The sequence below is a fragment of the Cnuella takakiae genome (genome assembly GCF_001953305.1).
GTDB lineage: Bacteria > Bacteroidota > Bacteroidia > Chitinophagales > Chitinophagaceae > Flavisolibacter > Flavisolibacter takakiae.
In genome coordinates, this window is the sequence record NZ_MTFE01000010.1 from 1 (window position 1) to 115,343 (window position 115,343).

General features: G+C 49.0%; 82 protein-coding genes and 2 pseudogenes (1 of these 84 running past the window's edge). 40 read left to right on the plus strand and 44 right to left on the minus strand.

From position 1 onward, the window contains the following. The first annotated feature begins 492 nt into the window (after window positions 1-492). From BUE76_RS00570 to BUE76_RS00575, 3 genes are all read left to right on the plus strand, one after another. Window positions 493-906, plus strand: coding sequence for a Crp/Fnr family transcriptional regulator (locus BUE76_RS00570; RefSeq protein ID WP_216820595.1), 414 nt, complete (start codon window positions 493-495; stop codon window positions 904-906). Between the two features lie 15 nt (window positions 907-921). Next, the gene (locus tag BUE76_RS24680; protein ID WP_216820596.1) at window positions 922-1,110 is read left to right on the plus strand and encodes a cyclic nucleotide-binding domain-containing protein; all 189 of its coding nucleotides are present in this window, start codon (window positions 922-924) and stop codon (window positions 1,108-1,110) included. A 103-nt stretch (window positions 1,111-1,213) separates the two neighbouring features. Then, window positions 1,214-1,639: an NAD(P)-binding domain-containing protein gene (locus BUE76_RS00575; protein ID WP_216820597.1), complete on the plus strand. Its 426-nt coding sequence runs from the start codon at window positions 1,214-1,216 to the stop codon at window positions 1,637-1,639. On the opposite strand, the gene BUE76_RS24685 is transcribed toward BUE76_RS00575, so the two are convergent. Then, on the minus strand, window positions 1,636-1,806 hold the full coding sequence (locus tag BUE76_RS24685; RefSeq protein WP_216820598.1) for a hypothetical protein: 171 nt from the start codon (window positions 1,804-1,806) through the stop codon (window positions 1,636-1,638). The genes BUE76_RS00575 and BUE76_RS24685 overlap by 4 nt on opposite strands. Before the next feature lie 139 nt (window positions 1,807-1,945). Between BUE76_RS24685 and BUE76_RS00580 the strand changes: the two genes are divergently transcribed. The 8 genes from BUE76_RS00580 to BUE76_RS00615 all read left to right on the plus strand — a co-directional run bounded on the left by BUE76_RS00580 (window position 1,946) and on the right by BUE76_RS00615 (window position 6,539). Continuing rightward, the gene (locus tag BUE76_RS00580; protein WP_073039141.1) at window positions 1,946-2,398 is read left to right on the plus strand and encodes a YybH family protein; all 453 of its coding nucleotides are present in this window, start codon (window positions 1,946-1,948) and stop codon (window positions 2,396-2,398) included. 97 nt (window positions 2,399-2,495) lie between these two features. After that, window positions 2,496-3,365, plus strand: a complete 870-nt coding sequence (locus BUE76_RS00585; RefSeq protein WP_073039144.1) for an alpha/beta fold hydrolase — start codon at window positions 2,496-2,498, stop codon at window positions 3,363-3,365. A 19-nt stretch (window positions 3,366-3,384) separates the two neighbouring features. After that, window positions 3,385-3,759 carry a nuclear transport factor 2 family protein gene (locus BUE76_RS00590; RefSeq protein WP_143313417.1) on the plus strand — a complete coding sequence of 125 codons (375 nt, stop codon included), beginning with the start codon at window positions 3,385-3,387 and terminating at the stop codon, window positions 3,757-3,759. Between the two features lie 61 nt (window positions 3,760-3,820). Beyond that, the gene (locus BUE76_RS00595; RefSeq protein ID WP_143157154.1) at window positions 3,821-4,495 is read left to right on the plus strand and encodes a hypothetical protein; all 675 of its coding nucleotides are present in this window, start codon (window positions 3,821-3,823) and stop codon (window positions 4,493-4,495) included. 908 nt (window positions 4,496-5,403) lie between these two features. After that, window positions 5,404-5,604: a PAS domain-containing protein gene (locus BUE76_RS25385; protein ID WP_073039148.1), complete on the plus strand. Its 201-nt coding sequence runs from the start codon at window positions 5,404-5,406 to the stop codon at window positions 5,602-5,604. Continuing rightward, window positions 5,605-5,784 carry a hypothetical protein gene (locus BUE76_RS00605; protein ID WP_073039150.1) on the plus strand — a complete coding sequence of 60 codons (180 nt, stop codon included), beginning with the start codon at window positions 5,605-5,607 and terminating at the stop codon, window positions 5,782-5,784. It begins immediately after the preceding gene. A gap of 6 nt (window positions 5,785-5,790) precedes the next feature. Continuing rightward, entirely contained in the window at window positions 5,791-6,042 is a 252-nt protein-coding gene (locus BUE76_RS00610; RefSeq protein WP_073039152.1) for a hypothetical protein, read from the plus strand. A gap of 8 nt (window positions 6,043-6,050) precedes the next feature. Then, window positions 6,051-6,539: a hypothetical protein gene (locus tag BUE76_RS00615; protein ID WP_143157155.1), complete on the plus strand. Its 489-nt coding sequence runs from the start codon at window positions 6,051-6,053 to the stop codon at window positions 6,537-6,539. A gap of 614 nt (window positions 6,540-7,153) precedes the next feature. On the opposite strand, the gene BUE76_RS00625 is transcribed toward BUE76_RS00615, so the two are convergent. From BUE76_RS00625 to BUE76_RS00635, 3 genes are all read right to left on the minus strand, one after another. Continuing rightward, window positions 7,154-8,377, minus strand: a complete 1,224-nt coding sequence (locus tag BUE76_RS00625; protein ID WP_143157156.1) for a sensor histidine kinase — start codon at window positions 8,375-8,377, stop codon at window positions 7,154-7,156. A 403-nt stretch (window positions 8,378-8,780) separates the two neighbouring features. Continuing rightward, on the minus strand, window positions 8,781-10,472 hold the full coding sequence (locus BUE76_RS00630) for a PAS domain-containing protein (protein ID WP_073039161.1): 1,692 nt from the start codon (window positions 10,470-10,472) through the stop codon (window positions 8,781-8,783). A 76-nt stretch (window positions 10,473-10,548) separates the two neighbouring features. Next, window positions 10,549-11,769, minus strand: a complete 1,221-nt coding sequence (locus BUE76_RS00635; RefSeq protein WP_073039163.1) for a sensor histidine kinase — start codon at window positions 11,767-11,769, stop codon at window positions 10,549-10,551. Between the two features lie 701 nt (window positions 11,770-12,470). Between BUE76_RS00635 and BUE76_RS00640 the strand changes: the two genes are divergently transcribed. Further along, window positions 12,471-16,871 (plus strand): sensor histidine kinase, encoded by a 4,401-nt coding sequence (locus BUE76_RS00640; RefSeq protein ID WP_158069907.1) that lies wholly within the window; start codon window positions 12,471-12,473, stop codon window positions 16,869-16,871. Between the two features lie 44 nt (window positions 16,872-16,915). Here BUE76_RS00640 and BUE76_RS00645 read toward each other — a convergent pair whose 3' ends face one another. From BUE76_RS00645 to BUE76_RS00665, 3 genes and pseudogenes are all read right to left on the minus strand, one after another. Beyond that, window positions 16,916-17,545, minus strand: coding sequence for a response regulator transcription factor (locus BUE76_RS00645; protein WP_073039167.1), 630 nt, complete (start codon window positions 17,543-17,545; stop codon window positions 16,916-16,918). Between the two features lie 653 nt (window positions 17,546-18,198). Beyond that, window positions 18,199-19,286, minus strand: a pseudogene (locus BUE76_RS23880) (IS3 family transposase); the annotation flags it as partial. A gap of 211 nt (window positions 19,287-19,497) precedes the next feature. Beyond that, a complete protein-coding gene (locus tag BUE76_RS00665) occupies window positions 19,498-20,397 on the minus strand; it encodes a helix-turn-helix domain-containing protein (protein ID WP_073039173.1) in 900 nt (299 codons plus the stop codon). A gap of 186 nt (window positions 20,398-20,583) precedes the next feature. Between BUE76_RS00665 and BUE76_RS00670 the strand changes: the two genes are divergently transcribed. From BUE76_RS00670 to BUE76_RS00735, 16 genes are all read left to right on the plus strand, one after another. Next, window positions 20,584-22,314: a carboxylesterase/lipase family protein gene (locus tag BUE76_RS00670; RefSeq protein WP_216820599.1), complete on the plus strand. Its 1,731-nt coding sequence runs from the start codon at window positions 20,584-20,586 to the stop codon at window positions 22,312-22,314. A gap of 100 nt (window positions 22,315-22,414) precedes the next feature. Then, window positions 22,415-24,676, plus strand: coding sequence for a xanthine dehydrogenase family protein molybdopterin-binding subunit (locus tag BUE76_RS00675; protein WP_073039175.1), 2,262 nt, complete (start codon window positions 22,415-22,417; stop codon window positions 24,674-24,676). Window positions 24,677-24,709: 33 nt separating this feature from the next. Then, window positions 24,710-25,174 (plus strand): (2Fe-2S)-binding protein, encoded by a 465-nt coding sequence (locus BUE76_RS00680; protein ID WP_073039177.1) that lies wholly within the window; start codon window positions 24,710-24,712, stop codon window positions 25,172-25,174. 149 nt (window positions 25,175-25,323) lie between these two features. Beyond that, window positions 25,324-26,178, plus strand: coding sequence for an aldo/keto reductase (locus tag BUE76_RS00685; protein WP_245798247.1), 855 nt, complete (start codon window positions 25,324-25,326; stop codon window positions 26,176-26,178). Between the two features lie 17 nt (window positions 26,179-26,195). After that, on the plus strand, window positions 26,196-27,284 hold the full coding sequence (locus BUE76_RS00690; RefSeq protein ID WP_073039179.1) for an alpha/beta hydrolase: 1,089 nt from the start codon (window positions 26,196-26,198) through the stop codon (window positions 27,282-27,284). Window positions 27,285-27,339: 55 nt separating this feature from the next. After that, window positions 27,340-27,717 (plus strand): aldo/keto reductase, encoded by a 378-nt coding sequence (locus tag BUE76_RS25020; protein WP_254049515.1) that lies wholly within the window; start codon window positions 27,340-27,342, stop codon window positions 27,715-27,717. Then, a complete protein-coding gene (locus BUE76_RS25025; RefSeq protein ID WP_254049516.1) occupies window positions 27,689-28,132 on the plus strand; it encodes an aldo/keto reductase in 444 nt (147 codons plus the stop codon). The genes BUE76_RS25020 and BUE76_RS25025 overlap by 29 nt, the downstream gene beginning before the upstream one ends. A 24-nt stretch (window positions 28,133-28,156) precedes the next feature. Next, window positions 28,157-28,324, plus strand: a complete 168-nt coding sequence (locus tag BUE76_RS25030; RefSeq protein ID WP_245798249.1) for a hypothetical protein — start codon at window positions 28,157-28,159, stop codon at window positions 28,322-28,324. Window positions 28,325-28,348: 24 nt separating this feature from the next. After that, window positions 28,349-28,861, plus strand: coding sequence for a nuclear transport factor 2 family protein (locus tag BUE76_RS00700; protein WP_073039181.1), 513 nt, complete (start codon window positions 28,349-28,351; stop codon window positions 28,859-28,861). Window positions 28,862-28,889: 28 nt separating this feature from the next. Continuing rightward, window positions 28,890-29,342, plus strand: coding sequence for a nuclear transport factor 2 family protein (locus tag BUE76_RS00705; RefSeq protein WP_073039183.1), 453 nt, complete (start codon window positions 28,890-28,892; stop codon window positions 29,340-29,342). A gap of 57 nt (window positions 29,343-29,399) precedes the next feature. Further along, window positions 29,400-30,002: a flavodoxin gene (locus BUE76_RS00710; protein WP_073039185.1), complete on the plus strand. Its 603-nt coding sequence runs from the start codon at window positions 29,400-29,402 to the stop codon at window positions 30,000-30,002. A gap of 48 nt (window positions 30,003-30,050) precedes the next feature. Further along, the gene (locus tag BUE76_RS00715) at window positions 30,051-30,539 is read left to right on the plus strand and encodes a cupin domain-containing protein (protein WP_073039188.1); all 489 of its coding nucleotides are present in this window, start codon (window positions 30,051-30,053) and stop codon (window positions 30,537-30,539) included. Window positions 30,540-30,662: 123 nt separating this feature from the next. Next, on the plus strand, window positions 30,663-31,703 hold the full coding sequence (locus BUE76_RS00720; protein WP_143157158.1) for an aldo/keto reductase: 1,041 nt from the start codon (window positions 30,663-30,665) through the stop codon (window positions 31,701-31,703). Window positions 31,704-31,926: 223 nt separating this feature from the next. Then, entirely contained in the window at window positions 31,927-33,888 is a 1,962-nt protein-coding gene (locus tag BUE76_RS00725) for a PQQ-dependent sugar dehydrogenase (RefSeq protein WP_073039190.1), read from the plus strand. 103 nt (window positions 33,889-33,991) lie between these two features. Continuing rightward, window positions 33,992-35,050 carry an alpha/beta hydrolase gene (locus tag BUE76_RS00730; RefSeq protein WP_216820600.1) on the plus strand — a complete coding sequence of 353 codons (1,059 nt, stop codon included), beginning with the start codon at window positions 33,992-33,994 and terminating at the stop codon, window positions 35,048-35,050. Window positions 35,051-35,069: 19 nt separating this feature from the next. Further along, entirely contained in the window at window positions 35,070-35,828 is a 759-nt protein-coding gene (locus tag BUE76_RS00735) for a carboxymuconolactone decarboxylase family protein (protein ID WP_073039193.1), read from the plus strand. 117 nt (window positions 35,829-35,945) lie between these two features. Here BUE76_RS00735 and BUE76_RS25390 read toward each other — a convergent pair whose 3' ends face one another. From BUE76_RS25390 to BUE76_RS23890, 3 genes are all read right to left on the minus strand, one after another. Further along, entirely contained in the window at window positions 35,946-36,194 is a 249-nt protein-coding gene (locus BUE76_RS25390) for a M23 family metallopeptidase (RefSeq protein ID WP_394333548.1), read from the minus strand. A 423-nt stretch (window positions 36,195-36,617) separates the two neighbouring features. Next, window positions 36,618-36,950, minus strand: a complete 333-nt coding sequence (locus tag BUE76_RS25395) for a transposase (protein ID WP_083596290.1) — start codon at window positions 36,948-36,950, stop codon at window positions 36,618-36,620. 32 nt (window positions 36,951-36,982) lie between these two features. After that, complete coding sequence (locus tag BUE76_RS23890) at window positions 36,983-37,330, minus strand: transposase (RefSeq protein ID WP_083596291.1); 348 nt, start codon at window positions 37,328-37,330, stop codon at window positions 36,983-36,985. Between the two features lie 635 nt (window positions 37,331-37,965). Between BUE76_RS23890 and BUE76_RS00760 the strand changes: the two genes are divergently transcribed. Both BUE76_RS00760 and BUE76_RS00765 read left to right on the plus strand, forming a co-directional pair. Next, the gene (locus tag BUE76_RS00760; protein WP_083596292.1) at window positions 37,966-38,469 is read left to right on the plus strand and encodes a T9SS type B sorting domain-containing protein; all 504 of its coding nucleotides are present in this window, start codon (window positions 37,966-37,968) and stop codon (window positions 38,467-38,469) included. 302 nt (window positions 38,470-38,771) lie between these two features. Further along, entirely contained in the window at window positions 38,772-39,008 is a 237-nt protein-coding gene (locus BUE76_RS00765) for a hypothetical protein (RefSeq protein ID WP_073039204.1), read from the plus strand. Here BUE76_RS00765 and BUE76_RS00770 read toward each other — a convergent pair. From BUE76_RS00770 to BUE76_RS00790, 5 genes are all read right to left on the minus strand, one after another. After that, complete coding sequence (locus BUE76_RS00770; RefSeq protein WP_245798250.1) at window positions 38,968-40,491, minus strand: glycoside hydrolase family 32 protein; 1,524 nt, start codon at window positions 40,489-40,491, stop codon at window positions 38,968-38,970. The genes BUE76_RS00765 and BUE76_RS00770 overlap by 41 nt on opposite strands. Before the next feature lie 125 nt (window positions 40,492-40,616). Continuing rightward, window positions 40,617-42,323 carry a RagB/SusD family nutrient uptake outer membrane protein gene (locus tag BUE76_RS00775; protein ID WP_073039459.1) on the minus strand — a complete coding sequence of 569 codons (1,707 nt, stop codon included), beginning with the start codon at window positions 42,321-42,323 and terminating at the stop codon, window positions 40,617-40,619. 55 nt (window positions 42,324-42,378) lie between these two features. After that, window positions 42,379-45,513, minus strand: coding sequence for a SusC/RagA family TonB-linked outer membrane protein (locus tag BUE76_RS00780; protein WP_073039208.1), 3,135 nt, complete (start codon window positions 45,511-45,513; stop codon window positions 42,379-42,381). Beyond that, entirely contained in the window at window positions 45,510-46,439 is a 930-nt protein-coding gene (locus BUE76_RS00785; protein ID WP_073039210.1) for a carbohydrate kinase family protein, read from the minus strand. The genes BUE76_RS00780 and BUE76_RS00785 overlap by 4 nt, the downstream gene beginning before the upstream one ends. A gap of 123 nt (window positions 46,440-46,562) precedes the next feature. After that, window positions 46,563-47,906: a sugar porter family MFS transporter gene (locus tag BUE76_RS00790; RefSeq protein ID WP_073039212.1), complete on the minus strand. Its 1,344-nt coding sequence runs from the start codon at window positions 47,904-47,906 to the stop codon at window positions 46,563-46,565. Between the two features lie 337 nt (window positions 47,907-48,243). Here BUE76_RS00790 and BUE76_RS00795 point away from each other — a divergent pair, with 337 nt between their 5' ends. After that, window positions 48,244-51,000 carry a substrate-binding domain-containing protein gene (locus BUE76_RS00795; RefSeq protein WP_073039214.1) on the plus strand — a complete coding sequence of 919 codons (2,757 nt, stop codon included), beginning with the start codon at window positions 48,244-48,246 and terminating at the stop codon, window positions 50,998-51,000. 1,162 nt (window positions 51,001-52,162) lie between these two features. Here the strand turns inward: BUE76_RS00795 and BUE76_RS00800 are convergent. After that, window positions 52,163-53,512 (minus strand): tyrosine-type recombinase/integrase, encoded by a 1,350-nt coding sequence (locus BUE76_RS00800; RefSeq protein ID WP_073039215.1) that lies wholly within the window; start codon window positions 53,510-53,512, stop codon window positions 52,163-52,165. Between the two features lie 825 nt (window positions 53,513-54,337). Here BUE76_RS00800 and BUE76_RS00805 point away from each other — a divergent pair. Further along, on the plus strand, window positions 54,338-54,607 hold the full coding sequence (locus BUE76_RS00805; protein WP_073039217.1) for a hypothetical protein: 270 nt from the start codon (window positions 54,338-54,340) through the stop codon (window positions 54,605-54,607). Between the two features lie 204 nt (window positions 54,608-54,811). Here the strand turns inward: BUE76_RS00805 and BUE76_RS00810 are convergent, their stop codons facing one another. The 4 genes and pseudogenes from BUE76_RS00810 to BUE76_RS00825 form a co-directional block, all read right to left on the minus strand. Then, a complete protein-coding gene (locus BUE76_RS00810) occupies window positions 54,812-55,708 on the minus strand; it encodes an HAEPLYID family protein (protein WP_143157159.1) in 897 nt (298 codons plus the stop codon). Window positions 55,709-55,880: 172 nt separating this feature from the next. Then, window positions 55,881-56,198, minus strand: coding sequence for a hypothetical protein (locus BUE76_RS00815; RefSeq protein WP_073039221.1), 318 nt, complete (start codon window positions 56,196-56,198; stop codon window positions 55,881-55,883). A 313-nt stretch (window positions 56,199-56,511) separates the two neighbouring features. Beyond that, window positions 56,512-56,931, minus strand: a complete 420-nt coding sequence (locus BUE76_RS25400; RefSeq protein ID WP_073039223.1) for a transposase — start codon at window positions 56,929-56,931, stop codon at window positions 56,512-56,514. 47 nt (window positions 56,932-56,978) lie between these two features. Further along, window positions 56,979-57,254 (minus strand): annotated as a pseudogene (locus tag BUE76_RS00825) (transposase); the annotation flags it as partial. 739 nt (window positions 57,255-57,993) lie between these two features. Here BUE76_RS00825 and BUE76_RS00835 point away from each other — a divergent pair. Next, window positions 57,994-61,503: a hypothetical protein gene (locus tag BUE76_RS00835; protein ID WP_073039228.1), complete on the plus strand. Its 3,510-nt coding sequence runs from the start codon at window positions 57,994-57,996 to the stop codon at window positions 61,501-61,503. A 614-nt stretch (window positions 61,504-62,117) separates the two neighbouring features. On the opposite strand, the gene BUE76_RS00840 is transcribed toward BUE76_RS00835, so the two are convergent. From BUE76_RS00840 to BUE76_RS00860, 5 genes are all read right to left on the minus strand, one after another. Then, the gene (locus tag BUE76_RS00840) at window positions 62,118-64,025 is read right to left on the minus strand and encodes a PAS domain-containing sensor histidine kinase (RefSeq protein ID WP_073039230.1); all 1,908 of its coding nucleotides are present in this window, start codon (window positions 64,023-64,025) and stop codon (window positions 62,118-62,120) included. Between the two features lie 506 nt (window positions 64,026-64,531). Continuing rightward, entirely contained in the window at window positions 64,532-65,944 is a 1,413-nt protein-coding gene (locus BUE76_RS00845; RefSeq protein ID WP_073039232.1) for an efflux transporter outer membrane subunit, read from the minus strand. An 81-nt stretch (window positions 65,945-66,025) separates the two neighbouring features. Continuing rightward, window positions 66,026-69,223: an efflux RND transporter permease subunit gene (locus BUE76_RS00850; RefSeq protein ID WP_073039234.1), complete on the minus strand. Its 3,198-nt coding sequence runs from the start codon at window positions 69,221-69,223 to the stop codon at window positions 66,026-66,028. Window positions 69,224-69,404: 181 nt separating this feature from the next. After that, window positions 69,405-70,550 carry an efflux RND transporter periplasmic adaptor subunit gene (locus BUE76_RS00855; RefSeq protein ID WP_073039236.1) on the minus strand — a complete coding sequence of 382 codons (1,146 nt, stop codon included), beginning with the start codon at window positions 70,548-70,550 and terminating at the stop codon, window positions 69,405-69,407. Window positions 70,551-70,696: 146 nt separating this feature from the next. Continuing rightward, window positions 70,697-71,293, minus strand: coding sequence for a TetR/AcrR family transcriptional regulator (locus BUE76_RS00860; protein ID WP_073039238.1), 597 nt, complete (start codon window positions 71,291-71,293; stop codon window positions 70,697-70,699). A gap of 548 nt (window positions 71,294-71,841) precedes the next feature. Here BUE76_RS00860 and BUE76_RS00865 point away from each other — a divergent pair. The 3 genes from BUE76_RS00865 to BUE76_RS00880 all read left to right on the plus strand — a co-directional run bounded on the left by BUE76_RS00865 (window position 71,842) and on the right by BUE76_RS00880 (window position 78,696). Then, window positions 71,842-75,060: a PAS domain-containing sensor histidine kinase gene (locus BUE76_RS00865; protein WP_073039240.1), complete on the plus strand. Its 3,219-nt coding sequence runs from the start codon at window positions 71,842-71,844 to the stop codon at window positions 75,058-75,060. Window positions 75,061-75,527: 467 nt separating this feature from the next. Beyond that, complete coding sequence (locus BUE76_RS00870) at window positions 75,528-75,941, plus strand: response regulator (RefSeq protein ID WP_262485763.1); 414 nt, start codon at window positions 75,528-75,530, stop codon at window positions 75,939-75,941. 811 nt (window positions 75,942-76,752) lie between these two features. Next, a complete protein-coding gene (locus tag BUE76_RS00880; protein ID WP_073039246.1) occupies window positions 76,753-78,696 on the plus strand; it encodes a glycoside hydrolase family 97 protein in 1,944 nt (647 codons plus the stop codon). Between the two features lie 562 nt (window positions 78,697-79,258). Here BUE76_RS00880 and BUE76_RS00890 read toward each other — a convergent pair. The 12 genes from BUE76_RS00890 to BUE76_RS00945 all read right to left on the minus strand — a co-directional run bounded on the left by BUE76_RS00890 (window position 79,259) and on the right by BUE76_RS00945 (window position 98,101). Continuing rightward, window positions 79,259-81,835: a TonB-dependent receptor gene (locus tag BUE76_RS00890; protein ID WP_073039251.1), complete on the minus strand. Its 2,577-nt coding sequence runs from the start codon at window positions 81,833-81,835 to the stop codon at window positions 79,259-79,261. A gap of 455 nt (window positions 81,836-82,290) precedes the next feature. Further along, window positions 82,291-83,544, minus strand: coding sequence for a sulfite dehydrogenase (gene soxC, locus BUE76_RS00895; protein ID WP_073039253.1), 1,254 nt, complete (start codon window positions 83,542-83,544; stop codon window positions 82,291-82,293). Window positions 83,545-83,552: 8 nt separating this feature from the next. Further along, window positions 83,553-84,032 carry a c-type cytochrome gene (locus tag BUE76_RS00900; protein ID WP_245798255.1) on the minus strand — a complete coding sequence of 160 codons (480 nt, stop codon included), beginning with the start codon at window positions 84,030-84,032 and terminating at the stop codon, window positions 83,553-83,555. Window positions 84,033-84,153: 121 nt separating this feature from the next. Further along, window positions 84,154-85,461 carry a YeiH family protein gene (locus BUE76_RS00905; protein WP_083596295.1) on the minus strand — a complete coding sequence of 436 codons (1,308 nt, stop codon included), beginning with the start codon at window positions 85,459-85,461 and terminating at the stop codon, window positions 84,154-84,156. Then, entirely contained in the window at window positions 85,421-86,908 is a 1,488-nt protein-coding gene (locus BUE76_RS00910; RefSeq protein WP_073039257.1) for a phytoene desaturase family protein, read from the minus strand. Before BUE76_RS00910 ends, BUE76_RS00905 begins: the two co-directional genes overlap by 41 nt. Window positions 86,909-87,078: 170 nt before the next feature. After that, the gene (locus tag BUE76_RS00915) at window positions 87,079-88,713 is read right to left on the minus strand and encodes a hypothetical protein (RefSeq protein ID WP_073039259.1); all 1,635 of its coding nucleotides are present in this window, start codon (window positions 88,711-88,713) and stop codon (window positions 87,079-87,081) included. Between the two features lie 37 nt (window positions 88,714-88,750). After that, complete coding sequence (locus BUE76_RS00920; RefSeq protein WP_073039261.1) at window positions 88,751-90,094, minus strand: hypothetical protein; 1,344 nt, start codon at window positions 90,092-90,094, stop codon at window positions 88,751-88,753. Between the two features lie 59 nt (window positions 90,095-90,153). Then, window positions 90,154-91,497: a RagB/SusD family nutrient uptake outer membrane protein gene (locus BUE76_RS00925; protein WP_073039462.1), complete on the minus strand. Its 1,344-nt coding sequence runs from the start codon at window positions 91,495-91,497 to the stop codon at window positions 90,154-90,156. Window positions 91,498-91,537: 40 nt separating this feature from the next. After that, a complete protein-coding gene (locus BUE76_RS00930) occupies window positions 91,538-94,606 on the minus strand; it encodes a SusC/RagA family TonB-linked outer membrane protein (RefSeq protein ID WP_083596296.1) in 3,069 nt (1,022 codons plus the stop codon). A 900-nt stretch (window positions 94,607-95,506) separates the two neighbouring features. Then, a complete protein-coding gene (locus BUE76_RS00935; protein WP_073039264.1) occupies window positions 95,507-96,052 on the minus strand; it encodes a hypothetical protein in 546 nt (181 codons plus the stop codon). A 249-nt stretch (window positions 96,053-96,301) separates the two neighbouring features. After that, window positions 96,302-96,649 (minus strand): VOC family protein, encoded by a 348-nt coding sequence (locus BUE76_RS00940; RefSeq protein WP_073039266.1) that lies wholly within the window; start codon window positions 96,647-96,649, stop codon window positions 96,302-96,304. A gap of 345 nt (window positions 96,650-96,994) precedes the next feature. Continuing rightward, window positions 96,995-98,101: a WD40/YVTN/BNR-like repeat-containing protein gene (locus tag BUE76_RS00945; protein WP_083596297.1), complete on the minus strand. Its 1,107-nt coding sequence runs from the start codon at window positions 98,099-98,101 to the stop codon at window positions 96,995-96,997. Window positions 98,102-98,347: 246 nt separating this feature from the next. Here BUE76_RS00945 and BUE76_RS00950 point away from each other — a divergent pair, with 246 nt between their 5' ends. Next, window positions 98,348-99,202 (plus strand): winged helix-turn-helix domain-containing protein, encoded by an 855-nt coding sequence (locus BUE76_RS00950; RefSeq protein ID WP_245798258.1) that lies wholly within the window; start codon window positions 98,348-98,350, stop codon window positions 99,200-99,202. 379 nt (window positions 99,203-99,581) lie between these two features. Here BUE76_RS00950 and BUE76_RS00955 read toward each other — a convergent pair whose 3' ends face one another. From BUE76_RS00955 to BUE76_RS00975, 5 genes are all read right to left on the minus strand, one after another. Further along, the gene (locus BUE76_RS00955) at window positions 99,582-99,920 is read right to left on the minus strand and encodes a hypothetical protein (protein WP_073039270.1); all 339 of its coding nucleotides are present in this window, start codon (window positions 99,918-99,920) and stop codon (window positions 99,582-99,584) included. A 348-nt stretch (window positions 99,921-100,268) separates the two neighbouring features. After that, on the minus strand, window positions 100,269-100,676 hold the full coding sequence (locus BUE76_RS00960) for a hypothetical protein (protein WP_073039272.1): 408 nt from the start codon (window positions 100,674-100,676) through the stop codon (window positions 100,269-100,271). A gap of 506 nt (window positions 100,677-101,182) precedes the next feature. After that, window positions 101,183-102,313 carry an SDR family oxidoreductase gene (locus BUE76_RS00965; protein ID WP_216820601.1) on the minus strand — a complete coding sequence of 377 codons (1,131 nt, stop codon included), beginning with the start codon at window positions 102,311-102,313 and terminating at the stop codon, window positions 101,183-101,185. 200 nt (window positions 102,314-102,513) lie between these two features. Next, window positions 102,514-102,987 (minus strand): BON domain-containing protein, encoded by a 474-nt coding sequence (locus BUE76_RS00970; protein ID WP_073039275.1) that lies wholly within the window; start codon window positions 102,985-102,987, stop codon window positions 102,514-102,516. A gap of 6 nt (window positions 102,988-102,993) precedes the next feature. Continuing rightward, window positions 102,994-103,860, minus strand: coding sequence for a cyanophycinase (locus tag BUE76_RS00975; protein WP_073039277.1), 867 nt, complete (start codon window positions 103,858-103,860; stop codon window positions 102,994-102,996). An 803-nt stretch (window positions 103,861-104,663) separates the two neighbouring features. Between BUE76_RS00975 and BUE76_RS00985 the strand changes: the two genes are divergently transcribed. After that, complete coding sequence (locus tag BUE76_RS00985) at window positions 104,664-106,799, plus strand: family 1 glycosylhydrolase (protein ID WP_073039281.1); 2,136 nt, start codon at window positions 104,664-104,666, stop codon at window positions 106,797-106,799. A 122-nt stretch (window positions 106,800-106,921) separates the two neighbouring features. Further along, window positions 106,922-109,543 (plus strand): cyanophycin synthetase, encoded by a 2,622-nt coding sequence (gene cphA, locus BUE76_RS00990; RefSeq protein WP_073039283.1) that lies wholly within the window; start codon window positions 106,922-106,924, stop codon window positions 109,541-109,543. Between the two features lie 199 nt (window positions 109,544-109,742). Here the strand turns inward: cphA and BUE76_RS00995 are convergent, their stop codons facing one another. Both BUE76_RS00995 and BUE76_RS01000 read right to left on the minus strand, forming a co-directional pair. Continuing rightward, complete coding sequence (locus BUE76_RS00995) at window positions 109,743-110,387, minus strand: GNAT family N-acetyltransferase (protein ID WP_245798259.1); 645 nt, start codon at window positions 110,385-110,387, stop codon at window positions 109,743-109,745. Window positions 110,388-110,882: 495 nt separating this feature from the next. After that, window positions 110,883-113,570 (minus strand): alpha-L-rhamnosidase, encoded by a 2,688-nt coding sequence (locus BUE76_RS01000; RefSeq protein ID WP_083596316.1) that lies wholly within the window; start codon window positions 113,568-113,570, stop codon window positions 110,883-110,885. 569 nt (window positions 113,571-114,139) lie between these two features. On the opposite strand from BUE76_RS01000, the gene BUE76_RS01005 reads away from it, so the two are divergent. Further along, window positions 114,140-115,343, plus strand: partial view of an ATP-binding protein gene (locus BUE76_RS01005; RefSeq protein WP_073039287.1) — the 5' portion only. It continues 1,061 nt past the right edge of the window; 1,204 of the gene's 2,265 nt are visible here — the first part of the coding sequence; its start codon is at window positions 114,140-114,142; its stop codon lies beyond the right edge, outside the window.

Here is a 115,343-nt window from a genome sequence, read left to right on the forward strand (position 1 = left end):
GCTGCAGCTTTTCCCCTTTGCTGAATAGCGATAAGAGCGTACAAGGGTGCGACGCAAAAGAAGTTGAATAGCACTAATGCAGTTTGTCCCATCATATCCATCAAGGCTATCTCTGTATCAAGGTCTTAAAAGGTTACACCTGGTCTATTCTTTTTCTCTGCCCTGTTCCTGTAGCATTCTGGAGCATCGGGGAGTGTTGATACTGCTGTACAACCGGCAGGAAACACGTATGAATTGGTGTACCTGCAATGTATTATTGGATATGCGCTTCCTCCAATGATGTTTGCATGTAAATGGGCCTACCCTGAGGGTAGGAAAGCACCAATTAAAATCTAAATCAAAAGAGCCTGTTTTATTACTGTAAAAGCTTTGGATGAAGAAAGTTTCAATTTGACACTGGAATCATTTGCCTTTTGTATCTCGTAAAAACCACAATTTCCAGTTGTTTCATCAGCATTACCCATTTTTGCAGATCAACAGATGCTTATAGAGATGGGCAAAGAAAAAACCGAGGAATCATTGGAGCCGCTTATAAATTATTTCAACCGGTTGATTCCACTGAATACAGAAGAAAAGGTATTAGTCCGGGAAAGATTTCATGCCCGTCTTTTCAGGTGGCGACAGTTTGTACTTCAGGAAGGTGATACCTGCACACAATTCTACTTTGTTGTTCGGGGCTGCCTCCGCATGTACAAGATTGATGAAAAAGGCAGCACGCATATTCTCCAGTTTGCAGCTGAAAACTACTGGATCAATGACCTAGGCAGCTTTCACGGCATGAAGCCTTCAACCCTTAATATTGATGCATTAGAAGACACCGTAGTGTTCCAGATCAGTCATGCTGACCTTATTTCGCTGTACATCCAGGCACCAAAGTTTGACCGTATTTTTCGTGTCCTGCTGTAAAACGGCTTTATCCGTTTGCAGCAGCGCCTCCTGCAAAACATCAGTTCCATCGCTGAAGAACGGTACCATACATTTTTGGAAATCTACCCACACCTGGTAAACAGACTTTCCCAGGTACAAATTGCTTCCTACCTGGGCATTACACCAGAGTTTTTAAGCCGGCTGCGCAACCGCCGCAGCAAGGCGCAAAGACTAAAATCTTAAACTACAACAAGATTATTTCTTAAACCAGTTCATTGGATGTCGGGGCCTGATTGCGTGAGCTTTGCACCCTGAATCAATCATTAACCATCCAAAAGAAATAGTCATGAGTACGAAATCGAAAGTAGCCGTCATCGGCCTGGGCAATATCGGAAGCGCCGTTGCCGCTAACCTCGTTAAAGGAAATCGCCCAATAATTGTTGCCGACCGCACATTAGCCAAAACAGAAGCACTGGCACAGAAGCTGGGTGCTTTGGCACAGCCAGCCGATATTGCTGCCGCTATTAAAGATGCCGACATCATTGTATTGGCCATCTACTTCAACCCCATCCAAGAGTTTTTAAAGCAGTACGCATCGGAGCTGGCGGGCAAGGTCATTGTCAATCCCTCTAACCCGATTGCACCCGCTGAAAATGGTGGCTTTAAAAAGATCGTTGGTGAAGACGAATCATCAGGTCAGTTCCTTCCCACACAGCTACCGCAAGGTGTAAAGCTTGCCAAGGCATTGGGTACCTGGGAGCCGCATCTTTAGCTGGCACAGCCCACCAAACACCTGAAAAAGCAGTACTCTTCTATGCCACCGACGATACAACCATCAAAGGTGAAATCGAAAAACTGATCCGTGATAATGGTTTTGAACCTGTCCGTGTAGGTGGCTTGGACAAATCCATCCGTATCGAAGTCTTTGGTGATCTCCATGAATTTGGTGCACTGGGTAAACCGGTAACGCTGGCTGAAGCAAGCGAAAAAGTATAACACAGGACCGCTGACCGGAAAAACAGATGTACACAGGATTGTAACCTATACATCCTCCCACAACAATTTCAACTCAATTTTCATGAAAAAATTAGTAGCATCACTTCTCATCCTCCTGTCCGTGTCCCTGCTGGGCAACGTTGCCCAGGCGCAAGCCAGCCAGAAAGCAGCAATTGAAAAACTAATCTTTGCCTACCGCGACGCATTGAACGCAGCCGACGCAAATAAGGTTGTTCCCCTTTACACTTCTGATGGCGTGTTGCTTGCTAACGCTGCTCCTACCGCTGCAGGATCGGACCAGGTGAAGGGTACCTACCAGTATGTGTTTGAAAACTTTAAATACACCTTGGAATTTTCCATTGCAGAGATCGTTGTGAGCGGTAACTATGCGTTTGCCCGATCCACCTCGAAAGGCTCTTTTGTCATCAAGTCAAGCAATCAAACCGTTCCCGATGAGAACAGGGAATTGTTTGTCTTTGAAAAGGTAAAAGGGGAATGGAAAATTGCCCGTTACATGTACAACAAAGCCAAGTAGGCAGGGTTGTCAAAACAGCAGCAGACTTGGAATATTAGGGTGCGGCAGATTGATACCCTGTTGCACCTTCAATATTATTTCTAAAACACATAGCATTATGAAACCAGTTTTCTTTTCCCTGTTTATTCTCCTTCTTATAACATGCAGCAGCCAGGCACAGCCCCCCCAGAAGCTGAGGCATTTTTTGCAGGCCGGGCCCTCTCCGGCTGGGTCTATTCCATATGGCGCCAACCCCAAAGTAGGGCGATATGCCAGTGCAGGTGATGCCAGGATCTATTATGAAGTGTATGGAAAAGGAAAGCCGGTGGTGATTCTGCATGGCGGAATCTTTGGTTCGCCTTATGAAATGCACCAGTTTATTGATAGCCTGAAAAAAGGTTACCAGGTTATTGCGGTGTCCACCTGTGGCCATGGCAAATCAGAGTTGGGAACTGAACCTATCACCTATGAGCAAAAGGCTAGCGATGTACTGGCAGTGATCAATGCCGTCACTAAGGACAGCGCAATTATCCTGGGGTTCAGCGACGGAGCTTATACCGGCTACAAGCTAGCCAGTCAATATCCCGGTCAAGTGCAAAAGCTGATTGCCATTGGTGCTGCCGAGATCAGACCAGGTGTACGTGATTTTACTTTTGACGCCAGGAAGGGAATTGCTTTAGATACCCTTTATTGGAAACAGCAGTTTAAACTGATGCCCCAACCAGAGCGCTTACAAGAGATGTTCACAATGTTGGGCTCTATGTATAGCCGCCTGACATTGGATAGCAACTTCTTTGTGACAATCAAATGTCCTGTACTGGTGATGGCAGGAGACAGAGATGCATCCAATCCTATCCAGCGGGTAGTAAACACGGCCCAGATGATACCCAACAGTCAGGTAGGCATTATACCCAACACCACTCACGGCGTGTTCCTGGAGAACTTCCAGGCAGTTTGGGCCTGTGTTGTTCCATTCCTAAAGCAATAAATTATTAAATAAAGGATCAGTGAAAAATCAAGACCTTATGGCAAGCAATGAAAGTCTCACAAGGAAAATATTGAACCATCATCTCACTGCATTTGGTGGAAACGATTTAGATGCCATCATGCATGATTATACCGAGGAGTCGGAGGTGCTCACACCAGAAGGATCAATAAAAGGTCTGGCGGCCATTCGCAAGTTCTTTGCAACGTATTTTGTCACCATACCAACAGGATCAGCCTTTGAAATGAGGCAGTTAATGGTTACTGGCAGTACTGCATACATTGTGTGGGCCAGTGATTCACAAGTCGCGAGCATTCCGCTGGGAACAGATACCTTTTTTTTACAGGATGGTAAGATCAGGCTGCATACGGTGGCGGCACACATACTGCCAAAGTGATCAACTTACGATTGGTGGCGGTGTGAAGCGTCCCTGTTTTTAAAACTGAAAAAGCCAGCAGATGAAAAGCATACTACTTGGGTTTGTGAGTTACCTGATAATTGGTTCAGCAAATCTTTATGCACAACAGATCAGATTGGGCGAGGACCAACTGCAGGCTGTAGGCGTATCTATGAAACTGGATAGAGTGAAGGGAAGAAAGGCAGTACGGGTAGTGAAAGACACTTTAATCAAAGAGGTTGATGAACCTACGTTTGTAAAAATCAGGGATATAGATTTTTCTAGTGGAACCATAGAGGTAAAGGTGTTAAGCCGCCTCTTGAAGCATGCGCCTGACCATGCAAGGGGCTTTATCGGAGTAGCTTTTCATATTAATGACAGCAATTCCCGCTTTGAAAGCATTTACCTGCGCCCCACCAATGGCCGGGCAGATGACCAGGTTCGGCGCAATCACGCTATCCAGTACTTCGCTTACCCGGACTTTAAATTTCAACGGCTCCGAAAAGAGGCGCCGGAGCAGTATGAGTCGTATGCTGATATGGAATTGGATGAATGGATTACCATGCGGATTGTGGTAAAGGGTGGGCAAGCCAAAATCTTTTTAAAAAAGAACCGCCAACCCTCCCTGGTAGTGAATGATCTAAAACTTGGAAGCAATGCTGACGGGGCTATTGGGCTGTGGGTTGATGTTGGTACCGAAGGATATTTTTCTAATTTGAAGGTCCGCAACAAATAAGTCCAATTCATGGACTCAATTTGGTGCTCCATCTCACGCCGGATTTTTATATGAAATCCTTCTTGTCTTCAATCTTTCCTTCTATCTCTGGTAAACAGGGGCGTCAAATGTGCAAGACCACCGTCGAGACCTTTATTTGCTCTTTATTCACGGAGACCCCGAAGCGTAGTAAACGCTTATTTGCGATGGAGTAACTGGAGCGGAACGGACGGCGATTGTAGGAGCGGAAAGTAAAGCGGAACGTAAGGAGCGAAAGAGCAATTTAGTATTTGTGCGTTGGCCAAAAGAAGCGCAACCTCTGTGCGCATGGGCAACGTTGTGCGGTGTGTCGCCAGAACAAATTAAAATCTCTTGTTGACCTTTTGGCTCCAGGGAATAGTTGGCGGTGGCTTCTTTGCTTTCTGTCTGCTTATTTTAGCGTAGGCGTTATTTAGAGCAGGCTGAATTTGGAAACCCTGAAGGTAGATATAGTGCGACTTGACTCTTATCCCTTTTCACTTTTAAAATAAAATCTACTCGCAACTGCTTTGTTCCTGCTTAACAACTCTCTGTCTTTACTTCACAAACATAGGAGAGTGCGACGCAACAAAAGCCTTATAGATAGCCTACAGCTGACACCATCATCCATTCAAATCCTCCGTTTCTCCCACCTATATGCGTTTAAGGAAATCATATAAATAGCTGAACAATATCATACAATCATCCCCGTGTACATTTGGCGTTTGTGTTCCAACATTGAGGTTCACAGGACTTAACCCTTATATATGCCATATGATTTTCATAACCTGCAAAGTGAGGAAACCTAGCGCTATTTTGCTTCGGCCTTTATAGCACAGTCGCCGGCTGTAACTTAGATTCATGATAGCGAGGGCAAGGCAGGTATCTGTTAACGAAGCTCATCAAAAAAGATGGGCACTTCGCAGGAGAGTCTGGGCAAATCGGTGTTTGAAGTATTTCCAGCGGATATAGCTGCCGAATACCGGCGAAATGACAAACAGGTACTGGCAACCAGACAGACTATCAACACCGTCGAAAAAACAGTAGACCTGCATGGCAATGCGGCCACTTACAAAGTCACCAAATTCCCTTTGCATATAGCGGATGAATAAATGGTAGGCGGGTTTGCGCTGGACATCAGCGACCGGGAAGGGCAACATCACGACTTGCTACAGCACGAGCGGTCAAAAGCCAAGATCACGGTAACTTCTATCATCGAAGCCCAGGAGGCAGAAAGAAACCACTTATCGCAGATACTTCGTGATGGCATCAACCAAACCCTGACCTCTTGAAAACTTATGGTGGAAGTAGGCGGCCCTTCTATCAACCCCTATGTGCACCGGTTGTATACCTATATTCAGGAAGCAATCAAAGACCTGGGGAGCATCAGCGCCAACCTGAGTGGATCAGTGATCAGGGAAGTAGGCCTATTGCCTGCCATCAGGAACCTGTTAGCGCTTAACAATCCTGCCGTAACCTTTGTATCGGAACTGGAAGAAATGGCATATGCCGTACTTCAGGGCAAGTTGCAATTGGGTTTTACCGGATGATGCAAAGCATGTCCCAACTCATAACACTTTGTCCCTCCCAGCCTGACGGAAGCATCCGCATTCTGACGCAAAACAAGAATCTGTTTGTACTCCTTGAAATCTGGCAAAAAGAGGATTGGATAAAAATATCAAAGGCCCATCAACAGAATGCTTGCAAAGGTTGGAAAGCCCCTGATAAAAAGAAACCAACACACATATTCACATCTGCTTATATATTTGATGCCCATATCCTAGCTATTATTGCCGCTTCACCGATTATCTATATTGGAACCGATTATGATGATTTCTCTATATTTCATCTGACTGTCCAGAAAATCAGTGCTACACAACCTGTAAATTGGTTTACCTATCATCATACGTTTTTACAGAACCCCATTGCCGGAATTTGTCTTGTTTTGGATATTCCCGTCACCAACTTTATACACGCTCAACTGATTAGAGCGGTGAGTAACTATACACATCAGGAAAGGCTTGCCTTGTATGTTTTACCTCCCTGAACCCTGAGATGTAAAGCCGATGTTCAAGGGAGTGGAAGTAAGAGGGTTTGTGCCTAAGCTGGTACAGTTCGACTATTTGGTAGCGCACCTGAAATTAAAAATGGAAGTTGCTTAAAAAGGGATTGCTGTGGGACGATTAGCTTCAAGCGCATATAAAATCCGCCGCTAAATAATAACGTACTAAACCTGTTTATACCAAAGCCATAAAAAAATTGCGCCTTGCAGCGCCATTGCCCTTTGTCCTGATACAACACATGAAAAAGAATAAGGGCAAAGGATAAATAGCGGATTTACTGTTGTTGCCTGCGGTGTTGTTGCTGATAAGCCAGATACAAATCATCCAACAATGCTGTCTCTGGTGATACACCAATACAATGCCGGCCTCTGAACTCAAAGCATAATTCATGAGGTGGGGAGTTATCGCCCTTGTATTTTAAAAGTCGGGCAACAAAGCTGCCATCCGGGAGCTCCATAACGTCATACCGCACCAATAAACCCCGGAACAACACCGACACTTAAACCCACATATACACCGCTTTGCTATTGTTGCACAAACAAGGTGCCGCTTGTACATCCCATACGGTAACCCAAACGCCAGAAGAAAGGGCGGCCTTTTATAAAGCCTGATGGTCGGGCAGGTAGCAGTTGAAGGTAGCCCCGCCTTCGGGGTTGCCGCTTACCCGTATCAGGCCGCCATGGTAGGCAAGAATACGCTGGCAGATGCTCAGGCCCAGCCCCGCGCCGCCCTGTTTTTCTTTTGAGTGCAGCCGGGTGAAAGGTTGGAATATTTTTTCGCGGTAAGCCGCTGCAATGCCGACACCATTATCCGAAACCGACAATACCCAATAATCCTGCTGGTTTTCTGCTGCCCTGAAAGCAGTAATATGAACGCGGATGGGTGTATCAACATGCGAAAAGGTAAGCGCATTACTCAGCAGGTTGGCTACCAATTGGTGCAGCAGGTGAGCAACGCCCCACACCGGTGGAAGCGCACCCACTATTACCGTGGCGCCTACCTCCTGAATTTTTACTTCAAAGGAGGCAACAACCTGTTGCACCACCTGCTCCAAGCTGACCATAGCCGCTACGGGCGCCTGCGCCTCCACACCCGCATACATCATTACCCCTTCAATCATCTGCACCAATTGGTGGGCGGCATGGTCGATGCGCTGCAAATGGTAAATAGCCGTTGGCGGCACCACGCCATCCAGGTCTTGGAGCAGGCGGGAGGTATAGGTGCGAATTTTCCGTACTGGCTCCCGCAGGTCGTGGGAGGCTGCATGGATGAACTGTTGGAGGTTTTCGTTGGCGCTGGACAAACTGTTGTTGGACTGTGCCAGCAGGGTGCGGTGCTGGTGAAGGCTGGTATTTAAATGAGCAGCATGCTCTTTGAGCAGGCTCAGGCTGGCAACAACGCTTTTGATGTCATCCTGCTGAGTGGTGATGTCCACATTGGCCGAAACGCTCCAGATATGAAGCCCCTGCTCATTTTTGATGGGAACACCCAGGTTGACATACCATTGGGTGATGCCCGTACGGTGTACGAATCTTTTGATCACCTTCCGCACCACTGTTCCCTGTTTGATGGCCTGTGCCACCGGCGCATCTGCGGGTTGCAACATATTTCCATCTTCATCTTCATACACCGCCAGCTTTACAATTTGCCGCAATAAAGCATCGAGGTTGCTGCCAAAAACTACAGGGGTGCCCAATATATCGCTGAACTCCCGCATACCGGCGGCATTTGCATACCGGAGACTGCCATCGCGGTCAAATAAGAAAATGGGAATGGGGAGCGCTTCAATAATGGCCGTGGCTACCTGAGGTATCAGAAGCATTTTATCACCGGAGTGGATATATAGCTCATTATTGTCCAAAATAGGGAGTTGGGTGTGATAACACAGCAGAATGCGATGCGTCTTTACCAGAAGATGCACTAAGTTAAGCGGAAATATAGCTTTTGGAAAAAATAAGGGTGTATTTCAAATCTTCGCCGGTTTGTGCGGACGCAAACCGAGGCAGCCGCTGAAGGCTGTGTCCACACAGCCCTATGGTCCAGCGAAAACTTGAAATGCACCCAAAAATAGTAAGGCTTATTTGAAGTAGCCTGTGCTTCCAACTTATGGCATGGAGAAGTTTGCCGCAGTATTCCGCTTGCCTGATCTCTTCCATACAACAAGCTGCCAAACCCACCCCTTTTCAGCAAAAACACCTCTTGTTACCCCAGGCAACAAAACACCTTTACTTTTTTACCACGGGAATGGACAGCCGGATAGTATCGTCAGGGAAACTGACTTTACCACCGAGATAGGCGGCCCAGTTAGCTAGATCGTTGAACGATTCCTGCGCCAATACATCCAATAAAGCTTCATTGGGACCAATATGGATGTTGACGATCAGATGCCTGCGGAAACAATACAATTCAAATTGTAACGCCTCCGCAACTGGTATTGTTTGCAGTAGCCGTCCTGCCGCCTGAATACACCGGTAGCTTCCCAGGCTAAATGTACGGGGCCAGCGCTGTACCTGCCGTTCGGTAAGCCGGTTGCTGACCGCTACAACTGGCGGGAAGTTGCAACACAAACTGTTGATGGCTGGTATCAGGCCAAGTTCCCGCACGATATTACCATTGAGCATTTCACTTTTTTCCTTGATGGTGGCAATCGAGGATTGCAGTAAATTCTGTGCTTTCAGTTGCAAGGAATTGGCGCCGCCGCCTTCCATTTCCAGCATCAGCTTACAGGCAGCAAGGGTTTGATTGACGGAATCGCGCAGCCAGTGGGAGAGATAATTGCGTTCGCGCTCCTGTGCATCGGCAACCGACCGCAACAAGGTGCGCTGTTGTGCCGCCGCCATCCGCAATCCCTTGCTTTGATTGGCCAGCTCCCGGGTGATATTGGTGGCCCAACAGCCTACCATCATGGTACCTGCCACCTTAATAGGAAAGTGAACCACCCGGAAGGTATCTATGCGGCCATTGGTAAGCAGGGCTTTTTGTAAGGTAACTGCGGGTGTGCCGGTACGCAACACTTCTTGAAGGGTTGAACGGCAGGTCTCGGCTGTTTCGGGTGTAAACAGTGCTTCGTAGGGCTGGCCTATCAAGTATTGGGTAGTACCCAGCTTTTGCTGCTGCGCCCTGTTGAAGTACTGGAAACAACCCTGTGGATCGCTGATCCAGGCCATGGACGGCGATTGTTCCATAAAAGCTTCAAACCCTTCGCTGCTTTGGCTTAGTGCTTCGGCAATCTGTTGTGCAAGTAGCTGCTTTTGCAACTGCTGCCGCGTATTGGTGTAATCGGCTACTAGAATAAGTATGCCCGGAGTTTGGGCTTCAGGTATATTGATGGGCAAAAATTTCAGTTGCAAATTCGTATCCTGCTGCCCTGCTGCCGATACTTCATATACCACCGGCAGGCCCTGCACACATTGGCAGCACCGCTGGTACAAAGCGCCAAACTCGGTGGCTGGTACCAACCCGCGCAGCGCAGATCCCGCTTTGGCTTGTGTATCGAAGAACAAAGCAGCGGCACCATTACCCGGGTAGTGGGCCAGCAGCCTGAATTGATGATCCAGCAATATTGCGGAGGACTCAAAATGATGTAGCACCTCGTTGATTACCGGTACGGCCTTCAACCGGTAGGTGTAAAAAGTACCAAGCCTGAGGCCCTGCGCATCCTGCCAGGGCAGTACCTCAGGCTCGGCATCTACCCAAAGGCTGGCCAGCAGCATGCGCTCCACCTGCCTGTAAGGGCGTGGCCTGCATTCATTGGGCAGCGGCAATATCCGCTTTGCCGCTTCGTTGAAAAAAACGGCACGCCCTCCTTTGTCCACTCCAATAATGGGATAGGGATGAGCGTGCAGCAAACCAGCGATCATGGGGTGTACCCCTGTATCCAGGTTCGGTTTGTTGATAAGTTTGAGATCCACGGTCATAAACGCTGAAGGTTACTGATACGGGAGGCACCGGCAGGCGGGCAAGGCCTATCCCGCAACTAAAGATTGCTGCTGGCTACCCTCCTGCTAACAGGGGTGCTGTATAAGCCACCACGGGAAAGCCCACGGTAAAAGTGGTACCGGCGCCCGGCTCACTTTGCACTTCAATAAAACCATCGAGCTGTTGTACAAAGTCGTGTACCAACATCAGCCCGATGCCACAACCTTTTTCACTGTTGGTACCATCCTTTGAAGCTACATGGCTGCGGAATAAACTTTTCTGGCCAGCCTGATCCATACCTACACCGGTGTCGGCAACGGTGAGCACACAATAGGCATTCTGCTGCGTCCATTCAATGGTGATGCTGCCCTTGCTGGTAAACTTGATGGCGTTGCTCATCAGGTTGCGTACCACAAACGCCAGTACGCCTTCTGTAACGGCAACAGGATGGCTGTCCTGTATGGCCATATGCAAATCAATTAGCTTGCTGGTAGCTGTATGGGCCAGCAGGCTCAACTCCTTGCGGATGATTTGTGTCGGCCAGGCACATATGGGTTTCTGCCAGGCTATATCCATATTTAACCTGCCCCAGGTTACCAAACTATCGTAAGTCTGCAGGCTGAAATTCAGCTGATCCTGCATCAAACTCATCAACCGGGGTACTTCTTCGGGGGGGCACAAGCCGTCCTGTACCAGGTCAAGCAGGTGTTTCATGGAGCTCAAAGGCCCCCTGCAATCATGGCCCATCACCAGGAGAATTTTGCGTTGGTTTTCCAATAATATTTTGTTAGCCGCTTTGCGTTGTTCTTCTTCCTGCCGGAGCAGGCGCAGCGCTTCTTTTCTTTTCTCAGCTTGCTCCATCCGCACAACAAGGCGGCCTAGCCGTTGTAGTTGTTTATACTGCTGCGGGCTCAGGTTAAAAGGCTTGTTGTGGAGCAAACAAATACCGCCTATCTCTTTGCGCTGGCAAATGATAGGTACGCCCGTGCAAAACCACACCACATCATTACTGGATGTCAGCTTTGCTCCACTTTTGGAAATGGTGGGATCATTATTCCCGGAGTTGCTGAAGTCTCTTTGTTGCATCAGGTGGTAACAGGATGGAACTACATCATAAACTAAACCAGGCTCCCGGCTCACTACCTGCCGCCTGCTGGAAAATAAACTGATCATGGACAGGCTCACTCCACTGGTGGTACGGGCTAAAAATGCCAGATCGGATAGCCCCGGATTATTTGCCAATTGAAAACCTGTATCCGTAACTGTTTTATTAGTTGGTGAGCTGTAATGGAGCATGCCCTGTAAATTTTGCGATTGAAAAAAATGCCTTCCTAATCATCTTCAGGAAAACGATACATGGAACAGAAAAAAGACGCTGTTTAAACATAACTATGTTCCTGGCGCTTCAATCACATTAGATGATGTTTGCTTGCCGCAAGCTGCGCTACTATGCAATGGCAATCAAAGAACATCGATAAAAAATAGGGCAGGATTTACGTTTTTAATGTCATAAGAAGAAAGAAAGCCCGAGGTAGAAACCACTGGCCGTTATTAAGTCTTTTACCACATCTAAACTGCTGGCAACAAAGAAAGGAAAAGCGTAAGCCAGGATATGTAACCAGAGCAATATTTTTCTTGTCGTGTTTTGTCCAATCAAGCCGGACAAAAAACAAAACTGCCAACAGGCACTATGCCAATAACCAGCTGTATGCGTTAAACTTTAATTGTTACAACCCAATGGAAAATTTATATCCGGCAACAATGGTTATATTGGATATATCGCTTTCATTTTTTATTTAACCTGTACGCATATGCCGGCCCGTAAATCCACTATCCCTATTCTTTTGCTAAGCAGTATCGGTTTTATAGTTGTTGCCATGGTATGGTTTGTCATCATTGCGGTGCAACTAAAACGTAGCAGAGAAGAGGTTGCCCACTCGCAAAGGATTTTAAAACACGTTACCGCACTACAGGTATTATCGAAGCAACAAATGCTGATGCAAAAGGACACACATCTTGTGGCAGCCACAAGCTTGTTGATGAAAGAGCAGGCAACGGAGCTGAAGCGTCTTACCGAGTTATCACCTGCACGGCAACAGGCAATAAGCAGGTTGTTGGTGGCGCTACAGGCAACAGCGCCACCGCAAACCCTGGCACCCATCATACAAAAAATCAGCCAACAGGAAGAACAGTTATATACAAGCAACAACCGGCAACTGGTAAGCGACCGGAAGATGCTGAACCTGCTTCAGGTGATTACCCTGGCCGGGCTGGTCATTATTGGCAGTTACCTCTTTTTTTTAGCCCGTGGCCGGCAAAGAATCAAGGACCAATTCAAATTGTTTACCGAGCACCTGCACGATGTGATGCTATACTTGGATAAAGAGGGCAGGGTGGTGTACGCCAACAGGGCGGCGGCGGCATACACCCAAACCGCACCAGACCAGTTGAAAGGACAGCTACTGTATTCAATTGGCGGCTTTGCACCTATTGCGGGTATAAAAACATTGTGGGATGCTACCCGGCAACTACCGGCCAGTCATCAGGAGCAGTATATGGAATACGAAGACCTGGCTACCAACCAGTTTTATGGCCTGAGCATTTACCCGGCGGCAATCGGTTATCTGGTGGTTTGCAGAAACAGAACAGAGCTGGCAGTGGCTGCGGGAAAAAACGTATTGGCGGAGCAGCAGTTGGTACAAAAAGAAGAACACTACAGGCACCTGATCAATGCGATTTCAGACTGTGTTTTTACCGTTGATGCCAACGCACGGATCACCGCTGTAAACGAGGCGGTATGCAATACCACCGCAAAGCCGGCGGCGCATTTTATAGGCGCCCCGCTCAGCCGCATCATTGCTATCAAACCCGCAGAAGTACAACAAGAAGCGCTGTCGTTTTATACACGCTGCCTGGAGCTGCAGATTTCGGACACGCTGGAATACGTAGATAAAAAAAGTAACCGGGCCCGGATCATTTTTGCCTATCCTGCTTTTGGCGGCCTGCTGGTAATCAGCAGGAATACTATCGACAAATGGCAGGCTGCCAACACGGCCAGAACACTGACAGAGGCCCTGCACACCAAAGAACAGCAATATGCATCCTTGCTCAAATCCATCACCGATGGATTGTATGTGTTGGACAGCAACTGGGTTTTTACCCATGCAAACGAAAAGCTGTGCGCCTATTTCAACTTGCCAATGAACGCGGTGGCAGGGCAGTCGTTCAAAACCCTTTTTCCCGAGCTGCGCCACCCCAATTTCAGGAATTTTGTTGCCGCCATCAACGATGCCATTACCGAAGGCAAAGAGGGACTTGTGGAACTGCTGGATTTGCGGGGCGATTATTACCAGATCAGAATGTACCCGCATCTGGATGGTGTGTTGGTCATCTACCGCAATATTACTGATGTACGGACGGCGGCGGCCGAAAAAGAGCGCCTGACCAAACAGCTTGCCGACAGCCAAAGACAGTACGCACAGCTTGCCGAATCGATATCGGATGGCGTTTATGCCATCGACGCCAACTGGACCATCAGCTTCGCCAATATGGCCACTACCATCGCTGATACACCGGCCAGCCTTACCGGAAAAAACTTCTTTGACATCGCCCGGCTTTCGTTGGAAAAAGATTACACGGCCTTATTTCAACTGATTGTGCACTGCCACCAACAACAACAGGAAGGTTATATAGAGGTGGCCGATAAGGAGGACCGCTGGATCCGTTCGGTAGTGGTATATCCCTGGAAAGGAGGAGTCAATATACTCACCCACGATATCACGGCTACCCGGAGGGCAGAAGCAACCGCCAAAAACCTGGCGATAAAAGCCGCCGAGGAAAAAGCCCGGTATGAAGTATTTTTACAATCGGTGACAGACGGTATCTACGCCCTCGGCCGCAACTGGCGCTTCCTGTATTGTAATGATACATTTGCCCGTTATTTTGGCCACACCCCAGCCTCACTGCTGGATATGGATTTCCGCGAGTTGTGGCCCAGCCTCAACAACAGCCGTTTCCGGCCTGTGTACAACCTGCTGGAAGCCGCCATCAGCCAAAAAACCAACGGGTACCTGGAAGTGCTTGGCGAAGACCAGAAAACATGGTATGGCATCAGGGCCTTTGCTTCTGAAACAGGTGTATCGGTAATTTACCAGGATATCACCAGCCGTAAAACTGCCGAACTACAGGTAGTACAGTTGGGAGATGAACTCAACCTGCAAAAAGAACGGTTCCTGATTTTGGAACAATGGATGACCGATGCGGTATTGTACCTGGACCAGTTGTTTTGCATACGTTATGCCAATACGGTAGTTTGCCGGTACTTCAATCTGGATTTCGCCCAATTGTCTGGCCGCAACTATTTGCAACTCTTGGGAACAAAGCAAATAGATGATCCGGAGTACATACAGTCGATACAATCCGCCGTACTACAGGCACAACCGGCTGAACTAATCGTACACAATGTTGAAGGTAAGTATATGAACTGCCGGATCATACCGGTTACAGGCGGCACCATCTTACTGCTGCACGACATCACGGAGCAGTACCACACACAAATTTCGCTGGAAAATGCCCGCACCCAACTGGAGCAGCAGTTGTGGCAAAATAAAATTTTTGTCGACTCCGTACAGGATGGCATTTACGCACTTGATTTTGACTGGAAGTTTCTGTTTGCCAACCATACCTGTGTACTGGATTTTGGAAGACCCAAAGAACAATTGCTGGGTGCCGATTACCGTACCATTTACCCCGGCTTACTGCACCCGCAGCGGCCCGGGCTGTACCAAAAGCTCCGCGAGGCACTAGAAGAAGGCAAGGAGGGAATGTTGCATTGGGAGTACCAGGAAGGCTGCTATTCTTTTGTCCGCATCTATCCTTCCCCAACCGGTGTATCGGTGTACTACCGCGAGATTACCGAAGAGTATCAAAAGAGTGTAAAAATTGGGGAGCTGTCCCAAACCTTTGCGTTGCAAAACGAACGGTACAGCACCCTGGTACAGGCAGTAACCGATGGATTTTACGCATTGGACAAGCAGTGGCGATTTACCTATGCCAACCAATTTGTATGCGCCTTTTTCAACAAACCCGAAGCCAGTATTCTGGACCAGCCGCTGGGCGAGCTGTGGCCGGTATTATACACACCGGATTTTGCCCCTTTTTACCAGCTATTGCACAACGCAATTGAACTGGGCGAACCGGGATATATTGAGATAGCAGGTGATACGGAGCAACCGGCCACTTTTGGTGTTTGGACCTATCCCTCCGCAACCGGAACTTCGGTTTTATTGAAAGATATTACACCCCAGAAAGAAGCGGCACATCGGATGCTGGCCCTTACCGAAAAGGTTTCAAATCAGAACCAGCGGTACAATGATCTGATCAACGCCTATCCAGATAGTTTCGCCGGTATTGATTTCGATTGGAACTTCACCGTTGTAAATGAAGAAGGCGCCCATATGTTGGGGCAAAACAAAGTGGCCATACCAGGCCGCCGGGTGCTGGATTTATTTCCCTTTATCAACACGCCGGCAGGTGCGCCCCTGTTCAACCTGTATGCCGCGGGGCTGGAGCAAAGAAAACAAGGATACCTGCGTATACCCATACCCGGCGATGGCAGGGTGTATGATGTGTGGGTGTACCCGGCCAACTCTGGCATATCCGTTATTTGCCGCGACCAAACCGCCTATGCACTGGCTGATGCTGCCCGCAAAAAGCTGCTCCTCAAAGTACATAAGCTGAGCAAACACCTGCAACAGGCACGCGAAGAAGAGCGCAGCCACCTTGCCCGGGAAATTCATGACGAACTGGGACAACAACTAACGGGCATCAAGCTGGGTTTGGCCATTCAGGTAAAACGCTGCCAGCGGCAACTGCCTACAGCAACTTTCGATGCGGGCAGCATATACCAAATGCTGGATGACACCATCGATACGGTGCGCAAAATATCGGCCAACCTGCGGCCACCCGTACTCGATGAGATGGGACTGATGGCCACGCTTCAGTGGTATGCACAACGGTACCAACAACAATACGGCATAACCATCCATTTTAAAATCAAATCCTTTTATTCGCCCGGCAAGGACAAGGAAATTCACGTCTTCCGCATCTTTCAGGAATCGCTGACCAATATCATGCGGCATGCCCAGGCCACCGCCATCACCGTTCATATAGCCTGTACGCCTGCATTGTTCCGCATCAGCATACGCGATAATGGTAAAGGCATCATGGAAGAAGACCAGTTCAAAAGCCTGGGCATTACCGGTATGCGGGAAAAGGCACACCTCATAGGGGGCAAATTCACCATTCTTCCCCATCCGCAAAAAGGAACGGTAGTACAATTAAAAGCGCGGATAAAGCCCATGATCATCCAGGATGATGACAGCCTGCAACAGCATTGAAGCATGCACCTACCAGTAAACAGGCGGGCTGTAAGTAGCAACGTTTAAAGCAGATGCTCTTCCAGGCAAAAACGAACCAGGTCTGGCACGGTAAACAACTGGAGTTTTTCCATCACCCGGCTCCGGTAAGTGGCAAAAGAAGAAGCACTGATATGGAGCAGTGCGGCGCCCTCGCGTACTTTCTTTCCCTTTGCCACCAGCAGCAGCACTTCCATTTCCCGATCTGTCAGCAAATCTTTACTGACTTTTCCTTCGGGGTTGAAAATTGCGGAAACCATGATTTCCGCTACCTGCTCCGTTATATAATTTTTCCCGGTGATGATGCGCTCCAAAGCATCCACAAGGTCCACGGCCGCCACCGTTTTGGTCAGGTATCCCGATGCGCCTGCCCGCATCGCCCGCAGGGCATAAGCGTCTTCGCTGTGGAGGGTCAGCACCAGCACCGGAAGCTTGGGTTTAACCTGTCTTATTTGTATCAGCGCATCAATGCCTGTTTTCCCCGGCATGGTAATATCCGTTACCACGGCATCCCAATCTTCTGCAAGTACCCGCCGTACAAGGTCGTCGGCATTATCCACTTCCACAACATTACAAAAGGGATAAGATTCCTGTATCAATTGGCGCATACCTACACGTACAATAGTATGATCGTCGGCGATGATAATTTTTTTCATAGAAGTTGGGTTTGTAGGTAAACATGGCGCTGATGGTTTACTGCATGAATTTTCCTGCTTCTGTTAATATAGCAATTCCTATTATAACACAAGAGGTTTGATGCGGCTAAATTGTTGGCTTGACTTGAATCTTAAGGCTCTTTTTTTTATTTTTTTGGTGTGTTATTTACAAGTAGTTGGATGGACCTAAAACTTTAAATATTGCGCTGCTTGTGAGTATACAAAAACTAACCGTTACATGTGCCAGACAATACCTTTAAATGGCAATTTTTTATTACAGTACGTGCAAAACCCAAGAGGGTATCAAATTCAAAAAGCAATTTGCTGATATTGGTAAGCTAATAACCAATCCACATCAAAATATGTTGCACCACCTGATACACCTGCAACTGAATGAGATTTTTTGATAATGGCTGGGTATAAGTACAGGCAAACGGCCTGAATAGTTAATTATGAACAATCAAGTTTGACCTCCTCCCGTATTCTGGACAGGGCTAAAGTGGAGGATTTGGACTTCTGTGAGGGATTAAAATCTGGTGATGAAGGCGTATATTTTCTGATGCAGCTGAGTCATGGTTTGCAGCTGCAAAATACATGTCTTCATCACCAGAAGCCGCCAGCAGGCCATCTTTTCGTTCTTCTGTTTTGCTGCTTTGCTGAAATTGTTCTACTACCTTTGCTGGTGTTTGGTCGTTTAATGAGCTGTGTGGCCGAAAGTTGTTGTATTCATCTATCCACAATTTGATCTTTTCATAGGCATCTTCCTTGGATAGGAACCAGTGCATGTTTAAGCATTCATCGCGAAAAGAGCTATTGAACGACTCTATGAACGGGTTGTCCGTTGGTTTGCCAGGACGGGAATAATCCAAAGTGATGCCATTTTAGTAAGCCCACATGTCAAACTCTTTGGATATGAACTCACTTCCGTTATCCACCTGAATTCTTTTCGGCACCATTCTATTCTCCTTCTTCAGTGCCTCCATGACTTCCACCACATCTATTCCCTTGATGGATTTGCCCACTCGGATCGCGTGGCAGTAGCGACTAAAATTATCCACTACAGTTAAACACCAGAATTTCCGTCCATCAAAGAGCTAATCCTGTACGAAATCCATGCTCCGCACTCGTTTAACTTAGGGTTCAATGGCCGCTCCAGTCAGTGTGCAGCTGCTTTATTTCTCCTTGGCCGTTTGCTTCGTAGGTTCAGCCCTTCTTCCTTGTAGATACGGTGTACCCGCTTATGATTATCTTTGAAACCAACTCTCTACGAAGCAAAAAAAAGTTCTGCCACATACCATACCTAACTCTTGCTGCAGCAATCTCCTTTATACGCTGCCGGAGCGGCCGGTCTTCACGCCGATGATGCTTATAGTACCAGGCTGAGCGATGCAGGCAAACAGCTTTGCAAGCCTTGATCACTGAAACTCTATAGGTGATGATTAACCCGGATGCCAACTCGCGTAGTTGGCGGACTTTCAGGGACTTTTTTTAGCACATCCTACAGCATCTGTTTATCTAAAGTCAGATCTGCTACAATTTGTTTGAGCTTAAAGCTCTCTTTTTCCAACTGACGTAGACGTCGGAGTTCAGAAACACCTAGACCACCAAACTTCTTCTTCCAGTTGTAAAACGTCGCCTCCGAAATACCCATCTTGCGACAGCCCTCATCTACCCTGGTGTCCGTCTCAGCCTGCTCCAGGGCAAACGCAATTTGTGCTTCTGTGAACGTGGACTTTTTCATTGAAAACCTCCCTCGTTTTAAGGTATGGAATAATCGCCGGTTCTCTAATTTACCAATGCCCGTTTTTGCGGGGGGAAGTCACACTATAAGCAACCCCAAACGCTGATCAATCTAACTTTTCTACTCTTCCAATTGTAGCGGTTGCTCCAAATAGTAATAGATTTTTAGAGCTACGCAAAATAGAATTTTAACTAGGAATAAATTCATCATTTTAATTCATCATACTCCGGTATTCATTAGGCGATTGCCCTACCTTTTGCCGAAACAACCTGGTAAAATGCTGCGGGTATCTAAAGCCCAGTTCGTAGGCCACCTGGCTTACCGATTTAGACCCATCAAAGATTCGTTCCTTGGCTACATCAATCACCTTCGCCTGTATGTAGTCCTGGGCGGTTTTGCCGGTTTCCTTTTTGATCATCTCTCCGAAATAGTTGGCCGAGAGGTTCAACTGGCCTGCGCACCAGGCAACAGTGGGCAGCCCTTCCGTTTGCGGCTGGTCGGTAGTGAAGTAGCTGTTGAGCAATGTTTCAAATTGCTCCAGCAGGCTTTTGTGCACTGTTTCCCGGGTAAGGAATTGGCGGTCGTAGAAGCGGATGCAGTAGTTGAGAAACAGTTCGATGTTGGTAACAATCAGGCGTTTGCTATGTTTGTCGATAGCATGATCCAGTTCGTACTGGATTTTTGAAAAACAGTCAAGCACAATCTTGCGTTCCCTTTCTGAGAGGTGCAGCGATTCGTTAGATTGGTAGCCAAAGAAGGGATAGTCCTGGATATGTTTGCCCAATGCGGTACCGTGAATCAGGTCGGGGTGAAACACCAGTGCATAACCTTTAGGTTGGTAATACTCGCCATTGCTGTTCATACCCGCCACCTGACCCGGACCTAAAAATACCAGGGTGCCTTCCTGGTAGTCGTAGGTGCCGCGGCCATATACAAGGTCGCCGCATTTTACGTCTTTCAAAAAGATGGTGTAAAATCCAAAATACATCCGCGAGCCCTGCCGGGGCGCAGCTTTTGACAGGTCCACCACACTCACCTGGGGGTGCAGGGTTTCGTTGTTGTTGAACTCGTTGTATTGGCTGATGGTTTCAAAACGACGGAGTGTATCCATGGCGCACTGGCTTTATTCCGCTAAAATTACCCCATTAGAGGAGCGATGAGGCAGGAGGCAGGCGAAATCCGTAATAATGGTAGGAGAAACCGTAATCTGTATACAACCGGAGGGTGGAAAAGGGGTCATCTTAGTAGCGCCTTGTAATTCGTAAACCGCAAAGGCTTCACTCCTCTTAACGTTCAAATGAAAAGACTAACCCTTGGGATTGTATCCCTGATTGCCTGCTCCCTTATTGTACATCAAAAGCCCGCATTTGCCGCCGGCCATCTGCCAGAAAGCGGAGGCCCTGTTGCAGCAAATAACACCTACCGGAACAATGCTGGTACCCGGCTACCCGAAATGCTACCCGAAAAGGATACCACCGGCAACGGGCCCCTGGTGCGTACCGCTTCAGGCGAAGTTCGTGGCACTACCCAGGGCGGTGTTTCCAGCTTCAAGGGTATTCCTTATGCCGCTGCCCCGGTGGGCGACCTGCGTTGGAGGCCGCCGCAGCCGGTAAAACCCTGGCAGGAAGCACGCGATGCCACCAAGGATTGCGCTGACTGCCCCCAAAGGAGCTTTCCCGGTTCAAAGGCCACTATTTCAGAAGACTGTCTTTTTTTAAATGTGTACACGCCTGCCGCCGCTAAGAGGGGCGCTAAGCTGCCCGTAATGGTTTGGATTCATGGCGGCAGTTTTGTAGGTGGCAGCGGCTCGGGCCCCGGTGCGGCAGGCGATGCCTTTGCCAAACAGGGCGTTATCCTTACCACCATCAATTACCGCCTGGGCCGGCTGGGACATTTTGCACATCCGGCACTCAGCCAGCAAAACCCCGAGGAGCCCAAAGGCAGCTATGCGTTCATGGACCAGATTGCCGCACTGAAGTGGGTAAAGGAAAATATCGCCGCTTTTGGTGGCGACCCCAACAACGTTACCATTTTCGGTTTCTCCGCAGGCGGCGTGTCGGTTCATTCCCTGATGACCATACCGGCGGCAAAGGGTTTGTTTCATAAAGTAATCAGCCATTCGGGTGGCGGCCGCGATGGGGTGCTTACCGGCAGGCCCATACGGCAGGATGGCGCAGACCCGCTCTATGCCGTATCGGCAGAAACCATTGGGTTGAACTTTGCCCGCAAACACAAGATTGAAGGCACCGATGCTGCCGCAGTAGCCCAACTGCGTGCTTTGCCCATGGAGGCTATTGTGGATGGTGGACAGGAAGCCGACAGTGCGGGACGGCGCACCTATGCCGGACCCATCCTCGATGGAAAACTGATGGTGGAAACCGCCGAAAGCGCCTACAAGGCAGGCCGCCAGGCCCGTGTGCCGCTGATGATTGGTAATTGCAGTGCGGAAATAGGCGGACCCTTTGTTACCAACGCCAACTCCAAGGAAGCCCTGTTCACGCTCTTTGGTGACCTGAAAGGCGAGGCCAGTGCAGCTTTCGACCCCCAGGGCGATAAAGAGTTTGCCGAGGTGCTCACCAGGTTTAATACCGATTGGGTGTGGGGCGAGCCCGCCCGGATGACGGCCAGAGTTTTCGCAGCTAAAAAGGTGCGCGTTTATATGTTCCAGTTCGGGTACGTTCCCCCGGCCATGCGGGCAAGGGCACGGTATGGCGCCGGCCACGGCTCTGATGTTTCCTTTGCATTCAATACGCTCAACGCACGGTGGGGAGCGCCTGCTGAGGCCACACCTGAAGAGCAGAAACTGGCAAGGGTGATGAATACCTATTGGACCAATTTTGCGAAAACAGGCAACCCCAATGGTTCCGGCTTGCCCTTATGGCCACAGTATGATCCACAGCAGGAACAAATACTCGATATTGAACTGGATGGCAAACCCGTAGCCAAACCCGACCCACGCAAAGCCCGGTTCAACGTGATTGAAAAGGCCTTTAACAAGCGCGAACGGATACAGTCGCGGGGTATATAAAAAGAAGAGAACAGTAGGGGTAAAAAAACCTCTTCGTAAAAACTATCTTCCCGTTTAGCCGAATACCAATATTCCCTTTTCCACAAACAAATGCTTCCACATGACACAACAAAAGTCTTCCATGAACAGGCGGTCATTTCTTAAATCTTCCACCCTTGCCGGGGGCGGGCTGATGCTCAGTTTTACCTGGCTGTCGGCATTCAAATCTGCCGGTACAACGGGTATTGCCGACCTGCCAGGCGATTGGGTAGAAATCAATGGCTATATCAAGATTACACCTGACAATACCATCAAGATACTGAACCCCAATCCCGAGTTTGGGCAAAACGTAATGACCTCGCTGCCCATGATCGTGGCCGAGGAACTTGACGCCGACTGGAAGAAAGTGGTAGTGGAAATGGGCCCGCACGACAGTGTAAAACTTGGTCCGCAGTTTACCGGCGGTAGCAATTCGGTACGCATGTACTGGCGGCCGCTGCGGCAGGCTGGTGCCGCCGCCCGCCACATGCTGGTGGAAGCCGCCGCTCAAACCTGGAGCGTGCCCGTGGAAGAAATAACCACAAAGGGCGGTATGCTGTACCATGAAAAAAGCGGCAAGTCGGGCACTTACGGCAGCATGGCCACCAAGGCGGCCACACTTGCCGTGCCCAAAGACGTTAAACTCAAAGACAGCAAGCAGTTCAAGGTAATCCGCAGTGCGCAGAAGAACGTGGAAGGCGCCAAGATCGTATCGGGCAAACCCCTGTTTGGATTGGACTACCAGCAAAAAGGTATGCTCATCGCCATGATTCATCATCCGCCGGGTTTTGGCATGAAGCTAAAATCCTATGATGCAACCGCCGCTTTGAAGATGCCGGGGATCAGGGATGTGTTTACCCAGAAACTATACGAAGATGGTTTTGAGCAAGGTGGCTTTGATACCCGCTCTTTCAACGACCTGCTGGTGGTGGTGGGCAATACTACCTGGGAGGTGATGCAGGCCCGCAAGCAATTGAAAGTGGAGTGGGAACCCGCAGGCGAAACAAAGGATACCATGGGCGGCCGGGGACAGAAAAGGGAAGTGGTGGTTCCGGGAACACTGGAAAGCACTGCGGACCAGTTGAAGAAAATGCAGGAATATGCGGCAAAACCTGCCCAGCAACTCCGCAAGGATGGTGACCCTGAAACGGCCTTCAAAAATGCAGCGCAAATCATTGAGCGCACCTATACCGCACCTTTCCTGGCGCACAACTGTATGGAGCCGATGAACTTCTTTGCCCACGTTACCGACGAAAAGGCGTTGGTGGCAGGCCCGCTCCAGGCACCGGGATGGTCGGAGCCCACGCTGGCAAAACTGCTCAACCTGCCTGCCGATAAGATTGAGATACAAATGACACGGATGGGTGGCGGCTTTGGCCGCAGGGCTTACGGGCAGTATATGTTTGAAGCGGCCTTGATTTCTAAAAAGGTAAAAGCACCGGTAAAACTGGTGTACACCCGCGAGGACGATATGACCTATGGCATTTACCGTCCCATGTACACGGCTACCTACCGGGCGGCGCTCGATGCCAACAAAAAGCTGATCGGGTTTCACGTAAAAGGCGGCGGCATTCCCGAGCACGCCATTCATGCCAACAGGTTCCCGGCAGGCGCGGTAGACAACTACCTGGCCGAAGGCTGGCAGATCCCCTCCAATATTACCATCGGAGCCTTCCGGGCGCCGCGGTCCAACTTCAACGCGGCGGCAGAACAATCCTTTCTGGACGAATTGGCCGAAGCCATGGGCAAGGACCCGATTGACTTCCGCCTGAAACTGCTGCAGCGGGCCAAGGAAGCACCGGTGGGCAGGAACAACGAATACGATGCAGCCCGCTATGCCGAGGTGCTGCGCCTGGTAAAAGAGAAATCGGGATGGGGCAAACCGGAAAATGCCCAATACAGCAGGGGCGTAGCCGCTTATTTCTGCCATGCCTCCTATGCCGCCCATGTGGTGGACATCGTGATGAAGGAAGGCAAGCCTTACGTGGAAAAAGTAACCAGCGCCGTTGATTGCGGCATCGTGGTGAACCCCGATGCTGCGGCCAATATGGTGCAGGGCGCCGTGGTGGATGGCATCGGCAATGCGTTCTATGGCGGGTTGACGCACAAGGATGGCGTGCCGGTCCAAAACAATTTCCATACTTACCGGATGATACGGATGCCGGAAGCACCCAAAAAGGTAGAAGTGCATTTTGTACAAAACGATATCGACCCGACGGGTTTGGGCGAACCACCCTTCCCGCCGGTATTTGGCGCCGTTGCCAATGCCCTGTACAAGGCTGCAAGCAAGCGTTTGTACCAACAACCCTATGCACCGCAACTGGAAACACCCAAAGCGTTTTAACCCATTCCATTCCTCCCCAACAACAACACGGATATGATCACCTTAAATATCAACAACAAACCCTACAACGTAAACGTGTCGCCCGATACGCCCTTGCTGTGGGTGCTGCGCGATACCCTCGGCCTTGTGGGCACCAAGTATGGTTGTGGCATGGCCCAATGCGGCGCCTGCACCGTTCACCTCGATGGCACCGCCACGCGGTCCTGCCTGCTGCCCGTATCGGCGGTGGGTAAAATGAAGATCACCACCATTGAAGGCCTTTCCCAAAAGCAGGACCATCCGGTGCAGCAAGCATGGCTGGAGCTGGATGTGGCCCAGTGCGGTTATTGCCAGAGCGGTCAGATCATGTCGGCAGTGGCCCTGCTCAAGCAAAACAAAGCACCAAGCGATGCCGACATTGACGCGGCAATGGCAGGAAATATCTGCCGCTGCGGCACCTACCTGCGTATCCGCGAAGCCATTCACCGGGCAGCCGAACTGCAGCGCAAGAAGGGGTAGCGCAAAGCCTACATCATTGGATATAAATTTTGGAAAGGCCTGTAGCAAGATGAGCTACAGGCTTTTCCGTAATAATGGTAGGAGAAACCGTAATCTGTATACCACCGGAGCAAGTACAAGCAGGGAACTTTGTGTTGTAAACAGAATGAATGATGCAGAAGGTTATACTGAATAACGGAGTGGAAATGCCCATCCTTGGTTTTGGCGTGTTCCAAATTCCAGATGCCGAAGAGTGTGAACGAAGCGTTGCGGATGCCATCAGCACCGGTTACCGCCTTATTGATACTGCTGCTTCTTATGGGAACGAAGCTGCGGTTGGCAGGGCCATCCGGAACAGCGGTATACCAAGGGAAGCATTTTTTGTTACCACCAAGTTGTGGGTCCAGTCCGATGGGTACAATGGTGCCAAAAAGGCTTTTGAAACTTCCATGCAAAACCTGCAGCTTGAATACCTTGACCTCTACCTCATGCACCAGCCTTATGGCGATGTACATGGCGCATGGCGTGCCATGGAAGAACTGTACCGGGAAGGCAGGATTCGGGCCATTGGCGTCAGCAATTTTCATCCCGACCGGCTGATGGACCTGATGGTTCACAACACGATTGTTCCCGCTATCAACCAGGTGGAAACCCACCCATTTCAACAGCAAATGGAGGCGCATCAATTCTTGCAGGAAAACGGCGTGCAAATCCAGTCATGGGGCCCTTTTGCAGAAGGTAAAAACAACATCTTCAACAACGAGTTGCTCCTTTCCATCGGTGCCAAATACAACAAAACCGTTGCGCAGGTAGTGCTTCGCTGGCTCACACAGCGGGATGTAGTTGCCATACCGAAATCGGTAAAGAAAGACCGCATGGCAGAGAACTTCAACATCTTCGACTTTAGCCTTAGTGCTGAAGATATGGAAGCCATCAAAACCCTCGATACAAAAAGCAGCCTGTTTTTTGACCACCGAGACCCTGCCATGGTGAAGTGGCTGGGTACGTACAAACCTGGGGTTTGACATAAAAAATATCCGGTATGAAAAAGCTGATAATGATAATTGGATTGACCATGCCCGTAGCATTGACAGTAAAGACGCATGCGCAAAGCACGCAGCCACCAACTGCGGCAGCAGCAGCCCAAAAGGTACAGCGGCAAAATCATTGGACCCTGGTGTACGAAGGCGCCATTGCCAAAAATGAACCGGGAAAGGTGAACATACACCCAGTACGATATAAACTGAATGGTATTGACATTGCCGCCAATGTGTACACACCCGCCAACTATGACGCGGCCAAGAAGTACCCGGCCATTGTGCTGGCGCATCCCAACGGTGGCGTTAAAGAGCAGACCACAGGGCTGTATGCCCAGCGCCTCGCAGAAGCAGGTTATATCACCATCGTTGCCGATGCCGCCTACCAGGGTGCCAGCGGCGGTGAGCCCCGCCATACCGATAAACCCGCCAACCGGATTGAGGACATTCACGGCATGGCCGACTTTATCAGCCGGTATGCAGGCGTAGATGGCAGCCGTTTGGGTGTATTGGGAATTTGTGGCGGTGGCGGCTATACCCTGAAGGCTGCCCAGGCCGACAAGCGCTTCAAAGCCGTTGCCACGCTCAGCATGTTCAACTCGGGCGAGGTAAGGCGCAATGGTTTTCAAAACGCACAAATAGCCACCGTGCAGGAGCGGTTGCAACAGGCTTCGGCCGCCCGTGCGCAGGAAGCTGCCGGCGGACCAATTGCTTATGTAGGTGTGGCCAGCGTTACCGATGAAGAAATCGCCAAAACCACCACCGACCTGTACCGCGAAGGATTTCAGTACTATTACCGCACACACGCACATCCTAACTCTACTTTTTTATACACCCGCAGCAGTTTGCTCGACCTGATGACCTGGGATGCCACCACCAATATGGAGCTGATTGATCAGCCCCTGCTGATGATGGCCGGGAGCAAGGCGGACACCAAATACATGACCGACCAGGCTTTTGCCAAAGCTACCCATGCAAAAAGCAAAGAGCTGTTCCTGCTCGATGGTGCTACGCATATTCAAACCTATTGGCAGCCTCAGTATGTAAAAGGAGCAGTAACCAAGCTGGCCGATTTTTTCGGTAAGCATCTATAACGCACCGGGTATAGGTAGCAGTAAGAAATTCATTCTTTATTTAAACGAATCGGACATGCAGCAAAGAATATTGGGCAACAGCGGCCTTGAGGTATCCGCACTGGGGCTGGGTTGTATGGGTTTGAGTTTTGGCTATGGCCCCGCAACAGGCAAAGCCGAAGCCATCAAGCTGATTCAATCGGCTGTAGAGCGGGGTATTACCTTTTTTGACACTGCTGAAGCCTATGGCCCCGGTACCAACGAAGAAGTGGTAGGGGAGGCACTGGCTCCTTTCCGTAAGCAGGTGGTAATTGCCACCAAGTTTGGGTTTAAAAACGGAATGCCCACCCAGGGCCTCGACAGCCGCCCCGAAAATATCAGGGCTGTAGCAGAAGCCAGCTTAAAGCGGTTGAAAACCGATGTGATTGACCTTTTTTTACCAGCACCGGGTTGACCCAGCCGTGCCCATCGAAGAGGTGGCAGGCGCTGTAAAAGAGCTGATTGCCGAAGGCAAGGTGAAACATTTTGGCCTTTCCGAAGCTGGTGCAGACAGCATCCGCCGTGCACATGCCGTGCAGCCGGTGGCGGCCCTGCAAAGCGAATACTCGTTGTGGTGGCGCGAGCCCGAAGCCGAAATACTGCCTGTGCTTGAAGAACTGGTTATTGGCTTTGTGCCTTTCAGCCCGCTGGGTAAAGGATTTCTTACCGGCGCCATCGATGCCGGTACCCAATTCGATACTTCCGATTTCCGGAACACCGTTCCCCGCTTTTCGGAAGAAGCCCGCAAGGCCAATATGGCCCTTGTGCAGGTACTGCAAGGCATTGCAACGGCACTCCATGCCACGCCCGCCCAGGTAGCCCTTGCCTAGCTGCTGGCGCAAAAGCCCTGGATAGTGCCCATACCGGGTACCACCAAGCTGCACCGCCTGGAAGAAAACACCGCTGCAGCGAGTCTTACACTCGATGCCGCCAATCTGAATCAAATAAATAAGGCAGTGGCAGCCATCGAAATACAGGGTGCCCGCTACAGTGCGCAGGCGCAGCAAATGATCAACCGGTAAATAACCCCATCTTAAACCATTATCATGACCTATTCTAAAAGCGTGTCCACATTTTTTAAAACTGCAATACTGTGTTCCGGCCTGCTGGCACTTGGTACCGTTTCGGCTAATGCACAGCAAAGTGGTGCTCCTGTAAGTAAGGAACAACAAGAACTGCTTGACCTATCTAAACAAAAATGGCAATGGATGGCGGATAAGAAAGCCGATACGCTTGCCGGGCTTTTTCACGACAAATCCATGTTCGTGCACATGGGTGGCAGTTGGGGAAAGGCCCAAGAAGTAAATGTGATCAAGAGTGGTGGTATCCACTATAAAAAAGCCGAAGTGTACTCTGCTTCGGTCAACATCATTGGTAATACAGCCATCCTGTTGAATGATATCGACCTCGTTGCGGTTGTAGGCGGCAATGAAGTGGTTAATCCCTTTATGGTAACGGAAGTGTATGTAAAAGAAGGCGGCCAATGGAAAATGGGTTCGCTTACTTTCTCCCGGCTGATGCGGGCAGTGAAGTTGAAAACCGGTACGGGCAACCAATAATGTCAAGCACCCACAAAAAAGTAAGAACATGAATAAAAGAATCATTAGCCTATTCCTGCTGCTGGTAGTTGCGCAGGCCTTGTTTGCACAAAAGGCAGCCGATACCCTTCAAATCATCAACCTGTCGAAAGCCAAATGGCAGTGGATGGCCGACAAGGATGTGGACAAGCTGGCCAACCTTTTTCACGACGAATCGAAGTTTGTGCACATGAGCGGCACCTGGAAAAAAGACGAGGAGCTGGACATCATCAAAACAGGAAGGATCTGGTACCGCAAAGCCGATGTACACGATCTGGCCGTGGAGCTGGTGGGAGACAATGCCATTGTATGGAACCGCATTACCCTTACGGCCGTAGTACGCGGCGCCGATGCAGTAACGGAGTTTACTGTAACCGAGGTATACAAACAGCAAAAGAAGGATTGGAAGCTGCTGGCCCTTACGTTCAGCGGCGTGCAGGATACCCACAAAATTGTGCATTGAAAATTACCTGTTGCTGAAACTTAGAAGCAATGTCTTTTACACCAACCCCGAAGGCCTATGAAATGCTCGTTTTGCCTTTTGCTGATTTTTGTTTTGACCGGCCTGTCGGGATGTACGCATGCACAAAAAACGGCCAACAAAGAGGTGTTGGTCGTTTACCTGTCGCGAACCGGCAATACGAAAGTGGTGGCGGAAATGATACACCGGCAGGTGGGTGGAGCCATCGTAGCATTGGAACTGCGGCAGCCCTATCCCGAAAACTACCGCGCCATAGTAGAACAGGTAGCGGAGGAAAACAGGAGCGGTTACTTACCACCACTGAAAACAACAATCGATAGCATGGAACGCTATGCTGTTGTATTTGTTGGCTTTCCTACCTGGGGCATGCAACTTCCGCCTCCCATCAAGAGCTTTTTGAAACAGTATGACTTCGCAGGTAAAACCATCGTGCCGTTTAATACCAATGCAGGATATGGCATCGGCAGCAGTTTTCAAACCCTGAAGGAACTCTGTCCCAACAGTACCGTGTTGGAAGGTTTTACCATGAAAGGCGGTGTGGAAAGAGATGGGATTCGATTAGCCATCAAAGGCGAAGTGGCGCAGCAAGCGGAAAGGAAAATAAAGGAATGGTTGCGCAAAATAAAGGTTATAAAGAATTGATTATCGCTAAGCATTAGACATTGAATTGAAACATCACAAAGAAGCCATATGAAGATTTTAAAAAAGGAATACTCAATAGCGTTATTGGTCCTGGTGTTTTTCCTTGGCATTCATCAGGCCATATCAGCCCAGGCCACACCAACATCCAAACCACTAGCGGGTGTTTTTCCTACCGGCAATAAAATCACCAACAACAATTTTACCGGAACGGCCTACCTGCAATCCCTCATTGAAGCAGATAGCCTGAACGCCATATCTGTTGGCAACGTCACTTTTACACCCGGTGCCAGGAGTAAATGGCACCTACACCCCGCAGGGCAGATACTGCTGGTGACCGATGGCGTGGGTTATTACCAGGAGCGGGGCCAGCCTAAGAAAATACTCCGTAAAGGTGATGTGGTGAAATGCCCGCCCAATACCCCGCACTGGCATGGCGCCAGTGCTACCGAAGGCTTTGTACAGGTAGCCATCACCAGCAGGGAGAAGGGCGAAACTGTTTGGATGGAGGCGGTGACGGATGCGGAGTATCACCAGTAAAAAGGCAGGTTGTTGATAGCAACTAAATGCTGCCGTTTGCATCCTGTTTGGTATTACCAACTGCCAATAGCCAACAGCCAACATCCCAATCCCCAAAAAATTATCACCCCAAATCAAGCATAAATGGACAACGAAAACAAACAAACCAATAGCCTTAGCCGCCGCTATTTTATCTCCCAGGCTGCTTTGGCAGGCGCCGGTTTATTAGCCGGGTCTTCGGCACTGGCAGGTTTTACTACCCACCAAAACACTGCAGGCCTCCCTGTAGCAAATGGTAAACGCATGCTGGGCACCCTGGAAGTTTCCGCGCTGGGCTTGGGTTGCATGAGCATGGCAGGTACCTACAATCCGCCGCAACCCAAAAAAGAAATGGTGGCCCTCATTCATGCCGCCATTGACCAGGGCCTTACTTTTTTTGACACGGCGGAAGTATATGGCCCGCACTACAGCGAAGAAATTGTAGGCGAGGCGCTGCAGCCCTATAGAAATAAAGTGGTGCTGGCCACCAAGTTTGGCTTTGACACCACCAGTGGTGCAAGAGGTGGCCGCAACAGCCGTCCCGAGCACATCAGGCTGGCATTGGAAGGTTCACTGAGGCGGTTGAAAACAGATACCATCGACCTGTACTACCTGCACCGCGTAGACCCGAAAGTGCCTGTTGAAGAAGTAGCCGGCACTGTTAAAGACCTGATTAAAGAAGGTAAAGTAAGACACTTCGGCCTTTCGGAAGCAGCCCCCGATACCATCCGCCGGGCACATGCGGTTCAAAAGGTATCTGCCCTGCAAAGCGAATACTCTTTGATAGAGCGGGTGATGGAAAAAGGCATATTGGCTACCTGCCAGGAATTGGGTATTGGCTTTGTGCCATGGGGGCCGCTCAACAGGGGCTTGCTCACGGGCAGGTTTGATGAAAACACCCGGTTTGAACCTTCCAACCGTAATTCGCAACTGCCCTACATGACTCCCGAGGCACTCAAAGTTAATATGCAGTTGGTGCGCCTGGTGCAGCAATGGGCGAAACAAAAAGGCGTTACGCCCGGTCAGTTTTCGCTGGCATGGCTGCAGGCCCAAAAGCCCTGGATTGTGCCTATACCGGGTACCACCAACATGGCTCATTTAAAGGAGAACCTGGGGGCGAACAATGTAGTATTCACCGCCGCCTAATTAAAGGATTTCCGTACCGCCATAGAGCAAATCCAACTGCAGGGTGTGCGTACCCCCGATACCCTGCTTAAGGACCAGTAGGGCCAATTGGAATGCAGGCGGGGTTAGGTAACCACTATCGTATTTAAATAGGTGTTCCTAAAAATGAGGTGGTTACTAAACCTTACCCAACAGATGTAAAGCCATAATTGAAAAACAAACTTGATTAGCACTTGTAAGACCGATGAAAACAGAAGGTAAAAAAATAGTCATTGCATTTATTTTATCGATGCTGCTCCCTGCGTTTCTGTCAACCAATGTTTGGGCACAAACACGCACGGCTGCGCAGGCAATCGCCAATGGCAGGCAGTTGTATGCCGTCAATTGTGCCAACTGTCATGGCCCCAGGGCGCAGGGGGCGGTTAAGGCAGGAGCGGAACTCTCCATCATCACCGAACGGGGCGGAAAGCAGCCACCCGACCTTACCGATGGTGTTTGGGACCATGGGGCAACAGATGCCGCAATCCTCAATACCATCAAAAAAGGTATTCCGGAAGCAATGATGCCACCTTACGGGGGCAGCCTTTCCGATAATCAAATCAGGAATGTGGTGGCTTATATCCGTTCGCTTGCCTCGCCCCAGGCAGGAGCTACAGCCGGGGCCGACCAGCCTTTGCCACAAAGGCCGGGGCCAGTGGCGGGAGCACGCAAACTGGAGCTGGCCGATTACCTGGAACTGCCCATCACGGGTGATATGTCTTCCGACCGCGTTACCGGTGTGCTGGCAAGAGGCAGCATCCTGCGTGAGGAACCGGGCAGCCGCCGGTTTTTTGTCAACGACCTGAATGGCCTGTTGTACATCATCGACAAGCAATCAAAGAAAACAACGCCTTACCTGAACTTCAACGGCTCGGGCGGCAAGGCAGGGTTATTTCCCAAGTTTACACCGGTAATGGGCTATGCCACCGGTTTGATGAATTTTGTTTTCGACCCCGGGTACGCCCGCAATGGTGTATTCTATACCCTCCACATGGAACTGCCCACAACAAGCGGCGACAGCGCTATGCCTAAGGCAGGCGTGATACCCGGGTTGGACCTTGCGGGGTACAGCACCTCGCCCGCACTGGTTAAACCATACCCGGCTCCCAACCTGCAAATGGCCCGCGAGTTGGTGATTGTGGAGTGGACCGACCAGCAACCCGTCAACGCTACATTTGAAGGAACGGCAAGGGAAGTGTTCCGTTTGCAGGTGCCGGGCATTTTCCATCCCCTCAACGAAATGACCTTTAACCCCGTGGCCCGTCCCGGCGACCCCGACTACCGGGTTATGTACCTGGGCATTGGCGATGCGGGAACCGGCGAGCGCCCCGGTCCTATGCGGATGCATGCCCAACGGTTAGATACCTACCAGGGTAAAATCCTGCGCATCATACCCATGCTGAGCGAGCATAAAGCCACCAGCACGGTAAGCGAAAACGGCCGCTACCGCATACCCAACGATAATCCCTTTGTTTCGGTTGCGGGTGCCCGTAAGGAGATATGGGCTTATGGCTTGCGCAATCCGCACCGCCTCACCTGGTATGTGGACCCCGCAAAGCCCCGCAACCCTGTTTTGCTTGCGTTCAACATTGGTTTGGTGAGTTGGGAAACGGTGATGATTATCAAAAAGGGCGCAAACTATGGCTATCCCTTCCGCGAGGGCATGCAAAGCATGTCGCAAAACAATGGCATGGGGCCGCTGCCTGCCGTAGACACCCTGGCAGTAAGAGTTTCCGACACCCTAACCAACGGTACGGTAAAACCCACTTATGCTGTTGCTGCTTACCCCCATGCACCCACGGGCGGCGATGCCATTGCCAATGGCTTCGTGTACCGGGGCAAACGCATTCCGGCCTTGAAGGGTACCTTGGTTTTTGGCGATATCACTACCGGCAGAATCTGGTATGCTTATATGAAAGACATTCTTGCTGCCGATGATGGCAATCCACAAACCATGGCGCCCCTGCACGAGCTAAATGCCGGCATCCGCACACTATCGGAACAGGCCTATCAAAGACGCGGTGGCAAAGGACCGGTACTTCCTGGCAGGGGAGCGGTGGCAGGTGCCGGCCGTATCGACCTCCGGCTGGCGGAGGATAGCAACGGCGAACTGTATGTGCTGACAAAAGGAGATGGAATGATTCGCACCATGGTAAGCGTTAAATAACTACGGTCTGGTGCGCTTACCTTAGGTTTGGTATGATAGCCAGGGCAAATAAAAAATCTGTTTTATGTACACTAATCATATTGTTTTTAGGAAATCGAGGGTCTTGCCTTTGATTGGGTTTGCTTCCCTTTTTCTTGCTTCCTGTGCATCGCTAAAAGGAGGTTCAGGCAATGGCCCGCTCGTCATTCAGGAGCAGGGCAGTTTTGCCGCCGGTGGTAGCATGGTTACCGCTCCTGGTACTTTTGATACCTACAAGCCCACACCGGCAGGACAAACTTACCGGGGCGACCATGCCTATGTATTTTACCAGGTGCCGGTAAAAGCCCGCAAATATCCCCTGGTGATGTGGCATGGCATTGGTCAGTTTTCAAAAACCTGGGAAACAACGCCTGATGGCCGCGAAGGATACCAGAACATTTTTCTCCGCAGGCGTTTTGGCGTTTACCTGGTGGACCAACCGCGCAGGGGCAATGCAGGCCGCAGCATGGTGGGTGGCAGCATCGAACCTACACCCGATGAGCAGCAGTGGTTCAATACCTTCAGGGTAGGCATGTGGCCGGCCTATTTTGAAGGCGTTCAGTTTGCCCGCGACACGGCAACACTGAACCAGTATTTCCGGCAGATGGTGCCCAATGTTGGTCCCATCGATATCAATGTAAACGCAGAAGCGGTATCCGCGCTGCTTCAAAAAATAGGTCCGGCTATTCTGGTAACGCATTCCCATTCTGGCGGTATGGGATGGCTTACGGCCACGAAGAACCCGCAGGTAAAAGCCATCGTTTCGTATGAGCCCGGAAGCGGCTTCCTGTTCCCGGAAGGCGAGGTGCCCGCACCCATCGCTATGACCGGCGGTTCACTGGCTGCTATAGGTATTCCCATGTCCCAGTTTATGGCACTTACCAGAATACCTATCATCATTTACTATGGCGATAACATACCGGCAAAGCAGTCGGACAACCCCGGTACCGATGGGTGGCGGGCACGCCTGCAAATGGCAAGGCTGTGGCGTGATGTGGTAAACCGCCATGGCGGCGATGTAACGGTGGTTCACCTGCCTGAAGCAGGAGTAAAGGGCAACACCCATTTTCCTTTTTCCGATTTGAATAATGTACAAGTTGCCGACCTGATGTCGCAATGGTTGAAAGAAAAGAAACTTGATTAATACAGCAAACAATACGCTCATGCCGAAATACAAAATCTATATGCTGGGTATGGTGCTGCTCTGCAGCCTTTCCCCAAACCTTAAAGCACAAACAATGGCACCCAGCAACGCAACTGCTTTACAGAAAGACAATAAACTAAATGCAAAGGAGCAGGCCATCGTACTGATTGCCGCCTTTACTGCCAAAGGCAATATGCCCAAATTGCAGCAAGCGTTGGAAACAGGGCTTAACCTGGGTTTGACGATAAATGAAATAAAAGAGGTGCTGGTACAGTTGTATGCCTATGCGGGTTTTCCGCGCAGCCTCAATGCGCTCAACAACTTTATGGTTGTTGTAAAAGATAGGAAGGCAAAGGGCATTAAAGATATGGAAGGCCGGGAAGCAACATCTTTGCCCACTGAAAGAAGCTTCCTCCAGTTTGGTACCGATAACCAAACCAAGTTGGTAGGACGACCAGTTACTGGTGAACTCTACGAGTTTGCACCCGCCATCGACCAGTTCCTGAAAACACACCTTTTCGGCGATATTTTTGGCCGGGATAATATGGACTGGAAAACTAGGGAAATTGCCACCATTTCTGCACTTGCTGCTATGGGTGGATTAGAGGCCCAACTGCAAAGCCATTTTGGCGTAGGTAGGTACAACGGCATCAGCGAAGCAGCACTGCAACAATTAGTATCCATCATCCGCACTAATGTGGGCGATCAGGAAGGGCTCGATGCAGCACAAGTACTGCAAAAGACCTTGGCACCCGCCAGACGGCATGGTAACAAATAGTCAGATTACATACTGGAGCGCAACACTAGGAAAAATCAATGGAGTAGGAAAAACAGCTTTTAACCCTAGGCTGTTTTTCTTACTTAACTATCTCTAGTGGGTTCAATGAATGTTTATCTAAGCGCATGGAAATATGTAGGTGTGGCTCTCTACTCTTGCCTGTATTTCCTGAAATTTTATTGGTTGGCCTTCATTTATCAATTGATCAATTTTCACCAAGGCGTATTGTAAATGAGCATATGATGTTGTGATTCCCTGTCCATGATCCAACACAACATACACCCCAGACCGCTCATCAAACCCCACTTTTTCTACCCGTCCTGCCGCTACTGCCATCACCGGTTCATGATAAGCCTCCAGATCCACGCCATCGTGAACGTGCGGCAATTTGGAAATGGGTTGGTACCGCTTTCCATAACTTGAAGTAACCCTGATTCGTCTTAAAGGAGGATGGAACAGCGGTTTACGGGTAGGGTACCGAACACTTTGATTGTTTTCTTTTTACTCTTTATTATATACTGTTGTATCTGCTGGGGGCATGCGCATGGAGTCTTGTTCAGGTTTTTCTACACCCCGTTGAACAGCCCTCGATACTTTTCTTCCAATAACCCCCACAGTTGAAAGCTGTGCCCTACCCTGCATCCCAACCAACAAAAGGGTATAGTAAGTATGCTTAATCGACTTAGAAGTAAACATAAATTCACCTTTTTACTAGAGGTTACCTCCAAAATATCTTAACATAATGTTGATGGCAGCGAGGTAGATAAATGCCTGGAAGTTTTCTTGCTTTCACTCCCATCTGACTATACATCTTCTGAAGTTTTGTAACCATGCAAAGAACCGCTCAACAGTCCAGCACTTTCTGTAAGCTCTTAGCTTTCGTCCATCCTGGGTCTTTTTTCGTTTTCTGTTTCGCTTGTGCGGTGCGATGAGCTCAATGCCTTTTCTTTTCAACTCCTTATCCAGTGGATCACTGTCATAAGCCCGGTCGCCCACCAACTTCCCGATGCGTGCCCTGCTGAATCGCTCCCTGATGGTTTGTTTTACCAGCTTTGTTTCAAAGGGCTTGGCCGAAAACACCGGAAGGGCAAGCGGCCGGCTGCCTTTAGTGGTGATAGCCATTACCTTGGAACCTTTGCCCTGCTTTGTCTTCCCTACACTCGAACCCCTCTTTTTGCCGTGGCAAAAGAACCATCGATGTAAGCGGTCGGCTTTCCTTTACTCCTTCCATTATGATAGGCAATTAACCGCGCAAGTATCTTTCTAAACACCCCTGCTTGGATCCCCATTTGGAAGTATCGGTGGCAGGTCTGGTAAGGAGGATAATCATGAGGCAACAAATGCCACGGAGCACCAGAAAACAAAATGTAAATGATGCCGTTTAACACTTCCTTGGGATCGCGTCGGGGTCTGCCCTTTCCGTCTTTTCGCCGCTTTTGCTTTGTCAGTAACTCATTTACAGCTGCCCATTCACCATCACTCAGCCAAACACCACCTTTCATAAAACTCCTTTATAATCCACTTCACAAAGCCCATACCTATTCAAAACCATTTTTGTGATAAGCTCTAACACGATTTATCCTTGCGCCATCCTGTTTAGAAAAATCCTGTGCATTGCTAACTCCTTTAATGATTGAAACTAAAGTCTCAGTGATGAACGTGTCTAACTCCATGATGTTTTGGTTTAACTTAAAAGATAGCGTCAGTACGGGTAAAAGTAGCATCCGCTCCTACAATTAACTTAGGAACTGATACAAGTGTCTGTGCAGGAGAAAACGTAGTGTTTGATGCAGGAAGTGGTTTCAGCAGCTTCATCTGGAATACTGGTGAAACAACGCAGCAAATAAAAGGGAGCAAAGCAGGCAGGTACATTGTCCATGCACAAACAGAAGTGGGCTGCCGGTCGGCTGACACCGTAGAAATAGTAAGGGTATTCGCCAAACCTGACATACAGTTAAACAAAGATGCGAAGCTCTGTTTTGGATCAGAAAGAAAACTGGATGCAGGAAGTTTCAAACAATACTTATGTAGCTCCCATCAAACAGGTAGCACCATCACCATAAAAGACACCGGCACCTATTGGGTAAAGGTTTAGGACAACAACGGTTGCACGGCAAGCGATACTATTTCCATAAACATGCTCCTACCGCTACCCGCCCGCTTTTTGCCATTGAACACCAGCATCTGCGCGTTTGACAAAATCACCATAGGCCTTGCACGGAATTATAGCAGCTATTTATGGAATACCAATGAAGTGAAAAAAGAAATCACCATTGAAGAGCCGGGACTGTATACACTCCTGGTGAAAGATGCCAACGAATGCACCGGTAAAGATTCCATCCTGGTCAAATTGAAACAGTGCATGGAAGGTGTTTATGTGCCCACTGCATTTTCGCCCAAAGGTGATGGCAAAAATGACCAATTCCGGCCTTTGGTTTTTGGCGACATCCAACAGTATCATTTTACAGTTTTCAAACGCTGGGGAAAAAAGATCTTTGAAACCAAAGACGCCAACAAGGGGTGGAATGGCAATTTTAAGGGAGCAGGCGATGGAAGCCAGGTATACACATGGACCTGCCTGGTACAACTCCGGGGTAAGGCAAAATTATTGCACAAAGGAACCGTAACACTTGTTAGATGAGGTAATAAAGTGTGTATAACAGGACCGCTATAGACTAAAATTTAAACTTTATAGCAAGGACTGCACTGTTGGACTTTTGAAACCACAGAATCAAAAAGCCTCGGTGCAAACCCGTTTGCTTAAAAGTTTAAAAAGCAGAGTTGGTACTACTCATTACAATTTTGGAGCAACTGCCCTTTATAACATCCAGGTAAAATATTGCCATTCACGCCACCTGATAGGCAAGTTTGAGCCTTTGTTAACTTCAGCTCTTTCCAGGTATACATAGGTTTACGGCAATAAGAAAAGCTGTTCCAAATGCATTGCTTTTAGAAAAAGAAGCGATTGAAAAGGTTAAGCTATACGTGCAGCTAATTGCTGAAGGTCAGTTAAAACAAACGAAGCAAGTTTTACAGTTTTGGAAAACAAAATTTCAATTAAACAATGACTACCACGGTAAGCAACAAAAAGCCCGTTACCAGAGGCAACGGGCTTACAAGTATTTGCAATTGAACACTGCTATTTCAGAGCCTTATGGTTTTGGCCTTGCAGATACATAGATCGATAAGGCGTTACCTGAAAGGATTGAATAGCAGATGAATCTTTTACATCAATGCTATAGCTTTCATAGTCGTTGTCAGGAAAAAAGATTTGCGTCATAACGGTAAGGCCATCATCAGCAAACAATTCTACAGATGCTTTATCAACAATAAGAGTCAGCTTTATATTGGGAGTGGCAGAAAACCGGGGTGCCCGGTGTATGGCAGCGAAACCAGGTTCAAAACTTATTTTCCCGGAAGCACGCCGATCCATATAAAAGCTATTGGTGGCTGCATCATACCCCAATACCACTTTTTGGCCTACCTTATTTTTAAGGGTTATTGAAAAAGCATCTAAGCTTTGAGTTGTCAAATTCATGCGTACGGGGCCATTCAATACACCTTGTTGTTGCCCTTGCATAGTTTGAATTGCCAGCACCTGCAGTTCCGCTACCGGAAGGGAAGCAATGCGGTATTTGCCACCTACCTGCTCCAATCGCAACTCCCGGGGCACCGTTGTAGCACTACGCCATGTTTTGGTAGGCACCAGGTTGGCATATTGCCAGTTACTCATCCATCCAAGAAAGATCTTGCGCTTTCCCGTATTGGACCAGGTAATACCCGCATACTCATCGGGGCCATAATCCAGCCATTGTGTTTCATTGCTGTAAGGTGTAAAGTGCTGTCCGTCAAATTTGCCCACAAAATACTGGGTAGCCGAACCGCCATTTGGCCCGCCGGGATTGAGGTTAACAATCAAAACCCAATGCTGTTGCCCACCATGTTCCAGCATAAACAGGTCAGGACACTCCCAAACGCCGCCATGCGCACCAACTTCTTTTCCAAACTCACTTTCCTTTGTCCAGTTCTTCAAATCTGGAGAAGAATAAAACGCAACCCGGTCTTGAACAGCGAGGGTCATGATCCATTTTTTTGTAGCTTCATTCCAACCCACTTTGGGATCCCGGAAATCGCGGATACCGGCATTAGCCAGTACAGGATTTCCAGCGTACTTGGTCCATGTTTTCCCATCGTCGTTGCTAAAGGCAATTGCCTGGCTCTGAAAGTCGTTGCGCCCTTTACGCTCCCCTGTGGTATCGTGGTACGTAAATATTGCAACCAACGGAGCTTTGCCATTTTTGCCCAACCCTGATGTATTTCGGGTATCCACTACTGCACTCCCAGAGAAAATATATCCCAGGCTGTCGGGATATAACGCAATTGGCTTGTGTTGCCACTCCACCAGGTTGGTGCTGGTAGCATGCCCCCAATGCATGGGTCCCCAAACCGTGCTGTCTGGATAGTGCTGGTAAAACAAGTGGTAAGTACCATTGCTATATACCATGCCATTGGGGTCGTTCATCCAACCACTGGGTGGTGTAAAATGAATTTGCGGTCGGTGCTGCTCTGAAGCCACCTTGCTGTTTTCGGCTGACTGCTTAGCCGTTGTGCATGCCACCAGTATAGCAATAAGGGTAAGTGGAATAAAATTTTTGAACATCATGTTTTTTTTAAAATTAGTTCAACCCTGCATGGCTTGAAGGCAGGCAGAGCATTTGGGAAAACGGTACCAATACAAAGGGCAGGCATATTCGCCTGCCCTTTGTTTCTATTGAATCAAACCAAAAATTAGTAACCTGGATTCTGCTTGTACAGGCCTTTGGTAAATGTGATTTCCGATTGGGGTATGGGCAGGTATTCATCACGGCCGGCAGTAAACTTGGCGGTAGCCAGGAAGGGACGACGCACCTTTTCAACCAACAGGTAATTATTCAGCACCTGTTCGGCAATACCCCATCGTACCAGGTCAAAAAAGCGTTCACCCTCGGTGGCAAACTCAAGGCGCCGCTCCCACTGCAAGGCGTTGCGTGCAAAGTCTTTTGTCCATCCCGTGGTGGTATAGCCCTGTACATTATACCGGGAAGCAAAACTGCCATCTGCTTTTTTAAGTTTTCCGGTACTTGCAGCCGCCCTCGCCCTTATTTGATTGATCAGCGGCAATGCACGGTCCTGTTGATCGAGTTCGATGAAAGCTTCGGCTTGCATCAGCAACACATCATCATAGCGCAGTACATCATAGTTTTTGGCCGAGCCCATGAAGGGGCCAAGCTTAAAATAAGACACACTGGTTGCCAGTTGCTGGTTGCGCATGGTATGAAAATTACCATATACACCCGGATCGCGTACCCAACTGTTGCTGAATGGGCGTGTGTTATCATATTTGAAAGGATGGCCATCAATACCCACCGTGTGGTCTAGGCGGGGGTCAACGGTTTGAGCATTCAAATCGGCAATGCCATTGTTGAAAGTATCGAAATTGGGCAATCCATTAGCATTGGTGGTGTGTGCATTCACCAAGTTTTGGCTTGCAGCATGAAAACCGCAACAACCATACTGGGGTGCTCCGTGGGGATAGTTCAATCCATCTTCAAAATTGAGGCGGCCGGAAGTGGTTCCATCGTTGATAGAAAACTGGATGGCAAAAACCGACTCAGGACCATTCTCGCCCTCAGGCAAGAAGTTGTTGGCAATATCATTGTTCAAAGAATACTTGCCTGAAGCAATAACAGCCTGCGTTAGGGTTAATACTTCCTGGAGTCTTGTTTTATTGATGCTGGTTACACGGTGCTTGTCATCCTGCTGGTAGGCTTGAAACAAACGCAGCTTAGCAAGGTAAGCTTGTGCTGCATATTTGTTTACCCGGCCTTTTTCACTTTGCATTTCAGGCAGGTTGTCCACAGCAAATTGCAGGTCGGCTGCAATCTTATTCCAGCTTTCCTCATTCGTCAGGTCATTGGATGTTTTCAGGATATCCGCCTCTGTAGCAGCTTCATCAAAAATGGGAATGTTCTTGTAAAGCAACTTCAAGGTGAAATAGCTGTGTGCACGTAAAAACCGCAGCTCAGCCAGCCTGGATTTTTTATTGGGAAAACTAGTTTCCGGAAGTGAATTGACAGCCCGCAGCGCCACGTTGGCCCTGGAGATGGATTTGAACAGGTTTTTCCAGGTGCGGCCCACAAATGCATCCATAGAGGGGGCTACCAGGTTGTAATGTTCCATGGCATCAATTTCGCCCACATCGCCGGTACCACCACCGCCTTTATATGCATCGTCGGAGCGTACGCTACCATAAGCCCATTTGCTGTAAATGGGACCAATCATATCACCATTGCCGATGGCCGAATAGGCAGCTGTTACTAGGCCTTCAACAGCAGTAGAAGAAGTAAGGTCGGCCGACGACAATACGCCGGTGGGTTCATAATCCAGTGCTTTTTTGCAGGCGCCCAAAGTGAGTACTCCTATTAGCAGCAAGCCAATAGCTTTTATATTTTTCATTTGTTTGTTTTTGAATTCTGATAAATGTTGCAGCAGCATCATTCATCACTTGTTCTTAGAATGATGCATTGATACCAAAGGTGAAAGTGCGGGGGATGGGCACCGGGTCTAAATCGATGCGCTCAGGATCAGGGCTCAGGTAAGACTTGCTTTTGAACCAAAACAGATTTTCACCCATGGCAAACAAACGCAGCCTGGAGAATACCGCTTTGGGCGCAAAGTTGTACCCCAATTGCATGTTCCGCATTTTGAAATAGGAAGTGCTTACGATAAAGTAGTCTGATGTACGCCCCTCGTTGTTATTATCCTTCAGGGTAAGGGCTGGCACTCGGGTATTGGTATTTTGTGGTGTCCATGCATTGAATACGCCTGGTCCGACATTCTCACGGCTGCGCATTAGGTTATTAAAAACAGTATATACATCAAAACCTTCGCGGCCAGCTACACCCGAACCAAATAGGGAGAGATCAAAGTTCTTGTAGTTCAGGTCTACCCTTGCACCATATTCCAATGCGGGCAATGTTGTGCCAATCCAGGTACGATCAAGGTCGTTGATAACACCATCATTATTGATGTCCACGTACCGGATGCGGCCGGGAGCAGCACCAATTTGTGTGGCAGCTTTTTCAACATCAGACTGTGATTGAAAAAGGCCGGCGGTTTTATAACCAAATATGTCGAATTGTGAATGCCCGATAATGGTGCTCACCAGGTTGCCTGGGTATGCAGGCCGTACAGCTTCCGGCAGCTCAGTGATTTTGTCCCTGAAATGGGCAAAGTTCAATTGCACATTGTACTTCAGTGCGCCACCTTTATCACCGCGGTAGCCCAGTACCAGTTCCCAACCCTTGTTGCTCTTGGAAGCGCCGTTCACAGCCTTGTTCTGTCCTTCGCCAAGGGCTGAGGCCACTGGGGGAGTGATTAAGATGCCCGAAGTTTTGCGGGAGAAATAATCGAAAGAACCAAAGATGCGGTTGTTCAGGATGGCAAAGTCAATACCGGTGTTGATTTCATAGGTAGTTTCCCATTTCAAATTTGGATTGGCCGCTTGCGTTTGTACAAAGCCAGAAGGCAGCGTACCTGTATTTGCGCCACTGAGCGAGTAGGCTGTGCCGATATTCATATACTGTTCCCAAAAGCCACCTACCAGTTGCGACAGGGTAGTGCCATAACGTGTATCAAACAAACCAAAACGTGCAAGGTCTCCAATCTGCTGATTACCCACGCGGCCAACACCAGCACGCAGCTTTAGTTCTGAAAACAGCTTATTGTTGGCCATGAAGGCCTCCTTGTCGATACGCCAGCCCATGGATGCAGCAGGGAAAATACCATACTGGTTATTGGCACCAAAACGGGACGATCCATCGCGGCGCAATGTTAACGCCAGCAGGTAACGATCGTCGTAGTTGTAGTCTACCCGGCCGAATTGAGAAAAGAGCCTGTTGCCGGTAGATCCACCCGTAACATTGGTATTTCCAGTGGCAGCATTCAGGGTGAAATACTTTTCGGTTTGAAGCGCAAATCCTTCCTTGCGTGTAGTTTGGAAATCCAGGTCGGTTTTGATAAACTCAGTACCAGCCAACACCTTTATACTGTGGTTGTTGATGGTGTAATTGTACCGCAACGTATTGGAAAATGTCAGACTCAGGTAATGATTCTGATCAAAAGAAAGGCTGTTGGTAGTGCGGCTGAGTGCACCTTCTGTAAAAGTGGGTGCAATTACTTTATTCTGAAACCTGGAATCATCAGCACCGATGTTGGACTTGAAGAAGAGATTTTTGATGGGCTGTATTTCAAAAAACACGTTGCCGAAAGTATTTAACCTGTTGGCATTATTCCAACGCGACAAATACTGCATATGCAACGGATTGTTGCGGTCCGAATAACCTGCTCCTGACTCACCTGCGAAAGTAGTACCGTCTTTTTGGTAAACCGGAACGGTAGGCGCCAGGGTAACACCCAGAAATGTAGTAGTGGCCCCACCAAGGTCGCGGGCGGTCAGGGTTTCATTGGAGTTGGCTATCCGCAGGTTCACACCAAAAGTAGCTTTGTCGTTGAATGCCCTTGTGATGGCATTGATACTGCCGCTGTAACGGCGATAACCTGTATAACGCAGCATACCCGTATTATTAAGATACCCCAGGTTTATTTCTAACGAAGAGTTTTTATTACCTACCGAGGCAGTGAGGCTGTTGTTGGTAACAAATCCTTTTTTATACAATACCGATTGCCAGTCTGTATTACCAGCAGGCGTGTTGGGGTCGCCGCCTACAAAGGGCTTAACGGTTACGGCATTCAGCTTTGGATTATTATAATCGTTATTCCAGTCAAAACCATAAATCTCGCCATAGCCAGCGGAGGGATCCTGCTTGTCGTTCACCGAAGCCTGCCACAGTGCCTTTCCCCTGTCAACGGCGTTGAGCATATCAAAACGCGACGACCTTTCAGATTGTACAGAGAAGCTATTATCGAACTGTAGCAAAACCTTATTATTGGTATTGCCTCCGTTTTTGGTGGTAACAATGATTACGCCGTTTGAAGCGCGGGCACCGTAAATAGATACTGCAGAAGCATCCTTAAGCACCTGTACCGAAGCAATGGTTGCCGGGTTTAGGTTTTGAAACACTTCCGGACGGGTAGTGGGGATACCATCAATGATGTACAATGGATCATTGTTGCCCAAGGTGTTGGCACCCCGGATCAGGATGCGGCCATTTGAGCCGTTGGGTGAGCCATCCTTTTCGATGTACAAACCAGCAACGCGGCCCTGCAGCGCCTGCATAACATTACCCGAGCTGTTGTTTTTTACAGGGGCGAGGTCCACGACAGCTACAGCTCCGGTAAGGTCTTGCTTGCGCTGCGAAGTGTAGCCTACCACAACCACTTCATTCAGGTTGTTGGCAACGGCTTTCATTTGCACCAGCAATTGGTCTTTACCATCCACAGAAAGCTCCTGTGACTCGTAACCTACCGAAGTAAACACAAGGGTATTGCTTTGCGCAGGCATGGCAATACGGAAGTTTCCCGAACCATCGGTTTGTGTGGCCGTAGTGCTTCCTTTAACAGTAACAGACGCACCTGCAAGAGGTGCATTGGCATTGTTCGTTATCGTACCACTTATGGTACGTTGTTGTGCCCAGCTGGTTATTGTCAGCAGAACACAAGCGATCACATGGAATAATCGTTTCATAATTGGGGTTTTGTTTTAAGAAGAGCGCTTTGAGAATTGGCTTGTATCATCGATTGGACTGTTTCTGGATTGTAATTGGGACAGGCGCCGTTTTGTGTGGCGATAAAGGCGCCCAGGCCGCAGGCAAACTGCAATGCTTCCCCTGTACCGGCGCCGTGAATGGTTTTATGTAGAAAGCCCGCCAGAAAAGCATCCCCGCTGCCGATGGTGTCTGCCACCTGCACCGAAATGCCATTATGATGGTAAAAACTACCCTGGTGCAAAACCATGGCGCCCTTACTGCCAAGGGTTACAATAATTGTTGGAATATTGAATTTGTCTTGCAGGCAAAGCATCATGTCTTCATGCTCCTGAAGGGGAGCATACCAGCGGGCTATAAGTTCGAGTTCGGCTTCATTAAGTTTTAGGATGTCGGCATTCGACAACAGGAACTCCACGCCAGCCCGGTTATAATGAGGAGGCCGGAGATTGATGTCCAGCACCCGGCAGGAAGCCGCTTCCATTAACTGGTATAAAGTAGTGCGGGAAACAGCATTGCGCGTTGCCAAAGACCCAAAAACAAAATATGTTGCATTAGCAACTGCCATAGCAGCAGTTGGATCATGTTGGATAAAGTCCCATGCTACCGGCTGAATAATATCGTATTCCATTTCATCCGGGCTCTTGGGACGCGCATGCACCCAGCCGGTTTCAACACTAATATCAGTTTGTACCAATTGAGTAGGAATGCCGCTATCATCAAGCAGGGCCAACAACTTCCGCCCTCTTTCATCAGTACCGACACGAGAGATCAGCGTGGGATTTTCGCCAAGTCTTTTTAGGTGGTAGGCCACATTCATGGGTGCACCACCCGGTAAGGAAACACTGGGCAGTACATCCCATAGTATTTCTCCAAAACACACCAAATTAGGAGCAGACAAGCACATCGTATTATATTGAAATCTACAGTTAGCGGTACCAATTCGTTAGGGCATCCATCAATTAATTCCCAGCGATTTCTTAGTTGATTCTGTTTGAATGAAGAGGGGCAACCTTATTAAGCAGCTGGTTTAGTGTAAGATCAGGCTACGTTCAATTTGCTCTAATGACTGCCCTTTGGTTTCGGGCATAAGCTTCCAAACAAAAAGCAATTGCAGCAACATCATAAAAGAGAAAAACAAAAACGTATGTCCACCACCCAGCTTTTCGGCAAAAAGTGGAAAGGCAAAAGCAATAACTGCGGCCATCACCCAGTGGGTAGTGCTACCAAGGGTCTGACCTTTGGCTCTTACCTGGTTGGGAAAGATTTCGGATATAAACACCCAAATGACTGCTCCCTGGCTAAAAGCAAAAAAAGCAATATAGACCAGCAGGTATAAGGTAACTGACCAGCCACCGAAATCCTGCCGATAGAAAGCCTGCGCTACCAGCCCCAGTGTTGCAATAAGGCCAACAGACCCTATAGCCATGAGCGTTTTACGACCTATACGGTCAATGAACTGCAACGCAATGAGGGTGAATAAAAAATTAACCGCCCCAATGCCAACCGTAGAAAGCAGGGATGAAGAGCGGCCCAGGCCTGTCATTTCAAAAATGCGTGGCGCATAATAAATGATGGCGTTAATACCTGAAACCTGGTTAAAGATGGCAAACGACACTGCTAGGAATATAGGCAACTTGTACTTGCGCGAAAGCAGTTGATCGCCCTTGTTGCCGGCAGCAGTGGCTTTTTGCTCCGCTTCGGCATTGCTGCGAATACTTTCTATCTCCTGTAGGTATGTTTTGGGATTTGCAATCTTGAGGATGGCCGTGGCTTCCGCTACCTTGCCCCGGCGTGAGATAAGCCAGCGGGGACTTTCAGGCACCAACTGCAACATTACCAGGAATAAAAGAGAAGGAAACACCTGTACACCCAACATCCATCGCCATGCGTGCTCACCGTCTATCCCAATCAGGTAATTGGAGAAATAAGAAAGGAGAATACCAAATACTACATTAAACTGAAACAGGGCCACCAGTCTCCCCCTTCGGTTTGCTGGTGCAATTTCCGAAATATAGACCGGCGCAGTTACCGATGAGGCACCTACACCCAAGCCACCCAGTAGGCGAAACAGCAGGAATACATACCAGTTGGTAGCAAGGGCCGTACCCAAAGAGGAAAGAAGGTACAAAGACGCAATGATCATCAGCGTGGTGCGCCGGCCCAGCCGATCAGAAGGAATGGAACCAAACAAAGAACCGATGACAGTACCAATTAATGCAATGGAAATGGTTAGTCCATGTTCTACAGGTGAAAGGTTCCAATATTTTTGTATTGCCTGCTCGGCACCTGAAATTACGGCAGTATCAAAACCAAATAGAAATCCACCCAAGGCAACAACAATACTCCATAAGAAGACTTTTCGCTTGTTCATACAGCTAGCAGAATTTCCAGCAACTTACCCTACCGCACCAGCAGACCGCCAGCAATTACAGCTCAAATGTTTTCGAAATCGAAACAATCAAAAAAATTACACAAAGACTTGTTATACAAAAACATTACACATACTTAATTATTTAGTATTTATAGTTTACTTCAATTTCGAATCGCAATATTTCGATTTTGTTACAAGTCTAAAACAAAGACAATATTTTTTAGAAATCCTGTAAATTGACCTGTCGTATATTTAAATTGCCTTCCCTGCACTTTGCTAATTTTACCACTTCATAAATATCGCCGAGGCAAATAATTGCTGTAAGGCCAGGTTGCATATGCCATTTAGACACACCACAATTTCCCTAATAATTGTTTGGACAATCATTTGTATTGCACCAACAGCCTGCTCGCGGCAAAAGGAGCCTAAGCATTTTACCATAGGTTTCTCGCAATGCTCTTCGGACGATTGGCGCAACGTAATGTTGCAGGAAATGAATAGGGAATTGGCCTATCACCCCAATACCCGGCTGTTATACCGGCAGGCAAATGGCAATACAGCCCTGCAGATTGCTCAGGTTCAGGATTTATTAAAATCTGGCATCGACCTGCTCATCATTTCACCAAATGAAGCGGTGCCCCTTACCGCTGTTGTAGCAGAGGCATTCAAAAAGAAACTCCCAGTAATAGTTGTAGACCGGAAAATAGATGCCCCATATTACACTGCTTATGTTGGCGGCGACAATTATGAAGTTGGGCGCATGGCAGGCGAATATGCTGCACACCTGCTGAAAGGCAAAGGGGACATTCTTGAACTGACAGGCTTGCCCAGGTCCTCCCCAGCCATTGAGCGGCACAAGGGCTTTGCTGATGCCCTAAAGGCTTATCCGCAAATGCACATACAAAAACAGATCAATGGTGAGTGGCTAAAAGAGAAAGCGCAGGAGAAATTAATTAAAACTATAGGGACAGAAACTAGGCCAACCCTTGTATTTGCACACAATGATCGGATGGCTATGGCCACCTACGAAGCGTACCGGGAAAAGGGCTTGCCGGTTCCCCATATCATTGGTGTGGATGGCCTACCCGGAGTAAATGCAGGCATGGACCTGGTAGCTAAAAAAGCAATCACTGCTACCATGATGTATCCCACAGGAGGCGAAAAAGCCATCCGTACAGCCATGGATATTTTGCAAAAAAGGAATTATAGCAAACAGAGTTTAATTAGCACAACAGTCATTGACTCTACCAATGTGCGGTACATGCAGTTGCAGACCGAAACAACGTTGAGCCAACAAAAAGCAATTGAACGGCAGCAAGGCATGCTCGCAAACCTGAAAGCTATCTATAACAACCAACGCACCTTTGTATACATCCTGGCACTTTCACTGGTACTCACTATTGTGTTGGCCGCCCTCGCTTTCTACTCCCTTCGCGAAAACCGGAAAATCAACAGGCAGTTGCAGCTTCAAAACGAAGAAATCCTCAGCCAGAAAGAACAATTGGAGTTGATGTCGGCTCGGGCGCAAGAAGCCAATGAGGCAAAAGTGGATTTTTTTACCAATATCAGCCATGAGTTCCGTACGCCACTCACCTTGATATTAGGCCCCTTGGAAGAACTTCTTGCCAATCCCAAACTGGGACATGCAACGGCTCAAAGTTTGGAAATGGTGCAGAAAAATGTGTTCCGGTTGCTCCGCCTGGTAAACCAACTGATGGATTTCCGGAAGATTGAAGCTGGCAAAATGAAGATAAAGGTCGCCGAACAAGACCTGGTAGCATTTATAAATGAGATGTTACAACATTTTAAACCGGTAGCTAAAAAAAGGGGAATTGACTTAAGGCTGCTTACCACCGAGCGACACCTCCTCATGTATTTTGATGCAGATATGCTGGATAAGGTAATGTTCAACCTCCTTTCCAACGCTTTTAAGTTTACGACCGATGGCGGCTTGATACATGTTGCACTTTCAAAAAGCGAAAACAATGAGTTAGCCTTAATAAAAGTAGAAGATAATGGCATGGGTATGTCGGCAACAGCCCAAGAGCACCTGTTTGAAGTCTTTTACCAGGGTGAATACGAAAACAATAAAGGCTCAGGTCTGGGACTTGCGCTTTCCAGAGCACTCATTGAGCAGCATAAAGGGACAATCAAAGTACAAAGTATAAAAGGGAAAGGAACCACCTTTAGCATTTCGCTACCACTGGAGGGGGCACACCAGCAAATCCAGGCATCACCAGCAATACCGGTACAAGAAGCTTTGTATGCTGAAGATCAGCTGTACACTGCCGAGCTGCAGGATAAAGCCTTATCGCTTGCAGATAGCCATGACATTGAAGTAAAAGAGCAAACCATCCTGGTGGTGGAGGACAATTCCGACTTACGCCGTTTGCTCGTCGAAAAATTAAGCAATGAGTACAACGTGGTGGAGGCTGCTGATGGACCGAGTGCCCTGCAGCAAGCATTCGACTTGATACCAGATCTTATTATCTGCGATGTGGTTATACCGGGCAAAGATGGCCGGGAGGTAACACAGTTATTAAAAAACGACATCCGCACTTCACACATCCCAGTAATTTTATTAACAGCAAAAGCCAGTACCGAACAGCAACTGGCCGGCATGAAAACAGGCGCCGACGCATATATAACAAAACCATTCAATCTCCAGTTTCTGGCAGCTTCAGCCCGCTCAATATTAGCAAACCGGGTAAGAATACGGGATCATTTTACTTCCGGGTTAACCGCTGATCTGAAGACCAATGCAATGAGCAAATTGGACAGAAAGTTCGTAAACGACCTTACAGCGCTGATAGCATCTAATATCAGCAATGAGGCTTTTGGCGTTGAAGAAGTGTGCCAAGAAATGGGTATCTCGAGAGTGCAGTGCAACCGGAAAGCAAAAGCATTGTTGAACCTTACCATAAGTGACTTCATATTAAATACTAGGCTGCAAAGGGCCAAATACCTGTTACAACATGAAGAATATACGGTAGGTGAGATAGCATACCAGGTTGGCTTCGCTTCACCTGCCTATTTCTCCACGGTGTTCAAATCGAAATTTGGTACTACACCAAAGGCGTTCCGGGAAAAATAATAATGCAGCCCTGCTTGAAATAAGATCTAACTATTCCATTATTAATCTTCAATCTGGGCGGGCTTATTTCGCCAGCAATTACCAGTCAAAATTTAGGTAATTAGTACTGCAACAAATAAGGAGCTAAAATTGATACATTCCTTTGGATAATTGTTGTGACCGCTATCGGGCAGAGTATTTATGAAGTGGTGGCATTTTCCGTTCCGTCAGTTTTGGTTAAAGATAAAAAGCTGAACTGAAATTCTATTGATGGTAATATGCACATCAGCCACCATTGCATAAATACTATGTTATGCGTCCTTTAGTCTTCAGATTGATGTTTATTTCACCAGATTTGTATTGCAGGTGAAGTACATTATCCTTTATGAAAATGTTGTCAAAAGCATATTCTGGTACAACAACATTGAAGTCTTTTGGATCTATGCGATGATGATATTTTTGCGAGTGTCAATGTAATCCAAGATTAGCTGGTCTTCCTTCGATAAAATAACAAAGTCAAAAAACTCCTTCGAAGAATGATCATAAATGAGTTCCTCAAACCCATCAATCCTTTTGCCTGTGTTTTATCTACAAGCACAAAGTTGCAAGGACCGTTAGCAGGACACCCACTTCTAAATAATAAGGTCTTTTTATACTCCTTTGCTAGTTGAAAACCCAAACGAAAAGTATAACCAAAATATTCAATTGGCACTTCATCTAGAACAATCGTTTTATTGTCAAGCTTTTTAAGCGTAAGCCAAACTCGCTTACACTTGATATGCCAATAGAGCTCACTGTCGTTGGAAAGACGTTTAGTCGAACAATTAATAGAACCATTGTTGATGAGGAAGTCTGTAGTACATCACACTGCTTTTTTTGAGCATGAACCAATGGGCTTATCAAAACAAACCATACAATTAAGGAACTCTTCATAAGTATCGCGTAACGTCAGACTGCGCAAAAAGGTCACAGTCAATGGCGTTTATAGGCAGTTAAATAAATAGAAGTGTAAAGAACTTTACTCTCCTAAAAATTTCTTTATGGCTTACCGGCAGGTTGCAAACAGCCATCTTCTGCCTGGAGGACTTCATTGTGTCGAATGCTCCCGTATGCATACTCAGAGCTTTTTGCAAGCAGATCAACTACACAGTCCTGAACTTTTAGAGCAAGTACAAACATCCAATTAACGCCTATCCTTATCCTTGAAGGCATTGAGATTACTCGCAAACGCTTTTTTCACCTCTTTTTCAAAGCTGTCCAAATAGCTTTCCGTGGTTTTCATGCTGGTGTGCCCTAGTGCTTCCTGGATGAACTCGGTGCTGGCGCCTGAGCGCTTCAGCACCGTGGAAAAGGTATGCCTGGCCACATAGGTGGTGGCTTTCTTGTCTATTCCCAGGTTCTGCAGTATCTCTTTCATCCAATAGTTAACAAGGCCTACAAAGTTTTGCACCCGGTCATAAATCCGCAGGTCTGACAACCCTTGCTGCAGTATGGGAAAAACATAGTTGTCAGGTGAACGATCCTGGTTGCCCCACCGCTCCAGGATGGCTTTCATATCCTCATTTACATATACAGTAATCGGCTTTGGATCAGCTCTCAGGCTGAGTTCCGTTTTCGCCCGCTCAAAGGTGATGTAATCACCATGTAAGTTCGACCAGCGCAGCAGGGCAATATCTTTGGGGTTCATGCCATTACCGAAATAGGAAAACAGCCAGAAGTCCCGTGCCATCCGCTCTGAACTGTTCTCCATGCTACACTCGTAATAATAGATGCGTTCCACATCTTCCAGGTCAAGCGCCTTCTTTACCCCCTTTGCAGTGGGTATCTGGTACTTTTTACGGCCAAATGGATAGGCAGTATCCTTGCTCAGCAACCCTTGGTCTATCACTTCGTTAAACACTGCCCTTAGGGGCCTGAGGTAAATCCCTATGGTTGTTTTGCTCAGCCCATTTGTAATAGCGTGTCGCTCATAAGCCTGCAGGAAAGCCGGCTTAATTTCCAGCAGGTTAACATTGCCCCTGAAACCTTTCAGGGATACATAGCTGCAGTGGTAAGCAACAGCAGAGCTAATTCTGCCCTCCTTTACCAGTTTTCTGATGTACTGCTGGTATGCCCAGGATAAGCTAAGCTGCTTCACCCCTGTTTCTTTTAGAATAGGGAACTTCTTCAGGAATGGAGTATAATCATAGCCGTCTTCTTCTGCATCCGGCACTGCCAAAACTTTCATTCGCTTTTGTCGGTACAGGGCATTACCCAGCACAAACTTGCGCTCAAAAACATCAAAACTAAAGGGCTGTAGCCGGGCAACAAGGCTGGCAGCATCCCGTTCGGATTTTTTCAGTTTATCTCGGATGTCTTGAAGATCCTGGCTCACACGGGTAGCGGAGAGTTTTTGGTAATCTTCCTCTGATAGGTCGTAAACGGTAGGATAATAGTTAGTGACCCTCAGGTGGTTAATCCTGAGTTTGACGGGATACTTGTTCTGGCGCTTCGCACGGCGGGTATCCAGGATCATGGAAATGGCTACTGACATAACAAATGGTTTTTCTTGCTCCTCAATTCATCTTACACACATTCCATTTTGTACAATTTGCAATCAGATTTGCAATCAAGCGGGTGCTAAACGAAGCAAAGTCCAGGGAACTTAAGTTAATAAAAATAGTGTAAAATGTTGGTTAATAATAGTTTGCGATAAAATGAGCTAAACCGGAATAAACGAGGTAAAGCCACGAGCCCAACTGTTAATCAGAGGGTCGTTGGTTCAAGTCCAACAGGGGGAGCAGCAAAAGGTCACTTCGGTGACCTTTTTCATTTTTGCCAGCATTCGCAATGCAATGAACTTTAAGTACGCTTTAAGTAATAAAGGTTGTACATAACAGAAATTTTCCGCGTTTGCAGGTTGCCTTTTTGCAAAGAGCGGATCAACCCTTCGTTTAACTCGGGGTTAGCTAGTTGCTTGTTAGGCAAAGCCCCTAACTTTTGTGCAGGTCGAAGCCGTACTTTTCATGAAGCTGGTTGACCTTGTAATTACTTGCCTGGGGCCTTTCTTTACTATCCGGTTGCAGGCAGGCCTTGTAGGTTTGCCCTTATCGGCAAGCTCCTTGTTTACGGAACGCCCCTCCAATAAGTTGAAACCTTCTTTAAGGGTAAAGACATAGCCTTTGTTGATATAAAAATTCTGGCCCCGGGCAGCTTCACAATCGCCAACGGTTCCGGCCCACTGGTTAAGGAAATAGAGATTACTGTTGTCTGATTTCCGAAAGAACAGGTTATCCCCGATACCGGGGTCTCCGACTTCGGCAGCGTGCCCTAACTGGAACTATCTAGCCCCTTCTTCTCTTTTCTCCTCCGAGGGTGCATGCAAACCTTCTCTAAACCTGAGGTACTTAAGGGCCAGCCTCAAACGCATTTACCATCACAACTTCACTCCATTTACCAGTACGCTGAGCAAGCCTTGGGTATAGTGATCAGGCTGGTTGAAGCCGATGGCGCTTATCAGATTGGCAAGTTCTGCCTATTAATGGCTTGTTGGGGTAAAAGCTTAAGGTTTACAAATAAAAAGGCCCTGGTAAAAACCAAGGCCGAACCAAAACTAATTGCTTATCCGAATAAGCATGATAAAGATTGAAAAACGCTGAATAGTATTGTGGTTTGATGTTTAAATCAGATGCATCTCTACCTGCAATTGATCGAAGCTACCACTTGCGATGACAGTTGGCTAGCCTTCGCATTAACTACATTGCTTTGTAGCAAAACACCATGCACAGATGAATCCAAAAATGGATTACTGCACCATACCTTTTGCTTTATTCGATTAAGCACACACCGCTTTTCACCGGTGCCTGTGCTTAGGTTCGTAGATGAGCCGGGTGAATGTACTGAGCCGCTGGTTCTCGCGGCCAATGGGCACACCAGCCACTATGCCCACCATGAGGTTGTCGGTAAGGCTGAGGCGAAGCTGCGGCCTGATAGTAAGATCAAAGTCGGTATCGCTAAACTCCTTGTTCAGTTCCACGCCGATGAAATTGCGTGTACCGGGAACCATGTAATGGAAACTCGAGTTTACTTGCCAGCTTGTATGCGTAGCCCCACTATGGAAGTGAGAAGTGATGGCAGGACCCGCATAAATAAGGCTATGAGCATTGCTTCCCCACCGCTTTGCCGCCACAATAAAAGGATTATAAATATTGCCTGACCATAAGGGGCCTTTCTCCCGGGCATCAAACGGTCGGAGTTCGAATTCGTGTATATAGCCAATGGCCACCGAGGTTTTAAGCGGGTTTGATACCAGCAAAGTAAATTGTGTTGCCAGCTTCAGGCTGTTCAGCCGGTTGGCTGGTATAGAATCTTTTGGCATTTTGCCATTGGTGCGGTAATAAAAAGTAAAGGGAAGTTCCACTTCGAAACCCAGCCGGTTTACAGGTGCGAACTCAAATTCCACCAAGGCAGTGTAGCTATCAAAATCGTTGTTATCGGTTAAACCAAGCCCAACGTTCCACTCCTTTTCGCCCTTCCGAGCGCCTAAGTCGCGGATAAGGTCGATGTACAGCGGCTCGGCATGAAGAAGTTTCAAAGGCTCCGCTTTTTTTTCGATTTCATTAATGTATACACTGTCTGCTTGCCGGTTGAGCAAAGCCAGTGAATCAGTATCCTGGGCTCTGGCAATTGGTTGCAGCAAAAAGATGATCAGTGCCAGCAAGCAAGCTGGCATTACTATATTCCTTGTCATGAAGTTGTTGGTTGAAGAACCCTTATGTTGGTTCTATTGTGTAGATAAAAGAAAGCTAGTCAGCATATTTGGTCCGTTATGGACGTGCAGGAAAAATCCCACACCCGGTTTAATGCATGATGGAGCAGGGCAGAACAGTTAAGTTGCCGCTAACAGCTTTAAATGGAGTAGATCAGACAGCCTTGGGTGGCGGTGCGTGGGGTTGGTCGTGCCGGGTCGGCACCAGGGAAAAATAGGTGATGAAGTGCTCAGGCGCAACGTGTGATGGATGCAGCAAGTAGCCGGTACGTTCTGTAAAATAGAGGTCAATTGTAGCAGTGTTCTTTTCTACATCCTCATCGTCGCCTTCCGGTATGTCGTGGTCAAAAAAACCTTCGGCGATCCATTCGATTAGGCTTTCCGTATCATTCAATGAAAGGTCTTCCGGGTAGTTGTAAAAGGCATTGGCATCCGGTGCGTCCACGCTGAGGTTAAATAGTTGCAGCAGCAAGAGCCAGCATAGCAATGTTTTAAAGAAGCGTCGTATGATGGGTTGGGGCCTCACGAAGCGCAAATATAGAGATGGTGGTACGCTGGCCGGTTAAGATTCTGTTATACATCCATGCTGTTGAACCATTTGGTTCACATGAAATCATAACAATACTTAATCATCCCTTGTAACAATGCCTTTGATAACCTCTGGAAAGCAAGTCTCCGCGGGTGTTTATAAACTTGATACCGGCAAAACGGTTTTCAGGGTCTCACAGCTTTCCATCTTCACTTACCATACAATTTTACCTCATGAATGGATGCAGATGCAATCACTATGGATACAGGACGACTTTTTTCATTTGTGAGTACCATGATCTTAGTTCCCTTTCCCTTCTTGGTCGGGCCCTGATGGCCCTCCTTTTTGATGGAGCAAAGGAGCCATCGACATAGAACATTTCCTGTACCCGGATATCTTTACCATAGGGTGGATGTCTGCGCACCTTACGCATCAACTTTTTAAGTAAGCCCTCATCTGCCCAAAGCTGAAAGTAGCGGTGACAACTCTGGAATGAAGGGTACAGATCTTCTGGTATTGCTCGCCGGGGTGCACCGGTTTTCTGTATACAGATGATAGCTTCAAAGGTTCGCTTCAGATCCACTGGTGGCCTGCCGGGACCCCGTTTACGGCCATACTTCCCAGCGATCATTGGCGCAAACAAGCTCCACAGATCAATAATGGGCTTCTGCTTCATAACACCACATTTCCAATCCAACGCCAAACTCCTTACCAAGCAAACACCTATTTTAAGACAGGCTCTAGTTGTATGGAACGCGCCACGGTTCTGAAGGTAGCTATGCCGGACGCCTCCACCTTGTTGTACCACAATGCAAGGTGTTTGAAGGCCTGTTCTTTGGAACGGCACCGCTCATAAATCTGCCCCAACTCCGCAGCCAAGCCATATGCCTTTTGCAGGGCAGCATAACGTTTAAAGAGCAGTATCGCCCTTTCTTTCTGATCTGCACTCCACTTGCTATGGTGCCTGAACAACAGGTAGCGGCTCCGCACCAGCAGCTGTTTGAGTGTTTCGCCATTGGCAAGCTTGTGCTTCTTTCAAACGCTGAATGCAATCCTGTTTACAGATGATGATTGGCCGCAAAAAAGGCCTACGCTTCTATCCAAATTTCAGGAACAGATACCTCAATACGAAGGCCTGGAACTATTTAGCCAGAAAACAATGATAACAGCTTTCAATTTTCAAGTTTTCGCCCCGGAAGTTTGAAACATGTGTCATCGATGACAAACATCGAAGGATCTCTTTTTGTTTTCCCTATAGGACTTATATATAAAATGTAACTTAGGAGTATATCTCCATTGCCTATCGAATTACCTTTTTTCCCTAGAGCGAAACAGGCAGCTTTTTGTTGAGCCACAACCTGGCTATAGAAATCATTCATTTCAGGAAGACTGCTCTTCCAGCTTTTTGTACGGCACGCCAAAAGAACGGTTTGCAGGTTCCAGAGCACAGTTAAAAGTTATATAGAAAACATACTTTGTTGTTGCGGCCGCTCCTTGTAATGTACATGCATCAGCATTGCTACATTAGGGAGAAAAGCAAAACTTAAAAGGAGCTATTGAATATAATATTTCAGAGCAGACAAATTACAGCGGTATTAGGTACAAGGAAAAGTCACTCTTATTGTTACCCATCAGCATGCTGCTGGTGTTGGGTGCAACACAAATTGGCCATAAGTAGGTTTGTTCAGGATAATGCTGCTCTATAGGGTGACCATCTGTTCAAACTAAAACTTGCCATATGAATAAGATGCTATGCTTTTGCCTGTGCTTATTTGTAGCTGGCCCTTTGATGGGGCAGGCCGGGCGGCTGGACTCCTCTTTTGCCGGTAAAGGATGGTTGACTACCAGATTCCTCATCGGAAACAAAAATGAAGAACGGGGACTTGGAATCATGCTGAAGCCAGATGGTTCCATGATCGTCCTTACCGAAGGAACAACGGCTCCGCCTTATTCCACAAAAACATCGTTCCTGGTTCGTTTCAGCGCTGATGGCAAACAGGATTTGAACTTTGGTGTAGATGGCTTTTCGCAACAGGTAAATTTAATACACAGTACAGCAGTACAGCTGCAGGATGGAAAGATCATCGTAGCAGGCGCCCTTACCGATGATGGTGCATTCAATGGACACCTTGCATTTGCCCGGTACTTTGAAGATGGCGATTTAGACACGTCTTTTGGCAGCAACGGGATACTGAATACAAAACGTCAAATTGATGAACCAAGTGCTGTTGTGCTGCAGCCGGACCAAAAGATACTGGTGGCAGGTACGACCTATGATAATGAGATAGAACAATATGGTTTTGCCCTCGCCCGATTCTCTCCAACAGGCATTCCTGACTCTTCATGGGGTGACGCCGGTATTGCAACAACTTTCTTTAATACCAATCATCCTGAAATTTTGGGCGGCAAAGCCAGTTCACTTGCCCTGCAAACAGACGGTAAGGTCGTGGTGGCAGGAAGTATACTGAACGGACTTTTGCCATCAAAAGACTTTGCCCTGGTGCGTTATAAAAGTGATGGAAGCCTCGATTCAGGATTTGCGACTAATGGTATTCAGGTAACCGATTTTACAGGCGGTGAGGACGAGGCCTCCTCGGTAGTGGTGCAGCAGGATGGGAAAATACTGGTAGCAGGAAAATCCGGGAATACCAATTCGGATTTTGCACTTGCCCGTTATCATGCGAATGGCATGCCCGATAACTCATTTAGCGGCGACGGATTACATACCACTGATTTCTTTGGTGGGCCCGACCAGGCAAGCACCATTGTAGTTCAGGATGATGGAAAAATACTGGTAGCCGGTAGCGCTAAAAGCACTTCCGGCCGCAGCGCTCTTGCCCTTGCACGGTTTCATGCCAATGCTGCACCGGATCTTTCTTTTGGCGGAACAGGCAGGTTTATCGATGAATCTATAGGCACGAGTGTAAGCGCCAGAGCCATCATATTACAACCTGATCATCGCATCCTGGCAACAGGATACACCCAGGGCGTTGCAGACAGCAGCCTGGACCTTGTTGTCGGACGATACCAGCCTGAAGGTTCTTTGGATCTTACATTTGACGATGACGGAAAGGGCACTGCCTTTTATACCTACTCAGGCAATAGCAGGCTCCACCATATAGCGGTTCAGCAGGATGGCAAGCTGGTTGTTGCCGAAGCCCTATTTTCTCTTGCCCGATACCATGCAGATGGTACTCCCGACTCTACTTTCGGTATTCATGGTCAGGTTGTGGAAGCACCCATAGGAGAAATCCAAATCACCCAGGCAATAGCCATTCAGCAAGATGAAAAGCTCCTGCTGGCAGGCCACGATCCTGCATACGATGGTTCTGTACTGATGCGCTTTCAAATAAACGGCACACTCGATTCAACCTTTGGCAACAATGGAGTGGTAAAGACCCCATCATTCAGCGGTAATGCAATAGCCATTCAGGATGATGGCAAGATACTGGTGGCAGGCGGCCTAACGAATCCGGTGTTTGGCACAGGGGATTTCGCCGTTATCCGGTTAAATAAGAATGGTACCATGGATGATTCATTTGATGGGGACGGAATCCTAATCACTGATTTTGTAAACATTAGAGCGGCGGCTACAGCAATAGCAGTTCAACCCGATGGTCATATAGCAGTAGTGGGAAGCACTATTAATTTCCCCAATTTCAACCTGGTCCTTGCACGTTATCGCAGCGATGGCTCGCTTGATCCTGATTTTGGAATCGGCGGCAAGCAGGAAACGGACTTATTTGGCTCGCATGATATGGCCGCGGCATTAACCATCCAGAAGGATGAAAAGATCATAGTAGCGGGTTTTTCAGAAAGAAAAAATACCAACCGGCAAAATTTTACGCTTGTCCGGTTCAATAAAGACGGAACACTGGATAGCACGTTCAGTAAGGATGGCAAACTTGCTTCCCCTTATAACTTCAATAGAGACAACAGGGCTGGGGATATAGTACTTCAGGAGGACGGAAAAATCATTGTGCCGGTAAATTTTCCATCACTGGACCCACCCAATGGATTAATAGTCTTCAGATTTAATCCGGACGGCACTCCGGATAGTTCCTTCCAGGAGAATGGCATGCTTCGCTCCTACTTTGGCAAACAGGAGAGCGCAAGGGGAGTAGCCCTAGCAGGAAACCGGTTGTATGTTTCGGGTGTTCAGCGCCAGGGCTTGTTCATGGAAGGTCTTATAGCGGCATATATGCTTGAAGAAGCAGGGATGGTGGTTTCATCCTTTACCCTCATCGATGCGGTACGGGATACAGATGCGGGTGAGCTCAAAGATGGTGCTGTGGTCAACCTCTCTGCTATACGTGGCACCCGCATCAGCATAAGGGCCAACACCGGGGGTGCCGCTGCAGGCAGTGTAGTGATGCAACTGAGCGGCACACAGGTGCACAACAGAACGGAGAACAGGGCACCTTATGCCCTGTTCGGCAACAGGAACAAGGAGCATACCTACCGCGCCTGGCGCCCCAGCCCCGGCCCCTATACCCTTACTGCAACCCCTTACGCCGGCACAAACGGCAGGGGCACCAAAGGCACACCCTACACGGTCCGCTTCACCATCGTGGAAGAGCTATCCCTTGCACGCTTTACCCTCATCAACGCAGCCCGCAATACCGTTATCTCCACCCTCTCCGACGGAGCAGTCATTGACCTGGCCCATACCCCGCATATCAACATCCGGGCAGAACAGGGTACAGGAGTGGCAGAAAGCATCCGCTTTGGGGTGAACGATCAGGCAGCTTACAGCATGGAGAGCAGTGTTCCCTTTGCACTTGCAGGCGACATCAGGGGCGATTATGCTGAGTGGCAGGTAAGTCCCGGCACCTACACCATTACCGCTACTCCGTACAGCGAAAACTATGGCAGGGGAACCATGGGCACAGCACTGCGCATTACCATCACCATCATTGATTCAAAAGCGGAGCAGCGGTCAGGCATTGTACAAGGGGCTGCGGAGCAGCAGCAGGAGGAAGGCCGCGGGCTCAGCCTGGAGGTGCTACCCAACCCGGTGAAGGAAAGCGGGTGGGTGCAGTTCCGTGTACCGCAGGCTACCACAGTTGCTTTGTTCCTGGCGGATGGCGCAGGCAGGAGCATACAGCAGGTATTTGGCGGCAGGGTTCAGGGTGGGGTGCTGCAGCGGCTGAAGGTGCAGACCCAGGGCCTTCCACCGGGCCTGTACTTCTGCAGGCTGGTAACTGCGGGTGGAAAGACAGTGACCAGCAAGCTGGTAAGGCAGTAAGCCTTACCAAATCATGGGCATGTAGGTCATTTCTATCGTATGCTAATTGAACATGTAGTTGATCCGTTCAAGAATTTAGAAATGCTGATCTATGTGCCCATGACAATGCACATTATATACAATGTTGACCGGCATGCCACGCATGCCGCTGTCATCAGGAAATAAATAAGATACTAACCAGCATTTTCATTTTAAAGGCATGCAGGACTGGGACTCCTCCCCTGCAAGTACTCTGCAGCAGGCTTTATCTTGGCTCCTATTTATTTGCGGTCTCTTTTGCCGAAGGAAAACACCTCCCGCCACAGATTTCATTCACAGGCTAAATGGTATTGCCCAAAGTCTAATAGGGGCCATGTAGGCAGGCATGTTTCACGTTATCGCGGTGTGTTACTTACTCCAGGTTAGACTGCCAGGTGTTGGCCTTGTTTCGATCTTATCGATTTACCTTATTTTTTTATGGGGGCTTGGGTGGCAGGTAGTGCAAGCAGCCGGTGCAGACCAAATGCGACCCACAACCTGGCCTGGATAGCACCTACTTCATCTATGACATCAAATTAATACGGTAAAAGATCTTTACCGTAAACTGCCCACCTTCACAAAGATTTCCCAGGCAACTAATCCTGAGGTAACAAGAAACTGAACCTGGCCCCTTCCCCTATCCTCGACTGCGCCCAGATATAACCCTGATGGTTGTCTATTACCTTTCGCGCAATTGATAGGCCTATGCCCGTACCCTCGTATTCACTTCGGCCATGCAGGCGCTGAAACATCTTAAAAATGTGGTCCGCATACTCCTGCTCAAAACCAATTCCATTATCCTGAACCTCGATCAGATAGTAATGTTGCTCCCACATTGCCGCGGGAAGCTGTTCTGCCAAATCAGCTCCGGTGATAGAACGTGAACTTATAACTATTCGTGGAGGCGTATCCTGTTTGCTGTACTTCAGCGCATTGGAGATCAGGTTTTGGAAAAGCTGCTGTAATTGCCTGCGATAGCCATTTACAACAGGTAGTGAATGCACCTCGATCACCGCCTTTTTTTCCTCGATCTGCACATCTAGATCTGAGAGGACGATCTGTACCTTTTTGTTTAGGTTCACTTCTTCTTTTTGGAGCGGCGTTTCACTTACCTGTGAATAGGTTAGCAGGTCTTCTACCAATTGGTTCATACGGCTGGCAGCTGTGTGCATGCGCTGAAAAATCCCTGCTTCTCCCTCAGTCAGGCGATCTTTCAGACTGCTCTGGAGTCGATCGGAAAATGTTTGAATCTTCCGTATGGGTTCTTTTAGATCATGGGAAGCAGCATGGGCAAATTCTTCCAGGTAGGCATTGGAGCGCTTCAGCTCCTCAATGTTCTGCTCCAGCTGGAGTTGCAATGTTTTGAGCTGGGTAATGTCCGTAAAAGTACCCAGTACCTTATCACCAACTTTAGTGATCCTCATGTTTACCCAAGCATCCACGATTTTACCCGAATAATGAATGTCAAATTGCTGCTGTACCCCGGTAAGGTACACGTCCCGTAAACGCTCAAACAAACCATTGGTTTTGTAGGTTTCAAACTTCAGTGAAGCAGGTTGGTCAACCAGGTCCTCGGCCTGGTCACCCACAAAGGCTGCCATGACCTGGTTGACTAAAGTAAACCTGAAATCTGTAATCTCATTTCCTTCATAAACAGGCCTGATCATGAAAAAGCCAGCCTGTGTTGTATTGATAATGGTGGTAAGTTGCCGGGCTGAACTTTCCAAAGCCATTTGGGCTTCTTTGATAGGCGTAACGTCGGTAAAGATGTATATCTGGCGGTTATCGTCCATCTTTGAAACCGATACCTCCAGCCAAGCCCCCAACCCTTCTAAAAAGTACTGCGTGATAAAGGGCACTCCTGTTTCCATGCACTGCACACACATCTGAAAGTAAGCCGAACGGGTAAAAGATGGATCCAGCGCAGCACCAGTTTTCGTTAGATAGTCTTCTTTGGAAAAACCGGTAAACCGGACAGCGGCGTCGTTGGCAATCAGGGTTTTTATATCGATGATGTTCCCCTTTGCATCCCGGATCATTTCTCCCACGGTAATGCCATTGGAAGAATGGGTTAGGATGTTGTCAAGCAGCAAGGTTTTTTCCTGTTCTTTTCGCTCCGCTTCGCGTTGTGCCCGGCGATCCCGGGTTGTACTCAATATGCCACCTTCATAAACTACCCTTCTTGTTTCCAACTGTAGTCCTGCATGATGCGCATAAAAGGTGTACTCACTGGGTTCGCCAGTCTGATAGACCTGGAGAAAATGTTCAAAATTAGCTTGTGCGCTCTCCATAGAGGGTACGCCATCTTTCAGAACACAAAGTCCGGTTAAACTACCTTTAGGATGGTTGATGGCGGTATCTGCCGAACGGTTGGAATAACCTACCTGGAAATCTTCCACCATGCCGCTGCTTCCAGTAAGGGGGTATACCCATATAATCGCATCAGGCAAAAGGTCTAAAATAGGGGCAACAAAGGATGAATTCACTGTTTCGTACCTGCTCATGTATGAAAAGGGAAAGTTAAACGATTCTGCTTTGTCTTCCAATCCCACCCGCTATTTCAATCCATTCTTCCGTATCAGCCAGGTGAGGGCCTGGTAAAATTGGAAGGCAGCCAGCTCAATACCCTGCGCACGATGAGTACAAAGCTCAAAACGTCTAAGCTTTTCTGCTCCTTGGTTCCGCTATCATCCTGATCAGATAATTTTAAAACACGCTCTACTCTATTGCCCACATATTGTTGTCAAATACTTTTCTTTTTTGTCTAATCAACCAATTTCTTTTTGTAAGCTTCAGCTTTTTAGACAAGACCTTCAATGATACCATTACAGTTCTCATCGGAAATTTTTTTAAATGGATAATTGCTAACAAAAATCAATGCATGGAACTGATGCTATCGATTCTGTGATATTTTGAGACTTTGAATAAATCGATTAGTTGGTAACTCCGTAATGAAATTGGAGTATTGTTATTACATGAATGTTACCTTAAGAATTGGCAAACGCCCTCTTTACTTCCATCCACCACCTAAAGACCTATACAGTTCTACTTTGGCGCTTAATTGTTCCCGGGTTACTGAAGCCAATTCAAGTTCGCTTTGCAGGGTATTGCTTTGTGCCGTAATCACTTCCAGGTAGGTTGCCATGCCTGTTGTAAACAACATGTTGGCGTTGCCAATTGCCCTTTGTAAGGTTTGTACCCGGTTTAATACAATACTTTGTTCTGCTTTTGATTGCTCGATCCTTACCAGGGCATTCGACACCTCGCCTACCGCATGCAGCACAGATTGCCGAAACCGGATAACGGTTTTCTCCCGGTCTACTTTGGCAACCTCATAAGCAGTTGATAGTTGCTTTTTTTGAAATAACGGCTGCACAATGCCGCCTGCCACAAGTCCGAAGAGGGAAGCAGGGACGTTGAACCAGTTTGTTGCAAGGAATGCGTTCAAGCCACCACTTGCGGTAATGCTTAGAGTTGGGTACATATTGGCCCTTGTGATTCCTACCTGCGCATTTGCCCTGACCAGGTCCAGTTCAGCAACTTTTACATCAGGCCTCTTGCTCAATAACTCGGAGGGTATGCCGGCCGACAAACTGTCCACTTTACTCACCTGCTGTAATAATGTGTTTCGTTGTATCCTGCCCGGCAATTCACCGGTCAACACACGTAGTGCGTTTTCCTGGATGGTCATACTTTTCTCCAACTGTGGAACCAAGGCTACTGCCTGGAGCTGTTGTGCTTCTGCCTGCTGAATAGCCAGTGCAGTTACTTGCCCTGCTTCATATTGAAAGCGGATGATCCGAAGTGTGCTGTCATTCAAAGCAATATTTCTTCTTGCAATTGCCAGTTGGGCATCAAGCATTAAAAGGTTGTAATACCCTTCAGCAACGCTGGCTACAATATTGGTCTGCATCCATTTTTTCGCCTCTTCTGTCTGCAGGTAAACAGCCAGGGCATTTGCTTTTTGATGCTTGATTTTACCCCAGATATCAGCTTCCCATGACAGGGTCACATGTGCAGTATAATCCTCTATATGGGTAGTTCCTAAGAATGATTTAGCACTTAACCCATTCAAACTATTGCCGGAAGGCCGGTTTGAGTTGGCGCTTACCTGCAAACTTGCGCTGGGCAGGTTTGCCCACCTGACCTGGTTTAACAGGAGTTTTGCGCTGTTGATATTTTTAAGTGCTACCTGCATGTCATAGTTGTTCTTAAGCGCACTATCGATCAGTGTTTGCAAGGAAGCATCGGTAAAAAAATGCTTCCACTTTATATCTGCGATATTGGTTGTATCGGTAGTAGCCGAGTTCCTGTATTGCTGCGGCAACGGTGCTTCGGGGCTGGTAATGTCCTTTGATATTTTACAGCCAACAAGTGTTGACAACAAAGTCAGCAGGATCATTATATTTTTAGAGTTGATCATTGTAAAAAGTTTGATTCCTTGTCTAAGGTTTTCTGTTGCTGGTTACACCAGGTATTTGGCAGCATTGTATGATATGCACCATCACACCAACACCGGGTCGGAATGATGTGCCGGTTCGGGTGAATGCGCCTGGGCAATTGCCTCCGGCTTCCCGGTTATTCTTTCCTGCAGATGTTGAAAGATGATAAAGAGAACGGGAATGATAAACACACCGAGCATCACCCCGGTTAACATACCCCCTGCGGCACCAATGCTGATGGAGTGGTTGCCTTGTGCGGATGGCCCTGTTGCAAAACTCATCGGAAGTAAACCGAAGACAAACGCAAGGGAAGTCATGATGATGGGCCGCAACCGCAACCTGGCTGCTTCTATTGCGGAGGACACCAATCCCCGCCCGGCTTTGCGCCGCTGCACCGCAAATTCAACAATGAGGATGGCATTTTTAGCGAGCAGCCCGATGAGCATGATCAGCGCTACCTGCACGTAAATATTGTTTTCAATACCAGACAGTCGCAGTGCTACGAACACACCAAAAATACCGGTAGGAATGGAAAGGATTACCGACAAGGGCAGCAGGTAACTTTCGTATTGCGCTGCCAGCAGGAAGTAAACAAATACAAGGCAAAGCATAAACACAATACCTGCCTGCCCGCCTGACGATATCTCTTCACGGGTTTGCCCGGAAAACTCGTATGCATAACCACCAGGCAGTTCCTCTGCTGCTGTTTGCTGAATGGCTTTGATCGCATCCCCAGAGCTGAACCCCGGCTTCGGAATCGCATTTACCTGGATTGAATTGAACAGGTTATAACGCGATACTGTTTCAGATCCATACACCCGGTTTAGCTTAACCAATGTATTGATTGGCACCATGTCGCCGGTTTTGTTTTTTACAAACACCCGGTCGATGGATGCGGGGTCATTTCTATCCTGTATGTCGGCTTGCAACACTACCCTGTAGTATTTGCCAAAGCGGTTGAAATCGGATGCCTGCGCGCTACCGAAATAGGCCTGCATTGTCTGTAAAATGTCCTTTACGTTCACGCCGAGTTGGGCAGCCTTATTGTCGTCCACTTCCAGTTGCCATTGCGGGTAATCGGCCTTGAACGAAGTAAACGCATAGGCGATCTCCTTTTTCTGCATCAACTTGCCGATAAAGTTGTTGGCAATTCCACTGAACTTATCGAGCCGGCCGCCGGTTTTGTCCTGCAGTACCAGGTCGAGCGCTTCCACGTTGCTGAAACCCGGAACGGTAGGAAAGCTGAATACAAAGAACGATCCGCCACCTACTGCGGCAAGTTGCGCACGAATAGTATTCTGAATGGCATTGATGTCCTTTTCCTCACCCCGCTCCTTGTTTGGTTTCAACAACACAAACACGACGGCAGCCGATGGGCTGTTGGAGTTGGTCAGCAGGTTAAGCCCGGATACGGATGTAACAAACCTCGCTGCTGGTAACGCATTCAGTTTGGCCTCTACCTGGTTCAATATCTTTGTTGTTCCATCAAGCGATGTCCCTGACGGTGTAGAAACAGAGATGGCAATAAAGCCCTGGTCTTCTGTAGGAATAAAGCCCGACTTTGTTGTATTCACCAGGTAGACGGTTGCCAGCGCTATCAGTGCAAGTCCACCCATGCTGATCCACTTGTGGCGTATGAGGAACCTGATACCGCCCACATAGCGGTTGGTGAGCGTTTCAAAGCTGCTGTTAAAACCATCAAAGAATTTTTGTTTGTAACTTCTTTTAGAACTGGTAGCGCCGTTTGTACTCACGGCGTGGCTGTTCTTTAGGAACAGCGCTGCCAGTGCAGGGCTTAAGGTCAAAGCATTGACGGCGGAGATGAGGATGGCGATGGAAAGCGTAAACGCAAACTGGCGGTAAAATATGCCCGTAGAGCCGCTCATAAATCCTACCGGAAGGAATACCGCGGCCATCACCAGGGTAATGGAAATGATGGCGCCTGTGATCTCGTGCATGGCTTTTGCCGTTGCCGCTTTTGCACCCAGGTGTTTACCTTCCATTTTTGCGTGTACCGCTTCAACCACCACGATCGCGTCATCTACTACAATACCAATTGCCAGGATCAGGGCAAACATGGTAAGCAGGTTGATGGAAAATCCAAACAGGCTCATAAAGAAGAACGTACCCAGGAGCGACACCGGAACCGCAATGGCAGGGATAAGCGTTGACCTGAAATCCTGCAGGAAAAGGAACACAACGACGAATACCAATAGGAAGGCTTCAATCAGGGTATGGATCACCTGTGAAATGGATTCGTCAAGTGCCGTCTTGGTGCGGTAAAATTGATTGTACCGGATGCCGGCAGGAAATTCCTTTGCAGCTTTTTCCATCAGCTTGTCAATCGCAATCTGGATCTCGTTTGCATTGGAGCCCGCCAGCTGAATAACACCAATGGCTACCCCCTCTTTCCCGTTCATGTGGGTGACGCTGGTATACGAATAGGCCCCCAGTTCAACACGGGCTACATCCTTTAAGTGCAGCACCGATCCGTCTGCATTGGCACGGATGGCAATGTTTTCATATTCTTCAGGCTTCGACAGCTTGCCTTTGTATTTGATTACGTATTCGAATACTTCCTCGCTTCGTTCGCCCATTTTTCCGGGTGCCGCTTCCAGGTTTTTATCCTGTATGGCAGCCATTACTTCTGCCGGCGTAATCTTATAGATCGCCATCTGGCTGGTGTTCAGCCACACACGCATCGAATAATCTTTTACGCCCCCGAAAATGGTGGCAGAACCTACACCCGGTATCCGCTTGATTTCCGGGATGATGTTGATCTGTGCATAGTTGGCAACAAAGGTCTGGTCGTACTTTTTTGTATCCTCTGTGTATAAGCCTATTGCGCCGATAAAACTGTTTTGCTGTTTCACTGCGGTAATGCCTTGCTGTACCACTTCTGCCGGCAGCTGGCTGGTTGCCTGGGTAACACGGTTTTGCACGTTTACCGCTGCCTGGTCGGGGTCGGTTCCCTGCTTGAAGAATACGGTGATGGCCAGAGAGCCGTCGTTACTTGCAGTGGAGCTCATATAGCTCATGTTTTCCACCCCGTTGATACTCTCCTCAAGCGAAGGCGCAACAGAGCGCAAAACCGTTTCTGCGTTCGCCCCTGGGTAAACCGCTGTAACCAACACGGCAGGCGGTGCGATATCCGGAAACTGCTGCAAGGGTAAACGCAACAGTCCCAAGGTACCGAGTATGACCAGCAGGAATGATATAACCGTGGCGAGTACCGGTCTTTCAATGAATTTCTTAAACATGGTAATGGTGTTGAAAGTGTCTGAGTCGGAAATGAAGCTGCCTTTTGCAACAGTTGGGACATAGCACTGCCCCTAGTACGCCTTCTTATCGAAAAAAGGGTACTTATACAAGCAAGTGATCCAACATTGTCGATTGCTGTACTGCACTAACCGGCAAGGCAGAGGGCCGGCATATTTGGGGTTATTGAGTGGGGGCTGTGGCTAATGATAATTGCGCATTGGCTTTTATGGGCTCGGGCTTGATCACTGTGCCTTCTATCAGGCGGTCCAGCCCGCTGAACACGATCCTGTCGCCAGGCTTTACGCCGTCTTTCACAATATAGTTGGACCCGCTTTTACCGATAACCTGCACAGGCTGCTTCGCTACTTTATTACTGTCTACAACGGTATACACAAATATCTTGTCCTGTACATCAATGGTTGCCGTTTGGGGCACCAGGATGGCATCGGTATGCTGTTGTTGCAGCCTAACCTTACCGGTATTGCCCGAACGTAAGAGGCCTTGTGCATTCGGGAAAATAGCCCTCAGGGTAATGGCGCCGGTGTTCTTATCAAACTGCCCGTCTACCATATCGATTTTTCCTGTTTGCGGGTAAACCGTGTTGTCGGCCAAGACCAAAGAAACCGGGGGCAATTGTTGCAATTTGTCGTTGAGTGTACTTCCCGGGTACTGGGATTTGAAGTGTATAAAGTCGGTTTCGCTGAGCGAGAAATAAGCATACACCTGGTGCACATCCGAAATCTGTGTAAGCGGCTCCGGATCGGTAGGGGCAACCAGGCTGCCGCGTTTTTTGGGAAGCCTGCCGATGTACCCGCTTACCGGTGCCTTTACCAGGGTGTAGCCAAGCCTGATCCTTGCAGCGGACAGGTTGGCCTTTGCCTGCGATGCATTTGCAACGGCTATTTTGTAAGCGGCTTTTGCAGCTTTGAGCTGGTAGTCTGCCACCACTTTGTTTTCCACTAGAGGCGTGAGCTTGTCTATTTCAAGTTGCGCATTTGTAGTGGCAGCTTCTGCTGCCTGGAGGCTTGCAGCCGCACTATTCAACTGTTCCTGGAAAGGCTGGCTATTGATTCTGAACAGCACCTGGCCTGCATGAACAAAGGCCCCTTCATCCACGAGTACCGTTTCAAGAAAGCCATCCACCTGCGGCCTGATCTCGACGTCTGTTTTTCCTTGCAGGGATGCAGTGTATTCGTTACCCGTAGTTGCAAGGGCGCTGCCAATGGTAACTACCTCTACGGAAGGGGGCGGTGGCGTAGCAGGTGTTTGCGGTTCAGAACATCCAAATAAAAAGAGGATGAGTGTCAGGGAAGAAAGGAGCTTCATAACTTGATTAAATGGTTTAACGGCGTTAACCAGTTGGTTTAAAAAAAACGGTTTTTCAACCGGCAGGTAATCGTAGTCTTTTTTATAGGTTTTTAACGGGGATATATTTATTTAACAGCGTTAAGTAACTGGGTAAAAAAAAGGTCCTATCCTGTGATAGACCTGATGATCCCGCCAATGGCATCTTTTAGTACTAATTTGTTGATCTCATCGGAATCGCCCCTGTTTACAAGGTTGATCGAGATCAGCCCGTGAATGACCGACCAGAACGTAAAGTACTTTCTGCAGACCTCAGTTTCAGGAACATTTTTACCAGCCATCAATTGTTGAATGACTTCCCTTACCAGGTTGGCCGGGGCTTCCTGCTCGGGTGTTTTTTGTACGGTGCAGCAGTTCATGGCCACACCAAACATCACCTGGTATAGTTCCTTCTTTTTGAAAGCAAAATTCCAGTAGGCCATCCACATAGCTTCCAACTGGTCTGCCGGAAGTTGGTGTTTGTCGCGGGCTGTCTCCATTTCCTTCGCCAGGTAGAGAAATCCTTTTTTATTGAGCTCAGCCAGAATTGCTTCCTTGTTGGAAAAATACTCGTAGATAATTGGTGCGGTGTACTCAATTTCATCGGCTATTTTGCGCATGCTGAGCGCCTGCCATCCCTCCTCTTTAACGATCTTATAAGCAGCATCCAGGATTTTTGTCCTGGTCTCTTCTTTTAATCGTTGTATTCTTTCTTTACTGGCCATAATAACCTTTACAGCAATAAATCATTTAACACTGTTAAGCAAAGATAGAGTTCAATTTATATTCCAAGCAATTTTTTTTCTACTTGTTCAAAAATGCGGTCAGCTCGTTACCAGTAACCTTGCCGGTAATCTGTAAGCAATATAAACAAAGATGCCTGGACCCATCGCCTTAAGCGCTTCAGTACCGTATAAAAGCATGCCTGGCCATGTAAGTAGTTGTTTTTTATCTATACTCAGGTTCTGCAGCATTTCCTTCATCCAGTTTTACCCCTTGGAAACCTTTGAGCGATACATAGCTGCAATAAAAAGCAACAACAGAACTGACGCTGCCCTCCGGCAACAGTTTGTTGATGTACTGCCGCTGGAAATGTTCACCCCTTATATCTGTCCGACAAACTTATCTGTATCAACTTTCCCAGGTGACTTTAAAGTGCGCAGGAAGCTGAAGCCTTAGTTGCCCCTTTTACCGGATAATACAACATAAGAATTGATTCAGCACTATATTTACGCGCTTGCACCAACCCAAAGCCCTTAACCCTTAACCTGAAATGGATTTTAGCGCGTTTGAAGCCACGCCCGGCATTAATGTGATTGTGCGAACCGATGATCCAGTCTATACCCATATTGCCGTTAGCGATGACTTCCTGAAGGCCTCAGGACTAAGCAGGGAACTCGCCGTTGGCATTGGTCATTTTGAATTATTTCCGCAAAATCCGCACGATAAACAGTCCACGGGAGTTGCAGATTTGCGTGCTTCCTTCCGGCGTGTGACCAGGGAAAAGAAAAAAGATCAGATTCCGGTTCAACGATACGACCTGCAGGATGGAAAAGGTTCTTTTGAACAGAAATACTGGAAGATTACCAATGTTCCCCTCCTGGATGAAGCAGGTGATGTACAGTTCATCATCCATTCGGCCATTGATATCACCCAACAGGTACTGGCTGAAAAGAAGGTAGCAGCAATAAAGGACCAGGAAAGCAATTACAACCTGTTCATGACGGCACCAGTCATAATCGGCATACTGAAAGGCGCCAACTACACCATCGAACTGGCAAACAACAACCTCCTGGAAGTGTGGGGCAGAACAGCCGAAGTGGTCGGCAAGCCACTGATAAAAGCCATTCCGGAACTGGAAGCCCAGGGCTTTATTCCCCTGCTGGAGCAGGTGCGCAATACAGGGGAGCCTTATTATGCTTATGCGTTCCCCATCCAATTACACCGCCATGGAAAGGAAGAGGTACGGTACTTCGACTTCGTGTACCAACCATTTTACGAAGCAGGGGTATCCAAACCGGCAGCAGGCATCATCAGCATTGGTCACGATGTAACCGAACAGGTGAAGGCCCGGCAAAGAGTAAAGAATGTGGTAGAACAAGCAACCGACCCTGTACTGATCCTTATGGGTGAAGAACTGGTGTTGGAGGTAGCCAACCAACCCCTTTTTGAACTCTGGCAGGTAGGACCTGAATCCCTACATAAACCCTTCCTGGAAATACTTCCAGAAATGAAAGACCAGGTATTTGTAAACCTGCTTAAAAATGTACTGCATACCGGCCAGCCCTTTTATGGTTATGAGGAACCGGCTGTGTTTAAACGCAAAAACGGTACACTGGAAACCCGCTATATCAATTTCAGCTACCAGCCATATAGGGAAGCGGACCGCACCATTACGGGTGTACTGGTGATGGCTACCGATGTTACCGAGCAGGTGAAGGCAAAACAAAAAATTATAGAAAGTGAACGGAATTTGCGCAATACCATCCTGCAGGCACCTGTAGCTATGTGTATTTTCCGTGGTCCTTCTTTCATCGTGGAAGTGGCCAACGAAAGGATGTTTGCGTTTTGGGGTAGAAGTGCGGCGGAAGTATTGGGCAAATCCATCTTTGAAGGGTTGCCGGAGGCAAAAAACCAAGGCTTTGAAGCTTTACTGACAACCGTAATGAGGACAGGGCAGGCATTTACGGCAAACGAGCACCCGGTACAATTGCCCCGTGATGGAAGCATAGAAACCGTTTTTGTCAATTTTGTGTACGAGCCTTTCCGGGAAGGAGATGGCAGCATCAGCGGCATAATCGCTGTTGCCGTAGATGTAACCGAACAGGTGGTAGCACGGCGGATAACAGAGCAAAACGAGCAATATGTACGGGCACTGGTAGAGAGTGCCCCTTTCCCTATTGCAGCTTATGAAGGCCAGGAAATGCGGATTGTGCTGGCCAACAAATCCATACTCAATATATGGGGCAAGGGCCTCGAAGTACAGGGAAAACGCTATGCGGAGTTGTTGCCCGAATTGCGCAACCAGGCCATTTTCACCCAACTGGAAAACGTTTATCATTCAGGCGTGGCCTACCATGCACAAAACCAGCGGCTCGACCTCATTGTGGACGGCATCCCCAAAACCTATTACTTCAATTACAGCTTTACGCCCATACACGGGCCTGATGGCAAAGTGGTGGGTGTAATGAACACGGGCGCCGACGTTACGGACCTGAACCTGGCCAAACAACAGGTTGAACAAAGCGAGCAGAACTTCCGCAACATCATACTGCAGGCACCCGTGGCCATGTGTATTATGCTGGGGCCCGATTATGTTGTTGATATTGCCAACCAGGCCATGGTGGAACTTTGGGGCAGACCCAAAGAAGCAGTGCTGCACAAACCCCTATTTGAAGGCATGCCTGATGCAGGACAACAGGGACTTGAAGAACTGCTTGCTAACGTATACCAAACAGGCATCCCTTTTCAGGGCAATGAAATGCCGGTAAACCTGCAACGAAATGGACAGACAGAGGTAGTGTACCAAAACTTTGTTTATGAGCCGTATCGTGATGTAAACGGAAATATCCTTGGAGTGCTGGCCATTGCCATAGATGTAACCCAGCAGGTGCTGGCAAGGCAAAAGATTGAAGAAATTGTAGTCAGGCGCACCCAGGAACTAGCCCAAGCCAACGCTTCGCTGTTAAGGAGCAACGTGGAGTTAAAACGCTCTAATACCAGCCTTGAAGAATTTGCTCATGCCGCTTCGCACGACATGAAAGAGCCCATTCGCAAAGTGATCACATTTGCCAACCTGTTAAAAGAAATGCTGAACAGCCGGATGGACCAGCACGAACGCGATTATTTCGAACGCATGGAGCAGGCTGCCAAAAGGATGGGACAACTTGTGGACGACCTGTTGGAATACTCGCATGTAAGCGAACGTCCGCATGAAATGCAACTGGTAAACCTGAATGAGAAGATGCTCCGGGTACTCAACGATCTGGAACTACTGATAGAAGAACAAAAAGCTGTGGTGACAGTAGGACAGTTGCCTACTATCAAAGGATACCGTCGCCAGCTGCAGCAATTGTTCCAAAACCTGGTGAGCAATGCCATAAAATATTGCAAGCCAGGCATACAACCCAAAGTGTCCATTACCGCCCGCATTGTAAAAGCTGATAAAGTGCCTATAGCAGTGTTGCCCGAACAAAAAGAACAAGATTTTCACCTCATCGAGGTAAAGGATAACGGCATAGGTTTCGAGCAGCAATATGCCGAACGGATCTTTGCCATGTTTCAGCGGCTTCATGGTAAAAGCGAATATGCCGGCACAGGGGTAGGGCTTTCTATTGTACGCAAGGTAGTAGAGAACCACCAGGGCTATATAAGGGCCACAGCAGAACCGGGAGCAGGAGCAACCTTCCAGGTCTTCTTGCCACTTCAGGAGGAGTTTATAGCGACAACCCAGAAAAAAGGCACCAATTGCATACAGGAAGGCGGTAAGTAAACGCTTCAGGCTGCAACAACCTACTGAGCCCTTGCCTGAAGCAGTATTCATTGCCGACCACCATTAGGAGCATCTTATCCCGAAATACTGCCTGGAGCCAGGGGGCCGCCTATTGCATTCAGGATACCAACCTGAGGAATGCGCAACCTGATGCCTGCGTTGAAATTCCATTTGATTACAAGTTAGCGTTCAGGGCAACTAACCTGTAATTAACCCCTATAAACATGCAGTACTTTTACGCTATTATATTCACCCAGGTTGAATTATGTTTGCCTTGCTGAAAATTTTTCAGCAGTTAGTTTTGGTTGCGGCTCCGGTTTCTACTGGGGCCTATTTTTTGCCTTTCAACTTACAAAAGCCCATTTTTTTGACTAGACGAGGTCGGCCCAGGCAGGAAAACACTTATCCCTAGTAGTTTTTATTCGATATTTGCCATTCAATCTTTAGGGACGAATAACGTGAAAATGATGACTATCCTATGGGCCGAAGACAATATGGAACAATTGGAAACAATACGTTCCTGTGTGAAAGAACTTGCTCCTGAAGCAACCCTATATGTAACCAATAACGGATCAGAATTGATCAATACTCTATTGGACCTGGAATTTATGGGTGCCAGACCGGATATGATTATACTGGATCTGAACATGCCGGTTGTTGACGGTAGAAATACTTTGGCCACCGTCAAGGCTGATGAAAGATTCAAGCATATACCATCTGCCATCTTCACGTCCTCTACGGCACCCATGGACCGGATGTTTAGCCGTTTTTATAAAACACCCCTGTTTTTAAAAAGCAGCGAGAAAGAAAAGTGCCTTGATGGTGTCAAAAGGCTGCTGGAATGGTACTGGACACAAAAAGGTAAAAAGCAGATTTGTTAGTGCCAGTTAAAAAGCTTCATCTTCAATTTAGAACTTTGATTTCCTGCCATCTTACCCCTGCCTGTAGTAAGATGGGTTACAGCGCTAATAAAAAACAGGCAAACACCGCTTGAATCAAGGCGCTTGCCCACCTGCTGGATACCCAAAGCTACCTGCGCAAACCAGCGGAGTTGAACTGCTACCTAAAAGCAAAAATGTGCGAACTGCGCAACAGCCTGGCTAAACAAGCCAATTCGAAAAACCTTCATATAACCCTCAACTTTTCGCTGCAGGACCGGAAACCGGATAAGCTTATGCTAAGCAGCATTGCCAATACTTAAATACAGTTGATTGGTTTCTGCGGAAAGCCTTGCCTTGTGTATCAACACCAGTACGCCGGCCATATGCAGCCGGCTGTTCACAATACTGTTCTATTGTTTGTTTTGATCAAAACTTATTCATTGCAACGGGGGGTAACTGCGCTGCAACTGCACGGCATGTAACTACTGCCAATACATCATGGAAAGACTATCCTGCAAATCAGGGCCTACTGCCTTTACCGCCATGGCTAGTGGGTGGCGTACCTGGTGTGTGGCAGGTCTCCAACAACCATGCGCCCCGTCCATACTTTGAGGTTGGTGATACAGTCCCATTTAAACATTTGTGCTACTAAAATGATCATTATTAGGGGGCCCCAACCCGTTAACGAATGAATTTTGTTTGTATCCACCCATTTACACTGCTCCCGGCTTATTGCCGCAATACAAAGCAGGCCGGGGTGTACACAAACCATGACGATCATTTCACTTAAAACGTATTGCATACCAAGTTTATGAAGCATTTACTTTCTTACCTCGCATGTGCTTGCTTTGTTTTACTGACCACAAAACTTTACGCACAGGATGCAGTAGTGCTCAGTCCTGATAAACAATTAACGCTGCGGGTATCTGTTGCCGATGGAAAACCAGCCTACACAGTAACCTACCTAGGTAAAACAATGCTGGAAAATTCTCCTTTAGGGCTTCAGACAAATGAAGGCGACTTCAGCACCGGCATGAAGTATATCAGCAAGGCGGAGGATGTTGTAAACAAAAATTACAACGAGGAAAAGATAAAAAAGTCGCAGGTACGATATACCGCCAACAAGCTCACCTGCCTGTTCGAGAACGCGCAGCAAAAGAAGCTCAGTATCGTGTTCCAGGTAAGCAACAATGACATTGCTTTTCGTTACGAAATCCCCGCATGGGGTGAACGGATGTCCTGCGTGGTGGAGAAGGAAGCTACCGGCTACAGGTTTCCATCCCTTACCACTACCTTCCTTTCCGGGATGATGAGTCCTATGACCGGCTTTGCCAGAACGGCACCCAGCTACGAAAGTGGTTACCAGGCCGACGCACCCATGATCAGGACAAACCGCAGCAACGAAGGATTTGTATTTCCCGGTCTTTTTCGCGTTGGTAATGACGGTTGGGTGCTGTTGTCCGAAACCGGCGTAAGCAGCCTTTACTGCGCTTCCCATTTAAGCGAATACAAAGACGGGATTTATACGGTTGCATACCCCAACCCAAAAACAAACAACGGTTTTGGCAGTTCCGGGGCTGCGCTTGCCTTACCCGGCGTTACGCCCTGGAGAACGATTACGGTAGGCGCTACCCTGAAACCCATTGTCGAGACCACCATTCCGTTTGATGTAGTGGAACCGCTGTACGAGCCTTCCCGGAAATATAAATATGGAAAGTCTACCTGGAGCTGGATCCTATGGCAGGACAATAGCATGAACTATGATGACCAGGTAAAGTTTATTGACCTTGCTGCCACCCTGAAATATGAGTACATATTGATGGACGCACTTTGGGATAAAAACATTGGCAAGGACCGGATGAAAGCGCTGGTAAAGTATGCCAACTCCAAGAAAGTCGATGTTTTTCTGTGGTATAACTCCAACGGGCCCATTAACGATGCACCGCAAGGGCCACGCAACAAAATGTATACAGCCATCGAACGGAAAAAGGAAATGAAGTGGCTGCGCGAAGTGGGCGTAAAGGGTTTGAAGGTCGACTTTTTCGGGGGCGACAAGCAGGAGAACATGCGCCTGTATGAGGACATACTCTCCGACGCGAACGATTACGGTCTGATGATCATTTTTCATGGCACAACCCTGCCAAGAGGCTGGGAGCGTATGTACCCCAATTTCGCAGGTTCCGAAGCAGTGGTAGCATCTGAGATGTTGGTTTTTGTCCAGGGGGTTCGGGAAGCTGAAGCATTCAACGCTACACTGCATCCATTCATTCGCAATACGGTAGGCAGCATGGAGTTTGGGGGTGTGTTGCTCAATAAATTCCTGGTGAAAAGCAACGAGGGAAGAAACAAACGCCTTACCACCGATGCCTTCCAGCTGGCTACGTCCGTGCTGTTCCAGAACCCGGTACAGATGTTTGGACTTACGCCGAATAACCTGACTGATGTGCCCACCTTTGAGATCGATTTCATGAAGCAGGTGCCAACAACCTGGGATGAAACCCGGTACATAGACGGGTACCCCGGAAAATATGCCGCTATCGCAAGACGCAATAAAACGCAATGGTATGTGGCAGGTGTTAATGCGAACAAAGAGTCTGTTAAACTGAAACTGAACCTTCCGATGATTGCTGGTAAGCGGGTACGTTTATATAATGACGATACCAGCAAAGCTCCTTACACTAAAGAGATCGCTATTGACAAGAATGGCGAACTGGAAATAGAAGTACAGGCAGGCGGTGGCTTTGTGATCAAGTGATTCCAACAAAAGGTTGCCACAAAACCTAATCCTGTTGTTTGAGCATGGTTGAAACGATGCATCCGCTCACTATCCAATGATGAAAAATAAAAGAGCCGGTCTCAAAACGAATGAGACCGGCTCTTTTATTTTCCAACCACTTATTGGTATGGTCAATCCTCCTAAGCTCAGTACCCCCGGCCATTAAGATTGCCGGCCCGCCGCTTGGCATAGCATGGTGGAACTGGTGCTGCAATGTGTATGATCATGGCTGCAGCGGCTTATTTCGGGAAGATATTACTGAAGCAAAGGGCAGTGAAGGTACAAGCGGCTGTAGGAAGCATGTTTTAGGTACCGCTTGCGGCCCAGGATAGTGTATGGGGCTGAACACCGGTAAGAAGGCTTGAACCAGGCGAAAAGAAAAGGACCACTTTTGCAAGCAGTCCTTTTTATAATTCCCTGGGGGATCACCTCTTAAAAGTTCAATTGGTTTTAGACATTCTTGATTGCTTCAATTTCTAACGCGATTACATGCGTATATCGCATTGTTGTTTTCAGGTTATTATTCCCCAAGGGAGGTCTATCAATTTAGCGCATACCGCAACGTAACTCCGTATGTCCTGGGATCACCAAGCACACCTGCATAGTGGCCGGCGTTACCACCGGCAGGCAGTAACTGCTCATAGTAATCTTTGTCAAATAAATTACGTACCCACACAAAAGCAGAAAGCCCCTTGGTAGCTTTATAACCTACCCTTGCATTCAGGAGTGTGTAACCATCAATATTCAGGTAGGCTGAAGGGGACGGGCTTGAGGAAAAAGAAGAACGCGAAAAACCTTCCAGCGCAACAAAGAACCTTCTGATATCTCCAAAGAAGGGAGCTTGTGTGCTGAACTCCCCGCCAAACGATCCTGCCCATTTGGATATACCGGGAAGCACGCCACCCGAAATATCCTTAAACGCTTTCTGCACACCATTTTCGGTCAACCCCGTTTCTTCAAGGGGAAGTGGCGCATTGGTGAATTTCACATACTTAGCATCCGTGTAGGCTAGTGCACCATAAAAGGAGAAGTGACTACCTGCACGCAGATTTGCATCCACTTCCAGTCCGTTTACGTTTACCTCCTCGGCATTCGCAAGATAGCCGCGGTTAACACCCAGCTCCGGCGATTGCACATTAGCCTGGTAATTCTTGATGTCCGAATTGTGGTAGGTGATGTTGAACGTCAGGTTATCCGTCGGGTTTGTCTTAACGCCAATTTCATAATGCCGCACGTCTTCAGGCTCAATCACTGCCAGGTTGAGGGCCGGCTGGCCATTTACCGTAGGCAGGCCGGCAACATTCACCCCTATAGGTTTAAAGCTGGTGGCATAAGTGGCAAAGGCGTTGACATGCCTGCCTGGCCGGTAAGCAACCGTCAATTGGTAGGTAAAGTTCCGTTCATCAGCTTTGGCGGTATAAGCCTGGTTGCTGTAAACACTATTCTTAAATCCTTGCAGGGTTGCCTTGTCGGCAGCCGATCCGATATAAGTAGCCGTATCTAAACCACCATAGGTTTGCCGGTCATATACCACATCTTTTTCATCATAATTGAAACGGATGCCGGGTAGCACATGCAGTCCCTTGGCAATCTCCCAATCGAGGTTGGCAAAAGCAGCTGCACTTATGGATTTGATGGACTGCCGGGTGCGGATGCCAAACCCTTCAAAAAGCCCGGGCGTTTGCCACAGGGGGCTCGTTGAGCTTTGCTGGAAACGCCAGGTAGCCGTACCTGCCTCTTCAAGGGTAACCGGGTCGGATTGTACTTCCTGGCTGATGCCATACAGGCCTACCACTCCACTTAAGCGGTTGGAGAAATCACCGGCATAACGTACCTCCTGCGACCACTGGCTTTGCTTGGAATAGTTGTTGGATTTTGCCAGGGATTGCAAACCTGTAAAATCCCGGTCGTTGGAAGGATCCCATTTCCAATAGCGCCATGCAGTGGTGGCGGTAAGGGTTCCCGGCCCCACCTTGATATCGGCGTTAAGGGAAGCACCACCCAGGTCATTTCCCGAGTTCCAGGGCGAATCATGATCCACCTTCCGGTCAAAAGCATTGGTGCTGGGCAAACGGTAACCAAGATCAGCAATAATGGCATTGAACTGCCTGTAAGCAGGTCGTTGTGTGGGTACCACCCCGGCCACTACCTGGGCATAACCATCGGGTCTTTGCCTCGAATTATCCGCAGCCAGTATGATGGAGGTTTTTTCCGAAGGCGTATACAGTAGCTGTGCACGCAGTCCCAGGTTGTTGATGTCATTGATGTTTTTCAGGGTACGGATATTCTCGATTACCCCGTCGCGCTGGGTGCCGGAGAAAGACAGCCGGCCTGCCAGTTTTCGGCTCAGGGGGCCGGTCACAGACGCTTTGGCCTGTACAAACCCATAATTCCCGAAACTGGTTTCGAAAGTAGCGCCGGGTTTAAACGTCGGCTTCTTGGTGGTGATGTTGAATGCTCCCGAGGTAGTGTTCTTACCAAACAAGGTTCCCTGCGGTCCACGCAGCACTTCAATCCGCTCTATGTCTATAAAGTCAAGGGTAGTAGCTGCCGGGCGGGCAAAATAAACACCATCCACGTAAAAGCCCACACCCGGATCAAGACCATCGTTTGTCAGCCCGAATGGCGAACCAAGACCCCGGATGTTGAGACCCGTATTCCGGGGGTTAGACGAATAAAGCTGTACCGAAGGAACAAATTCTTTTACCCTGTTCACATTGAAAGAACCCGATTCATCTATCTGTGCGCCGCTGACCACCGATATGGGAATAGGTACATCCTGCAACAACTCGCGGCGCCGGCGGGAGGTGATCACTACCGTATCCCGCACAAACAAAGCTTCCAAAAGGATGGTCACATCATTGGTGTTGCTGTTTCTGACAACAAAATCCTGTTTCCGGAAACCAACAGATGTTACTTGCAGGGTTAAGGGAAATTGTTGGTTATGATTAATTGAAAAGGCCCCGGTAGAGTCGGTGCTCACACCACCCGAAGCATTTTTGATGGTTACACTCGCAAAGGGTATCCCTTCCCTTCTTTCATTGATAACCCGGCCGTTGATTTGCGCAAGGGCAAATAAGGGCAGGAAGAATACTGCCAAAAGGACTAACTGTCTCATAAAATTACTTGGTTTGAAGGGCGTGCGAAGCGTAGGAACCCGCATGTTGATACTATTACGAACTTCCTTTTCAAGCTGTCACCTTCTCATTGAAATGATTGATTTTGGTGTGACGAAATCAGGTTTTAACCAGTACCCTTTACCCATCCAAAGCCTGCGGAACCCAAGGCCGTATTCCAAACCTTAAACCCGGTATATACGCCGGGTTTACCTGCTTGGGGGTGAGGTAAACTAACTGGTCAAACGCTATTAGTCTACTAAATTTGTAGACAATATTAGGGGGAAATTTTATATCCCGCATTTTTCTATTAAAAAAAATGCGGGCGATTGGCAATTCCTGTAATGAATAAGCTGGTATTCAGCAGTTTAATTGCCAAAAATTTAGGGTTTCAAAAAGTTAGCATGAAACTTTGTCCTGCAGTTTGCGGTAGCGCCTCCTTCGTTGTTAACAAATTTTAGCGGATATTTTCCGGCCTGAGTAATACGCTGCCATCTCCTTTTATTTGCCAGGAAATGATTGAGTTGACATGATAGCCGCCCATATTAGCGCCCCTTGCCTCCTTCAGCTGCTCGAGTGTAGGCTGGGTATAACCCGTATCATCCACGGCGCGGCTCATGATCTCGGTGGCCTTGCCATCCCATTGCCACAGGTACCGGAATGCGGTATGGGCCTTATCGAGCACGGGCTCCTGCAGTTGTGCCGGCTGCCAGCTTTTGCCCGCATCTGTACTCACTTCCACGCGGGCGATCTTACCACGGCCGCTCCAGGCAATACCCCGGATCTCGATCCAGCCCTTGTGCACCACTGCCGGGAAGGTGGGAAAAGTGATCACGGAGCGGGCATCCATCACAAAGCTGAACTGCCGCACCTTGTCGCCCACTTGCTCGGTGTACTTCGATGTTTCCTCGCGGGTCATGAAAGGCTGGTCCGACACTTCGATGCGGCGGATCCATTTTACGTTGGTATTGCCCTCCCAGCCGGGCAGCACCAGCCTTGCCGGGTAACCCTGCGCAGGCCTGAGTGCTTCACCGTTTTGCGCAAAAGCGATCATGCCATCCTCCATGCCCTTGCTTACCGGTATGCTCCGCGTCATCACGGCGGCGTCCGAACCTTCGGCAAGAAACCAGCTGGCTTTGGGATGAATGCCCACCTCGCGGAACAGGGTGGCCAGCATCACGCCAGTCCACTCGCTCTGGCTGGTGAGCCCGCAAATATCCTGCGGTGTCAGTTGCTCCTTGCCGCTGCGGAAATTGCCCGAGCATTCCAGGAAAAAGATGCGCGAAAAGGAAGGGAACCGTTTCAGGTCGGCGAGCGTGAACACGGTGGGCCGTTCCACCATACCATGGATCAGCAGCTCGTATTTATGCGGGTCGATGGCTGGTATGCCACCGTGGTGGCGCTCGAAGTGCAGGTCGGAGGGTGTGATGGTGCCATACAGGTCCTGCAGCGGCGTACGCGATGAGGTATCGGAAGGCTTGCGTACCGGTTGTTCAAAAGGCGACCGGTCGCCCAGCTGACTGGGCAGGGGTCCCAACACCTTGGTTGGGTCCTGCAACAGCAGGCTGTCTTTGGCCAGTCCTGCCTGGATCACCTGGCCGGAGCTTTGTTTGAGCAAAACAGCGGCTGCCGTGGCAGCCATGCCGCCCAGCAAATGACGCCTGCTTAGCTTTCGGCCTTTGTTCGGCTGGTTTTTGGAAACATCGTTCATAAAATACCTTAACGGATTTGAGCACCACCGGTACGGTTGTCCGGAACAAATAGTTGCTGTGCAGGCATCACCACTTTTGGCAAGGTTTGCGCATCCATGACGCTGGTAGAATCGACCAGGCCATTGGCATGGAGCAGGTAAGCCGTGAGGTGGTACACTTCTGCATTCGTCAGCGAGCCGGGGGCATTGAAAGGCATCGCCCTTCTTACATAATCAAACAAAGTGGTGGCATAGGGCCAGTAGTTGCCAATGGTTTTTGCTTTTGAGGTATCACTGCTTACCAGGTGGTTGAAGGGCCCTTCCACGCCGGTATTGCCATGACAGGATGCGCATTTTGCCGCATAGATGGCACGGCCCTGCACTGCCGTACCGGCACCGGCCGGCAGGCCTTTGCCATCGGGCCGCACATCAATGTCCCATGCAGCAACCTGCTGCTCGGTGGCCGGTTTGCCTAAGCCAAATTGCTCCGGCCAGCCTTTTGTCTCCAAGGCATCGGCAGTTGTTTTTTCATTACAACCCCACAACAGTAAGGATAGCGTAAAGCATAGGAGTAACCTGCAGCCCCCGAAGGGCCGCAAGTAAGCATTGCGTAGTATGTTCATCGCTTAATTATCCAAACAGTACAAAAGCAATAGCGAGGGTAACCAGGATGTTGAAGACCTGTGCAATCAGGAAGGCATAGAGGGGCTTCTTGCTGTTCTGGCGGAACAGGTCGGCGAAGTTGGTCTCCAGCCCGATGCTGGTAAAAGCCAGTGCAAACCACAATCCCTGCAGGTTTTTCAAACTATCCTTTACAGTGGCCGTTGTTTCCGGCGACACGGCAAAAGAGAACAGCAGCGAGGCCGCCACAAAGCCTAGTACGAACTTGGGAAAACGATCCCAGATTACTTTCAACGTAGGCTTTTTATCGGCATCGTTGGCTCCGGCGTGCTTCGAATAGGTCCAGTATACCGAGATGGCAAAAGCCGCAAGGCCCAGCAGCACGTTCTGCGAAAACTTGACGATGGTACTGATCTTAAGTGCCGTTTCGCCCACCAGTGTACCCGATGCCACTACGGCGCCGGTTGTATCGATGCTGCCACCCAGCCAGGCACCCGTCACTTCCTGGGGGAAGTTGAAATAGCTGGCGATATAGGGCATGAAGATCATCATGGGGATGGCCGTGATCAGCACCATGGATATAACGTAAGACAGCTTCTTTGAGTCACCCTTGATGGCACCCGAAGTGGCAATGGCAGCCGACACCCCGCAGATGGAAACCGCGCTGGCGATCATCATCCGCAGCTCGTCATCTACCTTCAGCTTCTTGCACACCCAGAATGCAAAGTACCATACCGACAGTACTACCAACAGTGCCTGTATCAGGCCCAGCGAACCCGCCTTGAGGATATCGGAAAAGATGACACCGGTGCCCAGCAATACGAGCCCGATCTTAACAAACAGCTCCGTTGACAAGGCAGCGCGGAACCAGTCGGGCAGGCGAAACAGGTTACCGATCAACAAGCCGATGGTTAGGCTGAAAATAACAGCTTCCAGGTTGAAGCTTTTGATGGTGGCATTGCCCGCAATGATCAATGCTACGATGGTCAGCACATACACGGCAGGGAAAACAAGCGCCGATGATTTCACCGGTTTGCCACCCAGCCAACTGCCGATGATGGCTACGGCAAATACATACAGGAACTGCAGGCCGATGATGCCGAGGTTGGCTGGCGCCAGCACTTTTGAAAAAAGCTCGCCGCTGTTCTTCCAGCCAAAGGAAGGCACGGGCAGGATAAAACCGAATAAGGTGATGCCAATGATCAGGAACCCGAGTACCACTACCACCCAATCTTCATGGAGTGAAAATCTGCGGGGTGCGGGGTACGACACTGGTTCAACCGGCGTTGGCTGCACTAATGTTTCTGTGGTTTGCATGTAAGGGGGTTGGTTCTAATTTGAAAATGTCTTTTAAAGCCTGCTTTGCGGCATGGTAGCCGCACATGCCGTGCACACCGCCACCGGGCGGCGTGGACGACGAACAGATATAGATGCCTTTTGCAGCAGTACGGTAAGGCGAGTAACGCAAGGCAGGCCGGGTAAACAACTGGCCCACATCGAGAATGCCGCCATTGATATCACCGCCAATAAAGTTGGGGTTGTAGGCTTCCATCTGCGCCGTGTTCATGGTATGACGACCGATGATGCGTTCGCGGAAACCCGGCGCAAAACGTTCTACCTGGTTTTCGATGGCAGCAGTCATGTCCCTGGTCGACCCGTTGGGCACATGGCAATAGGCCCATGCTGTGTGTTTGCCTTTTGGCGCCCGCGACACATCAAATAGGCTTTGCTGTGCCAGCAGCACAAAGGGCTTTTCAGCATGGCCGCCCTTTGATGTAAGTTGCTCACCTAACGCAATCTCTTCAATGGTATTGCCCAGGTGCACCGTGCCTGCAGTGCGGCATCCTTCGGCGGCAAAGGGTATGGCATCATCCAGTGCCCAGTCGACCTTGAACACACCCATGCCATACCGGTAGCGGTTCAGCTGCCACTGGTACAGCGATGAAAAACGGTAGCCTGCAATCTGCAACAACTGGCGGGGCGTAACATCAAACAACACCGCGTGGGCATCGGGGAGCTGGCGCAGGCTGCTTACATAAAAGCCAGTCTGGATATGCCCGCCGAGGGATACAAAATAGCTGGCCAGTGCCCGGGCAACGGAGTGCGATCCGCCCAGGGGCACCGGCCACCCGCGCAGGTGTCCCACAGCCATCAGCACCAGCCCGATGGCGGATGTGGTGAGGTTGGAAAGCGGTTGTATGGAATGTGCCGCCATCCCGGCCCATAATCCCTTTGCTTCGCGGGTGGAAAAACGCTTCGACAGGTACAGTGCCGAGGTGACGGCTTTGAGCCCAAAGCGCGCCATAGCAAGCGGGTGTTTGGGCAAATGCAAGGGGCCCAACACATCGCGGTCAATCAGTTGCCAGTCCCCGGTTACTTCCTGCATCAGCCGGCGATACACATCGGCATCGGCACCCAGCAGCCGCGCTGTTTCTTCAATGCTGCCTTTGAGCACGGCTGCCGTGCCATCATCAAAGGGATGGGCAGCAGCTACCGGCGGGTACACAAACTGCAGTCCGTGTTCGGCAAGGGGCAGTGTTTGAAAAAAGGGGGAACCTGCCGCAAGCGGGTGTATCGCAGAGCAGGTATCGTGCAAAAATCCGGGCAGGGTAAGCTCCTGTGTGGACAGGCCACCGCCAATCTCGTTCCTGCCTTCAATCAACAGCACAGAGCAGCCTGCCTGCTGCATGGCTATTGCTGCAGCCAGCCCATTCGGCCCGGATCCAACCACTACGGCATCATAATCTTTCTTCGGTAAAGGCATCAGGAACTCCTTCCAACTAAGTTATCGGTTATTGACCAGAGGCTGTCTTAGAAATACAGTTTTACGGTAAGTCAAACTTGAAGAGCAATTGGTATAAATCCAGTTACCCTCAGCAGGTAATTTTGCCTTTTGACTTACATCTGCTTGCTTAGTTCATTACGTGATAATCATCAATACTCCCCTGCTACCAGCGTGCTTTTCGATAGCGCGTACTTTTTATCGGCACGATCCAGCACTACGTATATCGAATCTTTGTTTTCGTTGACACCGGTTAGGATCACCCTTGAGCCATCGGTGGTGCTGTAGCGCAACACCATCCGTGCCCGTTTGATCTTTTCCTTCGACTCTTTTTCAATACCCCTGGTACGGCGGGTAGAGCGGGCCCGCTCGTCGATCTTAAGGTCTTCACTCCCGATCACCGCCAGTGAAGCCGCAGGTATCCAGGATTTCCGGGGTTCTTTCGCGGCAGCTTTTGTTTTGGCCTCTGTATCCCCATTGGAACTGTTACCTTCCACCACCCGGCGGCGGCGGTTGGATGCCGTGTTTTTATCCTGCAGGAACAGGAGGTTATTCACGGTATCGGCATCATAGTAAAACACGCGCCTGCCGCCGCCAACACCCGTAAGCTCAAAGGTTCGGTTGATGTCGCGCATGGGCGAGCCCCCGCCATTCGACAGGTCGAGTTGTACCGGCTTATTAACCTTGAATGTTAGCGTAGACCATTTTTCAAAAGTAGCCTCTTGCCAGCGCACGGTATCAAAAGGCGAATAAGGAATCACCTTGTTGTTCAGCCGGAACTCCGTTACGTTGTAAAAGCCACGCAGTTGCGCTACCCCTTTCGTTGCAGGTTGCTTGTACGGATCGTAGCGAAAGTTGACATACTGCAGGTAAAACAACAGTCCCAGGAAAATAAAGATCGTTGCGGCCTTCAAACCAATACGGGTAGCTTTTAGCCAGCCCTGCTGAAAAGAAGGATAATAGCTTTTTGGAATGGTGAGGCGCTGCCGGATAAAATAGTCGTACAACACCGGTATGTCCTGGATCATCAGAAAAGCAGCCAGCAGTACAAAGTACGAGCTGTACACATGCACGCCGCCGTCATAAGCAAAGTTGACATACACGATATCGCCCAGCGCACCAAAGAGCAGGATGGCACCCAGCAGGGTGGTTTTGCGGAAGAACAGGAAGGTGCCCGCAGCCAATTCCACGATGCCTGCAAACACCTGGTACCAGGGCACAATGCCAATAGAGAGCCAGTAGATCTTTTGCGCTGTCAGGTCGCCAAAATCAGTGTTCAGCAACCCTTCCGAAGGATAAGGCATCTGCACCGGCAACAGCTTGGTAAAACCAAAGCCAATGATGCCGATGCCTGCACGGTAACGAACGATCACACGGAGCCAGTAATACAGGTCGTTGTACGAACGGCGCTTGCGGTCGATTACCGTCCATACCAGCCCCAGTGCTATTGCCACACCCAGCGTGATGATCCAGTTGGCATAGCCCAGCAGGTTATTGCCCCATATGGCATCGCCTACAAAACTGAACCCCGACGAAAAACGGGCCAGGTCGTAGATATCGCGGTAGTGCAGGCTGGTCCAGTCCATGGTAAACAAATGCTGGTACCAGCCGGCATCGGTAGGCAGCGACATAAATACGAAGAACACAAAGGAAATACGCAGCAGCACTTTCTGCCAGCCTTTCCATGCACCGACATTTGGCTGCCGGCTGCCTGCACCGGCTACCGGGTTATCGGCAGGAAGCACGGGCCTGTCCAGCAAGGTTTGGTTTGCAACAACGGTCGACATGGTTGGATGTTTAAGGGTTCACATGATGTTTTGCGACTCAGAGCTTGATCGGTTTACTACGGCCTTTCTCCGCTTCAATCAGCAGGTATTTCTTGGGTATGCGGTTCAGCACTACATGGAGCGAATCCCTATTTTCATTCACCCCGTCCAATACGATCTGGTCTTTTGCGGTGCGCACAAAATGAAAGCGTAGCTGCTCGCCCGTATAATTCGGGTTTTTATTTTCCAACAGCAGTTTGTTGTGTGCACGATCAACGGTGTAGCCATAGTAGTGGCGCCCTGCCGTACCCGACAACTCGTAAATACGCTCCTTATCCCTTGCCGCAACCTGTTCCACCAGGCTATGCGCCAGTTCCACAGGCCGGTTGGAACGGATACTGATCGTTGCCCATTTTTCAAATACCACGTCTTTCCACCGCACCGGGTCGGTAGCCGAATAAGGCAGCACCTGGTTGTTGATGCGGAACTCACTTACATCGTACACACCAGCGGCATCGGCAAGACCCGGCTCTTTTGGAAACTGGTAAGGATCTGTTTGCACACCCCTTGAGGTAGCAAAGCCATAAAGGCCTACAAAGAACAAGAGGATAAAGGCCTTTGCTGCATACCGCCCGGTACGTTGCCAGCCTGCATGCAACAGGGGCTTAAAGCGATGCGGCACCACGGCCCGCTCCTCACCAAAAAGCCGGTATAAGGGAATGGCATCATAAGCCAGCAGGAACAAGGCAAGGCTGATCAGGTACAAACTATACACATGCTCGCCGCCTTCATAGGCCAGGTTCGACATGAATACATTGCCGGTAAACACCACGATGATAAAAGCACCGATCGTAGTTGTTTTACGCCAGAAAAGCAGTAAGCCTGCAATGAGCTCTACCCCGCCCAGGAAAGATTCGTAACCGGGCACAATACCCAGGCTCAGGGAAAATACTTTCCAGTGCGAGAAATCACCGTAATGTGTATTGAGGTTGCTGATGGATGGAAAGGGCGCCTGTAGTGGGAACAGCTTGATCATGCCATAACCAATGGCGCCAATAGCCAGGCGATAACGAACCAGCACCCGCAGCCAGTAATACAGGCTGTTATACTCCTTGTTCCGGTTATCGGCAATAGACCATACGGCAACACCTATCAATGCAACCAATGCTGCAACTGCCCAGTTTTGAAAACTATCTGCCTGTGTATACAGTTTTGGTGTGTACCGCGTGAGGTTGAAGATATCGCCGTAATGCAGGCGTAGCCAGTTCACCGAAAAAAGCTCCCCGATAAAATTCCAGTCGAGCGGCAACACCTGAATGAGGAAATAGATAAAAAAGAACCGGAACAGCACAAGCTCGTAGCCCTTCCAGGGTGTTGCTGTTGGTTGTTTGCTTTGACTCATGACTCGATGTTTTTGTTACACCTGCAGCAGTTTGCGCCTGCTGCAGGTGGGGGTTGGTATCAGTAGCCCGGGTTTTGCTCCAGGGCTTTATCGATCAGTCGTTGTTCGGCAGGGATGGGCAGCAGCACCCTGTTGGGATCGGTGAGGTTGAGCACTGCGGCTGCCCTGCCCGTACGCACCAGGTCGAACCAGCGGTGCGGCTCAAATGCAAACTCGATGCGGCGTTCGTTTTCGATGGCCAGCAGGAGTTCGTCTTTGGTTGCTGCTGTTGCTGGAAGCAGACCGGCCCGGTCCCTTACGGCATTGAGGTCGCTGAGTGCGCCGGCCAGTTTCGCCCCATCCTGCTGCGCCCTTGCTTCCGCCCGGATCAGGTAGAGCTCGGCAATGCGGATCACATAGCTGGGGTCGGCGGCGGGGTTGCGGTAGTACAGGTTGCCATACCAGCGGCCCTGGTTGTCTTTTGCCACCAGCACATTGCGGTTGCCGCCTACCAGCGGGTCGTTTACCAATGCCACAAATGCATCATTGGGCGCCCACTGGCGGGTACCGCCTTTCTCCTGCGGCTGCCACTGGCCGCGATGGCCATTGGTTTCGGTGGGACTATAAAAAATTTCAAATACCGACTCCTGTGTGCCCCGCACATCGTTGGCAAAAAAGGCGCTATAGGGTTTCAGCAGGCGGTAGTTGTTGTCGGCAATCAGCTTGTCAGCATAAGCCTCCGCGTTTGCCCAGTCTTTTTGGTACAGGTAAAAACGGGCCTTGAGCGCCCACACGGCTTTTTGTGTGGCACGGTAGCGGTCGGTGGTGGGAGGCAGCAAAGGCTCTGCAGCATCGAGGTCTTTAAGCACCTGTGCATAGGTTCCGGTGAGCGATGCACGGGGTACACCGATATTGTCCTCCTGGCTCAATGTAGGCTCCGTTATCAGGGGCACACCGCCCCAGGTGCGTGCCAAATCGAAATAGGCAAGGGCCCTGATGAAATAGGCTTCCCCTACGATCTGCTTTTGCAGCGCTGGTGTCAGTTTTCCTTCCTCCAAAGCGCCTACCCTGCTGATGACATTGTTGGCCCTGTTGATGGTGCGGTAAATGGCAATCCAAGCCGCGTTGATGGTCGAGTTGTCGGCGTTTACCTTGTGGTTGATAAACTCCTGCACCTGCGACTGCGAGCCGGTCCACTGGATATTGTCGCCGGACAGGTAGCCGATGGATTGAAAGCTGGTGCCATAATAGCCGCCGTCGGCCAGTGCGCTGTACACGCCGCGCAGGGCTGTTTCGGCCGATGCCTGGTCGAAGATGGGTTGGTCGTCGGAAATGGAAGCCTTGGGCTCCACGTCAAGGTATTTTTCGCAGGAGCTGAAAGCAACCAGCAGCAGCAAAAATCCCAGGTATTTTATTGTGTTCATGGTAATCTGTTGGTTTGTTGAAAGGCCATTGCGGTGCACGTTACAAGGTCAGGTTTACACCCACCTGGATACCCCTGGGCTGCGGTGGTGTGCCCAGGTCAATACCCTGTTCGTTTTGCCCGCTGCCCGCACTCGACTCGGGATCAAGTCCCGTGTATTTGGTCCAGGTGAACAGGTTGCTGCCTACGGCATAGAAGCGCACGGTTTGCAGACCGGCCTTTTGCGTCAGGGTTTTGGGCAGGGTGTAGCCAAGGGTAAGCGATCGCAGGCGCAGGAAAGAGCCGTCTTCCAGCCAGCGGCTGCCGCCATCGCGGTAGTTGTTTACGTTCACGCCATCGGGCCTTGGCACATCGGTGATGTCGCCGGGCTTTTGCCAGCGATCCAGGTTGCTGGCAAGGATCACACGGGCGGCATCGCGGGCACCGCCACCATCACCAAAGAAGCGGTTGTGGTTGTAAATCTTGTTGCCATACTGGAAAGAAAGAAACACACCTGCATCAAAGCCACGGTAGGTGATATTGTTGGTAAGCCCACCAAAGAACTTAGGCCAGATGCTGCCATAGATCTGTCGGTCATCGGTAGTGATGGTGCCGTCCTTATTCACATCCTCATACACGGCATTGCCTGTTTGCGGGTCCACATACAATTGCCTGTACACCCAGAAAGAATACAAGGGGTAGCCCTGCTGTTGCAATATCAGGTCGCGGCTGCCATACTTGAGTGGCGCGTTCAGCTTTTCGATCCGGTTCTTGTTTTGCGCGATGTTGAAGCTGGTGTTCCAGGTAAAGTTCTGGTTGCGGACGTTGGTTGAATTGATCACCAACTCAAAGCCCCTGTTGCTGATCTCGGCGGCATTGCTCCAGTAGCTGCTATAGCCGGAAGATGCGGGTTGCGACACCAGCAGCAGGCCATCGCGGGTGTACTTATGATAAGCATTGAACTCTACGTTCAGCCGGTCACGAAACAGGCCCAGGTCGATGCCCACATTGGCCTGTGTTGTTTTCTCCCAGCGCAGGTCCTGGTTGGACAGTTGCTGCGGTGCCGTACCGGCGCTACCCTGGTAGGGTGTGCCACCCGACCATAAACCAAGCGCAGCAAAATCACCAATACCATTCTGGTTGCCGGTGGTGCCATAGCTGGCACGCAGTTTCAAAGTGGAAACCTGTTCCAGGTTTTTCAGGAAATCTTCCTGGTCAACTTTCCACGCCAAGCCCACAGCAGGGAAATAACCCCACTTGTTGTCCTTACCAAAGCGCGAAGAAGCATCGGCACGAACACTGAAATCAACCAGGTACTTGCCGGCATAACCATAACCCACTTTTGAAAAGAAAGACACCAGGTTGCTCTTGGTCCAAGACTGCGAAGCGGTTGTGGTTGCGGCAGAAGAAATAAGTTTAAACGAGTTGTTGGCAAAACCCCGTCCTTCAGCAGCGGTTCGGGTATACACATCGCTTTGCAGGGTATTGCCCACCAGTGCGCCGAAGTTGTGCTTACCACCCCGCTTGCGATAAGAAAGGGTTTGCTCGTTGAGCAGCGAAGTAAACTGGCCGATGGAAGAAGTAGCCAGACCATTGGGGCTGCCGGAGATCAGGAAAGTATTCCAGTATTCCGACTCGTTGTAGTTGTTGTAATCGGCACCAAAGCTGGAGCGGAACTTCAGGTTGGGCAGCAGCTCCGCATCGATGTACAGGTTGCCGATATAACGAAGACTTACCGAGCTCACATCGTAGTGCTCGAGCAGCAGGCCGACGTTGTCAAAACCGGCACGCCCCACGGGCACCCCCTGTTCGTTGAAAGGCGACAGGTAGGTGGGTGTATGGAGGGCAGCCTGCAGCAAGCCACCTGCCGGCCCATCACCGGCCCTTGCCTGGTTGCGGTAGGTGCGGGTAAAGGTATTGCTCACACCCAACTGTACTTTTTCGTTGATCTTCTGATCGAGGTTTACCTTGAAGCTGGCGCGGTTAAAATCAATGGGCCGCAGGATCGCTTCCTGTTTGTTGAAGCCGCCACCGATATAATATTTGGTGGTTTTGGTACCCCCCGTCAGCGACACATCGTAGTTCTGCAATTGCGCCGTGCGAAACACTTCACCCAGGCGATCATAGGTCTTTTGCTCCTCAGGCAATCCACGGCCGCCTTCTGCCACAGGGCGGAAGGGCCTGTTGGCAAAGCTGCGGTTGAGTGCAGGGTTGTCCAGGCCGGTGTTGATCCACCATTCGTTTACCAATGTAGCATGTTCGGGACCGGTAGTAAGGTCCCATAGTTTGGCTGCTTTTGCCCAGCCCTGAGATACATTAAGACTGACGGTAGGCCGCTGGTTGAAGCTGCCGCGTTTGGTAGTGATCAGGATCACGCCATTGGCGCCACGCGAACCATAAAGTGCGGTTGCTTCCGCATCTTTCAATACTTCGATGCTTTCGATGTCGGCGGGGTTGATGTCGGAAATAGGCGATGTGGCCTTTCCACCGGTACCAATGGTTTGCAGGGTGTTGTTGTTGATGAACACACCATCCACTACGTACAAAGGATCATTGTCGGCATTGATAGAAGTTGCGCCGCGCACCCGGATGTTTACCGCTTCACCGGGCACACCCGTATTGCTCGATATCTGCACACCGGGCACCTTGCCCTGGAGCTGCGCATCGAAGCTGCCAGCAGGAATATTGCGGGTTTCGGCGGGGTTGATCTTGGTTACAGATCCAATCAGGTTTTTACGCTGCTGGGTACCATAACCCACTACCACCACATCGCTTAGCTGGTTTGCTGCCTGGTGCAGGCCCACTATAAAGGGCGCTTCAGATACCTGCGTGGTATCGAGTGCTTCAAACCCAACATAACTGATGCTATAGGTTACCGGCAGTCGCTGGCCGGTGAGGAAGTTGAACTCGCCTTTATTGTCGGTCACCACTTCGTGTGTAGTGCCCTTGATGTGCACCGTGGCACCTGCCAAAGGTTGCCTGGTGAGGGCATCAACAACCTTTCCCCGGATGGTGATATTATTCTGTGCGTCTTGTGCCTGTGCAGCTGCACCAAAGCACAAAAGAGCGGAAGTCAAAAAGAAACTATGGAATGTTCGCCAGCCCGAAGCCAGTGCCTTTTCCTTGATCATTGCAGATGATTTAAGTTGAATGCGGGAGAAGTGTTATCTTGAAGTGCTGCTACCTTTTCTACAGAGCATAGCAAGCCCTTTGTTTGCTGAACAACAGCCGGCAGGTGCACAATAGCCAATCGCCGACTTTTATGCACAACAGGTCCGGTCTGTTGTTCAGCAAACAACATGTATAGGCTTGTCAAATAGCAAACTGCTATTTGCGCTGATCAACTCACTCTGTCAGGTAATCCTGATCAACTACAGCAAGAACAGGGAAATGGAGATGGTAAAACAAAAGACATCGCCATTGAGGATGGGGCAGTAAACTTCACTGTGTACATTTCTGTAAACTTTGGTTAGGTTAATGGGTTGTGGGCAAACAATGCTGGCGATTAACAGTGCTTACCCACTGGTGAACTATAGTCCACCATTTTGGTAGACAAATATAGGGTACTAGTTTTTCCACCACAAAATTTATTTCGATTTTTTAAGTACCCAATTACTGGTGGCACTAAAGCTTGTTTCAGCCGGAACCCAAACAAATGCTTACTGGGCTAAGAAATATACCCAAAGATGTCCTGCTTAAATCTTTAAGCCTGGTGTGATGTTGCACCACAGCAACAGCACTATCCCACCGCGGAGTAACTTGATGAAACAGTAACAGTTTGTATCAATGGAAGGTAAGGGCTGTGCTCCTTGCGTAGCAGTTGCACATTGACTTCAATACATTGCCACAGATTATATTGGCGCTATGTACCGTTGCATTTGCCCGGGTTTACCTTTCAGCATACCTGTTAGCGTGGTTACCGACAACATAAAGCATGACTACGAGTTGGAAGCCCAGGAGCTGCCTGCGTATGGGCGAAAAGATAAGCCCCGGGCTGTAGGCCCGGGGCTAAACAATAGGTGCAAAACTGATTACCAATCCAGGGAGGTTAGTTGTTTTTTTATGTTCGCACTAAAAGCCAGCAGTGCAGCCTGGACGGTCTCATGGAAGGTGGTAAGGTAGCGCTCCCTGTATTTTTGAGAGGCAGACAGGCCTGTAGTATAGACCTCCAGTACAGGCGTACCCTTTTGGGCATATTCGGCCATAGTACCTTCCCAGGCTGTTAGCAGGATGCGGAAGCGGCCCTCTTTCGCCTGGAGCGCGTAATTGAAAATTGCCCGTCCCTTTATTGTAGAAAGGGGTAATTTATAGGTGACCGGGATATTACTCTTTCCTAATATAGTAGCCTCCGAAGGGCTGGCGGAAATAATGTAGGCGCCTGATGCCGAAAAGAGTTCGGTAGTTGCCGCCTTAAGTGCTGTGTAAATTGCTGCCTGGCTGGCCTTCACCGTATCAACCAGTTCATAAACTACGGCGCCATCTTTTAGGGGTATGCCTATTTTCTGCGGTAAAGTCAGGTCCTGGGCTCCAGCGGCAAAAGTGGCCAGGGAAAAGGCTGTGAGTAGTGCTTTTTTCATAAGGTGGATTGTCAATTCAATGCAAACATATTGTAAACAAACAAAAGGGTCCAGCTAGTACTTAGGCCCTTTTGAAATTTCTTCTACAGTCATTTAGCGTTTATTGTTACCTCGCCATGTTCTTTATTTGTGTTTGGTTAAAGAAAAAAAGCTGGGTAGAATATCTACAGCTGGCAACATATCCCAAAGCCACTATTGCAGGGTTACCATGTTACCGGCAGACATAACTGATTCTGCCTGCGGAAAGGTTTATCTGCGGAAATCTGCAAAATGCCAAAGCACACCAGAAGGATCAACCAAATAGCAGTCTTTACCCCACTCATTTTGCTTTAGCGGAACCAATCTGATACCTGCATATTTCTTATCAAGCTCCAATTGCTGTAAAAAGTGATAATACGCTTCAACGTCACCCACTTCAAGCAAAATCATTGAGTTCTCGATCCAGTCTTTTACATAATAGTTTTGGAGGTAAAAACTTAATCCATCAACTGTAAAAAGTGACACCTTTTCCGAGATGACCGTTTCTTCAAAACCCAAGTCTTTATAAAATGCTCTTGACGTCTCATAATCTTTTGCTCCAATAACGACCTGATTGATTTTATCTCTTGATTAATGCCCATTTTCTAACGCCCATTTATATTTGTCTACTTACTGCCAACTGCGTTTTCTGCTAACGTGAAACAGATTTCTGAAGCCAAAAAATTCAGGTTCCGAACGCTTCTTCACAATTATATTGTTCGTTGAAGATATTCAGTTTAACTCGTGTTTTTCAGCCTTGGTTTAAGAAATCAGATGTTGTACGCTGCTCTCTCGTTTGCTTATGGCTGTACTAATTTGCATCAGCTCGCCTTTATTGACTTTGTTCGCCTAGTCAACCAATGGAACAAAGCCTATTGTGGATGGCATTCTATCTATTTTATTTCCGAATACTTTCGGGCAGGTTTAACAATGATTTTCTATTTGTATTGCATAAAGCACGTTACCAGAAACAGACAATTTAAACATCTTCCCTTTTACAGAAGGAAGTACCAGTTTCCATGTTTTTCCCTTGTCTGATGTCCTGTAAATGCCGTCAGAATGGCCACAAAAGAAGTTTTCGCCCACTTGGATAATGGAAGTTTTGTACTCTGGCGCCGGAGAGGCAACTTCTTTAGGATGCCAAAGTGAGTCAGTGCCTTGTCGCAGATTTCCCGCATTTATGGGCCGCCAGGGTGAATCAACAATAGCCTGCCCCGGGAAGCCTGCATCGATGGGCTGCCAGGTTTTACCACCGTCATAGGATGTTCGTATTCTCCTGGTCTTAGCGGCTGTACTGTAATTGATAGCAGCGAACCCGCCTTTGATGCGTTCTACATCAATGCCCACACCACCCTCACTGATCACTAACTCCCAGCTTTCACCTTCATCGGTCGATCTTAATATCCCTCGCTGGCTGGTTGTAAGGAGTACTCCATTTGATTCTACCAATTTTCCAACCATCACTCCGGCATGTTTCCAGGATGTTCCACTGTCGGTGGATTTAAAAAGCCCTTTGTCGGAGCAGATGAAAATTGTGCCGCCGGCAGTTTCAAAAACGCTGAGTACCCTTTTAACCTGAATGCTTGTGAATACAGGCGACCATACTTCTGTTCCATTTGGTTTCTGGAAAATTCCACTACCCCAGCAATTGTATGCAAAGATTCCAGCCTTACCATGAGCTATATTGCTATGTTCGTCAGGGAAGATTTCTTTGGTCCAAAAAGGGGCTTTGGAATTTGGCTTATTGTTATACAGTCCGTTACCGGTAGTTAACCATAGCCCGTTATCATCTGCAAAAAAGTCATTTCTGCCGACACCATAAACATCTATCACGGGTTCGGGCAGCCCTTTGCTGATGTCCTGCCAGGTTTGTCCGCCATCTATGGATTTAAAAACGATGTTTACAATCTCAGCCTTTCCTGTTTTCGGTTCTGGCTGCAAAGATTTTTCATTTTTAATGTCGTGATTCGCAAATACAAGTCCGCTCACCACCACTAGCGCTAAGAGCAGCGCATAAATAGCTTTTTTCATACTTTTTGTAGTTTTAATTGACATCGATCGATCGCCTGGTAAATCAGATCCATCAAAAGGAAGTGCAACAAAAATACCTTGCTGGTGTTCGGACGGGGGAATCCGGATTGTAATTATTAGTGTAAACTTTGTAAATAATATCTTGACATTATGCTTGTTAGCAGAAATCCGTTGCATGTCAAACGAAAGTACCTGGGCGGATTATTACTACTTACAATAATCGCTATAATCTGCGTGGCTTTCAGTATGACCGGCGGTGATGACCTTGATTTTGCCAGAAGGGAGGTTTTGCTCCGCAAAATTGGACATGAAATACTCCTTCAGTCGGGCGACAATGTATCACGGGTACTCCCAGTAAAAAAGACCGGAGGGGATGAATACCAGATCAGTTTTGAGCATGCGTTTACTTTTCACCCTGACTCGCTGGTGCATACTACCCAGCGTTTGCTAGCCAAGGACCGGCTGGCAAGTGATTATGTTGTTAACGTACTGAATTGTGGGGATTCCAGCGTAGCCTATGGATTTGCTATCTCCGGAAATAAAAAAGATGACATTATAGCCTGCTTGGGCAGGGTGCAGCCAAAAGCGTGTTATCTACTAAGCATTAAGTTTCAATCTGCGGAAATAAATACGGCAAGGGATAGGTATCTGCTGGGCGGCATGGCTTTAGTAGCAGTTTTGGGTTATATTTTTATGAGAACTGCTAAACCGCGAAGTGTTGTACCCGAAGATGCGCCTGCCACAACCGATGATCACCCTACCGGAATTCAGAATCCGACTACCAGTATGTTTACGTTGGGGTCGATGTTGTTCGACGCGGATACGCGTAAGCTCATGATCGATGAAAAGGCCATAGACTTGACCAAAACGGAAGCCCGTGTACTACGCATGTTCGCGTTGGCTCCGAACGAGGCCATAGAGCGAAGCCGGTTGCAGAAAGAAATCTGGGAAGATGAAGGTGTTATCGTAGGCCGCAGTTTGGACATGTTCATATCAAAACTTAGAAAAAAACTGGAACCTGATCCGAATGTCAAGATTGTTGTCTTACGCGGCAAGGGATATAGGCTCCAAATTAGCTCGAAAGCATATTCTGATTCCTAATTAATGCTAGTAGCATTTAATTTACGCAAGCGGTTTGTTTTTATAGTTGCTACAACGTTCAACGGCTTGCCGCAGTGCGGGGCACCGGAGTTGTTTAGTTCAGCCAAGATACTACAGTCCAGCAGAAATCCTGCAGACGAGCCCATGTTCGTCAGCCCGCATTGCGGCAAGCCGATGTGGCTGTTGCACAACTCACTTCCATGCCGCGCCAACCTATATCTTTTTATTTTCAACCTTTGAGAATTGTTTATTGGATAGCAAAAGATTTTTAGCAGATGTTTATGCAAATCTTAAAGGCCTTAAAATTTTAAAAACGTCCATGTTTCCCTTCCCACCAAGTTGTGCAACAGCCACCGATGTTGTACGCAGCACCAAGTGGTTAATTATTAAATGATTTTCTTATCATCTCATTTAATTCATTTATGAGCTTCTCATTCTCCTTCTTTATATTTTCAAGAAAAAAGGAAAAGTTGTTTGATTTATGAATAATGGTCTTCTCCTTGGCGTAGTCGAAATAGTTTTTGCTAAGGTTTGCATTTACTTCTAAAAAATTGTCGAGCACCTTTTGAAAATATCTGTGTTCTTCAGGTTTTAAATAAATCTTCAGTTCCAATGCTGATTTTCTTAAGTCATTTAGCGGAGGCCAAATGAATTCATCCATTTCCTTTACTGGAATTTTACGTTCAACGACTTCAAAAACTGACAACTTGTGCCACATGTGGTCGACCTTGGCATAATTAGCAAAAAAGCCACTTATAGCATTTATTTTATTTTGCTGAAAAAAGAATGATTGACTTCAACTTTCTTTGACTTCAAATCATAGTGTCTCTTTACAAAATATGAAATTGCCAATAAGAAAATCGGAACTTGACTTGAAGTAAAAATTTGTTGCCAATCCATAGTGACTCTTAGTAAGATTGCGTACAACGTTGAATGTGTTGCTGTCAGTGGTGGAATTCATTGCTCCGCAGCTTCACGTTTCCACTAATGTAAAATAGAATTGCTGACGATCAAAACTTGTTCTGTCGCCACCATTGCAGCAAAACTTTGTTAGCGGTGCTATTAGTTATCTATACCTTTTCCAATCGATTTGCGCAAAATTGTAAAACGATATAATTACTCCGGCCACGATTGCTAAAATCACAAGCGCAACCTTAATTGACCCTACACCTTTTTTCCCATTGTCAAACTGCCGAAATGAGCCCCGAAATTGCTTCCATTTGTTCGCATGAAGGAAAAACCTGTAGTTGCCGATGCCTAACAAAGCGACTATCGGCAGAAAGGTCAAAAAAGGATTGGATACATCCACAATTCGTTTTGTCAGTAAAGAATACCAACAAAGGAATTGAGCAAGGATGAGAATTTCTAATGTCAAGATGGTCACGAGTGGCTTCCATTCATTTAATACATCGTCAGAAATTGCTACACCGAAGTAGTAAAGCTTATAATAGAAATAGTGTAATGCTCTTTTCATTTCTAATATGAGAGGCGCTGTTCACCGCTAACGTCTGTTATCCGAAATTATCAACTGACAATTTCTTGCTCAATTTAAACCCAAGTTTTTGTCTCACAAATATTTGCAATTGCGTTTTTCAATATCTGATACTGTAAAAACGCAACGCCAAAACTACCCGGTGATACTCCAAAAGCGCAACTTCGTACCAGTTCATTTTGTTCAGTGGGCTCCGGATGACTGGCTTATAGGGATTCATCGCATAGTTGTCTTTAGATGAGGGTAGCCTTTTTAAGCCTGTAGGTACCGGGTATCTGTGCCAGGCCCGGTAAATGCGCAGCAAGATTGTGGCGCAGGTTGTGGATGCTTCCGCCTTTTCGCACACCTACCCGGCATCTGGTTGCTTGAAGTATCACCTGCACAGGCATGCGCTTTCTTCCCGGCAAGCAGGCAGGGTTGGAAATGATCCTTTGCAAGCCTGATTATTGAAACACGCACCCGCAAAATGCAAGGATTTTCCAAAGCCACTAAAACCCAGGTATCAGCCTGTCCTTCCGCAATTGTTTGAACAGGTCATAAAATGAATCCTCCGTTTTCTGGTATTCCAAAAATCCAAATTTCCGGCTTTTAGACATGTCTGTCATTACCTCTATTGGTCGGCCCAGGTCAAGATCGGTATGCCACGCCGAGGCAAGCTGATTCAAATCTGTTTCTGCAAGGTTGTACTTGCCAGCAATGTCAGCCCATATGGCACCATACCTGGACAACTCAGCTTCCAAAGGCTTGATTGCTCCCTCGTAACCGATCCATGCAACGCCAAAAAAAGATGCCAGTTTGGGCCACAAATCTTTCCAGCGGAAATAGTCGCCATTTACAACATTGAATGCCTCATTGTGCGCCGCTTTTGTTGTTGCAGCCCAAAGCAGGTGTTTAGCCAATACCCTTGCATCGGTTACATCGGATAACCCATTCCATTGTGCCGCTGACCCAGGCCAGCGAAAAGGCAAACCTTTCTCTTTGCAGATGGTGGCATAAACGGCAAGCGTGGTACCCATATTCATCTGGTTGCCGGTTGCCTTACCAATTATGGTATGGGGCCGGTGAACAGACCAGGAGCATCCATCACGTGCAGCGGCTGCGTATACTTCATCCTCCTGCGCATAATAAAAATTCTCGAGGTCAAGGCGGGGCTGTTCTTCACTAAGGGGTGTTACAGGCAGAAAGCCTTCCTTTGCATAAGCATCAAAAGGCCCAAGGTAATGTTTGAGTCCCGTTACAAGCGCAATGTGCTGCAATGAACCCTTTGGCGACAAAACGTTAAGCAGGTTGCGCACCATTGCACCGTTAACCCTGATGTTTTCAGCTTCTGTTTCGTTGCGCATCCAGCTGGTAATAAACACATGGGTAGGATTGATCCGGGCAAGTACATTTGTAAGGTTTGCAGGATCGAGCAAATCTGCGGCTACAGGCTGCAAGCCCTGTATATCCGTCTTTGGTCTGCGCGCCAGTCCATAAGTAGCCCAACCATTGGAGATAAGTTCCTGGCTTAAGTTACTGCCAACAATACCACTTGCGCCAACAACGAGGGCTATTTGCTTCATAAAAAGGATTTCGGGTGTTGGTGCAACTTCCACGCCACCACCCCAACTGGCTTGCATGTATCAGGCGGAATGTTTTATAGGCAAACGGATTGGCGACATGCGCCGGCACGACAAACATTTACGATAGCAATGCTATTCCTTAGCAGGATTGAAAGTGCAATTACGCTTTACAACAACAGGTTCAGGCGATGTATATTGCCTGGTGCTTGTGTTTTGAACCGCAAGTGAAAAAACTGATGCACCTTTCCGAAACCGGCCTATTCCGTACCTACCTGCATTTCCAGCCCTTTGGGATTAAGGCCGGTTAGCCCTTCTGCCAGTTGCTGCAGGTCATCTTCTTTGGCAGTGCCGCTTACCACAACCACGCTGTCTTCTACATTGGCCACAACCATCGGGTACCGGGTGAGCACACTGTCTACCGACTGCTTCAAAGGAAAATCGCCGTCAAGCACCACGGGGCTTACAGTAAGGTGATTGACTACCTCCTTCACGCCCGAGGTATGCTTTACCCGCTCCTCTACCTTGCCCCGTTCCTTATCGGAGGGAACGCTGCCCATCAGCGTCACCACACCGTCCTCTATGCTATAGTTAACGCCGGCGAAAGCAGCTTCGGTTTTGGATCCACTCACCAGCATCTGCTTGATATCCGAATCCTTCATCAATAAGCCACATCCCGCGGCACCCATTGTACCAAGCACTGCCCACAGGATAGAGGTATTCCTTGTTTTCATGTGTAATCAGTTTTGATGTGCTGCAAACCCCACGGGAATAAACGTTCTGTTTACCAGGTCGAAGCAGTCGGAATGTGCCAGCTGGTAAACCCCCAGCATGCCGATGGAAATGGGCGCACCGGGTTTGATGTCCGCAATATTGTTGTACTGCGCCTTGGTGCCATCGATGATGGTGACACTGCTGGAGCCGATGGCCCGCAGCATGCTGCCTTTTTCCACCACCACGCCGGTATCCTCTCCCAGCCCGATGCCCAGCAGGCCGGGCTGTGCTGCCACCGCCTGCACCAGCCGTGCAAAACGCCCCCTTGCATCGAAATGGGTATCAATGATCACATCGGAAATAAAACCAAAGCCGATGCTCAGGTCGATCTCGCCTTTGAGGTTGGCCTTTTCGGTGCTGCCCCCGTTCATCATGGCGGCGCTCATGGCTGCCGCCCCCGCCGAGGTACCCGCAATGACAAAGTGCTCCTGCTGGTACCGTTGCTTTAGCGTACGGCACAGCAGGCTGCCACCCAGCACTGCGCTCAGCCTTGCCTGGTCGCCGCCCGAGAACATCACGCCATTGCAGTTTCTGATCCTCTCCATTACGGCTTCTTCATTGGCCGCTTCCCGGTCGCGCAGGTCGAGGTGGCCCACATGCACACAACCCAGCTGCTCAAATGCTTCCTTATAATTCCGGAACGATTCGTCAGGGCGTGCCGTGGCTGTGGTGATCACTTCTATGGAAGGCTCCTTGCCCTGCATCAGCTCCACCACATTTTTCAGGATGCCGCTTTCCAAAAAATCAAGGCTGTTTTCCTTATCCTCCGACTGCTGTTCACTTTTGTCTTCTGCTCCGCCAATGGAAACTAAATACCCCTTGTGCTGTTTCATTTGAAAAATATTTTATTCCTGCCAGTGCAAAGAACAGTTTACCAATTTTTGAATGCTGTCAAAACACCTCGATTTACAACAAGCCTGTTGCAGTTTGGTGGGCGGCATCAAGCAGGTAAAATTTACCTACTGCCATTATCTTGGTTACCGCCTGTTTGATGGCCACCACAAAGTATTATACCCGAAATAGCATACCAGTTTGCAGTATCAGGCACAATGCCGGTTTGATTATCATCCTATTATTGGCAGTACGCCTTGGAATCAATCCCCATAAAATTGGATATTGGGCACGGCGGCATGTATAAGCCAAAGCATGCTGTACCTGTCCTTTGCTCCCATCACTGTTCCGGCAATAGGTATACTTAAGTCCCGGATTGCCGGAATTTAAAAGCCGCTTTTATTTTGTGCCGTGTTTCCACAAACCCAATACCTGCACATTTACCAGCAAGATATTTACGAGTGTGCATAACCTGCAAAAGCTGTTACGCAACTGTTGCCCACTGCTGAATTGCTGTTGTACATGTGCAATCCCTACCTCGTTGCCCGCTGCAACCAAAGGCAGCACTGCCTTATTTACCCCCAACTAAGGGTGCCGCCAGCTTGTTGAAAAATGGCATGCTCTTATATCCATAAAGCGTGAACAGATCTGGTATCCATTTAAAACAGGCACACTTCGCTCCTGTTGTTTTATTACCGAACAAAGGTCTTTTTACCAGCAAAGATTTGAATAGCGTATGTACACCTGACAAGGTGAACGAAAAGGTATTGCCCGATAAACAGGGAATTGTGTAACCAAAGATCCGATGATGAACAGGAACAGTGCCATTGAAATATGGGGCGGCATGGAATGCACCATCAACAGAGTACAGGAAGATTATTTCGACCAGTCGGAGTATGCAGGACATTATAACCGGGGCAAAGCAGACATCGACCTCGTGGCATCGTTGGGGGTAAACATGCTGCGCTACCCGGTGTTGTGGGAACGGCACCAGCCTATAGCAGGGCAGGTCATCAACTGGTCTTTTGCCGAAGGCGTGCTGGTACATATGAAGGCTTCGGGCATCGAGCCCATTGCAGGCCTGGTACACCATGGCAGCGGACCGCGGCATGTCAACTTCTTTGATGGCAGTTTTGAGCAGGGGCTGGCCGCATATGCAAAAGAGGTGGCCACCCAATTTCCCTGGCTGGAATACTATACACCCGTAAACGAGCCCCTTACCACGGCCCGCTTCTGTGGATTGTATGGACATTGGTACCCGCATGGCCAGTCGGATTATACTTTTTACAAGGTGCTGCTGAGCGAGTGCAAGGCCACCATCATGGCCATGGAAGTGATCCGGCAGGTCAACCCCGATGCTAAACTGGTACAGACCGAAGACCTTGGCAAATGTTACAGCACACCACTGCTGCAATACCAGGCCGAATTTGAAAACCAGCGCCGCTGGCTGAGTTATGACTTGCTTTGTGGACGCGTGGATGAACAGCACTTCATGTGGCCCTGGCTCCTGAAAGCGGGTATTACAGCCGAAGAACTGCAATTCTTCAAAGCACATTCCTGTGTGCCGCATATCGCCGGCTTCAACTATTACATCACTTCCGAGCGCTACCTCGACGAAGACCTTTCGAAATACCCGGAGCAGTACCATGGCGGCAACTATCGCCACAGGTATGCCGATATAGAAACCGTGAAAGTGCACCTGCACGAACCCAACGGCCCCGCACTGTTGCTGAAAGAAGCATGGGCACACCTGCAGCTACCCATTGCCATTACGGAATGTCACCTGCACAGTACCCGCGAAGACCAGATGCGCTGGTTTCATACCATGTGGCAAACGGCCAACAAGGTGAAAGCAGAAGGCGTCGACATCCGTGCCATCACGGCATGGGCCATCTTTGGCCTTTATGGCTGGAACTGCCTGGTAACAAAACCCTGCGGCGATTACGAGCCGGGTGTGTTCAACCTCAGCTCGGGTTGCCCGAAACCGACGGCACTTACCCGGCTGCTCCAGGAGCTCACCCAACACCAGGTGTACTACCATCCCGTGCTGGAACATGAAGGATGGTGGCAAAGGGAAAACAGGCATCGCTATGGCACGCCGGCAAAGGTTGTGCGCATGCGGCGCAAGCAGGCACCCAAAACATGCCGGCCCCTGCTGGTATTGGGCAGGGAAACGGCGCTGAGACAAGCTTTTGAAAAGATCTGCGTTGAAAGGAATATTCATCACCTGCTCCTGGATACCGCAGACATGGACAGGACCGATCAGGATAAGATGGAACAGCTACTCAGGGAAATCCATCCCTGGGGTTTGATCGATGCCACGGATGATGCCTGTACAGCCAGGGCGGCCGGCACCATGCCTGCAAGCCATTTCGGGCCTGCGGTGCTGGCAGCGATATGCGGCGGGCAGCACATACCCTACCTGTTCTTTTCAACCGATGCGGTGGCCTCCGAAGGCAAACAGGTTAAGCATGAAAAACTGGTGCTGCAGCAAAACGAATCGGCACTCATCATCCGTTCCACCGGTTTGTTTGGGCCATGGGATCAACACAACTATGTGACCTCCTGGCTGAACCGGCTGCGTTCGGCGCAACCCATTGCGGTGCCTGCCGAACAGTTGCTTGCTCCCACCTATATTCCCCACCTGGTACATGCCTGTATCGACCTGTTGCTGGACGGTGCACAAGGCATTTACCCGGTAAACAATGGGGAAACAACCAGTATGGCTGCCTTTGCACGCAGGATTGCCCTGATGGCCGGCCTGGATGAAAACCTGGTTTGCAGCCTGTTGCAGCAGCCGGAACAAAAGGATACAAGGGCTTTATTCCATTCCGCATCGATCACGGAGCAAGGCGTTCGCCTGCCCTCGCTTGCTGCTGCACTGGAGCAGTATCTCGAAGCACAGGATCACCTGTATCATTCAGGCAAAATGGTTGGGTAAAAGCGAACACAGAATAGCCTACTGTACGACCGTTTACAGTAAGTCCACTGCATCAAACATGGGTGTTGCAAGGACAACACACAGCCTGCTTTTTTCAAAATAACCAAAGAGGAAACAGTCAAATGAACATCGCGGAACTTAAAATATTAAAGGGTCCGAATTACTGGTCGGTGAGCAAGCATAAGCTGGTTCAGATGCTGATCGACCTGGAAGCACACAAGACAACGCTGACCACCGATATCCCTGGTTTTTTCGACCGGCTGAAACGGCTGATGCCTACCCTGTACAACCACTCCTGTGTGGCCGGGGAACCCGGTGGTATTTTCAAGATGGTGCAGGAAGGCACATCACTGGCGCACCTGGTGGAACATATTGCCATCGAGCTGCAGGAGCTGGCAGGCCTCTGTACCCGTTTTGGCCGCACCCGCAGTGCGGGTAAGGAAGGCCTGTACCACGTGGTGTTTTCGTATTGCGAGGAAGACGAAGCCGTCTACACCGCAAATGCCGCGGTAAAGGTGACAGAAGCCCTGGTGAACGGCGTGGACATATCGCTAAAGGAAGACATCGAAGAGATCAAAAGGCTGTACCACCGCTACAAACTGGGACCTACCACGCAGTCGATTGTTGACGAAGCGGTAAAGAGAGATATTCCGTTTATCCGCCTCAACTATTCATCGTATGTGCAACTGGGTTATGGCGCCCGGCAGAAAAGAGTGGAGGCAGCCCTCACCAATGATACCGGCTATACTGCAGTGGAAACTGCCGGAGACAAGGACCTCACCAAGAAGGTGTTGAAAGAAGCCTATGTGCCGGTGCCTTCAGGGGTGATCATCAACCGCGTGGACCAACTAAAAGAAGCCATCAAGGAAGTAGGCTTTCCACTGGTGGTAAAACCACTCGATGGCAACCAGGGCAAAGGCGCAACAATCAATATCAACAGCTGGCCCGATGTAACCACCGCTTTCCTGCGGGCACAGGAGTATTCGAACCATGTGATCGTTGAACGCTATATCAGCGGCCATGATTTCAGGGTGCTGGTGGTGGATTACAAGTTTGTGGCTGCCGCCCTCCGCACACCGGCAGCAGTAACGGGCAACGGAAGGGATTCTATCGGCGAGCTCATTGCCATGGTCAACCGCGATCCGCGCAGGGGCATGGGCCACGAGAAGGTGCTCACCGCCATACAGGTGGATGACGTGACACGGGAGATACTGGCAAAGAAGAATTATACGCTCGACACGGTGTTGCCAAAAGACCATGTGCTGTACCTGAAAACCACGGCCAACCTGAGCACCGGCGGCACGGCAACCGATGTTACCGACAACGTGCACCCGGAGAACATCAAGCTGTTTGAGCGAATAGCAAGAATCATCGGGCTGGACATTTGTGGCATCGATATTATAGCCTGGGACCTGGCGAGCCCTATCAAAAAAACGGGCGGAGCCGTCATTGAAGTGAACGCAGCGCCTGGTCTGCGCATGCACCTCCAGCCTTCTTTCGGGCAACCCCGCAATGTGTCCAAAAGCATTGTGGACATGCTCTTTCCTGAAGGCAACGGGCGCATTCCCATCACGGCCATCACGGGCACCAATGGCAAGACCACCACAACAAGGCTCCTTGCCCGCATGGTGCAGGATGCAGGCTATACCACTGGCTATACTACTACCGATGGCATTTATATCGACGGCACCCTGATCAACGAAGGCGACTCCTCGGGCCCGCATTCGGCAAGGCTCCTGCTGAAGGATACTTCCGTTGAGTTTGCCGTACTGGAATGTGCCAGGGGCGGACTCCTGCGGGCAGGCCTGGCATTTGACAAGTGCGACTGCGCCATTGTTACCAACGTAGCCGCCGATCACCTGGGCATGGGCGGCATCGATACCGTTGAACAACTGGCAAAGGTGAAGTCGGTAGTACCGCAAACGGTAATGGAAAACGGCTATGCCATCCTCAATGCCGACGACGACCTGGTATATGCCATGAAGGATGAATTACAATGTAAGATCGCACTCTTTTCCCTGTACCCCGAAAGTGCGCGGATCGAACAGCATTGCGAACAGGGCGGGCTGGCAGCATTCATTGAAGATGGTTACGTGATGTTGCGACGGGAACGGAACCTGATACCTGTTGAGGAATTGAACAACATACCCATCACCTTTGGCGGCATTGCCCAATTCAACAGCTACAACGTGCTGGCAGCAACCCTTGCTGCTTACACCAACCGTATTCCGCTGTCTGCAATAGCGCAAACCCTGCGCAGCTTCACTGCTTCCAGCGAAACCACGCCGGGCCGCATGAACCTGTTCCGGTTCGAACACTTCACGGTGCTGTCCGACTATGCCCACAACCCGCACGCCCTCCGTGCGCTGGGCCAGGCAGTACAGGCACTCCCGGCAACGGTGCGTACAGGTGTTATTGCCGGTGTGGGCGACCGCAGGGACGAGGACATCATGGAGTTTGCAGGGGAAGCAGCCCGCATCTTCGACCGCATCATCATCCGGCAGGACAAGGACCTGCGGGGCAGGAGCGTCGATGAGCTCAACAGGTTGCTTTTGCAGGGCATTCATGCCATCAACCCGGACATAGCTGTCAGCTTTATACCTGATGAAACAGAGGCTGTGGATCATGCCATCCACCATGCCATCGATGGCTCCCTGATCGTATTGCTCACCGATAAGGTAGCGGAGGTTTCGCACCTGCTGGAATATTACCTGAAGGTGGATAAAGAAAAGGCGCTCGCCTAGCGCCAGGGTGAAAGAACCATGGAGAGAGGGACAACACCAGGATGAACCGAACAGTCGGTGCAGCCAGGTACTCCCTTATCTCCGTGGTTTCTATCCAACAGTTTTGCAACCATTTGATGTGAAGAACATACTGTATGGAATGATGCAACAGCAGCCAACAGGCATACCGGTTCTTGTTGCTATATAAAACAAATCGGCATCAGGCAGCCATTCGTTGCGCCATCTGCCGCCATTCATCTTCCAGGATGCTCATCTCCATCAGGCTCCAGTATTCGTCACCATACCGGAGCACATCACGGGAAATACCTTCCGTTACAAACCCGCATCGCTCGTAGCACCTGATGGCGCTTGTATTGGTGGTATACACACCCAAAGAAATGCGGTGCAGTTGCAGGTCTTTAAAACCTATGCGCAACAACGCCTGGATCATACCCGTACAATAGCCCCTCCCTCTTTCAGCGGTATTGCCTACCAGCACCCGGCTGATCCGTGCCGACCTGTTCTTCTTACTGATACTGCCCAGGGAAATATGGCCCACCGTTGCCCCGCGTTCCGTATCAACAGCCTTGTAGATAAACACATCCGACTGCTGTATATCGTTGGCATCCCTTATGTACCACTCCAGCTTTTTGTGGGTAAGCGGAAAAGAAAACAGCGAACCTGTCCAGTTTTGCAGCACCGCTTCATCTGTGATCCACTGGATCAGCAAGTCGAAATCTTCCTGGGTGAAATAAGCCAGCTCAATCATACGCGAAAAAAACTTGTGGGTAACACCCGAATTAAGGACAACAGTAAAGAATGATACAGCAGGAAAAAACAAATAGTTATTGCAGAAGCAGCTCATTCCAGTGCGTTAAACCTGCACCAGCAAGTAATTGCTGTTCTTTAAAATGCTCCCATTATAAATGCAAACAATGGCTTGCATTTCCTGCTGCAAGTACAACATAGTACCCTACGAAAATCAGGCTAACCTATTTACCGAAAGCTTCTTTATAGAATCCAGGGATGCAGTTTTCATCAACAAGGGCATACAGGCAGGATCAAGAATCACCGGATGAAAAGGGTGGATAAAAAAGCGGCTGCGGCATTGCATATTGCAACTGGTTTGTAACGCAGCAAAAGGCTGCCCTTTCGGGCAACTTGTATGTGGATGGTTTACCCGGTTGCTTACTATTTGCCCGCCATTTGCGACAGCCTTACCCGCAATTTCAGCAGGATCGTAATAAAACCCCTGTGCACATCATCACTGTAAGAACAATACTGCTGCCCCAATTTATATCTGCTATTTGCCAGTTTTTGAAAACTGTTTGGTTTATGTGCAAGCCTTACATACCCTTTGCTACTTCACAATAAAATGGTAGCTGCCCGATGTTAAAGGGTAACCAGTTTGTGCGCCAGGCTGGCCGGCACCAGCTTGCTTAAATCTTATTGCTTTGACCTGCCGGCCATTTTCATACAACTGCTTAGCTCCTTCCGCCAGTACAAGGGTGGCAGTGGTATTGGGCGGCACTGTCACATCATACTCGATGGTATTGCCTTTCTTTTTCCAGGAGGAGGCAATCAGCCCGTGTGGGCTATGGTGCTGTGCTGCAAAACTGTCCAAACCAGCCACAAAATGGGGCTGCAACTGCAGGTGACTAAACCCAGGCCTGGTATCATCGGGTTTTATTCCACCCAGGGCTTTGTACAACCAGGCACCAACCTCGCCAAACATGATGTGGTTGAGCGAGATGTCGCTCTTTGCATCTATATCCCAGTTTTCGTACAAGGTAGTAGCACCATTCCTGATCCACCAGCCCCAGGACGGATAGGTTTCCTGCGCTGCCACCTGGTATGCCAGGTCGGCGTACCCGTTTTCACTCAATGCGTTCAATATCGACTTTGTGCCAAGCAATCCCACATCCAGGTGCAGGCCATCCTGCTGTACCCGCCTGGCCAGGTTGGCAGCCACTTTTGACCTTAGTTCACTGGGTACAATATTCCAGTACAACGGAGCACTCAGTTCTGTTTGCGCCCCGTTTCCATACAATGCCGTGGACCGATCCAGGTATTTGGCATTGATGGCATCCCTGATTTTTTGGGCAAGGGCTGTATAAAATCGTGCATCTTCCTCTTTGCCCAGGATGCGGGCAGCTTCGCTCAGTATATGCGTATCGGTATAATAGTAGATTGAAGAAGTGAACTCCACTGGCGACTTGGTTTTAACAGGCACCCAATCGCCAAGACCCCATGTGGTTAAACCGGTTGGATACAGCTCGTTGATGTGATCGACATATCGTTTGATATGGACATAGTTTGACTGAAGCAAAGCCGGGTCGCCATAAAACTGGTAAACCGTCCAGGGAATAATGGCGATGGTGCTGGTCCAGTCGGGACCATTGCCCCACTCATACCCCCACCCACCTGTTGGAATAATGGAAGGCAGCACACCATTTGGCTGCTGCTCATCGCGGTGATCGGCAAGCCATTTTTCATAAACAGTGATGCCATCAAAATTGTACAGGCCTGTTTCCAACGCAATATGCGCATCACCCGTCCAGCCATTCTTTTCTCTTTGCGGACAATCGGTAGGATAACCAAAGAGGTTGGACAGGTAAGAGTTGTTGGTAGCCTGCCACAATTTATTGATCATACTGTTGGCAGCATGCACCTCGCCCACTGCAGGCACATCGCTGTGCATGAAATAGGCTACCAGGTCTTCCTGCTTCAGCTGTACCGGCCGACTGCTGCTGACTTCTACATACTGAAAACCTTTGTAGTTAAACGCAGGCATAAAGCTATCCACACCATTACCGCTCAGGGTCAGGATATCGGTTTGAAAAGGATCGGTATCATCGGCAGGCCGGTAATGCGCATCGATATTGGATTGATCCAACCGCCCCATCTTGTTCAGCCGTTCACCATGTTTCAAAAAAAGCACGGTTCCCTTAGGTCCCTGCACTTTTATTTTGGACACACCCGAAATATTGCGGCCAAAGTTATACAGGTAGGTTGTGTCATTGATCCTGGTAAGCGATACTGCGGCTATGGTCGCTACGTTGCGGATGGGGTGCATCACCTGCGACACGATATTGGTGGCAGGAGCAGAACGGATGAGCACCGTTTTCCATGCTGTATCAACAAATCCGGCGGTGTTCCAAAGCGGCTGCCGAAAACTGGCATCGTAGTGCTCACCGGTGTAAATGCTGTTGAACCTGACAGGACCATCAGATGTTTTCCAATCCTTACCGCTACTTACCGTTTCGGTGCTGCCATCCTCATAGGTGATCCTGAGGTCCAGGCAGAACGCAGGCCTTGCCCGCCAGGGTGCGTTGTGAAAGTTCCAAACTGCAGTGGACTGGTGGTTATACCAACCATTGCCCAATAAAACCCCGATTGCATTAGTGCCTTGCTGTAATTGTTTTGTCACATCATGCGTTACATACAACAGGCGCCTGTCGAAGCGGGTATATGCCGGGTCCAAACGGTTGTTGCCCACCCGCTCACCATTCAGCGAAAGTTCATACAAGCCTGCAGCGGCAACAAAGGCCCTTGCCGACTTCACCTTCCTTGCAATGCCAAATGTTTTCCGGAAATAAGGAGCTGGCTTCACATCGATGGCGGCACCATCAGATATCCAGGTGCCCTTCCAGTTTTGTACGCCCATCATACCGGTTTCAAAGCGGGCCACCGGGGCGGCAGTGGCTGGTACACCATCCTTATCCAAAGCCACCACTTTCCAGTAATAAGTAGTGAATGGCTGCAGGGCCCTGCCGCCGTACCGGACAAGCGTAGTGGCTGCATTTATTTTACGGGAATCCCATACCAGGTTTTGTGGCGATGTAAAATCCGTACTGCTCACACTCACCAGCACCTGGTAGGCAAGCTGCTTTGCACCCCTGCGTTCATCGGCCAGGCGCCAGCTTAAACGCGGCGCAGGGGCATCAATACCCAAGGGATCTACCAGGTACTCACAACGGAGCCCTGTTACAACGCAGGGACCGGCAGCCTGCAAACGGCAGCAAAAAAGCAGGCAAAGCAGCAGCATGCCCGCCCATTTATATCCTGGCAAGCTAGTCCAACCCGGTGAAAAGCCTTTGGTCATCGTCTGGGTAATATTTAGCTTCAATTTAAAGGGTAATGGTTTACTAAACACAAATACTACCTTAGGTTTACAGCCTGTTTTACCCAATCAAAACAGGAAACCACTTTGGCCCAACTGAACCAGGAGCATTTCTAACAGTACCCAAACAGGAACAAACGAAGGCATAAAAATTGTACGTACCCTTAACCCAAATACCGCAGCACTCATGCTTGATCGTTGGTCAAACCGTCCTGCAACAATCTTGCATCATTCATAAAAAAAACACTTCAAGCCAGCCCGCAGGTTATGCCTGACTGCTGCACCCAACCTGAAAGCACCTGACAGCTCCTGGTTGTATTACCCTTGCTAAACCCGAATATGCGCCCCACCATATTTCCAAAATAGCCGTTTTACGGTATCTTGGAAAGAAGGCAAAAACAAGCAACCCTCCCTAATGCCCTGCCATCCAGCTACAGATAAAACACAGCGAGTGGCATTGCGCATCAAGTTTTAAATCATCGAGAATAAGCCCAATGAATCTAAGAGATGTATCCATACAAGGGAAAGTAACCCTTACCAATTGTGAAAGCGAACCCATACATATTCCCGGTGCCATACAGCCACACGGTGTTTTGATCGCACTTGATGAACAGGGAAGCATTCTTTTCTGCAGCGCCAATTGCCACAAGGCTTTTGACAAAGACCCAAAAGCTATACTGAAACAAAAACTATCCGACCTTGACCCTTCCCTGGAAGCCCAGATAAGCGCGATAATAAACCAGGACCGATGGCCTGCCACGCCATTTGAATACCACGGCAACAACGAACCCTGGACCGTACTGGTGCATCAAAGTGGCGATCTTTTTATCGTTGAACTGGAGGCCCGGGCAGGCAATGCCGCACCTCTTGACCTCTTTGACCAGACCCATGAATTTGTAAGGGTGATTGAACGGTCACGCTCCCTGCGCGACCTTTGCCAGCGTATCGCAGAGCAAACCCGCAGGCTATCGGGCTACGACCGGGTGATGATTTACAAGTTTGACAGGGATTACAACGGGCAGGTGTTTGCTGAAAGCAGGAAGGAGACAGTAGAACCCTTCCTCGACCTGCACTACCCGCATACCGACATACCAGCACAAGCCCGCGAGTTGTACCTGCGCAACCCAATGCGGATGATTGCGGATGTGAACTACGAAATGGTACCCCTGCTAACAACAGAAGACTGCGGTCATACCACGCTTGACCTGGGCGAAGCTTCCCTGCGCAGTGTATCGCCCATCCACATCCAGTACCTTAAAAATATGGGTGTGGGTGCCACGCTTACCGTATCGCTGATCACTGAAGGGAAATTATGGGGGCTCATTACCTGTCATCATTACAGTGCCAAAATACTGGACATAAGAACCCGCAACGCGGTCCTGTTGCAAGGCCATTTTCTTACTTCGCAAATCAAGGTGCGCGAAGTGGCAGAAGAATATGAAGTGCACCGCGTGGTTGAAGCGCACTTACAACAACTGCTGCATGTGATTCCGCAGGACGGCGATTTTCACATCAAGTTTGAAAGCTTTTCTTCCCTGCTGGGCGTAGCAAATGCCAGTGGCGCAGCCATACTACACAATGGAAAAGTTTATACCAGGGGACTGGTGCCTTCCAATGATAAAATACAGCAGCTTTTCAATTGGCTGGCCAGTACAGTGAAAGGCATGGTGTTCAGCACGACACACCTGGTTGAACATT

What these genes read in the sequence shown, in the direction of transcription:
- BUE76_RS00570 (WP_216820595.1), top strand. Translation starts at nt 493, where the DNA reads ATGGGCAAAGAAAAAACCGAGGAATCATTGGAGCCGCTTATAAATTAT.
- BUE76_RS00575 (WP_216820597.1), top strand. Translation starts at nt 1,214, where the DNA reads ATGAGTACGAAATCGAAAGTAGCCGTCATCGGCCTGGGCAATATCGGA.
- BUE76_RS24685 (WP_216820598.1), bottom strand. Translation starts at nt 1,806, where the DNA reads ATGGAGATCACCAAAGACTTCGATACGGATGGATTTGTCCAAGCCACC.
- BUE76_RS00580 (WP_073039141.1), top strand. Translation starts at nt 1,946, where the DNA reads ATGAAAAAATTAGTAGCATCACTTCTCATCCTCCTGTCCGTGTCCCTG.
- BUE76_RS00585 (WP_073039144.1), top strand. Translation starts at nt 2,496, where the DNA reads ATGAAACCAGTTTTCTTTTCCCTGTTTATTCTCCTTCTTATAACATGC.
- BUE76_RS00595 (WP_143157154.1), top strand. Translation starts at nt 3,821, where the DNA reads ATGAAAAGCATACTACTTGGGTTTGTGAGTTACCTGATAATTGGTTCA.
- BUE76_RS25385 (WP_073039148.1), top strand. Translation starts at nt 5,404, where the DNA reads ATGGGCACTTCGCAGGAGAGTCTGGGCAAATCGGTGTTTGAAGTATTT.
- BUE76_RS00605 (WP_073039150.1), top strand. Translation starts at nt 5,605, where the DNA reads ATGGTAGGCGGGTTTGCGCTGGACATCAGCGACCGGGAAGGGCAACAT.
- BUE76_RS00610 (WP_073039152.1), top strand. Translation starts at nt 5,791, where the DNA reads ATGGTGGAAGTAGGCGGCCCTTCTATCAACCCCTATGTGCACCGGTTG.
- BUE76_RS00615 (WP_143157155.1), top strand. Translation starts at nt 6,051, where the DNA reads ATGTCCCAACTCATAACACTTTGTCCCTCCCAGCCTGACGGAAGCATC.
- BUE76_RS00625 (WP_143157156.1), bottom strand. Translation starts at nt 8,377, where the DNA reads ATGCTTCTGATACCTCAGGTAGCCACGGCCATTATTGAAGCGCTCCCC.
- BUE76_RS00630 (WP_073039161.1), bottom strand. Translation starts at nt 10,472, where the DNA reads ATGACCGTGGATCTCAAACTTATCAACAAACCGAACCTGGATACAGGG.
- BUE76_RS00635 (WP_073039163.1), bottom strand. Translation starts at nt 11,769, where the DNA reads ATGCTCCATTACAGCTCACCAACTAATAAAACAGTTACGGATACAGGT.
- BUE76_RS00640 (WP_158069907.1), top strand. Translation starts at nt 12,471, where the DNA reads ATGCAAAAGGACACACATCTTGTGGCAGCCACAAGCTTGTTGATGAAA.
- BUE76_RS00645 (WP_073039167.1), bottom strand. Translation starts at nt 17,545, where the DNA reads ATGAAAAAAATTATCATCGCCGACGATCATACTATTGTACGTGTAGGT.
- BUE76_RS00665 (WP_073039173.1), bottom strand. Translation starts at nt 20,397, where the DNA reads ATGGATACACTCCGTCGTTTTGAAACCATCAGCCAATACAACGAGTTC.
- BUE76_RS00670 (WP_216820599.1), top strand. Translation starts at nt 20,584, where the DNA reads ATGAAAAGACTAACCCTTGGGATTGTATCCCTGATTGCCTGCTCCCTT.
- BUE76_RS00675 (WP_073039175.1), top strand. Translation starts at nt 22,415, where the DNA reads ATGACACAACAAAAGTCTTCCATGAACAGGCGGTCATTTCTTAAATCT.
- BUE76_RS00680 (WP_073039177.1), top strand. Translation starts at nt 24,710, where the DNA reads ATGATCACCTTAAATATCAACAACAAACCCTACAACGTAAACGTGTCG.
- BUE76_RS00685 (WP_245798247.1), top strand. Translation starts at nt 25,324, where the DNA reads ATGATGCAGAAGGTTATACTGAATAACGGAGTGGAAATGCCCATCCTT.
- BUE76_RS00690 (WP_073039179.1), top strand. Translation starts at nt 26,196, where the DNA reads ATGAAAAAGCTGATAATGATAATTGGATTGACCATGCCCGTAGCATTG.
- BUE76_RS25020 (WP_254049515.1), top strand. Translation starts at nt 27,340, where the DNA reads ATGCAGCAAAGAATATTGGGCAACAGCGGCCTTGAGGTATCCGCACTG.
- BUE76_RS00700 (WP_073039181.1), top strand. Translation starts at nt 28,349, where the DNA reads ATGACCTATTCTAAAAGCGTGTCCACATTTTTTAAAACTGCAATACTG.
- BUE76_RS00705 (WP_073039183.1), top strand. Translation starts at nt 28,890, where the DNA reads ATGAATAAAAGAATCATTAGCCTATTCCTGCTGCTGGTAGTTGCGCAG.
- BUE76_RS00710 (WP_073039185.1), top strand. Translation starts at nt 29,400, where the DNA reads ATGAAATGCTCGTTTTGCCTTTTGCTGATTTTTGTTTTGACCGGCCTG.
- BUE76_RS00715 (WP_073039188.1), top strand. Translation starts at nt 30,051, where the DNA reads ATGAAGATTTTAAAAAAGGAATACTCAATAGCGTTATTGGTCCTGGTG.
- BUE76_RS00720 (WP_143157158.1), top strand. Translation starts at nt 30,663, where the DNA reads ATGGACAACGAAAACAAACAAACCAATAGCCTTAGCCGCCGCTATTTT.
- BUE76_RS00725 (WP_073039190.1), top strand. Translation starts at nt 31,927, where the DNA reads ATGAAAACAGAAGGTAAAAAAATAGTCATTGCATTTATTTTATCGATG.
- BUE76_RS00735 (WP_073039193.1), top strand. Translation starts at nt 35,070, where the DNA reads ATGCCGAAATACAAAATCTATATGCTGGGTATGGTGCTGCTCTGCAGC.
- BUE76_RS25395 (WP_083596290.1), bottom strand. Translation starts at nt 36,950, where the DNA reads ATGGCTATCACCACTAAAGGCAGCCGGCCGCTTGCCCTTCCGGTGTTT.
- BUE76_RS23890 (WP_083596291.1), bottom strand. Translation starts at nt 37,330, where the DNA reads ATGAAAGGTGGTGTTTGGCTGAGTGATGGTGAATGGGCAGCTGTAAAT.
- BUE76_RS00760 (WP_083596292.1), top strand. Translation starts at nt 37,966, where the DNA reads ATGCTCCTACCGCTACCCGCCCGCTTTTTGCCATTGAACACCAGCATC.
- BUE76_RS00770 (WP_245798250.1), bottom strand. Translation starts at nt 40,491, where the DNA reads ATGATGTTCAAAAATTTTATTCCACTTACCCTTATTGCTATACTGGTG.
- BUE76_RS00775 (WP_073039459.1), bottom strand. Translation starts at nt 42,323, where the DNA reads ATGAAAAATATAAAAGCTATTGGCTTGCTGCTAATAGGAGTACTCACT.
- BUE76_RS00780 (WP_073039208.1), bottom strand. Translation starts at nt 45,513, where the DNA reads ATGAAACGATTATTCCATGTGATCGCTTGTGTTCTGCTGACAATAACC.
- BUE76_RS00785 (WP_073039210.1), bottom strand. Translation starts at nt 46,439, where the DNA reads ATGTGCTTGTCTGCTCCTAATTTGGTGTGTTTTGGAGAAATACTATGG.
- BUE76_RS00790 (WP_073039212.1), bottom strand. Translation starts at nt 47,906, where the DNA reads ATGAACAAGCGAAAAGTCTTCTTATGGAGTATTGTTGTTGCCTTGGGT.
- BUE76_RS00795 (WP_073039214.1), top strand. Translation starts at nt 48,244, where the DNA reads ATGCCATTTAGACACACCACAATTTCCCTAATAATTGTTTGGACAATC.
- BUE76_RS00800 (WP_073039215.1), bottom strand. Translation starts at nt 53,512, where the DNA reads ATGTCAGTAGCCATTTCCATGATCCTGGATACCCGCCGTGCGAAGCGC.
- BUE76_RS00805 (WP_073039217.1), top strand. Translation starts at nt 54,338, where the DNA reads ATGCAAACCTTCTCTAAACCTGAGGTACTTAAGGGCCAGCCTCAAACG.
- BUE76_RS00810 (WP_143157159.1), bottom strand. Translation starts at nt 55,708, where the DNA reads ATGACAAGGAATATAGTAATGCCAGCTTGCTTGCTGGCACTGATCATC.
- BUE76_RS25400 (WP_073039223.1), bottom strand. Translation starts at nt 56,931, where the DNA reads ATGAAGCAGAAGCCCATTATTGATCTGTGGAGCTTGTTTGCGCCAATG.
- BUE76_RS00835 (WP_073039228.1), top strand. Translation starts at nt 57,994, where the DNA reads ATGAATAAGATGCTATGCTTTTGCCTGTGCTTATTTGTAGCTGGCCCT.
- BUE76_RS00840 (WP_073039230.1), bottom strand. Translation starts at nt 64,025, where the DNA reads ATGAGCAGGTACGAAACAGTGAATTCATCCTTTGTTGCCCCTATTTTA.
- BUE76_RS00845 (WP_073039232.1), bottom strand. Translation starts at nt 65,944, where the DNA reads ATGATCAACTCTAAAAATATAATGATCCTGCTGACTTTGTTGTCAACA.
- BUE76_RS00850 (WP_073039234.1), bottom strand. Translation starts at nt 69,223, where the DNA reads ATGTTTAAGAAATTCATTGAAAGACCGGTACTCGCCACGGTTATATCA.
- BUE76_RS00855 (WP_073039236.1), bottom strand. Translation starts at nt 70,550, where the DNA reads ATGAAGCTCCTTTCTTCCCTGACACTCATCCTCTTTTTATTTGGATGT.
- BUE76_RS00860 (WP_073039238.1), bottom strand. Translation starts at nt 71,293, where the DNA reads ATGGCCAGTAAAGAAAGAATACAACGATTAAAAGAAGAGACCAGGACA.
- BUE76_RS00865 (WP_073039240.1), top strand. Translation starts at nt 71,842, where the DNA reads ATGGATTTTAGCGCGTTTGAAGCCACGCCCGGCATTAATGTGATTGTG.
- BUE76_RS00870 (WP_262485763.1), top strand. Translation starts at nt 75,528, where the DNA reads ATGACTATCCTATGGGCCGAAGACAATATGGAACAATTGGAAACAATA.
- BUE76_RS00880 (WP_073039246.1), top strand. Translation starts at nt 76,753, where the DNA reads ATGAAGCATTTACTTTCTTACCTCGCATGTGCTTGCTTTGTTTTACTG.
- BUE76_RS00890 (WP_073039251.1), bottom strand. Translation starts at nt 81,835, where the DNA reads ATGAGACAGTTAGTCCTTTTGGCAGTATTCTTCCTGCCCTTATTTGCC.
- soxC (WP_073039253.1), bottom strand. Translation starts at nt 83,544, where the DNA reads ATGAACGATGTTTCCAAAAACCAGCCGAACAAAGGCCGAAAGCTAAGC.
- BUE76_RS00905 (WP_083596295.1), bottom strand. Translation starts at nt 85,461, where the DNA reads ATGCAAACCACAGAAACATTAGTGCAGCCAACGCCGGTTGAACCAGTG.
- BUE76_RS00910 (WP_073039257.1), bottom strand. Translation starts at nt 86,908, where the DNA reads ATGCCTTTACCGAAGAAAGATTATGATGCCGTAGTGGTTGGATCCGGG.
- BUE76_RS00915 (WP_073039259.1), bottom strand. Translation starts at nt 88,713, where the DNA reads ATGTCGACCGTTGTTGCAAACCAAACCTTGCTGGACAGGCCCGTGCTT.
- BUE76_RS00920 (WP_073039261.1), bottom strand. Translation starts at nt 90,094, where the DNA reads ATGAGTCAAAGCAAACAACCAACAGCAACACCCTGGAAGGGCTACGAG.
- BUE76_RS00925 (WP_073039462.1), bottom strand. Translation starts at nt 91,497, where the DNA reads ATGAACACAATAAAATACCTGGGATTTTTGCTGCTGCTGGTTGCTTTC.
- BUE76_RS00930 (WP_083596296.1), bottom strand. Translation starts at nt 94,606, where the DNA reads ATGATCAAGGAAAAGGCACTGGCTTCGGGCTGGCGAACATTCCATAGT.
- BUE76_RS00935 (WP_073039264.1), bottom strand. Translation starts at nt 96,052, where the DNA reads ATGAAAAAAGCACTACTCACAGCCTTTTCCCTGGCCACTTTTGCCGCT.
- BUE76_RS00945 (WP_083596297.1), bottom strand. Translation starts at nt 98,101, where the DNA reads ATGAAAAAAGCTATTTATGCGCTGCTCTTAGCGCTAGTGGTGGTGAGC.
- BUE76_RS00950 (WP_245798258.1), top strand. Translation starts at nt 98,348, where the DNA reads ATGACCGGCGGTGATGACCTTGATTTTGCCAGAAGGGAGGTTTTGCTC.
- BUE76_RS00955 (WP_073039270.1), bottom strand. Translation starts at nt 99,920, where the DNA reads ATGTGGCACAAGTTGTCAGTTTTTGAAGTCGTTGAACGTAAAATTCCA.
- BUE76_RS00960 (WP_073039272.1), bottom strand. Translation starts at nt 100,676, where the DNA reads ATGAAAAGAGCATTACACTATTTCTATTATAAGCTTTACTACTTCGGT.
- BUE76_RS00965 (WP_216820601.1), bottom strand. Translation starts at nt 102,313, where the DNA reads ATGCAAGCCAGTTGGGGTGGTGGCGTGGAAGTTGCACCAACACCCGAA.
- BUE76_RS00970 (WP_073039275.1), bottom strand. Translation starts at nt 102,987, where the DNA reads ATGAAAACAAGGAATACCTCTATCCTGTGGGCAGTGCTTGGTACAATG.
- BUE76_RS00975 (WP_073039277.1), bottom strand. Translation starts at nt 103,860, where the DNA reads ATGAAACAGCACAAGGGGTATTTAGTTTCCATTGGCGGAGCAGAAGAC.
- BUE76_RS00985 (WP_073039281.1), top strand. Translation starts at nt 104,664, where the DNA reads ATGATGAACAGGAACAGTGCCATTGAAATATGGGGCGGCATGGAATGC.
- cphA (WP_073039283.1), top strand. Translation starts at nt 106,922, where the DNA reads ATGAACATCGCGGAACTTAAAATATTAAAGGGTCCGAATTACTGGTCG.
- BUE76_RS00995 (WP_245798259.1), bottom strand. Translation starts at nt 110,387, where the DNA reads ATGAGCTGCTTCTGCAATAACTATTTGTTTTTTCCTGCTGTATCATTC.
- BUE76_RS01000 (WP_083596316.1), bottom strand. Translation starts at nt 113,570, where the DNA reads ATGCTGCTGCTTTGCCTGCTTTTTTGCTGCCGTTTGCAGGCTGCCGGT.